Origin of the sequence: Sphingobacterium populi, assembly GCF_001586775.1 — a bacterium.
Classification (GTDB): Bacteria; Bacteroidota; Bacteroidia; order Sphingobacteriales; family Sphingobacteriaceae; genus Sphingobacterium; species Sphingobacterium populi.
In genome coordinates this window covers 692056-784564 of sequence record NZ_LQXS01000002.1, presented here as the reverse complement: position 1 = coordinate 784564, position 92509 = coordinate 692056, and the positions used below count along the sequence as shown (strand labels likewise).

At 39.5% G+C, this 92509-nt stretch carries 89 protein-coding genes and 3 pseudogenes (1 of these 92 cut by a window edge); 21 read left to right on the top strand and 71 right to left on the bottom strand.

Annotated elements, in window-relative coordinates; all coding sequences use genetic code 11:
• Nucleotides 1-633 precede the first annotated feature (633 nt).
• The 4 genes from A0125_RS07675 to A0125_RS15845 all read right to left on the bottom strand — a co-directional run bounded on the left by A0125_RS07675 (nucleotide 634) and on the right by A0125_RS15845 (nucleotide 3249).
• Complete coding sequence (locus A0125_RS07675) at nucleotides 634-1455, bottom strand: HipA domain-containing protein (RefSeq protein ID WP_197464820.1); 822 nt, start codon at nucleotides 1453-1455, stop codon at nucleotides 634-636.
• Nucleotides 1456-1579: 124 nt separating this feature from the next.
• Nucleotides 1580-1912, bottom strand: coding sequence for a HipA N-terminal domain-containing protein (locus A0125_RS07670; RefSeq protein WP_066754195.1), 333 nt, complete (start codon nucleotides 1910-1912; stop codon nucleotides 1580-1582).
• Entirely contained in the window at nucleotides 1909-2133 is a 225-nt protein-coding gene (locus A0125_RS07665; RefSeq protein WP_066754193.1) for a helix-turn-helix domain-containing protein, read from the bottom strand. The genes A0125_RS07670 and A0125_RS07665 overlap by 4 nt, the downstream gene beginning before the upstream one ends.
• A 939-nt stretch (nucleotides 2134-3072) precedes the next feature.
• Nucleotides 3073-3249 carry a hypothetical protein gene (locus A0125_RS15845; RefSeq protein ID WP_197464819.1) on the bottom strand — a complete coding sequence of 59 codons (177 nt, stop codon included), beginning with the start codon at nucleotides 3247-3249 and terminating at the stop codon, nucleotides 3073-3075.
• Nucleotides 3250-4234: 985 nt separating this feature from the next.
• Between A0125_RS15845 and A0125_RS07660 the strand changes: the two genes are divergently transcribed.
• Together A0125_RS07660 and A0125_RS07655 are read left to right on the top strand one after the other, a co-directional pair.
• Nucleotides 4235-5377, top strand: a complete 1143-nt coding sequence (locus A0125_RS07660; protein ID WP_066754191.1) for an alpha-mannosyltransferase — start codon at nucleotides 4235-4237, stop codon at nucleotides 5375-5377.
• Nucleotides 5378-5462: 85 nt separating this feature from the next.
• Entirely contained in the window at nucleotides 5463-6233 is a 771-nt protein-coding gene (locus A0125_RS07655; protein WP_066754189.1) for an erythromycin esterase family protein, read from the top strand.
• 339 nt (nucleotides 6234-6572) lie between these two features.
• Here the strand turns inward: A0125_RS07655 and A0125_RS07650 are convergent, their stop codons facing one another.
• Nucleotides 6573-7175, bottom strand: coding sequence for a hypothetical protein (locus A0125_RS07650; protein ID WP_066754184.1), 603 nt, complete (start codon nucleotides 7173-7175; stop codon nucleotides 6573-6575).
• A 4-nt stretch (nucleotides 7176-7179) separates the two neighbouring features.
• Nucleotides 7180-9375, bottom strand: a complete 2196-nt coding sequence (locus A0125_RS07645) for a peptidase domain-containing ABC transporter (RefSeq protein ID WP_066754309.1) — start codon at nucleotides 9373-9375, stop codon at nucleotides 7180-7182.
• Nucleotides 9376-9454: 79 nt separating this feature from the next.
• Between A0125_RS07645 and A0125_RS07640 the strand changes: the two genes are divergently transcribed.
• Both A0125_RS07640 and A0125_RS16630 read left to right on the top strand, forming a co-directional pair.
• Nucleotides 9455-9916 (top strand): capsular polysaccharide synthesis protein, encoded by a 462-nt coding sequence (locus tag A0125_RS07640; RefSeq protein WP_066754182.1) that lies wholly within the window; start codon nucleotides 9455-9457, stop codon nucleotides 9914-9916.
• The gene (locus tag A0125_RS16630; RefSeq protein WP_082784949.1) at nucleotides 9864-10202 is read left to right on the top strand and encodes a hypothetical protein; all 339 of its coding nucleotides are present in this window, start codon (nucleotides 9864-9866) and stop codon (nucleotides 10200-10202) included. The genes A0125_RS07640 and A0125_RS16630 overlap by 53 nt, the downstream gene beginning before the upstream one ends.
• Here the strand turns inward: A0125_RS16630 and A0125_RS07635 are convergent.
• From A0125_RS07635 to A0125_RS15600, 7 genes are all read right to left on the bottom strand, one after another.
• Complete coding sequence (locus A0125_RS07635) at nucleotides 10187-13219, bottom strand: lantibiotic dehydratase (RefSeq protein ID WP_262507284.1); 3033 nt, start codon at nucleotides 13217-13219, stop codon at nucleotides 10187-10189. The two genes, A0125_RS16630 and A0125_RS07635, sit on opposite strands and share 16 nt — an antisense overlap.
• A gap of 62 nt (nucleotides 13220-13281) precedes the next feature.
• Nucleotides 13282-14529 carry a glycosyltransferase family 25 protein gene (locus A0125_RS07630; RefSeq protein ID WP_066754177.1) on the bottom strand — a complete coding sequence of 416 codons (1248 nt, stop codon included), beginning with the start codon at nucleotides 14527-14529 and terminating at the stop codon, nucleotides 13282-13284.
• 2 nt (nucleotides 14530-14531) lie between these two features.
• A complete protein-coding gene (locus A0125_RS07625) occupies nucleotides 14532-15440 on the bottom strand; it encodes an LLM class flavin-dependent oxidoreductase (protein ID WP_066754175.1) in 909 nt (302 codons plus the stop codon).
• A 21-nt stretch (nucleotides 15441-15461) separates the two neighbouring features.
• Entirely contained in the window at nucleotides 15462-16208 is a 747-nt protein-coding gene (locus A0125_RS07620; RefSeq protein WP_066754173.1) for a GLPGLI family protein, read from the bottom strand.
• 10 nt (nucleotides 16209-16218) lie between these two features.
• On the bottom strand, nucleotides 16219-18957 hold the full coding sequence (locus A0125_RS07615; RefSeq protein WP_082784948.1) for a TonB-dependent receptor: 2739 nt from the start codon (nucleotides 18955-18957) through the stop codon (nucleotides 16219-16221).
• A 63-nt stretch (nucleotides 18958-19020) separates the two neighbouring features.
• Nucleotides 19021-20262 (bottom strand): lanthionine synthetase LanC family protein, encoded by a 1242-nt coding sequence (locus A0125_RS07610; protein WP_197464818.1) that lies wholly within the window; start codon nucleotides 20260-20262, stop codon nucleotides 19021-19023.
• A gap of 79 nt (nucleotides 20263-20341) precedes the next feature.
• On the bottom strand, nucleotides 20342-20512 hold the full coding sequence (locus tag A0125_RS15600) for a class I lanthipeptide (protein WP_156472466.1): 171 nt from the start codon (nucleotides 20510-20512) through the stop codon (nucleotides 20342-20344).
• A 1896-nt stretch (nucleotides 20513-22408) separates the two neighbouring features.
• On the opposite strand from A0125_RS15600, the pseudogene A0125_RS16625 reads away from it, so the two are divergent.
• Together A0125_RS16625 and A0125_RS16620 are read left to right on the top strand one after the other, a co-directional pair.
• Nucleotides 22409-22700, top strand: a pseudogene (locus A0125_RS16625) (transposase); the annotation flags it as partial.
• 46 nt (nucleotides 22701-22746) lie between these two features.
• Nucleotides 22747-23040, top strand: a complete 294-nt coding sequence (locus A0125_RS16620; RefSeq protein ID WP_066754165.1) for an IS3 family transposase — start codon at nucleotides 22747-22749, stop codon at nucleotides 23038-23040.
• 532 nt (nucleotides 23041-23572) lie between these two features.
• Here A0125_RS16620 and A0125_RS07590 read toward each other — a convergent pair.
• The 38 genes and pseudogenes from A0125_RS07590 to A0125_RS07430 form a co-directional block, all read right to left on the bottom strand.
• Nucleotides 23573-24196, bottom strand: coding sequence for a hypothetical protein (locus A0125_RS07590; RefSeq protein WP_066754163.1), 624 nt, complete (start codon nucleotides 24194-24196; stop codon nucleotides 23573-23575).
• Nucleotides 24196-25011 carry a DUF4099 domain-containing protein gene (locus A0125_RS07585; RefSeq protein ID WP_066754161.1) on the bottom strand — a complete coding sequence of 272 codons (816 nt, stop codon included), beginning with the start codon at nucleotides 25009-25011 and terminating at the stop codon, nucleotides 24196-24198. Before A0125_RS07585 ends, A0125_RS07590 begins: the two co-directional genes overlap by 1 nt.
• 30 nt (nucleotides 25012-25041) lie before the next feature.
• Nucleotides 25042-26256: an ArdC family protein gene (locus A0125_RS07580; RefSeq protein WP_066754306.1), complete on the bottom strand. Its 1215-nt coding sequence runs from the start codon at nucleotides 26254-26256 to the stop codon at nucleotides 25042-25044.
• Nucleotides 26249-26404, bottom strand: a complete 156-nt coding sequence (locus tag A0125_RS15595; protein WP_156472464.1) for a hypothetical protein — start codon at nucleotides 26402-26404, stop codon at nucleotides 26249-26251. Before A0125_RS15595 ends, A0125_RS07580 begins: the two co-directional genes overlap by 8 nt.
• A gap of 1 nt (nucleotide 26405) precedes the next feature.
• Nucleotides 26406-26930 (bottom strand): M23 family metallopeptidase, encoded by a 525-nt coding sequence (locus A0125_RS07575; RefSeq protein ID WP_066754304.1) that lies wholly within the window; start codon nucleotides 26928-26930, stop codon nucleotides 26406-26408.
• 53 nt (nucleotides 26931-26983) lie between these two features.
• Nucleotides 26984-29020 (bottom strand): type IV secretion system DNA-binding domain-containing protein, encoded by a 2037-nt coding sequence (locus A0125_RS07570; protein WP_066754159.1) that lies wholly within the window; start codon nucleotides 29018-29020, stop codon nucleotides 26984-26986.
• Nucleotides 29021-29103: 83 nt separating this feature from the next.
• Nucleotides 29104-29952, bottom strand: coding sequence for a conjugative transposon protein TraN (traN, locus tag A0125_RS07565; protein ID WP_066754157.1), 849 nt, complete (start codon nucleotides 29950-29952; stop codon nucleotides 29104-29106).
• A gap of 44 nt (nucleotides 29953-29996) precedes the next feature.
• On the bottom strand, nucleotides 29997-31136 hold the full coding sequence (traM, locus tag A0125_RS07560; RefSeq protein WP_066754156.1) for a conjugative transposon protein TraM: 1140 nt from the start codon (nucleotides 31134-31136) through the stop codon (nucleotides 29997-29999).
• 14 nt (nucleotides 31137-31150) lie between these two features.
• A complete protein-coding gene (locus tag A0125_RS07555) occupies nucleotides 31151-31591 on the bottom strand; it encodes a hypothetical protein (RefSeq protein WP_156472463.1) in 441 nt (146 codons plus the stop codon).
• On the bottom strand, nucleotides 31569-32189 hold the full coding sequence (gene traK, locus A0125_RS07550) for a conjugative transposon protein TraK (RefSeq protein ID WP_066754152.1): 621 nt from the start codon (nucleotides 32187-32189) through the stop codon (nucleotides 31569-31571). Before traK ends, A0125_RS07555 begins: the two co-directional genes overlap by 23 nt.
• Before the next feature lie 22 nt (nucleotides 32190-32211).
• The gene (locus A0125_RS07545; RefSeq protein WP_231863168.1) at nucleotides 32212-33354 is read right to left on the bottom strand and encodes a plasmid transfer protein; all 1143 of its coding nucleotides are present in this window, start codon (nucleotides 33352-33354) and stop codon (nucleotides 32212-32214) included.
• Between the two features lie 18 nt (nucleotides 33355-33372).
• Nucleotides 33373-34161 carry a hypothetical protein gene (locus tag A0125_RS07540; protein WP_156472462.1) on the bottom strand — a complete coding sequence of 263 codons (789 nt, stop codon included), beginning with the start codon at nucleotides 34159-34161 and terminating at the stop codon, nucleotides 33373-33375.
• Nucleotides 34162-34163: 2 nt separating this feature from the next.
• Nucleotides 34164-34838, bottom strand: a complete 675-nt coding sequence (locus A0125_RS07535; protein ID WP_066754148.1) for a hypothetical protein — start codon at nucleotides 34836-34838, stop codon at nucleotides 34164-34166.
• Entirely contained in the window at nucleotides 34835-35497 is a 663-nt protein-coding gene (locus A0125_RS07530; RefSeq protein ID WP_066754146.1) for a hypothetical protein, read from the bottom strand. The genes A0125_RS07535 and A0125_RS07530 overlap by 4 nt, the downstream gene beginning before the upstream one ends.
• On the bottom strand, nucleotides 35494-36042 hold the full coding sequence (locus A0125_RS07525) for a hypothetical protein (RefSeq protein ID WP_231863167.1): 549 nt from the start codon (nucleotides 36040-36042) through the stop codon (nucleotides 35494-35496). Before A0125_RS07525 ends, A0125_RS07530 begins: the two co-directional genes overlap by 4 nt.
• A gap of 107 nt (nucleotides 36043-36149) precedes the next feature.
• Nucleotides 36150-37799, bottom strand: a complete 1650-nt coding sequence (locus A0125_RS07520) for a TraG family conjugative transposon ATPase (protein ID WP_231863166.1) — start codon at nucleotides 37797-37799, stop codon at nucleotides 36150-36152.
• Between the two features lie 5 nt (nucleotides 37800-37804).
• Nucleotides 37805-38641 carry a hypothetical protein gene (locus A0125_RS16110; RefSeq protein WP_231863165.1) on the bottom strand — a complete coding sequence of 279 codons (837 nt, stop codon included), beginning with the start codon at nucleotides 38639-38641 and terminating at the stop codon, nucleotides 37805-37807.
• Nucleotides 38613-38924 carry a plasmid transfer protein gene (locus A0125_RS07515; RefSeq protein ID WP_066754141.1) on the bottom strand — a complete coding sequence of 104 codons (312 nt, stop codon included), beginning with the start codon at nucleotides 38922-38924 and terminating at the stop codon, nucleotides 38613-38615. Before A0125_RS07515 ends, A0125_RS16110 begins: the two co-directional genes overlap by 29 nt.
• Nucleotides 38921-39229, bottom strand: a complete 309-nt coding sequence (locus A0125_RS07510; protein ID WP_066754300.1) for a DUF4134 domain-containing protein — start codon at nucleotides 39227-39229, stop codon at nucleotides 38921-38923. Before A0125_RS07510 ends, A0125_RS07515 begins: the two co-directional genes overlap by 4 nt.
• Before the next feature lie 41 nt (nucleotides 39230-39270).
• The gene (locus tag A0125_RS15365) at nucleotides 39271-39549 is read right to left on the bottom strand and encodes a DUF4134 family protein (RefSeq protein WP_231863175.1); all 279 of its coding nucleotides are present in this window, start codon (nucleotides 39547-39549) and stop codon (nucleotides 39271-39273) included.
• A gap of 33 nt (nucleotides 39550-39582) precedes the next feature.
• A complete protein-coding gene (locus A0125_RS07505) occupies nucleotides 39583-39903 on the bottom strand; it encodes a hypothetical protein (RefSeq protein WP_066754139.1) in 321 nt (106 codons plus the stop codon).
• On the bottom strand, nucleotides 39900-40247 hold the full coding sequence (locus tag A0125_RS07500; protein ID WP_066754137.1) for a hypothetical protein: 348 nt from the start codon (nucleotides 40245-40247) through the stop codon (nucleotides 39900-39902). The genes A0125_RS07505 and A0125_RS07500 overlap by 4 nt, the downstream gene beginning before the upstream one ends.
• On the bottom strand, nucleotides 40244-40879 hold the full coding sequence (locus A0125_RS07495) for a ParA family protein (RefSeq protein ID WP_066754135.1): 636 nt from the start codon (nucleotides 40877-40879) through the stop codon (nucleotides 40244-40246). Before A0125_RS07495 ends, A0125_RS07500 begins: the two co-directional genes overlap by 4 nt.
• A gap of 38 nt (nucleotides 40880-40917) precedes the next feature.
• Nucleotides 40918-41739, bottom strand: coding sequence for a hypothetical protein (locus tag A0125_RS07490; protein ID WP_231863164.1), 822 nt, complete (start codon nucleotides 41737-41739; stop codon nucleotides 40918-40920).
• A pseudogene (locus A0125_RS16615) lies at nucleotides 41740-42162 on the bottom strand (relaxase/mobilization nuclease domain-containing protein); the annotation flags it as partial.
• Nucleotides 42159-42569, bottom strand: coding sequence for a plasmid mobilization relaxosome protein MobC (gene mobC / locus A0125_RS07485; RefSeq protein ID WP_156472461.1), 411 nt, complete (start codon nucleotides 42567-42569; stop codon nucleotides 42159-42161). The gene mobC and the pseudogene A0125_RS16615, both read right to left, overlap by 4 nt.
• A gap of 85 nt (nucleotides 42570-42654) precedes the next feature.
• Complete coding sequence (locus tag A0125_RS07480) at nucleotides 42655-43431, bottom strand: hypothetical protein (protein WP_380883822.1); 777 nt, start codon at nucleotides 43429-43431, stop codon at nucleotides 42655-42657.
• Nucleotides 43400-43630 (bottom strand): annotated as a pseudogene (locus tag A0125_RS16610) (DNA cytosine methyltransferase); the annotation flags it as partial. The pseudogene A0125_RS16610 and the gene A0125_RS07480, both read right to left, overlap by 32 nt.
• A 468-nt stretch (nucleotides 43631-44098) precedes the next feature.
• On the bottom strand, nucleotides 44099-45052 hold the full coding sequence (locus A0125_RS07475; protein WP_066754128.1) for a toprim domain-containing protein: 954 nt from the start codon (nucleotides 45050-45052) through the stop codon (nucleotides 44099-44101).
• 15 nt (nucleotides 45053-45067) lie between these two features.
• On the bottom strand, nucleotides 45068-45913 hold the full coding sequence (locus A0125_RS07470; protein WP_066754125.1) for a hypothetical protein: 846 nt from the start codon (nucleotides 45911-45913) through the stop codon (nucleotides 45068-45070).
• Nucleotides 45914-45944: 31 nt separating this feature from the next.
• Entirely contained in the window at nucleotides 45945-46220 is a 276-nt protein-coding gene (locus A0125_RS07465) for a hypothetical protein (protein WP_066754123.1), read from the bottom strand.
• Nucleotides 46221-46320: 100 nt separating this feature from the next.
• Entirely contained in the window at nucleotides 46321-46614 is a 294-nt protein-coding gene (locus tag A0125_RS15840) for a hypothetical protein (protein ID WP_066754121.1), read from the bottom strand.
• A 612-nt stretch (nucleotides 46615-47226) separates the two neighbouring features.
• Nucleotides 47227-48069: an RteC domain-containing protein gene (locus A0125_RS07455; RefSeq protein WP_197464817.1), complete on the bottom strand. Its 843-nt coding sequence runs from the start codon at nucleotides 48067-48069 to the stop codon at nucleotides 47227-47229.
• Between the two features lie 184 nt (nucleotides 48070-48253).
• Nucleotides 48254-48997 (bottom strand): LytR/AlgR family response regulator transcription factor, encoded by a 744-nt coding sequence (locus A0125_RS07450; protein ID WP_066754117.1) that lies wholly within the window; start codon nucleotides 48995-48997, stop codon nucleotides 48254-48256.
• Between the two features lie 11 nt (nucleotides 48998-49008).
• Entirely contained in the window at nucleotides 49009-49797 is a 789-nt protein-coding gene (locus A0125_RS07445) for a LytS family sensor histidine kinase (protein WP_066754116.1), read from the bottom strand.
• Nucleotides 49798-50234: 437 nt separating this feature from the next.
• Complete coding sequence (locus tag A0125_RS07440; RefSeq protein ID WP_066754115.1) at nucleotides 50235-51101, bottom strand: hypothetical protein; 867 nt, start codon at nucleotides 51099-51101, stop codon at nucleotides 50235-50237.
• A gap of 71 nt (nucleotides 51102-51172) precedes the next feature.
• Nucleotides 51173-51301 carry a hypothetical protein gene (locus A0125_RS16375; protein WP_262507279.1) on the bottom strand — a complete coding sequence of 43 codons (129 nt, stop codon included), beginning with the start codon at nucleotides 51299-51301 and terminating at the stop codon, nucleotides 51173-51175.
• A 674-nt stretch (nucleotides 51302-51975) separates the two neighbouring features.
• The gene (locus A0125_RS07430; protein WP_066754111.1) at nucleotides 51976-52404 is read right to left on the bottom strand and encodes a DUF1810 domain-containing protein; all 429 of its coding nucleotides are present in this window, start codon (nucleotides 52402-52404) and stop codon (nucleotides 51976-51978) included.
• Nucleotides 52405-52682: 278 nt separating this feature from the next.
• Here A0125_RS07430 and A0125_RS07425 point away from each other — a divergent pair, with 278 nt between their 5' ends.
• On the top strand, nucleotides 52683-53057 hold the full coding sequence (locus tag A0125_RS07425) for a hypothetical protein (RefSeq protein WP_066754109.1): 375 nt from the start codon (nucleotides 52683-52685) through the stop codon (nucleotides 53055-53057).
• A 12-nt stretch (nucleotides 53058-53069) separates the two neighbouring features.
• Here the strand turns inward: A0125_RS07425 and A0125_RS07420 are convergent, their stop codons facing one another.
• The 3 genes from A0125_RS07420 to A0125_RS07405 form a co-directional block, all read right to left on the bottom strand.
• The gene (locus A0125_RS07420; RefSeq protein WP_066754108.1) at nucleotides 53070-53438 is read right to left on the bottom strand and encodes a response regulator; all 369 of its coding nucleotides are present in this window, start codon (nucleotides 53436-53438) and stop codon (nucleotides 53070-53072) included.
• Between the two features lie 577 nt (nucleotides 53439-54015).
• The gene (locus tag A0125_RS07410; protein ID WP_066754104.1) at nucleotides 54016-54276 is read right to left on the bottom strand and encodes a hypothetical protein; all 261 of its coding nucleotides are present in this window, start codon (nucleotides 54274-54276) and stop codon (nucleotides 54016-54018) included.
• A gap of 716 nt (nucleotides 54277-54992) precedes the next feature.
• Complete coding sequence (locus A0125_RS07405; RefSeq protein WP_066754102.1) at nucleotides 54993-55889, bottom strand: SDR family oxidoreductase; 897 nt, start codon at nucleotides 55887-55889, stop codon at nucleotides 54993-54995.
• Between the two features lie 513 nt (nucleotides 55890-56402).
• Here A0125_RS07405 and A0125_RS07400 point away from each other — a divergent pair.
• Complete coding sequence (locus A0125_RS07400) at nucleotides 56403-58289, top strand: PAS domain-containing sensor histidine kinase (protein ID WP_066754100.1); 1887 nt, start codon at nucleotides 56403-56405, stop codon at nucleotides 58287-58289.
• A 23-nt stretch (nucleotides 58290-58312) separates the two neighbouring features.
• On the opposite strand, the gene A0125_RS07395 is transcribed toward A0125_RS07400, so the two are convergent.
• Both A0125_RS07395 and A0125_RS07390 read right to left on the bottom strand, forming a co-directional pair.
• Nucleotides 58313-58612 (bottom strand): hypothetical protein, encoded by a 300-nt coding sequence (locus tag A0125_RS07395; protein ID WP_066754098.1) that lies wholly within the window; start codon nucleotides 58610-58612, stop codon nucleotides 58313-58315.
• 53 nt (nucleotides 58613-58665) lie between these two features.
• On the bottom strand, nucleotides 58666-58896 hold the full coding sequence (locus A0125_RS07390) for a hypothetical protein (protein WP_066754095.1): 231 nt from the start codon (nucleotides 58894-58896) through the stop codon (nucleotides 58666-58668).
• 252 nt (nucleotides 58897-59148) lie between these two features.
• Between A0125_RS07390 and A0125_RS07385 the strand changes: the two genes are divergently transcribed.
• The 3 genes from A0125_RS07385 (at nucleotide 59149) to A0125_RS07375 (ending at nucleotide 62193) form a co-directional block, all read left to right on the top strand.
• Nucleotides 59149-60456 carry a ferredoxin reductase family protein gene (locus tag A0125_RS07385; RefSeq protein ID WP_082784943.1) on the top strand — a complete coding sequence of 436 codons (1308 nt, stop codon included), beginning with the start codon at nucleotides 59149-59151 and terminating at the stop codon, nucleotides 60454-60456.
• A 519-nt stretch (nucleotides 60457-60975) separates the two neighbouring features.
• Nucleotides 60976-61584: a Crp/Fnr family transcriptional regulator gene (locus tag A0125_RS07380; protein ID WP_066754093.1), complete on the top strand. Its 609-nt coding sequence runs from the start codon at nucleotides 60976-60978 to the stop codon at nucleotides 61582-61584.
• A gap of 270 nt (nucleotides 61585-61854) precedes the next feature.
• Entirely contained in the window at nucleotides 61855-62193 is a 339-nt protein-coding gene (locus tag A0125_RS07375) for a hypothetical protein (protein ID WP_066754092.1), read from the top strand.
• Between the two features lie 492 nt (nucleotides 62194-62685).
• Here A0125_RS07375 and A0125_RS07365 read toward each other — a convergent pair whose 3' ends face one another.
• The 3 genes from A0125_RS07365 to A0125_RS07355 are packed head-to-tail and all read right to left on the bottom strand — an operon-like array spanning nucleotide 62686 to nucleotide 68011.
• Nucleotides 62686-64152: a RagB/SusD family nutrient uptake outer membrane protein gene (locus tag A0125_RS07365; RefSeq protein WP_082784942.1), complete on the bottom strand. Its 1467-nt coding sequence runs from the start codon at nucleotides 64150-64152 to the stop codon at nucleotides 62686-62688.
• Complete coding sequence (locus A0125_RS07360) at nucleotides 64139-67366, bottom strand: SusC/RagA family TonB-linked outer membrane protein (protein WP_082784941.1); 3228 nt, start codon at nucleotides 67364-67366, stop codon at nucleotides 64139-64141. The genes A0125_RS07365 and A0125_RS07360 overlap by 14 nt, the downstream gene beginning before the upstream one ends.
• Before the next feature lie 9 nt (nucleotides 67367-67375).
• Nucleotides 67376-68011 (bottom strand): TlpA family protein disulfide reductase, encoded by a 636-nt coding sequence (locus tag A0125_RS07355; protein ID WP_066754087.1) that lies wholly within the window; start codon nucleotides 68009-68011, stop codon nucleotides 67376-67378.
• 498 nt (nucleotides 68012-68509) lie between these two features.
• On the opposite strand from A0125_RS07355, the gene A0125_RS07350 reads away from it, so the two are divergent.
• Nucleotides 68510-68740, top strand: a complete 231-nt coding sequence (locus A0125_RS07350; protein WP_066754085.1) for a helix-turn-helix domain-containing protein — start codon at nucleotides 68510-68512, stop codon at nucleotides 68738-68740.
• A 606-nt stretch (nucleotides 68741-69346) separates the two neighbouring features.
• Here the strand turns inward: A0125_RS07350 and A0125_RS15590 are convergent.
• From A0125_RS15590 to A0125_RS07325, 6 genes are all read right to left on the bottom strand, one after another.
• Nucleotides 69347-69505, bottom strand: a complete 159-nt coding sequence (locus A0125_RS15590) for a hypothetical protein (protein WP_156472459.1) — start codon at nucleotides 69503-69505, stop codon at nucleotides 69347-69349.
• Between the two features lie 123 nt (nucleotides 69506-69628).
• Entirely contained in the window at nucleotides 69629-69901 is a 273-nt protein-coding gene (locus tag A0125_RS16605) for a helix-turn-helix domain-containing protein (RefSeq protein ID WP_066754083.1), read from the bottom strand.
• 135 nt (nucleotides 69902-70036) lie between these two features.
• On the bottom strand, nucleotides 70037-70714 hold the full coding sequence (locus A0125_RS07340; protein ID WP_231863162.1) for a hypothetical protein: 678 nt from the start codon (nucleotides 70712-70714) through the stop codon (nucleotides 70037-70039).
• Nucleotides 70715-71433: 719 nt separating this feature from the next.
• Nucleotides 71434-71958, bottom strand: a complete 525-nt coding sequence (locus tag A0125_RS07335) for a hypothetical protein (RefSeq protein ID WP_156472458.1) — start codon at nucleotides 71956-71958, stop codon at nucleotides 71434-71436.
• A gap of 187 nt (nucleotides 71959-72145) precedes the next feature.
• Complete coding sequence (locus A0125_RS07330; RefSeq protein ID WP_197464816.1) at nucleotides 72146-74359, bottom strand: TlpA family protein disulfide reductase; 2214 nt, start codon at nucleotides 74357-74359, stop codon at nucleotides 72146-72148.
• A gap of 146 nt (nucleotides 74360-74505) precedes the next feature.
• Complete coding sequence (locus tag A0125_RS07325) at nucleotides 74506-74874, bottom strand: thioredoxin-like domain-containing protein (protein WP_066754075.1); 369 nt, start codon at nucleotides 74872-74874, stop codon at nucleotides 74506-74508.
• 194 nt (nucleotides 74875-75068) lie between these two features.
• Here A0125_RS07325 and A0125_RS07320 point away from each other — a divergent pair, with 194 nt between their 5' ends.
• The 3 genes from A0125_RS07320 to A0125_RS07310 are packed head-to-tail and all read left to right on the top strand — an operon-like array spanning nucleotide 75069 to nucleotide 80604.
• Nucleotides 75069-75641 carry a discoidin domain-containing protein gene (locus A0125_RS07320; RefSeq protein WP_066754073.1) on the top strand — a complete coding sequence of 191 codons (573 nt, stop codon included), beginning with the start codon at nucleotides 75069-75071 and terminating at the stop codon, nucleotides 75639-75641.
• Between the two features lie 30 nt (nucleotides 75642-75671).
• On the top strand, nucleotides 75672-78770 hold the full coding sequence (locus A0125_RS07315; RefSeq protein ID WP_231863161.1) for a SusC/RagA family TonB-linked outer membrane protein: 3099 nt from the start codon (nucleotides 75672-75674) through the stop codon (nucleotides 78768-78770).
• Between the two features lie 25 nt (nucleotides 78771-78795).
• Nucleotides 78796-80604 (top strand): RagB/SusD family nutrient uptake outer membrane protein, encoded by a 1809-nt coding sequence (locus A0125_RS07310; protein ID WP_066754069.1) that lies wholly within the window; start codon nucleotides 78796-78798, stop codon nucleotides 80602-80604.
• A 353-nt stretch (nucleotides 80605-80957) separates the two neighbouring features.
• On the opposite strand, the gene A0125_RS07305 is transcribed toward A0125_RS07310, so the two are convergent.
• The 3 genes from A0125_RS07305 to A0125_RS07295 form a co-directional block, all read right to left on the bottom strand.
• The gene (locus A0125_RS07305; RefSeq protein WP_066754067.1) at nucleotides 80958-81320 is read right to left on the bottom strand and encodes a response regulator transcription factor; all 363 of its coding nucleotides are present in this window, start codon (nucleotides 81318-81320) and stop codon (nucleotides 80958-80960) included.
• A 93-nt stretch (nucleotides 81321-81413) separates the two neighbouring features.
• A complete protein-coding gene (locus A0125_RS07300; RefSeq protein ID WP_066754065.1) occupies nucleotides 81414-82904 on the bottom strand; it encodes an ATP-binding protein in 1491 nt (496 codons plus the stop codon).
• A 77-nt stretch (nucleotides 82905-82981) separates the two neighbouring features.
• A complete protein-coding gene (locus A0125_RS07295; protein WP_066754061.1) occupies nucleotides 82982-83566 on the bottom strand; it encodes a PAS domain-containing protein in 585 nt (194 codons plus the stop codon).
• A 310-nt stretch (nucleotides 83567-83876) separates the two neighbouring features.
• On the opposite strand from A0125_RS07295, the gene A0125_RS07290 reads away from it, so the two are divergent.
• The 3 genes from A0125_RS07290 (at nucleotide 83877) to A0125_RS15835 (ending at nucleotide 85567) form a co-directional block, all read left to right on the top strand.
• A complete protein-coding gene (locus A0125_RS07290; RefSeq protein WP_066754059.1) occupies nucleotides 83877-84218 on the top strand; it encodes a nuclear transport factor 2 family protein in 342 nt (113 codons plus the stop codon).
• A gap of 548 nt (nucleotides 84219-84766) precedes the next feature.
• The gene (locus A0125_RS07285; protein ID WP_066754058.1) at nucleotides 84767-85345 is read left to right on the top strand and encodes a hypothetical protein; all 579 of its coding nucleotides are present in this window, start codon (nucleotides 84767-84769) and stop codon (nucleotides 85343-85345) included.
• Between the two features lie 63 nt (nucleotides 85346-85408).
• Nucleotides 85409-85567 (top strand): hypothetical protein, encoded by a 159-nt coding sequence (locus A0125_RS15835; protein ID WP_197464815.1) that lies wholly within the window; start codon nucleotides 85409-85411, stop codon nucleotides 85565-85567.
• Nucleotides 85568-85884: 317 nt separating this feature from the next.
• Here A0125_RS15835 and A0125_RS07280 read toward each other — a convergent pair whose 3' ends face one another.
• Nucleotides 85885-86652 (bottom strand): dihydrofolate reductase family protein, encoded by a 768-nt coding sequence (locus A0125_RS07280; RefSeq protein WP_066754056.1) that lies wholly within the window; start codon nucleotides 86650-86652, stop codon nucleotides 85885-85887.
• A 59-nt stretch (nucleotides 86653-86711) separates the two neighbouring features.
• Between A0125_RS07280 and A0125_RS07275 the strand changes: the two genes are divergently transcribed.
• From A0125_RS07275 to A0125_RS07265, 3 genes are all read left to right on the top strand, one after another.
• The gene (locus A0125_RS07275) at nucleotides 86712-87098 is read left to right on the top strand and encodes a hypothetical protein (RefSeq protein WP_066754054.1); all 387 of its coding nucleotides are present in this window, start codon (nucleotides 86712-86714) and stop codon (nucleotides 87096-87098) included.
• Between the two features lie 14 nt (nucleotides 87099-87112).
• A complete protein-coding gene (locus A0125_RS07270; RefSeq protein ID WP_066754052.1) occupies nucleotides 87113-87607 on the top strand; it encodes a helix-turn-helix domain-containing protein in 495 nt (164 codons plus the stop codon).
• 211 nt (nucleotides 87608-87818) lie between these two features.
• A complete protein-coding gene (locus tag A0125_RS07265; protein WP_066754048.1) occupies nucleotides 87819-88832 on the top strand; it encodes an erythromycin esterase family protein in 1014 nt (337 codons plus the stop codon).
• 479 nt (nucleotides 88833-89311) lie between these two features.
• Here A0125_RS07265 and A0125_RS07260 read toward each other — a convergent pair whose 3' ends face one another.
• Together A0125_RS07260 and A0125_RS07255 are read right to left on the bottom strand one after the other, a co-directional pair.
• Complete coding sequence (locus A0125_RS07260; protein ID WP_066754046.1) at nucleotides 89312-91831, bottom strand: S8 family peptidase; 2520 nt, start codon at nucleotides 91829-91831, stop codon at nucleotides 89312-89314.
• 3 nt (nucleotides 91832-91834) lie between these two features.
• A protein-coding gene (locus A0125_RS07255; protein ID WP_066754045.1) for an AAA family ATPase crosses the window boundary here: on the bottom strand, nucleotides 91835-92509 show its 3' portion. Its footprint extends 324 nt past the window's final position; only the last 675 of its 999 coding nucleotides appear in the window; its start codon lies off the right edge, out of view; it ends in the stop codon at nucleotides 91835-91837.

Sequence of the window (92509 nt, the reverse complement as noted above, 5' to 3'; positions counted from 1 at the left end):
AATGTCGCATGTTATTGAATTATTATAAATCTTGGTAAAAATTTTATAAAAAAAATAAAAAAGACGAGAACTTGCATCAGTTAGCAATTACATTATCAACTATCGATCGCCTCTAAGTTTTTAAATCGAGTTCTATCACTTCGTGAAAAACTTAACATCGCTGTTTACCTATTAATCATCACTTTACGAAAGAGGAAAACCTATGATGCCGCGGTGAATTTATATAAATATTGATTTACCGCTTTTGTATTATTAGATCTCAAGCTAAGAATTTTTTGAGTAAAAAAACATGTGTAACTGAAAAAATAAATCCAACTTCAAAGATGTTTAGTCTTTTGAGCGCCAAAAATTGAAACCAAACTAACCGCTAGTAATTAAGCATCTACAAGTAGTAATGAGACATAATTGAGCATTCACTGTAACCTATTTCTAACGCCGCTCCTATTATATCGAAGTTCGATCTATAAGATTGAAGTTATAGATTTAGATGATGAGACTATCTATTCGCCACTGTAGTTGAAACGAAGAACCTTCACTTCTAACTTGCGGAATCAATATTCTAACATTTTTTAAAGAAGTTAAATTTCACTATGCATTTGAAGGTTTTGCAAGATGTCTTAGTTTTAAACACAGTCACATTCCAATTCTGTGATATCGTTCTTCCAACAGAGTTTTGTACTTCTCTTTGTATTCGTCAGAAAGAAATGAATGATCAATCCATTGCAAAGCAATTGGTTTCCTTTCCTTATAACGCTTGGCAATACCGTTAATCTGCTTGGCGTTTAACCCTAACAACAGTCCCAATCTTTGAAAATGCTCCCATTGAAGGTTTCTTTTTTTTCCCTCCAATGTTAATGCGAGTTCTTCCGTGTCTTCGGGATTTACGATTGCTACATTCAAAAGATCGTAGGCTGGTACCAACGTCCATTTTCCGTTCGTGTTGATCATGGAAAAATTTTTCAGGTGCATATCGTTGTTTCCAGTCAAAAAACAAAAGACTGCCAATTCTAAGAAGGAAAACTTATCCAGTAACGTATTGTCTGAATATGCATCCAGTGCCTTACCCACTTTCTCCATTGATCCTTTGTATTTGTCAAATGCTTCTGTTATTTGGAACATATCGAGCATATGTATTTTTTCTCCCTCATCCGTTCGGTCTATTCTTTTCGTAATATAAGATGGTTCACCAGATCTTAACCGTATCAGACTGGACTTTACAACGTTGATACCGAAAGCTTCAGCGATACGCATGGTTAAATGTTCATTTTGTGGCATTTCAGGAAAATAATCGGAAGGCGGTTTGAAGATATAATTTCCACCCAAAGCTCCCACAACGGTCAGACGCCCCTTTTCTCCGTCTTGAATAGTTCCCTTTACTACCGACAAAGAAAGTTTGGGCTGAACCCCAGGAACAGCTATACTTCGCTCTACGACGTTCTTTGCTAATTCAGTCATTTGTGATAATGAGTTTTCAATCGCTGGCGGCTGCTTTGTGCCAAAAAAATCTAAACTACATTTTTCGTGAAAACCATCGGACTTATCGTTCGGCAATTTTTTATAACAATATAAACACTTTTCGTTAATCATTTTCCTGAGGTATAGGTTGAACACTTACTGCACCGATACAGTTCTGGCAGCATGCTAACAGTAAAGCCATACGGTCGTTTGTATTGATTTTCCAACTCTTGGAAGCAATGTCTAACAACCAACCTTCAGGTATTAGTCCCTCAAAAAATGGAAACAAACGTTTATCATTATAGGGTTTGGATCTTACAGGCATGGTGAATGTTATGAATGCTGCAGGATAGGCTTTAATGTAGGCTTCATCATAGTGAAAAACATATTCACCATCGTCGGTCTCCGTGAGAGTTCCCGCCAAATGATCCTTATAGTAAATAGATGCTCTTCTCATCTCTGATCCTTTGCTTTAAATATCTCTCTGGCATTTACAGGAACCAAGACATGTCCAAACATTTTAAGTACTTGGTTGACTTTTTCGAGATTTAGGTTTTCCTTACCCTGTTCTATTTTCCGGATAACCGTAAGTGCAACACCAGCTCGTTCAGCAAACTCCTCTTGTGTAAGATTTACTTCCTTTCTTTTCAACTTCACAAAATCTTTAAGTATCATCATAATTATATGTTTTCACAACTAATCTAAGCAAATATAAAGTTTTATATGTTAACGCATATAAAAATAATTAATCGCTATGGATTATATGTATTTAGATATAACAACAATTACATTTTTACTATGTAGTTTCAATAGGAAAATTAAAAAAACATTGTCACATTAATTCAAGAAGCAACTCGCAACCACTAAAAATGCAAAACAAGATATAAAATAAAGCCATCTACAATACTTAAACTTGATAGAATTTTGGGCACTTTTCGGCCGCGCTTGCTGATATAACGTGAAATCGAAGTTTTTGACTGATGAAAGTAAGTACTGGAATATTATTGAATTTTGAAAATGGCGAGCTGTAACCTATTTAATCTCTCATTACCCCCCAGTAAAATCATGCATATTGTTGGATTGCCGGAGATGACTTTTTTTGATCAAGAAGAACATCATTTTTTACCTAAACGTACCACCTAGGCTCGAACTCGGAGCCAAAAAGATCTTTAGTCTTTTAAGCGCATCAAAGTACAAAGGTTATAAATTCTGATTATAAGACACTTGAGCTTGCAAAATTGTAGAACTCCGAAACTAATGTAACCTATTTGTAACCTAACTCCTATTCTTTGAATTTTGTTTACAAGATAAAATTGGAGGTTGAGATTATTAGGCTTTTTAGGGACTCTCATCGATATAGTGGAAAATCTATGTTTCTGACTTAAAAAGCCAATTTATTGATAATTAATGAGTTTTGGAACCATAAGGCTGTAATCTATTTGTAACACGCTGTAGATATTTCTACGAAATTCATTTATTGGTGCTATATGACAATTGCATCTATAGCACACTCTTCTCCTCCTGAATTTCGCGAATCTGCCACTGGAAGTCTATGACGTGTAGCGTCAATTCCTCAATATTTTTTAATCGACAAATATGAAAAGACCGCACTTCTAACTATTTCTGCAACATTTTATTTGCCGATGGGATCTCTGGAAGATGCTTGTTTGTTTTGATGAAGAGTGCTAAAGAATCTAACGGTGTTAACTCATAATCTGGCTCGAAAACATAGTCGGCAGCCTTTTGCATATTTACCAAGATTTCATGTGCATGTAGCTTACCAACAATATCCAAAGGATGTTCTGGCGTCTGTGTGCCGAAACCTATCCTGTCTTGTGAAAAAGATCGAAAAGAGCGTGCCGGGACATTACCACTCTGCGCTGATATAGTACTTAATGATAAACTATTTTGATCGATTCCGCGACGTTACTGTGAAAAACTAAAGCTTTGACTTTAACAACAAGGTCATTATCTGAAGACACCAAATGATGTATTAGAATCTCATATGTACTGTTGCTAAATCCTCCTATTCTCAATTGAGTTACTAAGGGACCTCTTGCGGCAACAATCTCACTCGCCTGATTAAGGTAGCTATCAGTTCCATTAGAAACTATGTCAAAGCGCTTCGTTAAAACATCTCTTTAGTTGATAATTAAAACCACCGTTTATTTCCACTTCAATAGTTCCCCATATTGGATAAGTAAGGCTATCATACGCCTTCGCTGGTGTATTCGACACCACCTATATAGTCTCGGATATCCCCTTGTGTGGAGTATTGCGTAGCTTAGTGCCTAGGGCATCGTAAAAATAACCGATCCTCACCTTAATCCACTATTGTAAACCGTATCTGGAAGACTTAAGTTTTTGTAGCCGATGCTCACACAGATTCTGTCTTTGGTCGCATTGCCGTTCACATCGTAGGTGTATGTTTCTGTAATCGCATAGATCAGGCTGGATTAGATCTTAGATAAGATGGTGGACCACCTATTGGGAGTAAAATACACTATTATAGCTTCCAATTAAAAATTGTCTTTATCTAAGATCCTAAATATTACTATCTCATGTCGCATTTTTAATATTCAAATAAAAATTCCCATATTTAACAATATTTAAATTAGGACTTATTACCTTATGCTTTTTGATATTCATTCGGCAGAATACCACTTATATAAACAATATTGGAATTAATCTTAACTAAAGATTGAGAAGTCTCACTGCTATATTGTAAGCTTTTCAAAATATTTAAGATCCAAAAACCAGTATCTTAAAACAAATTTATATGAAATCAAAAATTATTAATAATACTGTTACTTCGTTAAAATACAAATTTGACGATGATAATATAATTGCCCTTCGAGAACATCAACAGCAATTTGTGACCGAAATAGAGGACTATCCTTCCGATAAATATCATGGAGAAGGAATTGTCTATACAGCCGGGGGTGTAAACTATGTAACGTGTGCATATGTATCTATTAGCGCCTTGAGGCACAAGGGATGTAAGTTACCTATTGAAATTTGGTATGTCGGAAATGAAATTACAAGTTATGTTATTACACAATTCGATGGATTAGATGTACAATTTAGAGATCTATTAGATTATGAGAATATAAAAAGTACAGGCTACTATTTGAAACCATTGGCTATATTACATAGTCGATTCGAAAGAGTATTGTTTTTAGATTGTGACAATGTAGCTTATCAAGATCCCTCATTCTTATTTGCCTCAGATGAATTTAATGCTAGTGGGGCTATATTTTGGCCAGATTATTGGAGGACAAACCCAGAAAATCCTATTTGGAAAATCATAGGATCCCCAATTGATTGTAGTGATATTGAACAGGAAAGCGGACAGTTGCTAATCAATAAAAAGGCTTGCTGGAAAGCTCTTAACTTATGCGTTTACTTCAACAAATATTCTGATTATTACTACAAACTACTTGAAGGGGACAAAGACACATTCAGATTTGCATGGATCGCACTAGAAACTGATTTTATAATGGTTCCGTACCTACCTGCGAGTCTGGGAATAGTTGAAGGAACTTCTTTTTTTGGGAACACGATGGTGCAGCACGACTTTTCTGGTAAAATATTATTTCTTCATCGAAACCTTATGAAATGGGGTATAACACTAAAAGGTGAAAAGTTTTGGACAACACTAAAAAGTTTCAGAACTGATGCAAAAAAAACGTTTGTAAATCATAAACAACGTGGTATGCGGACAATGATTGATCTTAGCGGTGACGTTGACACTGTAGAGATTTCTAAAGATATTTCAAAATTAGAAGACATCTGTCTTGGCTACCTAGAAAGTTGGCGTAGTTCAGAATTATACCTACGTTATATAGAGCACATGTATTTTGTAAATGCACGATTTGGTCTGAGATTTGATTCTGAATCTGACTTAGCAGATGGTAAATAAACACTATGTTCTTGAGTAGCAATATCTATGTGTCAATAAATTCGCAATAAATCGAAAAAATTTTAAAGCTTAATCTTTTTTAGAAATGAGATCATTTCTTATAATACATTCACTTATTGCAATCATACTAACCAACTATTGTCACTCCCAAATATTTGCACCTGATCAAAAGAAGATAATTAGTGAGCTGGCAAGAAATAGGAAAGTGATCGCAGTTGGAGAGGAAACGCATTTCAAGAAATCTCTCGTAGATGCTAGGATCAAAATAATTAAAGAACTTGTGACTGAACATCAAATAGACATCATAGCTATAGAGGGTTCAATAAATGTTTCTCATATAATTAATGAGTACGTTAGTGGCCAAACGCAATCCATAATCTTTCACGAAGTTTTACCTGGACTTAATGAGCCATATTTATTGCAAGGAGCAGGCTTGTACGATTGTGAGCAGATGATTGAATTTATCGAATGGTTAAGAGAGTTCAATTCGAAAAGAAAAAATAAAATTACATTTGCAGGGTTTGATTTTCAGAATTTTTCTGTGCCCATTGACAGTCTCCAAAAATATAGTAACGGCGATATAGAGATTAATTACAAATTGTCAAGTATTCAAACAACCTTAAGAAAATCTATATTATCAATTTTAGACAGTGGAATCAACGTCATAGCCACAAGAAATTGGCTGGAGACGTTTAGGTCCGCAAGAAAAGATCTCAAATATGTGGAAAGACAAATTTTTTCAGATGAAAATGCAATTTTCTTTGATGAGTTGAAACAATTTACGAATTTGTGGGATGCCCCTTCTTTTCCTCGGGATTCGCTTATGTTTGAAAATCTAAAAAAAAATCAGCCGTAATGAAAATGTAATTGTATTAGCCGCAAATTATCACTTAGAAAATGATCCATTATTTAAAGGTCCAAAAAAAATGGGAACATTTTTAAGAGAATACTTTAATGAGAATTATCTAGCAATCGGCTTAAAGGAGGATCAAAATTCTGCAATTAGATTAAAAAATCCGAAAATAGTCGATGATAAAAAGCTAGATATCGTAATTTTTGTATCGCAGGGGGAAAAATGTAATCGTATTTATAGGAAGTAATAATAATGTGATCCTACCGGATCCTTAACATTTAGCCTTACCTATCTTTGAAACCTTACCCTTTTCGTAAGGCTATCCGCGTTGTACTGCCTGAATTACCTCATCCCTAATACTTCAGAAATGATTGACTTCTCACCAAGACTTATTTTCATAGACCCAATATCATTTTTATTAATATAAGAACTAATAGAGCTGTTTTTAAATCCAATTACCGCATAAAATAATCTGTTTGACTGGTAGGAATTGGTTACATAGTGTAGATGACCTTTGAAAATTTGATTTTTTAGCTTTGAATTACCGTATATTGTTAATATAATTTCCGGTTTTAGGCTATCTAAAACCACTTTTTCGTCTTCCAAAATAAAGCTTACGGTTATATGATCTTGAAGATTATTTTGTGAACTATCAGCAAGTGTAGGAATAGAGAAAGTATTTAGGCATAGTCTATCTTGATCTACGTTGCTACTGCTACTCTTAGAAGTGGAGTGATATATATTAGCAGTAGAGTTTTCTTCAACCTTCACTTTCACCTCTAACATCTTAGGGAATTTAACAAATCCAAACAGAATTACTAGCAACACAGTTGCTATGGTGTTTATTAGACTACCTCTATAAAATAACCATTTTGGAACATTTCGTAATACTTTGACAGTTTGTTTTGAATAACACTTATAATAATTATGTTTCTTATTTACCATACGACTATCCTCCTATATCTAACTGGTTTTTTATCAACTCCAAATATAGCCCTCCTAGTTTTACTAATTCTAAGTGAGTACCTTGTTCTATAATTTGTCCCCTTTTTAAAACTATAATATTATCAGCATTCTTAACTGTACTTAATCGATGAGCGATTATCAAGGCAGTTCTATTTTTAAGAAACTTCGAAAGGTTATCGCTAAGTAGCTTTTCAGTATTAGCATCTAATGCACTTGTCGCTTCATCTAAAAACAAGTAGTCAGGCATTTTATATAGAGCTCTTGCAATTAAAATCCTTTGTCTTTGACCTTGACTTAGTCCGGATCCAGCTTTTCCTACTATTGTTTTTAATCCCAAAGGTAGTGAGTTGATAAATTCCGTAAGCCTGACAAGATCTATTATTTCTAACATCTTTACGTCGTCAATTTGTTCTTCGGACAAAGCTATATTACCTTCTATAGTATCATCAAAAATAAAACTATCTTGCATAACAACTCCACAGGCTTTTCGCCATACTTTGAAGTCAATGTCTTTAATGCTAATTCCTCCAATTGTGATATTACCTTTAAAACAATCATTATACTTCATTAGCAGCTTCAATATAGATGACTTACCGCTGCCGCTTTCTCCAACGATTGCTGTAGTTTTTCCAGCAGGAATCTTTAGATTTAAATTTTCGAAAACATGAGAACCATTGGCTCCCTCGTAACCGAATGAAACTCCCTGAAAGTGTATAGATTTATCATTAGGAATTTCACTCAAATACTCCTTATCAAGTTTAATCTCATCATCTTGTTCAAAAACTTCATTTAACCTACTAAGACTCATTTTGGCATCCTGATAAGACTGAATAAATCCTAACAAAGATTCAACGGGACTACTAACTGCCCCAACAATATATTGTATAGCAATCATAGCACCCAAGGTAATTTCGCCGCCTATCACATACTTTGCACTGAGATAAGTAATCAATATTCCGCGAATTTGGGAAATAGCCATAGATCCAACATGCTGTGTTTGAGACAGCTTCAAAGACTTAACCTTGTATTGAAACAGATTTACTTGAAGGTCTTCCCAAGTCCAACGTTTTTTCATTTCAGCGTTATTGTTCTTGATTTCCCGGATTCCCTGAATTAGCTCAACAAGTTTATTTTGATTTTCGGAAGAGATCTTGAATCTCTCATTGTCTAGTTTTCTCCTTGCTGGCAAGAACATAAAAATCCAAATGAGGTAGATTACTGTTCCTGCAAAAAAAACAGAAAAGATAAGAAGGTCATAAATCAACAATAGAGTACCAAACAAAATCATTGTTAAAAGAGAAAAAAAAGCATTTATAGTATTTCCTGTGAGAAAACTTTCAATCCTCTCCTGATCATTAATTCTCTGTATGATATCGCCGTGAGTTTTCGTGTCAAAAAAACGCAAAGGCATTGCAATTATCTTTATAAGCAAATCTGTCAATAGCGATATATTTACTCTGGAGCTAATATGTAATAATATCCATGAATTTAAGGTAGATACGGATATTTGTGCCAACCATAAGGAAATTTGCGCAAACAAAATTAAGTTGACAAGTGAAATATCATTGCCTTTGATACCTACATCGACTACATACTGAGTCAATAACGGTATAGATGTCTGCAACAATAAGCCAATTATCAAACCCCATAACAGTTGATAAATAATTTTCTTATATGGGTAAAAATACTCTACAATACTCTTCCAATTGAGTGAAATATCACTATCTGAACTTTGCAATTTGTAAAATTTTGGAGATGGAGTCATAACCAAAGCAAAGCCATTTTCTTTAATACTATTACTTTCCCAATGCTCTTGCAAGGAAGACTGGGAGTATCTCGTAAGTCCTATTGCAGGATCAGAGATGTAATAATTATTGCTGACTACTTTGTATAGTACTACAAAATGATTTTGATCCCAATGTAGTATCGCAGGTAACGAAATTTGCTTTAGCTCGCTTATTGGCAATGCTACACCAAAGGAATCAAAACCTAATATTTTGGAGGCATTTTCAAGATCGGAAAAACTAACACCTTCCTTTGAGCTATTACACAACTCCTTTAATTTTTTAGTACTTATCAATTTCCCATAATATTTCGAGATTATTTTAAGACACGTTACTCCACAATCCATTTCATCACTTTGTAAAAAATTAGGAAACCGTTTAAATCTAAAATTCATTTTAACAAGAAATAATCTGATAAGATTGAATAAGCTAACATTTATTTGATTAAATTGCATTTTATAGAAATAACCTAATATGTCAAAAATAAAAGTTAAAACCCTGTGGATAAGTAGCATATTTGAAGATATGCAAAAACTATGTATGCAGTCGTTTTTAAACGTTGGTTGTGAAGTGGAAATCTATACATATAGCCCAATAAAAAATATTCCCAACGGAGTTAAGCTAATGAACGCGAATGAAATAATTCCGAAGCAATATATTTTCAGAGATTTTCATAACTCCTACGCGACGTTTTCCGATTGGTTCAGAATAAAACTTCTTTTTCTTAAAGGTGGATGGTGGGTAGATAGTGATATGTTATGTATCAAACCTTTTGAAATAGAATCTGAATATGTTTTTGCTACAGAAAAAGTTATGGGTAATTTTGAGGAGATTGTGACCATAAGTAATTGTGTTATAAAGATGGAAAAGCGCAGTGTTTTAGGTGAAAGATTGCTATTGGATATCGAGAAAAAAAGTTTCAGCTATTCAAGATAAAACTCAAATCACTTGGACCGAAATTGGAGCCAAATGTTTATCGGAAAAAATATTTCAAAATAACTATACTGATTATGTAGTCTCCCCAGAAGTCTTTTGTCCCGTGGATTATCTAAATTATAAGGACATGTTTTCAAATAGAAATTTTGACTTGTCGGATTTAACATATGGTATTCATTTATGGAACAAAATGTGGGAATGGAGTAAAAATAATCCTCTGAAGGAAGTTGACGTAAATTCTCCTATATATAAAGTATTAGAAAATGCGGGCTATAAATCATTATAAACTTTTTTTGCCCCATTTCTTCGAACATAGCTATAATACTGTCTTTCCAAAAAGTGATAAATAACTAATTCATACTGTCTTTGATTTTCCATGAAAAGTCTATTTAATGACATATGAATATAGCTAGAGAGGATTCCAAAATTCCAGTCTTCAACAACGCGCTTTTTCTTTATTTTTCGTATGATCGAAATGTCCTCATTCTTCTTAACGCTTATAAGATTATTCAGCGACGCAATAAAATCTTGATCATTACGTTCTATATGTTGTATAGTTTTTTGAAATGAGTTATACTTTTTATTTAATTGTATTAACAGCAATTTATCACCTCCAAATTCTTGATGGAAACTCTTCGACATTTGATTAAATAATTCTAGCTTTTGATCGACAGTTAGATCAAAACAGCCTACAAAAATATCAACGTATTTTAGTGCTGCTAGGATCTTATAGTTTTCTACATCTTCTTTTTCATTTAAAATATTTAATAGATCAAGGATGAAAAAGCTATCTGTCTCAAATAGCTCCTCAGCTTCGGTAATTAGATCTTTACCATATCTTTCTAATTCCCTAGTATAGGTATCTATACTAATTTTTGACAATAATCCTGATTGGATATACCCCGCACAAAGCGTGTAAATACTTTGCAAAATCATCTCAAACTTATTATCTTCTTTATAGAATCGTAACCTTATGTGATGTCCGTCCGAGTCTTCAAAACGGATAAAGAAAAATTTATCAAATAATCCTGCACTTTTATATTTGCAAAGCTTAGGTGACAATTCTTTGAGGAATTTGTCAGCAGTTTTTTTTCCTAAATATAATTTAAAGTATAACCACTTGTTAAATGGATAAAAGTTTCTCTGCTCGATTTGACTAAGCTCATCATCAGTAGCTTTTGCTGGCGTAGATTTTTCATTTGATTTGAATTCATGAAAGATTGGTATCACAATTTCGGTATGGTAACTATTTCCTGCTTCATCTTTAACCGGTGCTGAAAACTCAGTACTAAGATTTTCTTCTATAGTTAAAAATGATTTCTTTTTAAGTTCGTCTTCAAAAAGTTTAGCACCAAGTTCTGAAGCCAAGTCTATCGGAAGGTAATTATCATTCTTAACTACACATATATTTCGAGGAATTTTTCTTTTAATTGACCACTGTATAATATCTTGGCCATTCAAACTTAATACACCTTCCTTTCTGAATTCGTCTATGTTAACTCTCCAAGTTGCTTTTTTTACGATTATGTCTTTATAAACAACCCTTGGTAAATGATCCATTTTTTTTAGCCAACCCCAATCCCATAAAATAGGAGCATCGTGACCTTGACCTTGAAGATCACACAGAAATTTATACAAAGGCAGATTATTATTGGCAAAATTGTGAGCAGTCGTTAACCGAGGAATTATGCGTTTATTTAAACGTCTACTGCGGAGGATAACTTGCTCACCTCTGATAGAGATCAACAAATCATCAACATCAATTTGATTTTGACGAGGCAAACCAGATCTTCCGACATAGGGAATCTCATAACTACGTACAGGTGGCCTTAAAAGTATATTACCTATTCTTGCTTGCGGAAGATGAACAATCTCTGCTAAAATTGCATCATCCTGCCAAACTTCTTCTTTTCGAGTTATATCTTTTACTAAAGATAAAATTTCATCATCCCCGTGAGAGAATCTGCTCAACAAATTAGCACCAGACATTCCACCAACAAAGTTCAAAGAAAAAAGAAAGCCGTTTTCTGATAGTTCCTTTGTTTTAGTGAATAAGGTACCTATGATAGAAGTACTCATCGGAAAGTTCTTCTGTAAAGAATCATTCGATATTTTTTTAATATCAGATTCAATAATCAAGATTTCGGGTAAATCATTATTGACATAATCATTATATTTCTGTGTAACGAATTCCGTCAATTCGTCATAGATAATATTTTCTGTGAAACTTTGATGAAATGAAAGATCATCAAGCATCTCGCTTTTAGTACTCGCTGCAGTAAAATTTGAAAATCCAACACCTAAATCTGGATCTAAAGCTACACTTAGTGGTATCTCTTGATATTCATATTTCTTAAAAAAACGAGTCTTAAAAGATGCTAAGTCTTTCGATATATTTCTTTTAGAAATCTGCATGAGATCAGATGTCTGCTTAACGATTTTATCCACTAACCTACTATTGATATTCTTTTTATCAAACCGAAAATAAGTATCAACTTGTAATGTATCGCTTGTGGTAGGAATATTTGGAAATACGGATTTTAATGTTGTTACAATATTTTGCAACTGATTAAAACTCAAATTATCACAATCCATCGCATTAACTACCATTTGTAGTCCTTCCCTTATTAGGGGTGATATTTCTGAATTTTCGGCTATCAGATTGATGTGATTTGCAAGTGACTTCGAAGTTATTGGCATCTCCGTATCAGGAAATAAAATTTGAGAATCCAATAGTTCCTCAATAAAATTGTAGAAATCTTCATAAGTGTAGTCGGGAAAAACCTCTATCATACTGTTAATTAGCATTTCTATAGTTATACCATCACGACATTTAAGTAAAATCGCGTCTAGGTAATCTGATGATTCGGCTGACGTGATACTATACTCACGTACTTTCGAATTCAAACTATATTCAACATATCGATAGTGATCACCAATCCTGTATAAAGAGTTGTTAGTAAATAAAAGAGATTTTTTTTTAAGAAAAGGTCTCAAATACGACTCAATACCTTTTAAATAATTCATGTCCAATCTCGCCCTTTTGAAGACACCTGTCTTCGAATTAAAAGATAAAGAACTATCTTGATCAGAAGCATCAACTATTGTACAGCCTGCGAAGGTTCCATATGGTGTGGCTCTCGAACAACTTCGAATCCAATATTTATAGATACTTAATTCTAACTTGCTCCTGTTAGCCAATACTTGATCGTGAGATTTCCGCCACTCCAACAATAGATCATTAGACGAAAGGTATAGCCCCATATTGAACAGCTCATTATTCTTCGTTGGTCTTTGATCCATATACTCTAAAGGGAATACTGGAATGCGTATTAGTATTTTATTGAAATGCCTATACATATCTATTAGTAATGTTGATTTAAAAGTCTTCGACAAACCTCAAAAGACTTTTCGGCATCATTCTTAATGATGCTACTTGACATAAATGGATTTTGAACAAAAGAACTTATTGCTAAACGAGATAGTTCTTCGAAGAAATTATCATCTGAAAATGTGGTTGACAATACTTTTTTATAAAATGGTTTAAAAACGAGGAGAAATTGGTCGTTTAGTAACGAATTTGCCCAAAATAAATTTCGATTAGCTGGGGTAATATTCGTCGCAAAATAACATACTCCAGAAATCAGTTCTACACCGTAAACTAGACCAATATATAGATCTCGAGCTAAATTTTCTAAAGTGTATGACTTTGTAAATTCATGCTCACCATTAACTATTAAAATCACTTCTTCATCAGTATCTAAAGCATTACTGATAATGCTTTTAAAAATTTCACTCTTTGTTTTGGAATTACTAACCACATCAATCTTAACGATATTTAATTCATCTTTACCACTAAATTGATTATAAACTCGATCTAAGGATTGATTATTATTGTCACAAATTACATATGTTGGAACTACCCAATTTTTTGGCAGTTCAATTTCATCATCAGATGCTATCCTAAAATTTAGATCGTGATAAATATTCCTCATGAGATTTAAATGGATATCGCACTTCACGTATAATTGCTCAACATACCCCATATTACTATTATAAAAAGGGGTGATATCTGAATAACCAAATTCCTTTTGTACCGAAATAAAAGGATGAATTACTATTTTAGAGTTCGCTATACGTGATAAGATTAGGTCAGCACCATCCAAACTTGATTTATCGAAAACGAAATCTAATATTCGATCATACAATCTTTTGAAAATTATGATAAATTGTGTTCCAGTAAAAAAGTCTACATGCAGCAAATCATTATTAATTGGAAAAATATATCCCCTGCAGGAGCTTGGCCCTCCTATCAATATTTCGCACTGATGATTCGATGCAACTTGGAGATAACTAAATAGTGACTCGGATTGATATACATCGGTAAACATGTGATCATCCTCGCAAACTAATACATAATCTAGACCATCTCGTTTTGCATTAATAACAATAGATTTAATTGAATTCCAAAGTCCTTCTGCCCCATTCTGAGAAACTATTGCCGGAAACAATTCAAATTGAAATTCTTCACGACCTTCAAATTGACTTAGTATATGATCCTTTCTTTCTAAACGAGAGGCTAGGTTGATGATATAGGTATTAATAATTTCCATTATCAAAGCTTGAACATTGAGCTAACGTGATTAATTGATTCAATATTTTCATTGATATCTACACCAATATTGTATATCGTTAAATCATATACATCTAAAAAAACGCACAGCTCCATTATTTGATTCAAGTAGCTTTCAGGGGAACCTACAATTTGATTAAATGAATGTATTGGCGGTTTATTATCTGACCAAAACTTAACAGATTTTCTTATTCTTCGAGGATCGTCTAAGCATAGACCTGCAATGGCTATACCTATTCTAGGCTGCGCTTGCCCAATAGACATCAATTTATCCTTAATTATCATTATATCATCTCTCAATTTATTTATGCTCTTATCAGGTTGGTGGAAATATGATAATGTAAAATTAAGTGTCCTAAGTAAATCAATGTTGATATCGGGCAAACTAGACCCCAAAAGCCATAGTTCAGGACTATTACCATCAAAAGGTGGTAGAAATGGCTCTGTATTATGTTTTCCACCTTTACTCAACAACTCTATTAGAGATTGCAGTTTATCCTCAAAAGAGCCAACCGATGATACAGGGGTACTATTTAGGTACTTTTCTATAGTTGGAGATACCTTTCCCTTAGTTATACCTAAAGAAATCCTATCAGGATACAGACTACTAACTAATTTATAATCTAGCGCAACTTTATATGGCGAGTGGTAACGTAAAGATATACCGCTAACTCCTATTTTTATTCTTTCAGTTACTCCAGCCAAAATTGGTATAAGCATATCTGGACTGTACCAGGGAAGCATTGAGTTATAATGCTCACCAACAGTAAAACGATTAAAATTTAACCTATCTGCCTCCTGCGCATAATTAATTAAGTCATTCGCAATGTAGTTAATTCCCGAAACTGAACCGATGTCTAAAACACTTATTGAGAAATCGTTTACTAACATATAATCTCTGTTGGAATAAGTTTAAAGTAGCAACATGGTAATTGCCCAAGGCACTAACATGTCTTTTGATTTTAAGACATCTTCTACAAACTTATCATGCGTAATTTTTTTACCTTTCTTTGGTGGCACTATCGGTATTTCGCCGCTTGCTACATCATTACTAATTTCTGTAGCAAACCATGTGACATTTTGATGAGGTAGGGCAACACCTAAAATCATCCCAGGTAATCCAGAGAAAGACTCAGGGCCTCCCTGAATATCAAATTCAGAAGAATAAAAGGCTACAACATAAATTGAATCTAGCATCAATCCATTCGCCCTTCTGCAAGTGTAGCCAGCTATTTCACGTTCCTCATCCGTTAACTTCCATTTGATATCAGGAATCTTTGTTACGTAATTCACAGTACCTGTTAACCCTTTTTTCTCAGAAAACATCATGTTCTCATTAAAATCTTTATAAACCTTATTATCCATCCCGACCATAGTTAAAACAGATATGTTAATATCATCAGTAGGAGCTCTATCAATAGGATAGTAAAGGGATCTGCTATCATCGTAAACGAGCTTATAATTTGATTTGTAAAACTGATTGTCGTTACCTGGTTTATACAATTCTGACTCTGGCTTTCCTAAATTTTTAAAAAAGCTATAAACATTTATACTTTTTTCATAAACTATAACACCATCTTTCGAACTGGCGACCTGAGACATTGCACTTTTACATAGTGCTATTGCAACTAGTAGTACTATGAGCTTTTTAAAATCCATAACGTTATTTTTAATTATTAAATTTTTCGAATTTCCATTTTAATGAAAGCATTATATACCTCGGAATAGCGGTAAAAGAGCGCTGAATAAGTCTATTATCTTCAACTGATCTACTGAAACCGAGATTTTGATTTAGTATATCATTGCAAGAAATTTCACCTGTTAAATTGCCATTCCTAATTATTTTATATTCGGCGCCAGCATTCCAGAGAAACCTGTTAAATGATCTATCTATAAGTAGAGACTGGCCATAATGCAACCATGATAAATTGCTATATAGTCTTAGTCTAGGAGTGATAAAGTACTTTGATTCCAAATTACCGTTCCAGATAAAATATCGATCATCAGTTGATTCGGAAGTTTCGTATTCATCATTATTTAAGGCCGTATTTAGGTCGATATTTATATCAAACCTATCTTTGGATATTGCTTTGAAATTCCCCCCCAACGACCAGCTAGCTGAACGGGTTATATTTTGTATATCATTAACTAAGCTTAGATACTTGTTCTTTTCATATTTTAAAAGTATAGTTGCTTGAATGTTGGGCTGCAGGTATTGCCGACCTGTCGCCAGTGTTAGACTATAATTGTAATTATCATTCTGAAACTCATTTACAAACGAAGTGTAGGTTATACCATCCCTTATATTTATAACAGGTATAATTGGATCAGTTACTTTATTACCTCGACCTATTACCTGCAAAACTTTGCCTGTAAACATGTCTGCTTTTAGATAATCCAAATCAATGTTATAATTTGTAGCAGGCTTTATGTCTGTGTTTCCACTAAGCACATTGAAAGGATCATTATTCGTAATCAAGGGATTTACTTGTAGTAATAATGGCATTGAAACATCAGACCTCACATCCACTTTAAAATTATGTAGTGTCGAAAAGTCGTATCTGTAGAAAGCTTGAGGCAAAAAGTATGTCAGATTTTCTCTTTTTAAATCTTGCGTCGTATGATCAAATCTACCGTACTTTAAGTTAAGAAATTTAACTCCGCCGTTAAGAATTGATTTTCCTATATTAGAGTTAACTGCAAGTCCTGAGGTGTGATGAATGTAATTAAGAGCATAATCTTTTGTTAATACGGCTGCTCCAAAATAATCTTCATCCTGGGGAATATTAAAAATAGTTTGATAATCCTTTCTCTGATCTACAAACTTTAATTCCTGCAAAAAATTTAGATAAAATTTACCGAGTTTTTCTGTGAAAGAGAAGAATAATTTGTTTTGTCGTTCATAGTGATTATCGTGTCTTCTTTGATTACTAATATTACTCTGCTGGCTGTTATTTTCAAGATCGTAAGTAATTGCGTTGAATAGAAAGTTCTCCGTAGACTTATTTTGAAAATTGTATGTTAGAAATCCCATAGTAATTAAACGTCCTTCATTATTTAGTTTTTTATTGATTAATATGTCTAAATAAATATTTGAATTATTACCGGTCATATAATTAGAAAACTCTCCTTCACTTAACACTGAATTAGCAGGGCGCAATAAATTCGATGAGATATTATTTCTTTCATGTAAATAATCGTTTAAAACAAAATCTAAATCAATATGTCCATACAAACTGGAATCGGGTTGAAATTCGTATTTCGCTTTTATTTGATGATCTGCATTAATGTAATTAAAATCCGTGTTCGTACTATTTAAAAATCCTTGATCAGAATTAATGTTGTTTCTTATTTCACTACTTTCTAAGCCCTTTACATTATATCTCCTAAATTGATAATCAGTATTTATTGCATTTGCATTTTCATTCCACTTGTCGTCAAAATGAATACCGCTATTGAATATCGTTGGTATGCCCTTTTCAATATCGATATCTGTTCGTGAATCATCAATTGTAGGGAGAATCTTAGTTACCAACTTGTTTAAATTATTTAATCCGATATTAGAGTATTTAGCATATGCTGACGACTTTTGTTTACCTTTAAATCTATTGATATTTGCATCAGAATTGAAAAAGTGGTCCGTGCCAATTCCTCCGCCAATCTCACCGAAGTATCCTTTACGTGCAGATTCCTTTAGTTCTACATTTAACGTTTTTTCGCGAAAACCATCCTCCTGACCGGTGAAATCAGACACCTTACTTTTTCTATCATAAAGCTGGATTTTGTTAACCATATTCGATCGGATGTTTCTGGTTACTAAGGTGGGGTCATCACCAAAAAATTCTTCACCATCTACTAATACCTTTTTAACATCTTCATTATATGCCTTTATATTACCCTTATTATCCACTGTCAAACCAGGTAGTTGTTTGATCAAATCCTCCACCTTACTGCCTTCATGCTGTTGATAATTGTCACCAAAATACTCTATAGTGTCACCTTTTACCGAGACTAATTTCTTTGCTGCAATACTAACTGTATCTATCGCATGCGATGGAGTTACAGAATATATAGTGTCAAGAAACGTATCTAACATCGGAATTGTTACATTACTTGTTTTCGAAGCATATCCGACTTTTTCTAGAAGCAAAACATAATTACCAGAAGATATCGATCTAAATCTAAATCTTCCTCCATCTTTAGTTCGACTTGATGTAATCAAAAGTGAATCACTACCTTGTAATAGCGTAACGTATACTCCGTCAATATTTCCATTCGAAAGAGCTGAAAAAACGAAACCGTCGAAATCGTGCTTATCTTCTTGTGAACTAGCAGATGCTAGCATAAAAAACCAGCAAATCACAGAGTACAGAATATTTTGTATTAAGGGATACTTTAAAATAATCATTAGATGTTTTTTAAGTTAATCATCTATCTACACTTCAAGATTTTAATACTAAAAATCAGCCAATTAATTGTTTAAGTTGAGCACTTGAGTCCATGAATTATATTTTTCATCACAACCAGAAATGATTGCTAAACCTATACCAGCATACCCATACAGAAATCCATTATTGATATTTATACCATTCAATGATTTTTCAAGATTAACGTTTTCCCTATAAAAATACCCCGACTTGATATTATTTTCAACTTGCTTCACGGTAATACGGTACCAAGTATCTCTCATATCCTTGACAAAACTAAAATCATTAGCAAAAGAATTGTAAAGAATATATAGTCCCGCACTTCCATGGCAAAGCCCTGCATCAAAGTTTCCTTTTTGATCATTTTCAACACCTACATTTGTAAGCATAGCACTTACACATCTTCTTAAGATTAATTCACTTTGAGCGAGAAAATAGTTATTGGAGCAGACTTTACCAGATTGCAATAATGCATAAGCTACACACAGGTCACCATAACACCAAGCTTGTCGACCAGCACCATTTACAACACCGTCCATAATCTTATGGGGATAAGTTCCGTTCTCTAGTTTGTTTGCTACAAGAAATTTTGTCAGGAATTTTACTGTTAATAATAGCTTTTCAGATTTGATTGACCCTGAGTGCAAGACTCGGCATAGAAAAACAATTGTGCCACAGATCCCATGAGCCATCCCAAAATCGTAAGACTTTCTGTTTTTCCTCATGAACTTTTGATGATCAAACTGACATTCGTCTTGGTAATTCGCCGGTATATTGAAAAGCGTATGAATATTACTCACTATGGACTCAATACAAATTTGCAGCTTATAGTCAAATATCTTATGAGGATTGAATAATGAATTTATAACGCCTAGTTTGCCATGCAGAGAATCCATAAAATCTTCATTGTCTAAATCAGACATCATAGCATCAATAGTGATATCGTCAATTTGCGTCATGTCGACACTAAAATCCAGCGGAAAATAATCTTGAAGATATTTAAATATCCAAGAATACCCAGCCAATCCGTAGCTAAAACTGATACCCCGTATTTCTCCTTTCTCAAGCGATTTAAATAATGCTAATGAGACGGTATTTATAGTGGCTTCAATTGACCTATTTTTTTTTCCATCATAGACCCAATAATTAACTAGAAATAATAATTTACCAATACTACCATTGAGCAATGAATAGTCATCATTCAGGGAATTTTCAAGATCATTTTTGACAGACAAACTAATATTATGCAAACAATTAGTAGTTTCAATACAATTTTGTCCTATCAAGGTGTTTATATTTAAGTAATTGTTAGTTCATTAAATAAAATGCACGGCGTCCTATCGACGCCACGCATTTAAAATAATCTTAGCAAGCAAAAATAGAGTAAGAAGTTACAATACAGGATGTTATATCCGAACCAAACGCTTCCTTTTTGTTAGCTCCACCTACTAATTTCTGCATTGAACTCTCTGAAAGTTTAGTAATACTTTCCTTGTTTAATGCAAGTTTTTGGATTTTTACTTTTTGTGTACTCATAATGATTTATATTTAGTGATTAATCTCAAACCTAGGAAAATATATAACTAATCACAAAACAAAATCGTAACAATTAAATTACATTTTGTTTTTAATATTATTGAATTCCAATTTACTTCAGCTACTACGAAGATCATGTAACATCATCTTCGTAGTAATAATACTCCCAGATAATACACAATTATTGTATAGGTATCACGAACAAAAAGCAGCTTAAACCTGAAATACAATGTTTAAATTAAAGTTGCAAAGGAAGAAAATACGTTATAGAGAAACTGAGATTGTCCGTGTTCTTAAAGAGATTGAAAAAAAACGTAGAGCAGAAGATATTTTTTGAAAAGACGTATTAGCAAAGACACCTTTTCAACGAGAAAAGCCGCTATGGAGGCATTTAAGTCTTGGACCTGCAGCTTTTAAAAGAACTGAAGAAATAGAATTCCCGCCTTAAAGAGATGTTTGCTGTTTTGAGCTTTAATCATAAGGTTTAAAGAAGGTCAATGCAAAAAGTGTTGGGTGCTCGAGAACCTAAACAGTCAACTCAAGAACTTTTTGCGGATTAAAGTTTAAATGTTTCCTGAACCTGTGTCATTCGCGACATTATTACGTCAGCAGTGAAGACGATGGCGATGTTATTACGACTTTTTAAATTCTGCCTTGCAGACATCCAAACTACAGCTTTATTAAGCGGCATACACCATCTTAGTCGAGATGTAAAGCCTTTTAATCAAAGGAAAGTTATTAGTGTTTCCAAGCTATTTAAGATGACGAATAATGACGTAGCAAACATAAATCCATACACGAGAACGAATCCCTTAAAACTGCAAATACAGCATCAATAAAAAATGGAGTATGGGTTTTATAAGTGACGGTTTAGAACTTTAAATATTTCAGACGACTGGTGGGAGTAAGACCTTTGCTATTGAAATAGGTAATTCTAGATTTTTCCAAAGAGCAACCCCACTCAGTAACGGATAGTTGATTAAAGAATCAACCTTTTCGAATGATATTTGATTATAGCTGTCAATTCACAAGTTATCACTTCGGCTTTTGGTGCAAAAATAAAGGAATTGCTATTCAAGATACTCAATCAGGGAAGTCATCTCAAAATATATAACCTTAGGGGCTTCAACGGTAGCCGAAGTAAAGATACTGGATGCACACGCAGATGATATTGAGCTTACACGATGTACGAGGACTTAGCAATGAATGGATTCAAGAATATAACAATTATAGGACATACAAGGACTCAGATAATCTTAAGCCGATTACGATAACAATAAAAATAACCAAAAATGAATCTGAAGGCGTTGTTGAGTAAATTTTAAAACAACAGGATTATTTATCGTAAAATGAACTACTTACATAAGAACAAAAAGTGACGCAACCGCATGCAAGAACAATGTAATAAAAAAATCCTATAATAATATGTATTATAGGATTGAAGAACAATTTGAGATAACAAAACCTTATCTCTGTGATGTATAGAGTTATAAAGATACAAAGAAATATATATTTTACCACATTAGAGAATTATTTTTAATTTTTAAAAATACGAAATGTGTAATCATAGTGACATAGGTATTTTACTTAAAACTATTTGTTATTAGTTAATTATGCAAATTGAAGCTTTGCAAGGCTAATGATATAATCGTAATTAATCAACTTATAAACCTTATAATTCACTTTTTTATTCCTTAATAAGGGAAACTTTATCACATCTATAGTAGCTCTACCTAAGTTTTTATAAACTCGTCATAAGCATTGATTATTAACAACCTAACGCGCCCGCTGTGTAGATAATAAAACTTTTCATTTGACCTCTCCCTAAAAAAAGTGGTGCATTTGAAAGTAGAGAATTCGGGTATGAATTACTAATTTTAAAAGGGAGGAAAAGCGATGAAAAAATCAAAGTTTACCGAAGCACAGATCGCCTTTGCGATCAAACAGTCCGAGACCGGTACCCGTGTGGAAGAGGTGTGCAGAAAGATGGGTATCAGCGAAGCAACGTTCTACAACTGGAAGAAGAAATACGGCGGTCTAGGTGTATCGGAGCTGCGTAAGCTTCGGCAATTGGAAGAAGAAAATGCGCAGCTGAAAAAGCTTGTGGCAGATCTTAGCTTGGACAAACAGATGCTCCAAGATGTATTAAAAAAAGTTTTAAAGCCTTCTCAACGTAGGAAAATGGTTGCCGGACTCATTTCTGATTATCGGATTCACTCCGTAGAGCATCCGAGGTGTCTCTGCTAAGCACCTCAGTTTGGTATTATAAACACCATAGACGTGATGACGGCCCTTTACGCCTTCGCATAAAAAGCATTGCTGAAACTCGTGTCCGTTACGGCATAGAGCGGATCGTTGTTCTGTGGAAACGTGAAGGCTGGCGGGATAATCAAAAACGTATTTATCGAATTTATAAGGAAGAAGGCTTAAATCTAAAAATCGTTAAAAAAGTAAACAAAGCGTTTTCCAAACAGAAAAAGACTTTTCAAATGTGCACACCAGCACATAGACAATTAACGGATTTTTAATAATTAAACACTTACAAAGTAAAATAATACTGCTATTTCTATTATACAATTGAAGTCTTACCCTCAACCCTATTATTTACAATCTACTTGAATTCACAATAGATCACCAAATATTAATACTTCGGAACACTTATTAATACCCAGTAATCGAGATGTTGAGATAGTTGTGTCCCTTAGATTTTTTATACTGTAGCGATCAAACGATGTTTAGTCTTTTAAGCTCATCAAATATTAAAAACTATAAGAATGTAGTAATGAAGCACTTTTCTAAGTTATTTCTACACTACTAATCTATATCCTGTAACCTATTTGTAACCCTCTCTTCTTCTTCTTCTTCTTCAAGAACTTACATGTTGATGCATTTTAAGAGATCATTTCTATTAATGAATTCACGATAATAAGAGATGCCCGACGTCAGACATATCTGAATATTTTTTCAGATTTCTATAACTAAGTCTTTTTCATGAAAATACCGATTGTAAAGACTACGCACCCCGACCGAATTTAAGGTCAAGGGTGCGGCTGGAAAGGTTCAAGATACCCAGTTTATAAAGGATTCGTAAAACGTTTCAAATGGTGCTGTGGGTTTATGGGTTCTGATGCCTCCACGTATGCCAGAAAATCTTTCAAAACGGTTCAATGAAAAGATACTGACCGGAATACAATATTTCTTCGTGCCATAATGAACTTCCACGTGGTCATTGGTAAGACTAAAGCTTGTACTTTTATCGAATTGCCACGTTGCAACTTTGCAATCGGCAATACGGCCGCTTATTCCCCCGTCAAATACCGTATGTATTCTGGCATTGGTGAAAAGGGATTTTAGCCAAGTAAACTGCTCTTTGGTTGGCAATAAACCCAAGGAAGCAAAAGCACTCATACGGCTTGGAATGATCCAATTGGGGTAATAATGGCAGAAGCACATTATATCACCAGCCGAATGACCGATAAAAAGGTCGGTGACGGATACAGGCAAGCTGTTTGTCGCCAACCAAACACCTTTACTTACCGGAATACGAACGCCATTTTCGCTCCAACTTTCATGATCTATGATTTGATTTTCCAATATATACGGAAAAAGAATTTTATCTTCGATCATATTAATATAGAAAGCAAAGAAATCCCTTACTTCGGCTTTTAATTGGATAAATACCATTACCTTGCCATAGCACGCCCGTAACTTCTGTTCTCCTGCGTATCACGAGGATTTTGCGAAAGGTCCTGAACGGTTTTCTCGTTACTTCCTTCCCTTAGCTTTTTATCCGTCATCATCATGTCGGTCAATGCACGGTTGTACCCCTTGCTGTACCCCTCGCTTTGTGGTTCGCCCCTACCTCTTAAGTTATTGATGCCACGGAACAACAAGTATGAGATACCGCCGTCCAATAGCACGGATACGATAAGCCTTTTACTGTCTGAACGAATACCCTTATTGTCTGTTGCCGAATGTTGGATTTTCGTTCCGTCTCTGAGTTCCACGACTTCGCCGTTACGGAAAGTCTCCTGTTGCTTTTCGGAAAGATCTTCGCCATTTATCTTAATTGGGGTCTGGACTTCTTCGGGTTCATACGCCACAAACTCTTTTGTGAGATCGTCGTATTCAATGATGACTTTCTTCTTGATGTTTCCTCCGATCTCCTGTTCCTTACTCACTACGTTTTTTTCTCCATTAATCAACGCTTTTTCTTCGTGGTCGCTCAATAGCGGGTGCCATTGTGGTTCACGATAGATCGGATGTATATTAAGCTGAACAGTACCGTCCTCACTTCGGTTAAGGGATAACTTCGCATCCAGTCGGCGGATGGCAAACCCATCGATATTCAGATTGGCCATGCTCAACATATCGGTTCTTCTCCCTGCAAGCAGTGCATTGATATTCTCGGGACTTATGCTTAATCCACAGTCTTTGTAAAGCCCTAATTTTTCAAGTTCGTTTAAGGGCATTTCATATTCGTTGATAGGGTATTTCATATGTAGTTATTTTTTGAGGTTTCAATATTTTTATCTTCTGATACCGTAGGCGGCTACAACCTCCCTTTCAGTACGCGCCGGGCGCTTTGGGTCTTCACCTACCTTGATAACTTCGGAGTCTAGTTTGGCTTGGAGCAGGGAATTATGTAGCCGGTCTGTCTTGGACAGGGAAAATACATTTCCAGTCATTACATCTTCCACACGCATACGTCCACCTTTCAGATGGCCTTGCACTTTGTAGACAGTATTGTTATAGACAATTTCATCACCTATAATCAGGTCCCTTTCCTTTGTCCTTTGTGATCTTGCGTCGGCCTGAACATTAGCGGCCGCTTTGATCTCCCTTTTTTGTTCAAATGCCAAAAGGTAATTAAGGATTTTTTCTGCATCGGCAGCGGCGGCATGTATTTCAAAAGGTGTATCACGTAATATCTGTATCCAACTTTCAACGTAGGCAACGTGCTGGCCAGGATCATGGCCTATGTTGAGTTCCTGACCGATAAGCATCGAAGCGATTTCGGCACGGAGTTCCTCGCGGGCATAACCCTCAGTGCCAAAACTGTCAGCCATCCTTCTGTTCAGACGGTCTTTGTGCCCCGTCCAATGGCCAAGTTCATGGAGCAACGTAGAATAATACTTATCCGATGCGTCGAATTGTTCGCGCATGGGCATAGTGATACTGTCAAGTGCCGGACTGTAATAGGCCCGATCTCCTGATTTGTGGGTTATGTCTGCTCCCGAAGCCTGAATAATATTCTCTGCCCTTTGGATAGCGTCCCATTGGAATTGCTTAACGTCGGGTTTAACCAAAGCCTTGATGCCGTCGATCTGCTCTGCATTGAACACCCATGCACTGGTAATAATTGTCTGGTTCAGATCTACTTTGGCTTTTACAGCTTTACCCTTTTCATCAAAAATCGGTTTGCCCTGCTCGTCTCTTTTGGCAACAAGTTCGTGGGTCTTGACAAATTGGATCAAGGATGCTTTTTCTCCCTTTCGTACTTTCCAACCGTTTGTCGAAGCCTGATTGAACGTCATCCAACGCGGGTCTTCGCGATCTGACGATAATAGCGAGAGGCTGTTAATACCTTTGTAACGGTTACCCGTAATTGCGTTATAGGGCAATTCAAAAGCGGGGCTATTGCTATCCCACGGCTTCTGCCACGGTGCCGTACCCTGTTCAAGTTTCATGATAATATTCTCCGCAACTATTTCATGCAGGGATTTTGAATTTTTACTACTCATCTTCGTCCACCTCCGAGGATTCCTCATTAGGCCATTCATCTGCGTATTCAACGCCGTAAATAGCCGCTTCCGATGGTGTTAGTCCAATGTCCTCACCATTGGCCAGAACACTTAGTTTTTGTTGCAGCGATCTTATATGATAGTCCATATTATTTGATATTTAAGAATTGATCTGATTGTTCTTTTAACCTCTGAAGGAATTTCAAAGGGTTAAGGAATTTATCCTTGAATTTCACCGAAAAATGCAGGTGCTCGCCGGTTACCCGACCCGTGCTTCCAGTGATAGCGATAGGTTGTCCCACTATAACCGTGTCTCGCGGTAAAACGATTATGTGTGAAAGGTGTCCATAAATAGCTTCTATTTCGCCATGCGCTATGCGTATGTACTTGCCGAGCAACTTATGTTTTCCGGTTTCTATAACCCGGCCGTTAAGTACATTGAAAACGGGATCGGACCGAGCGGCAATGTCAACACCATTATGGTGTGAAGCCTTACCGATGATCGGGTGGATACGGTATCCAAATGGCGATGTAACCTTTAATTTGTCCAACGGTGGGCAATAGTCGATGGCCTGTCCACAAAGCATAAAGGGAACAAGCATCAACCACCCCAAAAAAAGGATTGTGATGGCAAGTCTGTTCCGCAGATATGCAGAACGTTCGGATTTTTTCATGATGTTTTGGATTTTGGTTTTAAAGCTCATATTCCCTTTAAAAAGCCGAGTAACTATTTTCTTTTGTTGTACTCCGTTATTTCACTTGGTGTAGGGAACTGTATGTTGTCCTGAACGGGAATAAACTGTTCGACAATTTCTTCAACCTCCCTGGTGATACGGAAAAAATTGTCCAATAGAATTTCTTCTTTTCGATCACCGAAGTCGTAATAGGTCGGTAGTTCCCGATAATTTGCTTCTTCTTTTTTGATGGCTTCCATGTCCAGATTGACACGGCAATTAACCGCGGTGGTCTCGTATTTGCCCGTATAGGTTTCCATCGTATCACGGGCTACGATACCAACAAATTCACCCGCTTTTAACGAAGCTATCTTTCCGGCAGGAATCAATGGTTCAAGTTTTTCGTTCAAGGAAAGCGAGGTTCTTGTACGATCAATGCTTAGACTTTCACCCGTCTGGTTCACCTTACCAAACAGGCGTTCCAACCACTCCAAGGTTTCCTTGCTTCTGATCGCACCGGACAACACGTTTCCCATAATGGAAGTAATGGTTTCCGCTGTTTCCTTACCATATTGTTGGCGTAACATAGGCAACTCTTGAAGCCCTAAAACGACCCCAGATAAATTGGATCGAGCCTGTGCCACCAATATGTCCACACGGTGAATATACAAGCTAGGGGCCTCATCCACCACTAAACCTGTAGGTAGGTTACCCCTTGTATTGATAAGTTTGGTAACCCGATTAAGCACCACTGACAAACAGGTGGAATTAATGCTTTGCGTGCTTGGGTCGTTGGCGAGCACCAATATACCCGGGTGCTTAGGGTTACTGATCTGGAGCTCGAAATCATCCGCACCGAAAACCCAAAAGGTTTCCTTAGTCGCCATTCGGCTGACAAAGATTTTAAGCGTTCCAACTTGCCCCTCCAGTTGGTCAAACGCTTTTGCCTTGTAGGCTGACATGAACGGCGATAAAAGGGAACCCAGCTCTTGGTTACTAAAAAGCATCGTAAAAATCTGTTCATACGACAAATTAAGAAAGGCAAGTACATGAGGTAAGGTGGAATATCGTCCATCTTCGTACCTACTGAAAAAGAAGATGCAGGCGGCAAGGAAATTGACGGCAGACTGCGTGAAGAATTGATCGCTACCACCGCTCTTGTCTCCTTTTTTCAAGGCTTCAACAAGTGCCTCGGCCGTTTCCGAAGCATTGGCAAGCGTACCCAGATACTCCCGTTTCAAAGGGTTTACCCGTCGGCTCTTTGCAGGGTCGTTGAGATTGATAACATGGAAACGGTAATCCTTGCACCGACCGTTTTGCTTGGCAAGCAGGTAATGATAATAGGCGATCTTGCCGAGATCGGGATATTTCAGATCGTATATACACATGGTGAACGAATTGGCCAACATTTGGCGGATGATTGGTGCTATGACCCCAAACGATTTTCCACTTCCTGGAACCCCGCAAAGAAGCAGGCCCCTAAAGATGTTTTCAATTAAGATGTATCCTTTACGGACTTTGCGCCTGTAATAAAACAGGGTCGGGATATTGATCGAGTATGGGGTTACCACGGGTTCGGTAGGCTGCATAAAGGATTCTTCTTCAATGTTCCAACGATCCTTTCCCAAATTGGAGCTGATGATCTTGGACACGTTGTCCATTGCAACGTGTACCAAAACTGCTCCCGCAAACGCACTCGTGATATAGGCAAGGTCATACCAATTGACTTGCCCCCATATCGGAGCCGCCCTACGTCCTTGTAACCACAAGCCCGAAAAAAGAATGAGCATCCCCAATACCAAAGGGTAAACAATCTGGGTCTTGGGATTGAGGTCTTTTTTCTTTCGGCTTAACGTTCCGATAGAGACCAGACAGATCAGTACGAGCGTAAAGAGTTTGCTGTTTATCAATTCGGCATAAAACGGCACCCTCGAAAGCCTTTCCGCAAAGAGTAGCAAACTGCTGTTTGTTACTCCTTTTAAGAGGAATCTATCTACATAGAAAAACAAAAATACTTCGAGGACAACGGATAGGTATATGCCAAATTGCAGGGAGCGGTAAAGCCCATGTTGCTCTTTGGTTTCTTCCATAAATGTTTGTCTTTGTAAGGTTGGAAGGATGGCGACGCCGTTCTTCCATAATAATTGATTTTAAAAGGTTGGGTAAAGCCGATTTAAAAGGTATCGGCTTTCAGAATATCTCCGTACTTTATCTTTAGGTTGACCGTACGGCCGGAAATCTGCTTTTCGGTGAGCGTTACCCGAAGTACCTTGCGACCGGGAAAAGTGGCCTTTTTCAGTACGAACACATTGCGGTGTCTTTTCTTAAATTCCGTCAATGGTTGGTATTGCCACAGGGGTTTGATTTCCACGGTCTGCACGTTCGTTGCTTTGGTGATCTTCTTGTCCTCAATGAAAAACCGGAGTTCATCTACCTTGTAGGAAAGGTTTGATGTGTTGGTAAACGACATGTCAAGGAAAATATAATCACCTATCGTACTGATGCCATTCAATGCGATACCGACGCCGTAATCCCTCGTACTTCGTACCGCACGGTGAACATGTTTCGTAAGCAGACCGAGTGCAAGGTTTTTCATCTGGCTTCGGCTCAATCCGATTTCCGATATTTCCAACGGCCGCGTGTGTTCCGGTTTGATTTCCAACATGACAGGAATACTCGTATCGTTCATCCATAATGGGGCCGTAAGGCGGTATTGGGCCACGAAGTTATCGCTGACAATGGTAACTGTACCAAGTTCATGATCGAGGTGTTCTGTCTGCGTGGTATCTTTATTTAATTTGATACGCAATACGTTTTCAAAGGGCAGGTCTCCCGATACATGGTGCGAAGCGATGTCAACGTATTGGATGGGTTCGGGTGAAAGGAGATGTACGGTATGGCTACGGTGCAGACTTAATTCGGGAAGTGTTCCCAACCGAGTCGCCGTAGCTTGTTGGCTGTGGGCGGAATAACCTACAAAACATAAAAGGAAAAGGATTAAAAAATGATGTTTCTTTTTCATGGTGAAATCTTAAAATGATTTTACTGTTTGTAATTCTGTTGGCTTTAGCGGAGTGCCTGGGGATTGATGAGGTACACCATCGTGTTATATTTCAGTTTGGCCCTGTTCTTCCGTATATGCTTTGATACGGCGGTCGTGGTTGATTTGAACATCCGCTGAATGGCGCTCATGACCAACTGGCTATTGTTTTCCGCTTGTTGTTGCAGGGTAATCCCCTGCGTGGTGTTACCGCCGAGCTCTCGGCTAAACTCCCTGAATGCCGAAGCGGGCACGTACAGTCCGGGGGAACCGTCATTGTCGTACACTTCCAATCGGACGGGCAGTATGTTGTTTCCGTGCATGATGGAAGTGATGGTAAGCAGTACACGCTGTCCTGAAAAGCCTGAAATCCTTGCAAAGACGTGGCTGCTTTTCTTGACCAGGTGCGGGCCGACCAATAGGTCATCCATGAGCCGAATACGTAAACGTGAATCGGCATATCCTGTCATGTTTTCGTCGATAATAGCCTGTATGAAAGTGTTGTCACTTTCGGCACGAATGGTGTTGAACGCTCCTTGATTTGTAGCGTATTTGGAGACGGATAAGAGGGGTTGGTTTTCGAGTTCCCGTTTCGCTTCTTCCATGCGTTCACGTTCCCTGCGGGCTGCCTGCTGCTCAGGATCGTTTGACCTTGCCATGCTGTCCGCATAGGCCATCTGCATACGGAAAAGTTCCATCGGATCGGTATTGTCAGGTTCTTCCCTTATCGGTTCGGGTCTTCGCTGTAATGACGAAAGAGCCTGTTGTAAGGCTCTGTCCTCGTCGTCATTCTCCAAATCTCCATTGCTGGAAAACGGCCGCCTATCTTTGAGCGCCCGCTCGATGGAATCAAGTCTGCGTTTTTGCTCTTCGTTGTACATTTCATCGAAACGGAATTGTTCAGCCCGTTCCTCCTGTAACTGGCCTATTGCCGTATAGCCGTCTCCACGGCGGTACTGCTCACGGTAGGCGGCAAGTTTGTCGGAAAGCGCACGGTTCTTCACGTCCTCCGATACATCGGCAATCTGCCCCTGCAAGGGATCGCCCTCTTGCCCGGGTGCTTCTTCTTTAGCAAACCCAGTCTGGTACACATAAAAGAATAGGCATAGAAAGGGCAACACTATTAGGGGCAGCACATAGCGTGGTTGTCTGAAATTGATTTTCATATTGTTGGATTATATTAGGGTGAATTGTGGGGTTTGTTGGCTTCGGACAACCGCTTTTCGAGTACCTGCATCCTGTCGATGGCATTTTCCATCAGCAGGCTATCGGAGCTGTCCAAACTGTCTTTTTCAATCAGTCCATCAAGTACGGTGCGGATTTCCAACAACTCCTTTAAGGTCGAAACGGTGGTGACGATACCGCCCATTCCATCCATTAAGGGTTGTTGTACGAAAAGATTTGGGCTGTCTTTCTTGGATTTTTCCTTTGGGAGAAAAAGAAAGCATCCAACGGAACCAAGGATGCTTAGTATCATTGCGACAAATACCGTACGTGGCCGGGTTTCAAGGAACCGTTTAGTACGGTGGGCGCTTCCATCGGCGTACTTGCCAAATTCCCTGTAAAAAGCTGTCCACACCGTCGTATCAGGCGGACGGTTAGAAGTTATTTTTCTGAACATAGCTGATGTCTTTGTTTTCGAGTGTTTTCCATCGGGTTATCAGTACGCCGTGGCCATTGTTCTCCGTGCGCATTTCAAGGTCTCGCAAATAGCCCTCCGTGACCAACGTGCGTACAACTGTCGAGCTGCGCCGGTCTATGGTCTGTTTGCCGTAGTAGCGGAAATATTTGTTCACCAGATCGAGATGGATGGAATCCGTCTGGATGGTGAGTACGGAGCTGGACGATAGTACGGAGTTGAAAAAACCTTTTTCCCGTAGGTTATTGTACTGCAATGCACCGGATTCATCGATCAGGTACATGGCTTTTTTCATTTGGTATTCGATGAATTTATCGTCGGGTGCAAGGGTGAAAAACAGCGAATGGAACAGGTTGATATGTGTACGGTACTCGACGGGTCTGTTCACCTCCACGTCTGTCTGTCGTGCGGACATGGGTACGTTATTGGCATCGAGTATATACACTGATTTACGTGCATTACCGACCTGTTTGTAGGCAAAAAAAGATACCGCCACTACCATGAGCAGGGCGGCGGTCAGACTTGCTCCCGCAATAAAGGTGGCAAGCCTGATCTTGGCTTCGATATTTTTTATTATCATGAAAACAGATGCTTAAAAGGGTCTAAAATTTGGCTATTATCCTCCTTGCCATGCGGGTCGCATTGGATGCTCCGCGTCCCATTGTGCTTGCGGCCGAGGTGATACCGCTTGTCGATACGATCCATGTGCTGATGCTCGGTACGGTGAGCATGGTCAATCCTCCGATCAGGAACGTCACGATGACGATGCCGAAACTCAAAAGTCCGTTACCAGCAAATACAGCCATCTTCTCCATTGTGTCGCCCGTGCTGTCAACGAGTTGCTGATACCTTGTGATCTCGGCCTCCATTGCATACTGTTGGAACAGGCTGGCTATGTGCATGACCAGATAGGCAATTCCCGAATACAGGTTTACGCTGATAAACCGGGCTATCCATGTACCAAAGGAGTCCCTAAAGGCAGGTAGAATTGATACGGCGACACTAAACGGACCTAATATGATAAGGATGGTCAAATAGATGATCTGGATAATGAATATGATATAAACGCAGATGCGCAATACCCAAATAGCCAATGTTTCGAGTGTATTGGTCGCCAATAGCTGTAACCCGACCTGCATCCGGTTTTTAAGTTCAACTATCGGATTCCATACGGCGGTAAATCCCTCCTTTACCGTTGAGGTGACGGCATCCCATGCCTGACCGTACCATGTATCCGCTTCTTTTTCGGCGATCTCGGTTTCGGCCTGTATAGTGGTGAGCTGATCGGCAACGTCCACCATGAGTTTTGCCCGTTGCAATCGTAGGTTGATTACCTCGATCTGTCCGCTGTCAAAAAGGCTTTCCGTCTTGGCGGCTACGATGTCCGTGGGATATGCAAGTACGCGGGTAAACGTAGCCCACCAGATAATTACCATTACCAGCCCGAAGGGCCGCAATAAAGGCATAATTTCCATCTTCTTGTCGCCCGCCATCATTTCGTATGATTTGATGGCAAAGAATATGAGCATGAAGATGGCAGCGAGGGCCTGCGCATCGGTTATGAAAGTGTCGAAGTGTGTCCATACCGTGTTTTTCATGCCTTTGAGAAAGTGCATGACACCCTCTTCATAGACACCTTTCCCCTGCAAAAAGTTGAACGTTTCCTTAAATGAATCGGGCACGTTTACAGGGTTTCCCTGCAATAAAAAACGGGGCATTATCCCCGTCATGTTGATAAAGTCCATAAAGTAATCTGATTTTGGTTATTGCGTTCTTTTTAGGATGTCCTCCGCAATCTGTACGTCGGAGCGATTGCCCGAAAACTCCGGATGGTCTGGATTGTCACTACGTAGGCGGTCACGGTTCTTGGCCAATAAAAGGAATTTGGCGGCATAGTTCTTTTTGGCTTCCCATGCGGACAGTAGTTTCCTGTGTTCTCCAAGTAAACGGTGATAAGCCATGATACGGCTGCCACGGTCAAGCGTTGTCGTTCGGGCCGCTTCCAACCGTTCTTTGAGTTCTGCACGTTCTTCGCTGTACCATTCCAATAGACCTTTGCTCCTCAAATAATCCCCGACGTCCGGTGAAAGTCCGGCAAGTGGGTCGGTGTCAGTGTCGCCCGTCAGGCTTCCAAATTCCTTGCGGTAATACAGAAGCCACAAGGGGTCGGCATCCGTGACCAGACCGGAATAATTGAGGGCTTCCGTGACCGCTACGTTTCGGATGGTGTCCGTATGCTTTTTATAGGCTTCGTCCGTTTGTTGCATGGCCAGTACCATACCCATGCGCAAGGTTTGCGGGCCTGTACCGCTCAACGGTCGGCGGTCGGTCTTGGGGTAATTGGGGTGCCACGCCCAGGTGAGCCAATATTGATAGTTGAGACCGAGAAAGCCACTTGTCGGTGTAAACTTCTTGCGATCCCATTGCTTGTGAACCATACGTTCCTGTTGGTGTACGATATGTTTGTCGGTCTGTCGCTTCACGTTCTGCGCCATTGTTCCCGTGATGGAAAACAGGCACAACAGTAGCGTTGTGATATATTTTGTTATCATATTCAGTCTTTAAATAGATAATAGTTCCGAATGATCTCATCCGCTTTGCGCTTGTCCATATTGATAAAGTTTCTGTATGGATTCGCTGTTTTCAGTACGCCATTAATCTTCGCCCAATACATAGACCTTTCCATGCTGAATACCAATGCCCGTATCACTTTCAGTTCAAGAATGATCTTGCGCATGAGGTGGTCTCTTTTTTCGTAATCCATGAGTACGTTTTTTCCCTCTTGGAGAACAAACTTGGAGACTTCGGCAGCAAGGTTTATTCCCCTGTCCTTTAGCTGGCGGGCGACGTCCTCGGCAAAGAGCAGCAGCCACGGTTCACCTTTGGCGGTTTCGAGCATTTTTGTGCTGTGGTTGGCTATGTCCTGAACAAGCCTTGTAATATGGAGCGCGGAACGGCCGGACTTCAATGCCCGATCCACTTCGGTCAGTGATCGGTGTATCATATTCTGCACCAGTACCACGGAAGAAAGGTTGACGTTAATATCGTCGATCCGTCCACGGATGTTACCAAGCATATTGTTGTGGGCCTGTTCGGAAACCAACCTGACCGCACCATTCTCGTTTACGATGGCAAGATGCTTGGCATCGTAGATGATCGTCACATAGCTTTGTCCGAAAACCCATGTTGAAAGACACATAAACAGTAGGGTTATGAGTTGTGTTTTCATGGTTTAAATTCTTCCAATTGTCTTAAAATATTATCGACTATGCGCTTGTCCTCGTTGATGTAGGCCGAAAACGGATTGAGGGAATTGAGCAGTTTTTTTCGTGTCGAATAGTACATGGTAATTGCAAGCCCCCTTGATGCTCCGGCGATTGCCCGAAGCTCCTGCAGGACGTGTCCGTACAGTATTCTCCTGTCGCTCGCTTTCATCTGGTTGAGGTCGCTGATACTGATAAAAAGTCCGGTGAGGTAACGGGTTAACTGCACGGCTTTTTCTGCCATATCCCTTTCCGCATCTATGGCGAGCAACATAAATTCGGGATATGTGAAAACAATGCCTATAATCCTTTTCTGTTGGTTTATGATCTCGGTTACGATTGGCGCGGATTCCAACCCCATACTAAGCCCCTGCAAAGCTGTTCCCAAAACCTGAAAACGGCTGTGCAGTTCTCGGTAACGGGTTTTGAGTTTTGCCGTTTCCTCTCGGTTCACTTCCTCGTTGGCCGAAGTAATGGCCTGTTTGTTTCTTGCGGTGATTTGGCGGTCGTATTCATCTTTGCTGTGTTCGACCAATTGGTGGAGTAGTTCCACATTGAGCTGTGCGTTTGCTTTGGTCAAGGCGATGACCAAAATCAATAGGGTTAGGATTACGTATCTCATCATTTGAGCAATCTTGAATTACGAATAATGTCATCGGCAATCTGTTTGTCGATATTGATAAAACCAGCGTATGGGTTGATGGAGTTAAGAATACCGCGTTGCTTCGCCCAGTACATACTTCGGAGCATCCCAAAGGCTACGCCCCGCAAGATGGTCAACTCCGTTCTTATACGGTTGAGCAATTTTGCCCGCTCTCCCGAATCCATTAGGTTGTCCTTTCCACCTTTTAGCACAAAAGCGCTGACCTCGGCAGACAGGTTGGTCGCCCGTGTCTTAAATTCCCTTGCGCCCGCTTCGGCGAACAGTAGGAGTGCTGGATTTCCCTTTGCAATGTTCATTGCCTTTTCCACGTCGTTAACGATGTCAAGGGAAATACTGGCAATATCTTTCACGGTGAGCAGGGAACGGACAACGCCGGAAACTTCGCTCAACCCTTTATAAATCTTGTCCTGCAAATCGTTCACGATCAGGAGCTGGCCAGTTACGGCCAACTGTCCTCGCTGGATTAGCGTGAGGTTGTCGTTTACGTTGCCCAGCTGGCTGTTCATTACTCCGGCATGGACACCCGTTGCGGCCGCCACGGCTGGGTCGATATAGATCTGTCCTCTTGCAAGGAAAACAGCAAAGGACAGGATCGTTATTGCAATAAATCGTTTCATGTAAAATCTGGTTTAAAATATTCTTCTGCTATTTTAATCGGTGCATTTGTCTGGTTTACCCGCCGGACAAAAGTGTCCAAAGCAAGCCCACTTTTCCCCAAATCGGAAACAAATGCTTCCAATCCCGATTGGTAATTCCCAAAGTGTTTTGCATAGGTTTCCACGGCACTCTTTTCGGGTTTTTCGGTGGTAAATGCGAGATATTGGAAAATGCTCACTTCTACGCCGAACACTTCCCCGGTCGAGCCACGCCGGATATAAACCTCCTTGAACCGGGAGCGGTCAGCGGTATTGTCTAACTTGCCGATCGTGAAGATTTTCTTCCGTTCCGTTTCGGTTATAGCAAGAAGTTTGGCGATTTCGGTATAGTTCTCCATAAACTTGCTCTGGTCAAGGAGACACACGGTATCGGAATTATTTAGGATACTGTCCTTGACAACGGCATTGCCGATGATGTCGCCCAGTTCCTGTGTGACCACGATGGCCTCACCCCAAAACTTCCGTACCGTTTTATAGAGATACAGGATATAGGAACCCATTAAAGGAGAAGCTATCGCTTTCCATGCTTCCTCGATAATCAACGCTTTCCTCTGATCTTTCCTGTGGCGCATCTTTTGGATGAAAACATCCATAATCACCAGTGTCACAATGGGGAATAATATTCGATTTTCCTTGACCGCATCGATTTCAAACACAATGAACCGTTCTGAAAAGAGTGACGAATCGGCGGCTTCGTTCAATATGGCATCAAACTCTCCAGCGCGGTAGAATTTTTTCAGCACATAGCGAAACTCGTCAAGGTCGAACGGTATCCTTTCCTCGCTTTTTATCTGCGGTATCTTGTGCAGGGCAAATTCATAGAACGAATTGAAATCCAGTTTATCGATATTGTTTGTTTTCTCGCCAAAACAGTCAGCATAATAGGCTGAAATAACATTGGAGATTACGTCACGTTCTACGGGTGAGACCGTTCCGTCCGCACCTTTCCAGAGCAGGCATACCAACGTGACCAAAAAATCCTTTTTCTCGATATTGTATTCGTCTTCTCCAATGGCAAAAGGGTTCATGGTGATCGGTTTTGTGTCCGACCAAGTAATGTACCTGCCCCCAAAGTAGGCGCATAACCCTGAATAGGAATGCCCCGTATCAACGATGACGACATCCATGTTGTACAGCATGTATTGCTGTACGAGGGCATTCATAAAAAAACTCTTGCCCGAACCGGATGGGCCCAATACAAACTTGTTCCGGTTATTGATACGGTTGGTACGCATCGGCAGGTCGGCAGGATCGATGCCTACGGGTATGCCCTGCCTGTCCGTGAACCGGATTAGAAAATCCGATTTTTCGTCACTTGGCAGTGTTTCCCTAAAAAAGAAACAAAGAGCGGCATCGGCGGTGGTCAGGAACCAATCGTATTTTTTCAGTTCTACGCCAACGCCCGGCAAAGCACATCGGAACAGTTCCAATTGGTTGTAGGCATTGCGTGAGGGAATAATTCCCTGCTGGAAAAGTGCGGCTTCGATAAAATTGGCCGTTTTGTCGATCTTGTCCATATCGGCACATACGATCATGGAATAATGGGCATTTACCAATAGCTGGTTGTCACGGGCCACGTCCACCAATAAACGGTCGATGTCCTCCACGCACATCAGGTTTGCCGGATCGGGTACGCTCGAATGCCTTTTTCGCTTAACTTCAAGTTTCCCAATGTGATCTGTTGGTTTGGAATCTCCAATAGCTGGTTATAGATAATGGTCTTATAACCGGGAACTTGGTGCAGGAAAAATAGGTTGTCCACCGGGAAATCCCGCATCCCACTCGTTTCTGTCCGGGAAGTAAATGCCCCGACCTTTTCTGGCAGGTCAACCGAATCGGTGTTGATGATACTGATACACCGGATTGCCCTTTCACCTATCAGCAACTCACGCTCTCCGCAACGAAGATTGTCCAATGCGATATTAGGGTTCTCAAACTCCATTCCGAGCACCCTGTTTACAAAGCGGTTTATTTCGGCTTCCGTAAGGTATGAGGGCGAAAGTCCTGCGCCCGTGAGCAGGTCGAACACTTTGTCCATATTCTGTCCGAAATTCACAAGTACCCGTCTGTCGTATGTATAGAAAGCACCCTTTTTGATTTGGCGGGTGATGGTCAGGTAGGTTCTGATCTCGGTGTACTCCCGTCCGTCAAAGTGTTCCTGGTATTTCTGTTGCAGAAATTCGGATGCGGGTTCGGCCCTGTACTTTCGCCTGATAAATACATCCTGTTTTTGGATGATATGCCCCTCGCCAAGTATTTTGACGACGCCGAGCAATACCTGTTGGAAAACGGTGTAGGCTTCGGGGTCGGCACCATACTGTAAGACGGGATTGGTCAGCCGCATAACGACTGAAAAATCACCACGGTCACCGTATAGTATGGGCATCCCCTGATAATGGTCTATGCCCACATAGGGCATTTCAAAGGCTGTCTTTCTCTCTGTTTTCATAGCTGATCGATAAAAGGATAGGATGTATGAACACGCCACGGTGGCGGGTTTTGTCATGGAGACCGCTACCTTGTTTCATGAATGTGTAGGCAAGTCCTGCACCCATCAGAGCAAGGGTTGCAAAGCCGCCCAGCAGCAGGTTGGACAATGCACCGATAAGTCCACCGATGGCCAGACCACCGATAAGGGAGCCTATGCCCCAATAGATAAACTTGCCTTTGAAACCACGGTAGATAAGAGGCTTTTGCAGCCCCTTATAAATCGGATAACGCTCTTGGGTCATACGCCGAAAAACGCTTTTATTACTACCGACACGAGTACCAAGAATAGGCATGATCCCCCCCACGACATCAGCTCCTTGTTGATGTCCTGATCTCCGCTGTTCCATTTGATGTACACCCGTATTCCCCCGATCAATCCGACGACCGCGCCGATGGCCAGAATGAGCGTCGAAATGGGGTCTACATAGCTGGTGAGTGAAGATGTGGCGGCATCGATACCCACGGTACCGCCCTGTGCGAATGTTGATTGGGCTGCGGAAAGGCAAAGCGCGACCACGGCAAACAGTTTTTTAGTGTTTACTGTCATAGAGATAATTGTTATAAAGTGAATGAAAAATGATTGGGCTGTTAGTGTACCCCGAAAAGAGCCTTTAGTGCGGCACCGACGAGCGACAGGAACAGGCAGGAAAAAAACCATCCCATAACCTGTGCATCGATGTGGTGCTTGCCGGACTGCCAATTGCTGTACACCCGCAATCCACCGAGCAGTCCACATACGGCACCGATGACAAGTGCAAGGTCGGAGAAGCTGAAATAAAAGTGGTTGACTTCTCCGCTGACCTTATAAAACTCGTCAAGGCCGGGTTGGGCGGTGGCGCAAAGGGCAAAAAAATGACAGCAAAGAATACTGTCACAAAACGGATTGATCTCATGATGGATTTAGTATGGAATGGCTTTGCTGTACTCGACCACGTCGTTTTGCATGAGCGATACGAGTTGCTTTAGGTTTATGCCTCCTGTGGATTGCAGTGGGCCGGACGAGATAACGGCCTTTCCCTCTTTTGCCGTGGGTTCATGTTCTTTTTGCGTTGGCTTGGGAATGACCCTTTCGGGCGGCGAATCTTCATCAAATGTCAATTCGTTTCCTCCATCGGCTGCCTGTGGGGCGCGGCTGTGGATAAACAGGTCATACAGTACGTTTAGGGCATAGTAAATGCCATAGATGCCGGCAACGCCGAGCAGGAATTGTGTCCAATTCATAGATCAAGGGTTTTAATGTGTTCTTTGATGTATCGGGTAAGTTCGGGATGGCTTTTTAGGAACAGGTGCAGACTGTAAGATATGATCTTGTTCATGTCGATACCTTTGGCAACGTTTAGTTGTTTGAGCAGGAAAAGAGTCTTGTCGTCCAAACGGATCAGCAGCTTTTCACGTCCGGTCAGTTCATGGTTTAAGATATTTTCAAACAGGCGTTCCAGTGTTTCCGTTTTTTTCTTTGGTGTGTCCTTTGTTTGCTCTGCAGGGGGGATTTCTTTTGCCTGTGGCGGTTTCCCTTTCCGTATGGAATCCCGAAGCTCGTCGGCAAGGCTTTTTATTCCGCTCATGATGGTTCCTCCTTAGCAATATATTGTTCAAATATCAGATCTAAGAGTGGCAGGATAACGGGATATAATATGATCGGTGTCTGGAACGTATTTACCCGTTGGAAGTCGATGCGATCCGGTAGGCCGGGTGCGACCGTACCGAAACCGCGAAGTACCTTTTCGACTTCCGTCCGTGTTTCGTACTTGACGGTGTTCTTGATACGGTTTGGCACGAAAATCAGGGGCGCCCGCTTGTTGATCTTGCTGATGACCATTGCAAACAGCAATGTGGAATCCACGGAAAATTCGTCAAAGGCAAACGGACAGATTACCGTATTGGCGGCGGCAAATATGGGGATCAGCCCGTCATCGTCCATCTTACCGGGCAGATCTATCAGTACGATTTCATTCCGTGATTTCCCTAATTTCCGTTGCATTGCCGGAAAATGGCTGAGGTCGGCAGGTACGATTTCGTACAACGCTTCATTTTCCAGAATCTTTGCTTTCTCCGCTTTGGCGGAAAGTGATTGCTGATAGTCCATATCGAGCACCGTAACCCGCCGTTCTTGTTGTTGGGTCAGGTAGTTGGCGAGCAGTAGGGTAAGCGTGCTTTTCCCTGCTCCGCCCTTTTGGTTTCCTATTAATATGAGCATAGTGCATTGGGTTTAATGGTATTGTTGATTAAAGGATGTCAACGGGTATTCGTCCGTGCCTTTCGCTTACGTCTCCGGTTGCGCCCGTGGATGGCCTCGTCGTCGATGTCGTCGGCAATGTCGATCTGGATATTTGGCATCCATTGTTCCGACGTTCCTTGTACATGATCGGTATAGGTTGCGGTTTCTTCGTGTAGCGATTTGCGTTCTTTTTCGGTTGATTCCGCTAAGTCATCTTTGGGTGATTGTACATAACCGTTTTCAGTTATTGTTTCTTCGGGTCGAGGTATCCGTTCCTTTACAATAGGTTTCGTTACACCCACTTTGGGCGATATTTCGGGTGTACCTTGCGATGGTGCGATAAATTCCGCTAAAGGCATGAGGTCTTTGCCCTTGTAGACCATCCTCTTTGAATGGTCAATGACGGTATAACCGTATGGTAGCTTTCCATCCTTGCCGTGGAATATGATCTGTACCCCGAATTTGTCCGATAGCATTTGTGCCATTGCTGACGTATAACCCGATGGACTGGACGGTCTACCCGCGGGAAGCGGGTCCGTAACATGGACTACCGCCGGATTGTACTGGCCACGGTACTTGGAAAAGACGGCACGGAGCTGTGCCAACCGATCAATGTCTTTGTCAAAAGTGCCGATTTTGGCGTCCACTTGTTCCAGAGAAACCGCGCCTTGCCTTTTGCCGTAACGGCTGATCTGATAAATCCCATCGGACAGTTTAAGGGAATAGCCCTGCGCTTCCAGCACCATAATGAATTGCGCCCGTGTGGAGAAACCATAGCTCAATGCTTCGATGCCCTTATCGGTTTGTTGCTTTTCGTCTACGCCGACTATACGGTTCAATACCTCGTAGGCACGGATTTTCTCAAAGCTGTCGTTTATCTTTTTGCCGTTCCGGTCTACCCGCGTTGAGACGATATGGATATGGTTGTTTGCCGTGTCCTTATGGAATACCAATAGGTAAGGTTGTTCGCCGTACCCCATACCGTTCAACCATTGTTCGGCGATGGCTGTAAGTTCTTGCTTGCTATGGGAACGTCCTTTGCAGGAAATGACGACGTGTAGCTGTGGGTATTTTGTCCGTTTACTGGCTTCGGATTGGCCTTCCAGATAATTGACGTAATCCTTTGGGCGGAGATTTTGCAGGGCCTGCAAGGCACCGAAATTTGCCACTTTCATGAGTTCGCCCTTGTCCTTGTCCACTTTGTTCGTGTTATAACGAACGCCTTTGAACGTGGCGGACGGTTTCAATATCTTAACGATCATGTCTGCCCCCTCATAAGTCTTATCAGCCGTCGAACGGACTGTTCTAACTTCCGTTGCAACCTGATATATTCGGTAAACAATGGGGCAAAGTCACGCATAATAGCGGAGTGCAACATTCCCTGTTGCCTAAGGGTATTGGCGTGTTTGGCCAGTTGGTTGATATTGTTGCCAGACCGCCCGATCTGTGCGCCGATACCGTCCAACAGTTTCATGATCTCAGTGGTATTGACCAGCATCTTTTTGGAGTGTTGGAGCACACGGATACGCACGATGTCCGCACGGCTTAGGCCAAGTGCTTTTTCAAGTTCAAGAAACTGTTTTCGTTCGACTTCGCTCAACCGGAGTTCAAAGCGTCTGGTTCGTTGTTCGTTGGATATGGATCTTCTGTTTGCATTTCTGTTTTTCATGATGTTTTGTCATTCTGGGAAACAGACTGTATGGCTCTGAATTATTCAAGGGCAACCTGTGGAACAATGGCATTACCGTAAGCTTTTATACTGTCGGTACGCCACGCAGGAAAGGTAATTCCGTCCAGTATTTTGGGAAGCCCATCATTTCTGCCAAAAACCTGGGGTTCAGTTGGCCAGTCATCCCAATTAGGAACTTGATTGTATCCGTATTGATTTGCTGGTGGTTTTTCAGTTTCATTACACCAGATTCCATTAGCGGAGGTAGCAAAGCTATCAATCTTTTCGGTGTTACATTGTGAATACTTCCATCGTGTACCTGTGTAGATATCATTCTTGCAGTTGCAGTGTTGCTGCCTTTTGTAGTAACCGCAGCTATCAGTCCGTTCTCCGCTGCCATTACAATAAGTGCGTCCTTGATCGAACGCTGTCTTGGCGTCCCATCTTTCATCGTCTGCTCCACAGTCTGTATTGTCTGCGGATTGATTGTAATCCGCTCGATCTGAATCGTGTTTGGCGTGGGCAACAAACCAGACCCTGTCCCTTCGGTGTGGTGCATTGACGGCAGCAGCTGGAATACACAGAATGACTGGCGTGCCGTCTTCAAGTGCCGGAAGTACATATCCTGCTGATCCAAATTCAGAAATAATTTGTCCAATAACTCTTCGTTGCAGACGGATAATTGTTGGACTTGCTTTTTGATCGTTGTCTGTACAAAAAAGCTCAATCGCTTGGACTTCCATTTCAGAAAGACTGTCCTGGTCCAAAATGGTGAACAGTCCAGCAACATTTTCAAGAACAATCCAATCCGGTCGTGCTTGCTTAATAATTCGGATAGTCTCTGGGAAGAGGTATCGGTCATCTTTCGTGCCCCTACGCCGTCCGGCTTGACTGAACGGTTGGCAGGGAAATCCTCCGCTGATGATGTCCATATGTGCCCGAAACTGAGTTGCATTGAAATCGTAGATATCTTCATAGTGTGTTGTATTAGGCCAATAATGTTTAAGTATGGTGCGGCAGAATGGGTCTTTCTCGCAGGAGAAAACGTTCTGCCACCCCATCCAGGAAGAGGCTATATCAAAGCCGCCGATGCCACTGAATAGGCTGCCGTGTCTTAGCATGGGAATAGTGTTAGAAGGTTAATAGATAGTTTGCCGCTACATAGGCTGACATGTGACGCTATTCAGAAGAAAATGGGAGTTGTGGCCTTTTTCGTACCTTGCACAATAAAAAACAAATAAGTGGGTTTATACCGTAAAGGGCAAAAAAGTGGGTTGGGCTCCGTTTTTAGTATTTAGGTTGGGGTACGTTCGATTCATAACCTACGTTTCGATCGGTCATATATCCATATATGCAGCTATCAGTATGTATGTCTGTTCGGATATCTGTATGGGTAACTAAGTAGATAGCTATTTATGTGGATATATGCCTATATGGATATGTATGTATATATGATAATCCGATTATCGGTATATAATTATGTACAGTTATCCATATATCGGAATAACTGATTTATTCCTCTCCGAAAGTCAACGTCTGTAGACTGCCCGTTGGTGCAGTAATTCCTCCTCACTTAGCACTGCCCGAAGCATATCATTATAATCTTTGTATGCCCTATATACACCGGAACGGTCTTTGGCCTGGGGTACGGCTTCGATCAGTCTTTGCGTACAGTTTCGGCCTGGATCGTCATTGTCGAAATATACGTCCACTCTAGGTGTGTCTTTGACACGTTCAATAGCATTCTTCACTTGGACAATTGAGTTCATTACGATGACAGTTGGTGCAGGATCTGGGCGGTTCATCTTGAGCCAGCTTAGGTAGTCCATATATCCCTCAAAGAGTACGGCATGGTCTGGATTGCCCGTAACCACCGATATTCCCTTTTTGCCGATACTACTCTTGAAACCTTTGGCGTTGCTAAACTCCCAATTGTTTTGATCGTTCTTCCAGCCAATGGCATAGAAGATGTTTTTATTTTTGAAGTCAAGACGGTTTCTATAATAGATTTCTTGCAGGTGGCCATTTGCAACGTCCCATATCCCACGTTCTTCAAGGTATTTGGTTAGGACAAAGTTTCGGCCGATTGGCTGTGTTCGCACGAGGTCAAAGATGTATCCTTTCTGATCTTGCTCCGTTGGTGGTTTGACAGGTTTGTAGGCAGGAATAATAGAAACCTGCATATCGCAGATTTCCTTTATCTTATTTAATACCTCAACAAAGGAGTGCTGAGGCCAATAGGCAAGGCCGAGCTGGACGATACTACCGCCCTGTATGCCCGTTGAGTTCGGTCCGCCGCGGTCAATCCATTTTCCACCCTTGTCCCATACCGTCAAGGACGGGGTATCTTGCTTGGTTTCCCGAAGCATACTGTGGTAAAAGAGTTCCTTGCCTGACTGGCGTACCGGATGGTGGCCAAGCCGGGCGAGAAACTCTGAAATTGGGATTTTCCGCAGATCATCCACGTTTACATATTTTGGCATAAACAATGATTTGGGTCAACAAAGGGGTATTATTTCTGCGTGCGGCACTTTGTCTTTGAAAATTTCGGCAAGCGATTGGTAATCGCCCCCTGTCTCATCGGTATACATCAGCACTCTTTGAAAATGGTACGCACGTTTTAGCGAGGTGGATATAAAGTTGGAATGGTTCAATATCAGGATCGACGCATAGTGGAGATATTTGTCGCTCCGCTTTTTCAGATAATCCACATATTCGGGGAATATGGCAAGCGCGGTTTCACTTGCCGCAATAAAAGTCATCCCTCTTGGGCCGATACAGCCAGAGTAATTTTGGGCCCGTACTTCCCAACCGCCGTTTTCGTTCTGCCAACCGGCGGCACAGAAGTCTTTGCGGTTACCTTTTTGGTCGGTTACATAATAATGGATTTCTTGGATATTGAGATCGGCGAGTTCCCAAAGTCCGCTAGACATCAGAAAATCGGTGATCTCTTTATTATACCCCAATGAGCCGGTACGTTCGATCTGATAATGAGGTATCTTAGTCGCTTTTCGCTTGCGAAGGGGTCTTTCATCTTTAGCTATTTGGCGTTGTATGGTCCTAAGTTTTTCCTCGATCTGTTTGGCGGATAGATCTGGCCAATAGGTACGGGCAAATTCAATGAGGTTGCCACCTTTACCGATTGGACCAAGTGAGCTGTCAAACCAAGTGTTCAATCGGTTGTTGACCGTTAGGACTATTTTGTTATTGGTTTGGTTTCCCAGTACGCTTGCGTACTGAAATTCATCGCCACCAATTGATACAGGTTCATGCCCCAATGCTTTGAGCAGGGCGGCGATGGTTAACGGCTCATCGTGCGGTGTCTTGCCTATATAAGATGTCATGCGTAAAATGTTTATAATTTGGCGGATAGTTTTACAGATAGTGCATGGCCTGGCGGGATTTGCTTACGGCTTCGAGCTCCATGCGATCAATACGCCATGATGCGGAGTGGTTGCCGTCCTTGCGCGGTGTGATCAGACCGAGACCGATCCAATGCTCTACATTTTTTCGTCCGTATCGTTTGAATGCTTCTGATTTTTTGAGGTACGGCCTGATGTGTCCTGTCTTGGAAAGGGTCAGTTTTGCCCCCATTTCGGCGGTATAGGAAAGTAGCGTCTGCAATTGCAGCGGTGTCAATAGTATGTGCATAGTTTCTTTGGTTTAAGGGTTTATAGATATTGGGAGTTTTGAGTTACTACATTGGAACCGACAACAGGTAACGAACCTGTACTGAGCCGCTCTTGTGGGTCTATCTGTCCGTTACGGGCAGGTAGGTAATTCGGTTGCTTGAAACCGAAACGGTTTCAAGTTCCGATCTGTCAAGGAAAGTCTGAGCGCTTTCATCTGTATGTGTAGAGATTAGGCCCTCCCGTAACCATCTGTCAACATTGCTTCGGCCGTAAAGGCGGTAAGCCGTGGCTTTGGTCAGTTTATCGGGTATAGGTTGTTCTTTTTTTATGGCATTATCAGCCCCCTCTTGGGCTGCATGTTTTAACAGTATCGCCAGTTCCTTGGTCGAAAAGTTGTTTGTCTGTGTTGACATAATTTTATTGTACTGGTTGATGAATGGTCATTTGTAAAATAAGAGGGGGCTGTTTGCCCCCCCATAAATTATATTTCTCGGTCAATGAATTTCTTTCATTTTGCTGTAAAATCAATAACGTATCGCTACGGAGCGGACCGCTCTATATTTTTCAATCGGGAATACACACGTGGGTATCTACATACCCGCCGAAACCGGCTGCCTATGGTTCATCGAAGCAGTACTCTCAGCATACACGTATGCGGCGATAATACTGCCCGACTGCACAATAATTTCCGGTTCATTACCAGAAATGCTTCTTCCCTCAAAGTCAATGAACGTGTCCTAACTGGGATCAAAATTGGGGATTGGCGAGACGGAGCTTTCCCAATATGGAAGCATTGGTATCGATTTTTTCAATGGGATTTTTTACGTTTTGTAAGCTGATTTTTTGTAGGTTTTGGAGTTGGGATTGGTGGATTGCCTGCGAATTGGGAGGTAAGTAGCGATTTTTTTTCCGGTATTTTGATTTAATGGGGTTTGCGGGAATGGTCTGGGCCAAACCATTTAACAAGATGAGTATATTGGTAAGGTTATTTTTTCTCCGGATATAACGGTTATTCGGTTGATCAATCAATTTTTTGGACGTCTTTTTTGGGGTTTGTATTTCAAGGATTCTTCGATATGTTCATGAATGGCACCGCGCATCTCATCGAGATATTTAGTTTGGCTGATCGTTTTGCGGCGGGTAATATCGACAAACATACGGTACGCCTGTGCCAGATCTTCGCTAAAACTGTCTTCTAACCATGTTATTATATCCGAAATATCTGCTTTGCCACCGTTAACACGTCGTGTAAAATAAATACCATACGCAAATTCAACCAACTCCATTTTCGTACCTGACCATGACCGCTTTTTCTTACCAAGAACTTGCTGAACAATAATCTGATCTGAATTAAGCTGTAAAATCTTAACACGCATGACTAGAAAATCAAGTAGCATGTCTTTAGCTTTGAATGCAGCAAATAAGTAATCTAGCTCTGTAGAAAACTCACTATCACTTTCTACAATCTCTCGTCCAGGAGGGAACAATGATCTATTACGAATAAGAAAAAAAACCTCATCCATTGCAGATTCATTAATCAGGTAATATTGATGATAAAAAGCGTATAAACGAAAAAATCTATTTATGATCTCTATTTCGTTTTTGTAGTAATCTATCAGCATGCTATCGGTTACCTTCGGTGTGGAAGATATTACCTGATTAAGTTCAACAACAAATATCTGCCAAGCACAGAAGCGTGGCTTTTGAAACTTAAAAAAATGAATTTCCTTTGTTTCATCCATTATTTCTAAAGATCTAAAACTTGATTTTAGTCTATGTATTGTACTATTGATACATGTTAGGGAAAGCTTAAGGTCATCAACAGATTCTCGTAATCTGGTATTTATTTCACCAAGTTTTTTCATCATGCTTAGATAGAGCTCTTCACAGATTATGTCAATCATATTAATACATGTTATATGAATGTTTAATAAATTGATGCTAGGTACTTACCACAGAAAAATACGCGAACTTTTTTTATATAAGTAAAACCACCCTTTACCGTAAAGTTTATTATGAGTGAAAACTATCTGTGGTTTCGGGTAACTGGGTTTAACATAACTTGTTCTCGTCTTCTAAGAAATGATCGAATCTCTTAAATACCTTCCTATCTCCTACTGGTAGCTGTACTTTATTCACCGTCAGATGAACGGATTTGTTATGGTATTTTTTAAAAAAGTTAATATTGAAAATATAACTCTTATGACATTGCAAAAACCATGTTCTAGGTAGCATATCGATGATATTTCGAAGCGGCATATTACTAACTAGCGGCTTATCAAATCCAATCTGATGAATTAGAACCTTGTTATCAATACTCTCAATGTATAATACATTTTTGTACCAGACTAATTGTCGTTCGAATTTACCTGGCCCTCTTACTTGGAAATAATCACAAAGTTCCTCTAATGAACTATCTGGAAGTAAATTATCTTTCAATTCATTATTCACTCTTCGCAGAGCACCTTTAAACCTGCTTGAGCTTACTGGTTTTAAAAGTACATCTACCAAGGTCAAATCATATCCCCTATCTTCATATTTTGAATGTGCCGTATACAGTATGGTAGGAATACGAGGATTAGGTAGCGTGCTAAGAAATTCAAATCCATCGAAATTCCTTAATTCTATATCTAAAATTATAAAGTCAACTCTATTGCGTCTAAGGAATGATTGCGCTTTAAAAGGATCTTGAAAAGTTCCAATAATTTCTATGTAATCAATATGCTTAGAAAGATCTAATAGATGGTCTATACTTGCTTGCTGATCATCAATGATAACGGTGTGGTACTTTCTCATAAGATATATCTTTAAACTACTATTCTGAGTTCTACTCTAAACCAAGACTGAGAATTATTTACACTTAACTTAAAATCATCATTATAAATATATTCTAAACGCTTTCTCAGTGCAGTAAGGCCAACACCATGGCTAGGTGAGTTTATATTTTTTTTAATCTTATTTTCAATGCGAATATTTATTTCATCAATTTTCACACTAAACACAACATTTACCGGATATTCGGGGTCATCTGTTATCCCATGCTTGAGTGCATTCTCTATCAAAGTCATTAGAGTAGTAGGCGGAATTGCATTGCTATCCAAGTTGCCTATTATATTCCAAACTATCTCTATGGGTACTGATGTCAAAGATCTTTGTATTTCTACATATGCTTGCACAATGCTGAGTTCTACGCTGCAGAGTATAGATTTCGGACTACTAACATCATGAGAATGCATGTAATACAACATCAGTTCATACAGTCTATCGATCTGAGGTAATAGTTCTGGACTAATAATCTGGAAATGGCTTTTCCAATATTGAAATACATTTACCATTGTGTGTGCTGAAACTTGTTGGGCTAAAGAAATATATTCAAACTTTGCCTTTTGTTGTTGGGCAGCTATTCTTTGCTCTACCTGCTTTAGTTTTTCTTTTACTTCACTAATTCTTCGTTCATATTCATTATAGAGTATTGCTAACATGGTAAAGTGACCATGCATAATTAGTATTGTCTGCAAGAACTCTCTTAAACTAAATGGATAATCAGATACAACGTAAGCTCCGTACAGTAATCCAGTAAATTGATTGCCATACATCACAAAATAAATTAGGCATGATGATAATGAATAGAATGTGATCATCAGAATAATGCTAACAACAAAATTCCTTCTACGAAAAAAGTGCCTCAAAATCCATGATACGGAGTAAAATATTACTGCAAAGTAGGGAACACTTAAAAGTGCTATCAAAAAAGACATTTCATTGTTTCCCAGTAAATTCACACTGTAAAAATAAACTAGGTAGATTAGCCAAAAGACACCATGATGATATATTACGCCTACATTATGTATTGTAATTCTGCTCATAAGATGATTAAGTTAGTGGCAGGAATAAAAGGGGTTTTTATTCACTGCCTTGGGAAAATCACTAATTTATGATTTCTCAACCTTTCTACTAAATAATTTATCGAATTTTTCTTTCGAGACACGGATTGATTGATAGTTTTTCTTGTCTAAAATATAATAATCGCTCTTCAAAATAAAAGGAGCAAACGATCTTCAATTTTCCAGTTCGACGATTTAGATTTTGGGAGGTTAGATTGGTGTAAATAAAACCAACACTCCCACATTTCTGGATTTTTAATCAGAAATGATTCGAAATCAGAATATAATTGGTGAATTATACGCCTAGAATATGCATCTGATGATTCATCTTCCAAGACAGGATAGTATTTAACCGAAAGGTTGTCACAATCGATATCAACTAATCTGCCTGAATGGATACAAAGTATTACTGACAAATTGCAGATATAGGCAAATTTTAAAAACGCTAACTTGCTTATGATGTACCCATTTGCTAAAGACACTTGAACTAATGACCCACGAGATCTTATACGTTTTGTCTTAACACCTGAGCCTCCATCTAGATAACACAACGTATGATATCCTAACTTCGAATATTTTGCGATTTTGAAAAAAAGACCTGAATCTTCTGCATCTAAAAGGACAATGTTTCTTGCTCTTATTACTCCTAAAACGTTAGCATAATAACTCATTTGCGAATCAAGTATCTTTCTTGCAACAGGTATGCAAACCTTGTATCCATCATTCACTAATTTGAGGACCAGTGATCTGTAATACCCAAAATGAAAGGTGGCTATAAAAGTTGTCTTTTGAAGTGTATTAAAGAGCTGCGCGGATAGTTTATCTAACGGATTATTAGGATTCCAATTTGCTTGTTTTTTTTGAAAGGTTTTGCTACGCTCATAGATCCCTATTATTTCGCTCGAGCTAGGAACGTTAAGAATGTGTTGAATATTTGCGGAGAACAGTGCAAACTCTAATGAATCCTTATCAGTAATATTACCAATATGCTCATCGCTGCTTTTCGATTTTAACATACCAAGATGTATTTAAGTATTATGGAGTTTAAAAGTAGACAGCGTAATTAGACGCTGCCTACTGTTCTGTCTTAGAACGGGAAAGCTATTAAGCACTTCCTTCCCGGTGACTCTTCTTCTGCCGCATCCAAAATATCTTCGAGAGATACTGGAACTTCTGAGAAGATTTCATACAGGCTTACAATCTGTTGTAAATCCATATTTACCCCTCCTACTTTAGTAAAACCAATTACCGATCTCGCATCGGAAAAACGGCTTCAGGCCTTGAAGACTAATTGATCGATCAGTTCGCAATATGGAGTATTCGGTAATGCGTATCAAAAATTTGATAGCATTATGCCTGTTACATCTCGCGAGATATTAATTGTGGGAAATAAACCTAGCAAATGCCATTTCACGCTAGGCAAATGCTATTATACCCTCAGTTTCGTAAAACTTTGCATTGATTATCTTATCACTGTATTCAAAATGAATTTGATTAGTATTAAAACAACGAGAAAGGCAAGAGGTGAAAGCGGACTTACATTTTTTCCTATCAAAGTTTGATAAAAATTATCAAGAAATAGTTCCAAACTTTTGGAAGCATATAAATAGTGTTTCCCACTTCGGCGGACAGAATCTATCAAATAAAAAATCCACTGAATCTTTTATATTATTCGATAAAATAAGGGAGCCCATTCTCATCAACTTCATTATAGATACCGGCTTTTAAAATTGCCAAAAAAGAAAAGAGTTGAATACTTTAGGAAGAATTATGATATAATTTTAAATTTGATTTCGCGGAAAAAGCTCGCTGACTCTCTGAAAATTCACTCTCTGAAAATTTACTTGTATGAATTCATTGACAGAACCAATCCTTAATAGCTACTGAATATCACTTCTCTATAATATGAAGTATCTTTATGGTACTTTGATCTAATTTGCCATTAAAATATTTTTCAATGACTTTCCTAAAAACATCATTAGCATCTTTAACTTGTGAGAATAAGGTCATAGAGGAGTGCAGTTTCAAATCATCGGGACTACCAAATATATCATATGCTGACAAATGTGATAGACCTAGAAGCGCATTTGAAATTTCTGTAATATTTTCGCCAAGCACGGGATGTTTTAAAAAGGCAGATGCTTCCTTTAAACTTTGAATGGCGTAAAATCTAGATGTATCGCTATGGCCTAAACCAGTAATTTGAGGAAAAACATACCACATCCAATGTGATCGCTTTTGACCGTTTTGAACTTCCCGCAGTGCATTTAAGTAAACGTGATTTTGGGCTTTTAAAAATCTATCAAGATCAATAGTCATTTAGTGGAATGTTTTTGCAAGCAATGTACAAAAATAGCTACCAATATTATGCATATTCAATACAGAATCTGACTTTTAAATAAATATCCACACCCCTACATAAATTGCAGTAAGATCGATTTAGATAAGTATATGCAATTAGCTCATACAAGTGGCGATTTTAGATTTTTAAACCAAACTTAAAACGAAAAAATTAAAAGTGCTAAGTCGAAAAAAAGGATGGATTTTAAAAGGAATTTGCGAATAGATATCGGCATTATTATTGCAAATCGATAATAATGAAAAACCTAACCAGCCTACTATTTGCCGCTACAATAGTATCTTCTTGCGGAAAGGATAATTATACGAACCTGGATCAAATTCAAGGAAAATGGTATTACTTTTCCGAACAGAGAATATCACCTGAGGGCCAAATAACAATTGATACTATTGATTCCGAAGATTATTTCTTTGACTTTAGGTCTGATATGTCATTCCTATCGACAGCTGATGGTGAAGGTTTTTACGAAATATCTCAAGATTCGGTACACATCAATTTGACTCAAAGCGATGGGAAGCCATACGAGCGTTTTGGATTTAAATATAGAATTTCTGGGAACGATCTGGCTTTGGAAGAGGGAAGAGTGACAGCTAATATGAAACGTTTGCGATAGTTAAAAGCAGAATTAAGCGGCGATACCTTTATCCACGGCATTCACTATATCGTCCATATTAAAAGGTTTTGGAAGAAAAGCATTTGCCCCTGCTTCCATAGCAACATGCATTCCATCCATACTTGCAGAAATGCACACGATATATAAATTTTTAAATTCCTCTATGGAACGAAGCTGTTTTATTACCTTATCACCAGACATTTTAGGCATCCAAAGATCAATCAATAAAACCTTGGGATTCATGATTTGTATTCTACTGTAGAGTTTACTACTATCACATTCAACTTCTACTTCCATATCAGACATTTCTAATACAACTTGAATCACATCTGCGATGCTCTCATCATCGTCACAGACCATTATCTTATTTCTTGGAGTCATAGATATATCGTAGCTAAATTAGTACATTAAGTGTATTTGCTTGTATCGCTGTCCAACAATCATACCCATCATATTACATTATAGTGAATTAAAATATTTCGCGTGTAAATACGTCTCGAATAATGTGCATTACTATTTTTCACCACCATTCTCCCCCTGAAGAAATAACTAATTTCCTCAAACATTTTTAGAGCTTTTAACCTAACGAACTTCAAATAGGCGCTGGCGATTCTAGCAATTACACTTGCCCTTACTCGAATTTCTTTAAAGTTATTTATCAGGGATTTTGAATTTTTAATATGGAATTTAGGATACGGTAATATTAAATGTGGTATTACCTAAAAAAATGGGTTCGATCAGGTAATTCGAACCAATCTTTCGGACAATAGATTTAGTTCCAGTAATAAACGAGTCATTTACTAACCGACTTTCTTCCTTTACAATCACTTTTGTTTGAAAGGCAGCAAAATAGAGTGAAGAATTATTTTCATCAAACATGGGCCAGGTGTTTCACAAATGTTCAAGGACATAATGGCTTCCCAACATCTACATCATACTGGCTCATATAGATGGTTGATCATACCCATACCTCTCCAATCAAATCTTCTTCCCGAAGTTCCTCTAAAGCATCGACAATAATGAGAACATGCGTCCCTTCGAATCCAAAATCATGCTTTTTAAACTGTTTGTCTTCCCAAAGCAAATGCTCTTCAACGCTTATTGTATCCGGAAACCAAGAAGGATTCTCGCTACTTAATGGGGAGGCAGATCGAATAATCGTATATCCTTGCTTCAGCAGGCAATGTAAAATGTCGCGGGTTAGTTTAACAAATTGCATAAAATTTTTAAATATCACCAAATCAATAATTACCCTTTTTGATGAATACCATAAAGATATCACAGATGCGAACTATTTTCAATATATAGGCACAAGCAGGATATTTAAACAACATCGCAGCAATGGTACTGAATATTTATATATTAACATTGTAGCATTTTCGCTACAACTACGAAATTATTTCCCGTACATAAGAACCATTCTTCTATATTTGCGCGTTACGGCGTCAGACCTGAAGATCGTGATCAGTTATCGCAATATTCTCAATTCCTACGCTGAAAAGTCCTGCGTCGCCATTTACGAATTGTAAGATTTCATCGTATCAATCCAATAGAATTAACTGCACAAAGACTGCACCAGGTACGCGAGTTCTTCTTGTGGTTGCTTCACAGGCCTCTTATATGTACACATACTCAATGTGACAAATATTTGTGTAGGGGTATATCGCAGAAAATGGATTTTTACGTATTGTTAGAAAACAGATAAAAGAGGTTCTATATTCGTACTACCAAGAGCACCCATATTACTGTAAAAAAGTGAGTGAATATATGAAACCACTGATGCAAAAGTTTGTTAGCGCCGATTGATCAAGAATTAATCATACTGACAACTGAATGATTTCTTAAATAATTTATCTAAGACAGTAGAATGGGTTCTTTCATTCTACTGTCTTAGCACCGAATATTATCGCAGTAAATTTACACTACGATCAAATTTTAAATAGTTATTCTTCCGCCTGCTACGGGTATTGTGGCACCTGCGATATAACTGGCATCTTCTGATGCAAGAAATACATAAGCTGGAGCTACCTCCGCTGGCTGACCAGCTCTTCCCATAGGTGTATTTTTCCCAAACTCCTCGTGAGCTGGAATTGTTGAAGGGATAAGCGGTGTCCAGATGGGGCCTGGTGCCACTGCATTCACGCGGATACCTTTTCCATCCTCCAGCAGAATTTGACTCAAATTAGCTGTGAAGTTCTGTATTGCACCTTTTGTGGCTGCATACGGCAATAACAGTTCGTTGGGAGAATATGCATTGACGGAAGTGGTATTTATAATACTACTCCCTGGTTTCAAATGAGGTTCAGCTGCTTTACATAGGTAAAACATGGCCGTGATGTTTGTACGGAAGGTTTTATCCCATTCTTCAGAAGATACATCCTGAATACTTTCTCTTGCCATCTGGAATGCCGCATTATTCACTAAAATATCTAATCCGCCAAACTCCTTCACCGCAGTTTCAACAATATATTTACAGTGTGACTCTTCCTTGATGTCTCCCTTGATAAGGACTGCCTTCCTCCCCTCTTCTTCTACATATTCAGCAGTCAGGTTTGCATCCTCATCCTCTGAGTCATCCAGATAACTAATCAATACATCTGCACCTTCTCGTGCAAACGCTATGGCGACTGCCCGCCCTATACCTGAATCACCGCCAGTAATAATCGCTTTCTTTCCCGTCAACTTTCCACTGCCTTTATACGAATCCTCGCCATGATCTGCTTTTGGATTTAGTTTACCTTCCACACCTGGAACAGGTTGATCTTGCTTTGGAACGGGAGGTTTAGGATATTTTTGGGATGGGTCTTCTGAAAGGTTTTTAGTGTCTGTCATAACATGTTGTGTTAAATTTTAAACGAATTATTTGAACCGATTTTCGCCCGGTAATCTTTAATTGTAATTTTTAACGCCTATGGAAACACAATACACTCCATAAACCAACAATTGGCATACGAGAAGAATAAACTATGCTTTGCGATCCTAAGGTAATAAACGCAAGGCTGTTTAAAGTGTTTGGTATTTCAGACGATCTCAAAAATCGATGTCCCTCATTTAAGCTTGCATTCATTATGTCAACATAGTAAATGTCGTGGAGCAAAACTTTACCAATCAACAAAAAACAATTACAATTATCAAGATTGGTTTCTAAATAGCTTACCAAAGCTTTTCGGAAAAATTTTAGCTACAAGAGCTACATTCTAGCAAAAAACTCATCAAAATGCATAATTCGGTCCGAATTTTAGCGAGAATAGATAAAAAACCATTTTCACCAAATTTCCTACTTTCTAAATTCCTCAATTTGTCTTTTTTTTTAATTTTATGGTTCGCAAAAACTTTAGGTGAAAGATGGAAGACATAACAGCTCTACAAAAGCAGCTTGCCGACTTGAAAAACTTGAACGAGAACTTGTCGAAAAGATGCGAATATTTAACAGATTTTATGGAGAAGGCATCCACCCCTTTAAGATCCGTAGATAATTATGGCAAGATCATCTGGGCAAACCAAGCAGAGTTAGACTTACTTGGATACCAAAAACAGGAGTATATCGGTAAAAATATTGCGGATATACATTCGGACAAAAATATAGCTAACGATATTTTTGGCAGATGGCTAATAAATGAAACCGTCCAAGATTATCCTGCAAAACTGCTTCATAAAAACGGTAGTATAAAACATGTGCTTATCAGTTCCAATGTATTTAGACAGGATGACAAATTTATTCATACGCAATGCTTCACCCGAGACATCTCGAGCGACATCATTCAAAAGCATCAGACTGAATCCTTTAATTTTAAACTCCGGGAAAGTGAAGCCCGCCTACGCTTAGCAATCGACTCGACAGAACTAGGGACTTGGGACTGGAACAAACGCCACAAGATAATTTATTGGTCGCCAGAATGCAGAAGTATCTTAGGATTATCACAACGAGGCAGATTATCATTTCCCGAGTTTCTAAAACGTATACACGAAGATGATCGTGCCCTGATAGATGCACGGATATATGAGTTGATCAACGCATCCACGGACGGCCACTTTGATATGACATTTCGAATATTTCGTATTAACGACAATCAATGCCGATGGATACGAGCCCAAGGAACTGTTTTTGTAGGATCTGACAATATCCTAAATCGGTTTTTAGGAACGATGTTAGATGTAACTAAAACAAAAGAATCGCATGAGCAACACGCCAGATTAGCTGCTATTGTAGAGTCTTCAGATGATGCTATTGTAGCAAAGACATTAGACGGACGTGTTATCACTTGGAACGATTCGGCAGAGAAACTTTTCGGATATACTGCCAAGGAAATGATTGGAGAATCCCTACTCAAGATAATACCGCAAGATAGGTATAATGAGGAAGAGAGTATTCTTCGAAAATTACGTGCCGGGGAGTCCGTTAAGCATTTCGAAACTCTCAGAGTTAAAAAATCCGGTGAAATGGTGGACGTGTCACTCACTATATCCCCGATTCGCGATGACGAAGGGAGGATCACAGGCATATCTAAAATTGCACGCGATATTACTGACCGCAAAGAAGAGGAAAAAAGGAAAAATGATTTCATTTCTGTTGTTAGTCATGAACTAAAAACGCCATTAACATCAATTTTGCTATACAGTCAACTTTTGATGAAAAAGGTTAATCAAAAGCAATTTGGCGATGTGAAGCAGTTAACTCAGCGTGTGGAAACGCATTCAAGACGGATGAATGTTCTAATAGGAAACTATCTTGATATGACTCGTATAGAACAAGGTAAGGCGGAGATTAATTTAGAGGATTTTGAATTGAAGGGGTTAATACAGGAAGTAGTGAGTGATGCTGAACTATTTGATTCTCCTCACACATTCATCATTAATTCTACCGGAAATGTAAACGTCAATGCAGATCGTGATAAGATTTGCCAAGTGTTAACCAATTTGGTAAGTAATGCAGTTAAGTACTCGCCCTCAGGGGGGCAAATCATTATCAGCTGTGAAAATAAAGATAAACAAGTTATCGTTAGCGTAAAGGATCAAGGCATGGGTATAAGCGCAAAAGATCAGAAAATGCTGTTTCAGCGTTTCTATAGGATTAAAGACCCGAATAGGAAAAATATTTCCGGATTTGGTATAGGTCTGTATCTAGTGTCGGAATTGCTGCGTTTACATGATAGTAGTATATCTATTGAAAGTGAACAAGGTATTGGCTCAACTTTCTTTTTCAGTTTAAAAAGCAGTCACATTGGTATTTGATTTTCTGACTAAAATTCCTCAACTTAATTTTTAACTATTCCAGCTACCAAAGCTTTCCACTGTGGATATGAGCCGCCTAATTTAACACCAAGTCCGATTAGTGCATTTCTAATAGTATCTGCTATACTTTCATTCTCATCATTAATCAATTCATTTCTACCGGCATATTGAGCGGAAACTTCATTATCCTTCTGTTCCAACAAAATAGTAGAAGTGGCTATGTCTTTGAAAAAATGCGCAATATCTTTGTCGGTTTGTGTTGGATCAGTTTTTGGTCTCAATGTAATGGAAACTTTTTGACTTTTTGCTGTGGTTTCTTCCAAAATTTGCTCAATGCGAACCTAATCATATCCATCGCTGCTGGGTAATCCTGGTCCTAGAATGTCAATTTTGACCAAATCACCTTCGCTTCTCGCTCCAAGGGCGCGCCATTGCTGTCTGCCAATTGGAATACGGATGACGGTAATACAGCTACTTCATTCCAATTGTTGATATCTAGAAGATGTCCTTTGGCTACTAAGAAAAATTGTTTGGCTTCTTCTCCAGTAGAAAATTCGTTAGATGATAAACAATCCACTCGTTTACCTTTTTTGTGCTCTAGTATCATAATCTTTCCTTTCGTCCGATAGTAATCTATTCGTGTGCTATCTGTATTTAATAATACAGTTGATATTTACGGATGTTTATTAAAGAGGCAATTCGGGTATAATAACCTAATTAATGATGCGATAAATTGCAGTAATACGTATATATTTTACGCGTAAACATGGAAAAATGAACATTTTAAGCGTCATTTAAGAAAAAAGAAACACTATCTAGTATATCGTGTTGTTAATATAGCACTGATCATCTAAGCCCTATGCACTATACTTACCGAAACGGATTTCTTTGGCTTTTTATTTATGCTGGCTTGTCGCTTCTACCCCTTTTGCTTGCTTTGACAGGATCCATTCCTCAGGTTCGGCAATTTTGGATAGAACTTGGGGTGGCGTTTGGATTTATTGGATTGGGCATGATGGCGGTACAATTTATTTTTACTGGACGCTTTCAAAAGATTGCTGCCGTGTATAGTGGTGATAATGTAATGCAATTTCACAAACAGATAGGAATAATCTCTTTCCTGTTTGTGCTTGCCCATCCCATCACCTTGTTGTTGGCCGACTTTTCGTACCTATCTTATTTCGATCCAAGAGTCAACTTCATGCGTGCAATTTCGCTTAGCATAGTTACGATCTCGCTATTTGCGATCGTAGGTAGCAGCTTGTGGCGGCAAGCGATGAATCTCAGTTATGAGAAGTGGCGATTAATTCATGGTTTTCTAGCATTAGCCATCGTATTTATTGGGTTGGTTCATGCTATCCAGGTGTCTCATTATATGGATCCATTGTGGAAAAAAATCATTCTGGCAATGATTATCTGTATTTGTATGTATCTCGTAGTGCATACGCGAATTATTCGGCCTTACCAAAATCGTAAACATGCCTACAAGATTGTACAAGTCATCGAGGAACGAAACGACTGTTACACCATAGCACTTGAGGCCACCGGCAAAAAGATGAACTACGTACCAGGTCAGTACTGTTGGGTAACCATCAATGACACGCCATTTGATCTGCAGCAACATCCGTTTTCACTGTGTTCGAGCGCATTAGATCCGCAAATTCAATTAACGGCAAAAGTTTTAGGTGATTTTACAGCGACTTGGCAGGATTTGAAGCCGGGTGATACAGCTTATCTGGAAGGACCCTTCGGCGCATTCACGCCGTCTGCCTCTGCGAATCTGTTCTTTATTATGGGCGGTATAGGCATTACGCCCGCGATGAGCATGCTGCGTACGCTCCGCGATCAGAAAGACGAGAGACAGATTGTGCTGATTTATGCTAATAGTGATTGGGAGAATATTACTTTTCGGGAGGAATTGGATGAGTTGAGCGAAACATTGAATCTCCGACTTATTCATGTGCTTGAAGAGCCCGAAGATGATTGGGATGGAGAGGAAGGATTTGTTTCTCAGGAATTACTAGCTCGCTATATCCCAAAGGAGCACGACAATTATATGTTTTTCATCTGTGGACCAACACCATTGATGGACATTACCGAAATATCCCTACATAACTTGGGAATTAGTTGGAAACAGATTTATTCAGAACGTTTTGAAATGGTATAATATGAAAGATCACGTAAAAATACTTTATAAAGTAATACATCGATTGGCTGATGTCTTGGGGATTATCCTACTACTGATAGCTGCGCTATTTGCTTTAAGGTAATGGAAAGGTTTCTAATTGCTCTGCCGATCCTCTATTGCGCTTACCTATTACTCGCTTTGGAAGCATGATCAAAACACCTTCTTTGTACGAAGTGTTCATTCCAAAAGAGACACATTTTCCAAGTTCAGTCAATGTTTAAACCAAAACTGACCCTCCCTCCCATTTAAAAATCCACCTATTAAATTCTTGATTTCAGGAGTGAATTTCAACTTTTCAATTGAAATTTTACCTTCAATTTTGCTCAAGTTCGTAGGATCAAATAGCATTTTGCGCTAGGCAAATAGCATTACGCTCCTACTAAATGGCATTATGTCCATACCAAACCTATTTTTTACAAAGGTTATTTAGCTTTGAATATCAACAATATGTGAATATTTAGCCTGCTAATAGTGGATTATTAGACAACACATTTAGCCATGAAAAAAGACACCAAAGCCTTAAATATCTTTTTTCAATTCTGGTCAGAGTATGCTCAGACTGAAGAATACCACAAGCAATGGGCTCGAGACAATCTGCACCCAATACATGCCAGTCGCGGCGAACTTTTATACAACTATTCTTCCCCACAAAAAAACTTATATTTCGTTTGCCAAGGAATGATCGCATTTGTATCCATTGATCCTTCCATAAAAAAAAGAAAAATTGAAAGTGTTGCTCTAGCACATAACTCCTTAAAAACAACCAATCACCTTTATACCAATACGCCAAGAACAGGTAGTATCGTAGCACTTCGGTCCAGTTTAGTTCTACGCATAGCATACGAACGTGTAAAAACACTTAAAAACCATGATCCAGTAATTGACATACTATTTGATGTGCTCGCCAGTAGAGAAACAAGACAGCATAGAAGTCATATCTCCATTTTGCTATCAAAATTACCACTTGATAGGTATAGACTTTTCCGCGAGCAGCTTTCCAGTATTCAGTCGGTAATGACTCAGCAAGAACAAGCAGATTATTTGGGTATATCTAAACGAACCCTCCAAGAATGCCAATATCTTTTCCTAAAAAGCTTAAACAGCTAAAAATTGCACATCTAATGTGCAACTCACGCATTTTAAGTTATATAATTTTGACTATCAGTATTTAACAGCGGTGTTAATGTAACTGAATTTATAAAATTAATTAAGATATGTGATATGAAAATGTTTAAGATGAAATTTGCGCTCTTCCGGCTAAAGGTCTACTCGCTGAATACTATAGATGAGTAGGCCACCACAGCATTAAAAAGATCAAATGCCTTGGCGGGCAAAGATCTGCTAAGGTAATTAATTAACACTAAAAATTTTACAACCATGAAAAACACATTTGCGGTGAAGACATCACTCTTCACATTAATATTGGCGCTAATTGCAATCGGAACGTTTGCATTTACCGCAGTGATGAATAAGCAGTCCGTGGGCACTAATAAATTACAAAACACCTTTCACTTCGTAGGCGATAGCGAAGACCCTGGCCAATTCTCAGAAATTGAGAATTGGAGAGAAGGTACATCCAATGCTTGCGGTACAGTTGGACAGAAACCTTGTGAGATAACCGTAGAAGCCAATAATCTGGACGAACTGGCGACTTACCTTAGTGGAATGGATAACGAAGCGGTACTTGATATAAACCCATCATCTAAACGTCCGTAAAGACTGATTCATGTTTTTAATTTTACAGGCCGAAGCGTATATGCTTCGGCCTGTTGCTTTGTTACCAATTAATTTGCCTGCTCTTTAGGGTGATATTTATAACGTCTACGACCCAAGACCTATTCACTAATAACGGTACAGATAAGCTGCGTCAACATGTCGACTTTATAAAAACACTTGTAGCAACCCTTGCAGTTGGTATTAACTGCTATACGTTCATTTTAGGTGCTATCACCTGCGCTCCTACTGTAGCTAGCAACGTCGAAAAGTCCCCATGCCTCTTAAGTTCAACATTACATTGAGCAATAAGCCTGCTTACATGGAGTAGGAAATCCTGATCAGGCACGTCCAAAGCTAAGTACAGCACCTGCCTTAACAATTCTCTCTTGGAGCTTTCTAACTTTTCTGAGATCTGTCCCGAGCCTAAGTAGAAGTCGATCACGTTTTGCTTATCGAGAAATAACATAGTGCATCTGCATTTTGGGTTTACTATTATCTTGGATTTTGCTGAATACCCGAAAGGGCAATAACTTCCTCTGGGATTGCAATCGCGTACCGCGGATCCCTAGGTTGAAGCCTGAATAACTCCCCTTCTGCATTGCGCTCCAAGACGAGTCCTGCACCATCGCGATTGTAACGCTTAATATCCGCCCAGCGAAGTCCGCGCATTACGAGCTCTTTTCTACGCTCCCTGCGAATGATTTCTAAGGCATCTGCGCTGCTAGAAAAACTATATGGTTGAAACTTTCCAGATTCGTAGCGAGTAACTAGTAAGTGATTCAATTCCTGCTGCGCCGCAGGTAGATTGTTTAGATGGGCATAGCATTCAGCTTTCATCAGTAGCACTTCACTACTACTCATTCCGGGAGTAAGTGTCATCTGTCCAACATGACTTCCTCGAAAGAAATAGGTGCCGTCCGCATGCTGGCGAAAGTAGATTTGCTTGCGCAGATCACCGGGCTCATACTGTGCGATAAGCTCAGGGGCTATACGGGCAATATTCCCATTCAGCGGCGCTGCCAGCATCGCATTACTCCAAAACAGCAGCTCTATACTACTATCAGTCACCGTAGGAATTGGGTATAGCGTAGCTGGATTTAGCGCATTAAAATCTAGCAAAGGAAGCTCAGAGTTTTTTATCGTTTGCAGGTAACGATCCGCCTGCGCGTAATCTCCCATATAAAGATAGACTCTTGCTAACATAGCGGCAGCAACTAGACGCGTAGGTGCGGTTTTTCCGGGTTGCCGCTCAGGCAGCAAGGCATAAGCAGACTCCAAGTCCGTGATGATCTGCGCATAGCTCGCGGCCAAGCTAGCTCGGACGGAGCGCTCATCAGGGTCTGGGTTTACTTTCAGCACAATACCCAAATCCCTGTCCGCGGTTGCTGGCGTATAAGCTACGCACCAAGTCTGCACAGCATCCAAGAACCTCACTGCTCGCATGAATAAAGCATGTGCTCGTACCATATCGACCTCTACTCCAGACAAGTTATTATCGTCTAACCCTTTTAAAACGAGATTGCAAATATTGACAGCGGTATAGCAATTATACCACTCATCCCCTGCCGTGCTTTGTGGTCTAGCCACAAAGTCTGCTTGCCAGGTATACAGCCTGCGATCACTTTCATACGATAAGCCCCGAAGATCTGCATCCCGCAAATAAAAGTCATCGGCACTTACCTCGCCAGCCGAAACAAAATTATTGTTCACCGTACCGAAGTTATCCAGCATCGCCTGAAAGTCTACCACCTTGGTAGGCACCGCTAAACGGCCGTCAGCTTTCTGGGAAAGAAAATCACTACATCCCGTAATAGTAGTGGCTATTATCAGTATGCTTAGCAGTATAAGTATACTTGATATAGGAGAAGTAGCATTCCTGCTATTTAGCTCCAATTGTGGGGAGCTGATGGTCTTGTTGGTCTTAGCCACGATATTATGTATATCCCTATACTTTTTCATAAAAGATCATTTTAAAAGTTTGTCCGAGGCCTATCGTATATCCTGCAGGTCGCACCAGTCTGGTGCCTGTGTTATTATTAAAATCTGGATCAATGCCCTGTTTATTTGCGCGCCAAAGTAGTCCCAGATTATTCGCATTGACATAAATTTGAATGCGCTGAGTCTGCCCATGTATCCTGAGGGGTAAGGCATAGCCAAGATTGATATACTGTAAGCGGATGTGATCCGCTTTTTCCACCAGCACGCTAGATCCGGCGTAGAAATTATCGCGCTGCGAGTTCGCCACATACGTATTGGAAGGCACATCAGTGATCAGCTCATCGCCCGGCTGCTGCCATCGATCACCATAGTCACTGTGTCCACGCCAGCTGCTGAGTAAGTTGGTGTAATGGATCGATCCTCTGCGCATAAAATAGCCCAGCTTGTAGGAAATCCCTACCTGCAAGCTAAATCCTTTATAACCAAACGAGTTAATAAAAGATCCAAAATGGGTCGGGATCGATGATCCAAAAAACTCCAATTCTTCCAGCGTAGTGCCTGCACCGATTAGGTTTCGGTAATCCGTACTGAGCTCCCCATCCAGAATACCCTGCGGATCACCACTGCCAGGATCAAGACCACCCCATGGGTAAGCAAACACGGAATAGACCGGACGTCCCGGGATACCTGAAATTGGCACTGATGTGGGATTAACAAACTGGCTGGCCAGCGTACGATTTACTAGATACTCTCCTATCTGGTCTTTAAAGAAGCTGTAGTTTAAAATGCTCGACCACCCAAAAGTGCCCGATTGTATATTATCTGTTTTTAACTCTATATCTAGTCCGTCCCCTGACATGCTTGCCACATTACGAAGCGTGGAGGGCGGAATACCGGTGGTATAGTCTGTGGGCGCAGAGCCAAAAAGGTCTACGCCATGCTTTCTGAAATATTCTACGCTGGCACTGATTCGATTGTTCCTGCTGCGAACGTCTAAAGCAATGTTCAGCATGCGCGAGGTTTCCCAGCGCAGCGATGGGTTGAAGTAGTTACTTATGCGGGCAGCAGGTCTACCGGTGAATACGGAATTTGTCGGCAAGTAACTGATTGTATTCACCGCTACCATGGCCGGATCTATATTGCCGCTGAAGCCATAGGTTGCTCGCAAGTTCACGTAGCTCAATAGGTCGGTCGAAAAGAATTTCTCCTGAGATACTTTCCATGCCATCCCCACCGACCAGAAAGGATTCCACTGATCATTGGTAGCCAGTCCAAACAGGTTACTGGCATCCCGGCGCGCGCTGGCTGAAAGTGTGTATCTATTCCTGTAGGTATAGGCTACATTACCAAACTGCGATACAAAACGCGTATCGGTGGATGAGATAAACTGGTTGTTTAGAATAAAACTATTGCCTGAGATAAACTGTGGATGGCTCCGCGAGTAATCCACTACCCCTAAACTCATGTTATCCTGATCATAGCCGTACAGGCGATGCTGGTCGGATTCACGCACGTTCAGGCGGATCTCACTACCGCCAATAGCAGTAATATGGTGATCCTGGGCAAAAGTCCGATCAAAAGAAAGTTGTCCGCGAATACTGTTGGAGCGCAGCATGCCCGAGCCAAGATCCATGATACCTCCGCGCGGAACAGCATAACTGGCCGCGCCACCGGAAATCTGGGTAAAACGGTTCACATAGTCCCGCGCTGAGTAGCTATCCCGGTCAGCTAGGCGGTTTGTCCCATCATGCTGCCGCTCGTATTGATAATTTACCGAAGCGCGTAGACCCTCCACTATTTTGTATTCGAGCCCCGCAGTAGCTAGCATGCTCGAGGAGCGCGAGCGTGAAACATCATGCTTCCAGTCCTCTAGGGGATAATAGTTCCAGTCTTGGAGTAGTCCCTGTCCTATAGAGTTGATATAGGTATTATTCAGATTGGTAAATACAGGCTTTGCCCTACCCTGCTCATCAGCCAGTTCCATATAAGGTACGCTGCTGGATGCATTCATGGCAATATCACCATAGCCTAATCTGCCCGATCGATCGCCAGACTCGGTATAATATATACTGGTACGCAGCGAGAGTGCATCCGTAGGTTGATAGGTATTTTCAAAGCGTAGGTTGATACGGTGAAACCTTGCCCCCAGTTGATCAAAGTTCCGATCATACCCTGCCGCCGATGACCACGAGAATTTCTGCGAGCCGCCCTGCGCTCCTAGATAGTACTGCTGGTTAACACCTTTGTCATACATGTAGCGGTCAAAGTGATCGCGCGAATCCACTCCCCTTAGCCGCTGGATCTCTGCTTGAGCTTGCCCGGCATCCATTGATCCATTGCGTACTCTTTCCAGCATATCTACCACAGGGGAAAGCACTAAGCGCGATGGTGAGCTGATTCTGCTATTGTAAAACCCTCTATCAAATAGCTCGACTTCCATATCAATATAATCTGCACTAGACATCTGCCGAATGTAGCTCAGATCTGGCTTATCTGTGATCGTTACATGGCTATTAAATTCAAGGGTGATTGGCCGGTCGAATGATCCTTTTTTAGTGGTGATGACAATCACCCCATTGGCAGCTCTAGCACCCCAAATGCTGGATGCCGCAGCATCTTTAAGTATCGTAATGTTTTCTACGATATTGGGATTGATATTATTAATATCTCCTTCATAAGGGAAGTTGTCAATTACAATGAGTGGGCTTCGTGGACCTTGGATGGTACTGAGACCTCGCACCATGAGCTGCGGGATAGCTAAGCTATTATCGGTGGTAACACTATTTGCGATGGCCGGCAGACGGGATATGATATCAGGTCCTATCTGCTGATTGAATAATTGCCGATCAATAGTTGAAAACGATCCCGTAGCCCGTTCGCGTGGCAGCTGCTGGTAGCCAGTGGAGACTATTGTTACCGAATCCACTGCGCGCTGGCGCTCATCAAGCACAATAGTAAGCGTATCGGTCTGATCAGAAATAATGGTTGTCGTAAAACTTGTGTAAGATTGGTGCTGGATGGTAAAGCGCCGCTGAGCTGAAGGATGCACGCCGAGTACAAAGCGGCCTCGTAGATCCGATACTGCCGAGTTACTGACACCCTGCTGGGTTATGATTGCCCCGCTAATAGGCTGGCGATCGGAGGAAGAGATGATCCGGCCGCGCAGCTGCTGAGCTTGCGCGCCATAGCACAAACCGCCAAGTAAAATTGTTAGATATACTATATATTTCATCATCGGTTTTGCTTAAAGACCTTCTTGGCTAATTTGGAACTCTATGGCTTCGCGCAGAGTCCAGCCCGAACCAGTGAAAGCTTTTATAAATCCATTTTTGGAGATCCACACATAATGAGGAATCAGGTAGTGGGGAAACTGAGCGACAAGCTGCTCATCTAAGATGATCGATGCAAGTGTGGTGCCGCCAGTCTGGGAGAGCATATTATTATAACAATCGTTAACCTTAGCGTAGCTATCCTTGTATTTGGCAGGATTTACCAGGACAAAAGCAAGATCATCCGGGTAATCCTTTTGCAGGGATTCGAGATTGGAAAAATTCTTCCGACAAGCGCCACACCAAGTAGCCCAGAAGTCCAGCACCAGTAGCTTACCCTTGAACCTTTCTAGCGTGCCTCGCACAGTATCACCTTCATTGTAGAACAGATGCTCACGTGTCCAAAAATCTTGAGGTACTCTCTCTCCTATAATAAGCCCCATGGACTGCTGCACCTTTACGCCAGCCTCACCATTCTGGCGAGACTGGGCAAAAGCACTATTAACAAACACGTATGAACTTAGAATTACTGGTATAGCTAGCCATGCAAAAGCTCTATAAATGTATTTTGATTTAGACCAAAGCGCGGCCAAGGCGTTGAAAAACGTCATAATTTTTTAAGGTATTGAGATGATAAATTAAATCTTCGACTGATTGCTATAATCAGATATATATTAGTTCAATATTTTATTAATATTGATTAGCAAACCTTATGATTTAACTAGGTGACCGAATAATGTTCTTATATAGGGATTTCTTCATACTCGCGATAACAAATGCGAGTCTTGTAAGGTGGGGGCTTATTATATAAGCAGAAGGATGATCCGCTCCACACTTTGTGATCTTGATTGACACCCAAGGACAAAGGTTTCACAGCAAGACCATCCCCTGCTACTTTTACAAATATAGCAAACGCAGGGTAATGGTTAAACCTTGCCGTCTCGAACCTTGGGTGTCAACTTCGATCTACGAGACTCTTACATATTATTTACCAGATGCCACTTATGTACATCTAGATGATTATCAGTTATATTCAAACATACAAGAAAAAAATAAAAAGGACAAATGTGTCCTAACATTTTTTTCATTATTTATAGAGATTAGCTGAAATGGCCGCGAAGCAGTATAGGGATCAGCAATATTTAGAACAATTAGGAGAACGTATTAAGGACATCCGTGAAAGTAATGGCTGGACTCAGGAGCGCTTAGCGGAGATATGTAATATCGACATTAGGCAATTAGGAAGAATTGAGAGAGCTGAAACAAATTCTACCATATCAATTTTGAAAATGATCGCCGACAAACTGCGACTACCCCTTCATGAATTATTAAAATTCTAAGCAGCTCACTTCGACAAATATATTCTTCAAAAACACTTTTAAAACAGCTTCAGGCATAACCCTATATTTTTGATAATGTACTTGCAAGTTGTGTCTTTGTACGTACAGATTTCCTGCGTCAAACCTGCCATACAAAAACGAACTTGCCTTAATTATTTGCAAGATCTGATCTCGCAAATAATTAAGGGGAAATAAAAAGTTCGCAACTCACTTTTTTGTATGTTTGGCAAATACACTTATTATAAGTTGAATAGAAGTATGCTGAAGAACTATCCAGCATATCTATATAGCCAGATATATTCACATCCTGATTTCTAGATATCTAGATATATATATTAAATTTTCTATTGCCCTTTGCTACTTCATGCGACCTTCGGTAGCAAAAAGAAAGTGTCCCTGTGCTGATGGCTCAAGGGAGTTTTTGTGTAACACAAACTTGCTTCCTGTAAATCGGATAAGTTTAGCTTGCTAAGCGCTTGGCTAATACCTGTGCGGTTTGCATTACCAGATCGTTTTTAAAAGAAGCTTTAGGTGTGATGTTCTGGTTGGGATTTTCTACACTAATTTACTGGTGTATTTGCTCCGCTTATTCTGGCGGCCAATACACTAGACTGCCCAGCTTAGGATGGTAAGTTGGCTTGTATTGGATGTACCCAAATTCATCCAGTTCACGGATGCATTTGTGATAGGTTGCGATGGATGCAATTCGGCTGTGTGCCATGAGCTTTCTACGAGTGACAGCAAAGGGGCTTTTAAAACCTCCATGCTGCCAGCAGACAAAAAGTGCAGCAAATAAACTTACATGAGTGGACATTATCCGACTATCTGAGCCTATCCTTCCGAGCCATTTGCCGTACTCTGCCATTTTGATTTGAAGACTGACTTTGGTCATAATTTGCCTCCTTCCATCATTTTCTGAATATCTTCTATGGCATAGAACATAATTCCGCCAACTTTGCGGTATGGTAAAACGCCATTAATTCGGAGGTTTTGGAGTGTCCCTGGTGAGATACTCATAAGCTTTCTAACTTCAGCACTGCGTAGCCAGTGTGATTTGTTTGAAACGGAGTTGTCACTACTCGAAAGTAGTTGTTTAATCTCTTGAATTAGTTCTGTTTTGAATTGGTTTAGATCTTCTTTAGTCAAGATGTTTACTTGCATAATGAATTGAATAGTTAAGCGTTCAATTGCAATAGGATTCTCCTATGCATTGATAGCAAAACTCGCATATACGATCCATTAGCGGATGACCATCCAAAACCCTTGGTCACCAAACGAATATAGATTAAATCAATCCTAAACCATTCTTGGAATAATGGAAAACAACTTTTTATCTTCTGGTATTTTAGAGCCTTTAGTAGCATCTTCTACCGCCTTTTGGACAAAATAGTTTCGCGCTGTATTAATAGGAATATCTTTACCTTGGTGCGAGAAGTATTTTGAAATAAGTTTATAGTAGGGGCTATCATAATCTGATTTCAAAAGTTTTCTGCCAGACCTAGGTAATGTTAATTCTTTGATTTGGTGAATCAGGTCTATAAGTGTTGGCAAGTGATCATCCTGAATCATAATCTTAAGCGATACCTCGTACTCTTCTAGTTTTTTCAAGCGTCTATCTTTCTGCTCAAGCTTCTTATGAAGCTCAGCTATGATCGCATCTTTTTTCTTGATCAATTCTGCCTGTGGAAGCATATTATCATGATCGTAATTAGAAAGGAAGTCTCTAAACTCTTTTAGTTGATGGATATTGGAGACATAACGGGGATGCTTGGCCGAAAAGGGATCTTTGGTTTCAAAGTAGCCAATTCGAGCATTGACAATAGACCAGACATGCGAAAAGAAAATCTTCTCCCCTTTGGAAGGATTTTGCTTTAAAAAGTATTCCAGATGAAAACTATAATAACTCTTGAAATCAGAGTGCTCGATGCTATACAGTTTCAATAAAAAGTGATTATCATCATACCCTTTTTTCATTCCCAATATGTTGCCAAGCTCATAGGGATGAACGTTTATTTCGAAAGGTGTTCTGCATTTAAAATATCTAATTGGCATATACCAAAATTAAGAAGTTCATTTCGCAAAAAAATCATTTGATAGGATAACATGACATAAAAGGCTGTTTGCCTGGCGTAAACAGCCATTTGATAGGATGAAACCTATTTAAATGACACCAAAATATGGTAACGCACAGGCAATCCTAGTGATATTTGTATCACTGGACATACATATATCGAAATGCTCATGTATGTAGATGTATAGATTTCCAGATCTATATATATTTGGATATGCGAATAGACAAGCCTATAGGCTCACGGATAACAAGCTAGTGCTTATTCGTCCTGCCAACTTTGAATGTAGCACTAATGTAGAAACTATCCACTCAAAACCTTCCTACTAACATTACGGAAATATAATACAAAATCGAATCGCTCAGGATTATAACGAAAACACGTTTTTAATGGCCATTTACCATATAAGGATAGCTCAATATGCCGTAATATTAAACCTTCGTTTTGTGAGACACAATATTGTGAAGTAGATCAAAAATCTATATAACAGTTTAAGAATCGTTGGGCTAGGATCTTTAAATGATTTATACCTTGGACTAATGACTATGATGCATGCCATAGTTCATATCGTTGTAAAATCATAATAAAAAAAACTTTAAAAATATTGTATCTCTAAACATGTTATCACAAATCAGTAGAAAGGCGATAGGTCATTATTTCTGTACCATTTGATCTTTCAACAATTTCTTTTGTATTTCTAATAATCAATGTATGGCTTCCATCTTTACTATAGGAGGTAAATTCACCGTCTGCAGTTTGCTTGCAAACAACAAATATGGACCATCCCATATTTCCTTGTAGAGATATAATTACTTTCCTCCCAAACTTCAATTCCTCTTCTATAGTTTGAAAAAGACTGTCAATGGGAAAGTTTGCATCCCGAGGTTCAGTAAACTTTTGTATAAATGTGATTCCGTACAACTTTTTCTGGTCGAAGTCGCGGAATGAACCATCTTTTTTGTTTTGCCAGTCATTTTGCAGCTCATAAAAGTCTTGATCTACAGCATTCCGATCCTTCAATACCATTTCGATAGCCGACGGAATGCCAGAATATGGAAAGATTTGATTATGATTGTTAACAGCTGTATCGAAAAAATCATTACTATCGATATTCGAGGTTTGTGCTTTTGATATTGATGTATTTGTCAAAGTTATTAATACCAATAGACTAAATAGAATTCTGTTCATAATTTGAATTACTTTTGATTATTGCATGATAGATAATTTGTCCGTTTTGACAAGCACCCAGATTAGAAGATCGGCTTATGAATCTTTTCCGTTATAGACCGTCAGGAATATTTCATCAAGAGTTTTGCCGTAAGGCAAATCCCCTTACCTATAAATCGACCAACTTGTCGAGCAAACTTTCCCAATCAAACTGAAAAGCAGTAGAAATCAATTTGCCCTCGGGTGATATTAAAAATTTACTAGGGTAGCTATTTACATTGAAATCCTTTTGGACAATAGAATTAGACATCAGTACCGGAATCTGATAGTTGTTGGTTGCCAAAAACTTTTCGACTTTATCTTTCGTATCGTAACAGGCGATGGTTAATAACACGGCTTTGTTTTGCTTATCCTTCAGGTGAAAGTCATTGAGCTTAGGCATCTCTGCAACACAAGGACCACACCATGTTCCCCAAAAGTCGAGCACAGTCCAGCGGCCTTTTAGTTGATCTGAAGAATAATCCTGATCGTCTAGCGCTTTTAATAGGAAAGTGGGGGCATCTGGCAATTTCGGCAGGAGCTCTGCATGGAAATATTTGCTAAACGATTCCTGTGGATACGTTTTAATATAATGAGCTTGAAGACCTTCGAATGTGCTGGCAGGATTATGTAAGAACTCATCGACATATTGTTGGAGAGCCACATCATCCCGTCCGGCCTGCTGTAAAGCTGTCACGTATTCTGCAGTATAATTGTCTTTTGATTGCAGAAAATGACGATCGTAGAAACTGTCATATGCATTTTCGTCTTTTGTTTTTGGCGAATTAGTCGCTGCACGGTGGAGATATTCAATCGCCTCGTCGTCCTTTCTCTCTTTGGCCATTTCATAGGCCAAATAATTGGCGTACGCCAAATGAGCCTTTTGAATATACCGCTTCGGGTTATTTTTATCTTCCGTCAATTCTTGCAATCTATCGATAATTTGAGCTATGCCATGGCTATCAGTTTCATCAATAGCTTTCTGTATCAGCAATGCATATCGACCAGCGTTTCCTTGATTCCAATAATTATTATCTAATTGCATAAATGTATCTCTCAGTGCAATCAGTTGATCCGCACGCTGCATATCCATGCTCTTTCTCCATACGATCAATGGGTATAGTGCCGTGTTTTCTCTCTCCGTAAATAGACCTTCGGATCGATCCAGCCAACTGAGGCTCAAGCTATCTTTTCTCATGATGCTTTGAGAAAAAGTATGCTGAATGTATCCATACAAGGATTCATCTTGCATCAAAGGCAAAACTGTTTGAAACATTTCCCACGAGAAATTTTCTACGTTAGTGATATTGGTCAAATGGCTTGTGCCTACTAAGTGTGTGACATCAGAAACGAGGTTTAGTGCCGCGTGATAAGATTCATAATCACGCATTTGCCAGATATTATTAAGCTTAGCTAACACATAATTCTTATCCTGTCCATACGATTCGTCAAATTTTTCGATAAAAGCATATACTTTTGCGCTGTCTGGCTTGTCATCCACCAACAGCGCAGTGCTCCAATAACTTCCGTGGACCAGCATGTCTGCGTATGATGGCTGCAAATTAGATTTTTCTTTAAGTACTTTATTTTCTTCTAGCCGCTCAGAAAAAACACCTTCGTACAGTTCTCCATCAGGCATGTGCTGCGTAATGTGCGAGCGTACAATAAAAGATGCTGCACGGTTTTGCTTCTTTTTGAAACGAACTAGGCCGTGAGTATCGGTGACATCATCTTTCTTCACAAAACTCACCAATTGATGTTGCCGTTTTTGATCAATAATAGTGTATTCGGTACCTGAAGTGGAGAGCTTCCCGTGCTGAAATTTTGTGTCATCTAATACCGCAAATTCGGAAAAGTGAAGTCTCTTGAGTATATGATTCAAAAATTCATAAGCGTTAACGGCAATATTATTTCGAAAATTGTCCTTGACCTGCCAATTATCTAATTGTTGCTCAACATAGTGCATATAGCCAGCAGAGTCAACTTGTAGCAAACCATCTTTTATATCGTAGCGAATTGGTTGCTTAACGTTAATTAGGCGCGCCACATCAGAGGTGCGATTCAGGAAATTTTGAGCCTTTTCCAAGTGATCCGAGCTCACCATCCGCTTTTCTTCACCGAATCCTGTATTTTCTGAAAAAGCCATCAGATAAAGCTCAAAAGGATATTCACCCGCAGCACTGCCTACATATTCTCTAACCTTAAGGTAATTGATTGATTCTCCTGGTTTACTGTTAGATGTCGTATCTCTAAGGGTATAGATATAAGGAATTTCCACATATTTTTGCTGTGAGTAGGTCCAAAAACACGGAAGGAGCAGGAACATGAGAATCAATTTTTTCATACGTAGCATTTGGTTGGCAATAATTTTAATGAATATAATAAAATTATAGAGCATTATCTGTTTTAAAAATAGAATAATTACTTATAAAGCATTTCTTTTCCAATTACTAGAGATCGGATTCTATAGCTTGCGAAGTAATTACCTCATCAATTTTTATCATCCACTTCCCTGTTTAACTCTGTGTCCAAACGTACTTTTAGTTCTCTGGCAGTTATGTTCATTGTCTGTATACGACCAGTTGGGTCTAACAGAAAATTCGAATGGATAAAGTTTATAGCGAGTTTGTCGACATCTCCTTTTACACAAGTGTTTATCCAAGTAAGTTGATCTTCTAAAACAGCTTGATGCCAAACTTGATCATTCGCATCTAAGGAAACACCTAGAATTTCAAAATTTTCATTGTACTGCTCACGAGTATCAATTAATATAGGATGTTCCGCTCCACAAAAGGCCACAGCTGAAATAATACGTTTTTGTCTCTCAGTTGGGATAATGATTGCTGATTTCTCTTCCAATCTGGTCTATTTTATCTCAACATACTTCCGTAACCCATTTTTTACCTTTTAAATTAGCACTAATCTTCCACATACCGTAATTTTTTATGTGTATTTGTGTCATTAACAATGCATTAACATGCCTGTAACTTTTAGCTTATTATATTTGGTTATAACTAAATCGTTATAGCTAATCTATACTAATAACACCTTTTATGAAGAACAGAACCATGGTAATCTATGCGCTCTTAGCTGGGTGCGTGTTAACAGGAGTCAGTAGTTGCGAAAAGGAGGAAGTTCGCCATTATGAACTACTTCCAGAACAAGAAGAGCCAGAGATGGACATTACCTCGTCCGGCACTATTTCAGTAAATTTTGAAAATAGCGGCGGCGCAGGAGGAAACGAAGGGTCTCTTAAACTCGTAGACAACGACTACAATTCCAAATTCTTGATTAATCCTTATCGGGATAATCTTTACTTACAATTAAGTTTTCCTGGAACAATTGCTGTTTCCGCTTACATCGTTGCTTCGGCGAATGATGCACAGGATCGAGACCCCAAGAACTGGGAGCTGGTAGGATCTAACGATCTAGAAAATTGGACAGTACTAGACAAGAAGGAAGATTTTATGTTTACTTCGCGATTTGAAAAAGTCCGTTTTGATGTCGAAAATACGACACAGTACCGTTACTACCGATTAAACATTACCGCTATTCGTGGGGGAACTGGCTTATTCCAGATGGCAGAATGGCGTTTAATCTACGATCCAAACAGAAATACAGACTAACAACCATTTTTTAATCAATAAAAAACAATTATGAATAATAGAAATTTACTATTCATGATTGCATGTTTCTTTGCTATTCTATTGGCTAGCAACGCCTTTGGGCAAGAAAACTTGCAATCAACTGTATCCGGTATTGTTCGAGATGAACTTGAGGTCGCTCTTAGTGGTGTAACTATTCAGAACCGTACTACTGGTGAAACACAAGTGACAGCTAATTTAGGTGATTTTACAATCAGAGCATTACGTGGTGATTCTTTAGTTTTTACCTTCGTTGGATATAAGACTTTTATGACTCGTATAGGTAATATCACCAACCTAAATATTACATTGGAAGCCGACGATCAAAGTATAAATGAAGTCGTTGTTGTCGGATTTGGAGCTCAGAAAAAAATTAGTGTTGTAGGGGCACAATCAAGTGTAAATGTAGACAACTTAAAGCAACCTGTAGCTAATTTAAGTGCAACATTGGCAGGGCGAATAGCTGGTTTAGTAGGTGTTCAGCGTACTGGTTTGCCAGGAGCAGATGGTGCCGACTTGTGGATTCGTGGTATATCTACATTTAACAGATCAGGTAACAATGCGGGGCCTTTAGTAGTGGTTGATGGTGTTCAGGGGAGGGATATTAATAGCTTTGATCCAGAGGATATAGCTTCTTTTTCCATTCTAAAAGATGCTGCTGCGACTTCCGTATATGGTGTAGCTGGGGCAAATGGTGTGATATTAATTACTACGAAAAAAGGTACAAGCGGTAAACCGACTTTGATGTTCAATTATAATCAAGGAATTACGAGCTTTACTCAAAGACCTGAACTTACAGATGGTGTAACTTACATGTTACTGCGTAATGAAGCGCAGCGCGCTTCCGGAATGACACCAGAGTATTCCAATAATTATATCAATAATACTATATTAGGAACCGATCCGTATCTGTATCCAAACGTAAACTGGATGGATGCATTATTTAACAATGTATCAGACAATAGAAGAGCCAATTTCAGTGCTCGCGGTGGTTCGGATTTTGCGAATTATTATGTTTCTGGTGCATACTACGATGAAACATCGCTGTTAAACACCGACGCGTTACAGAGTTACAATGCTTCTACACGCTTTAAACGGTACAACTTCACGTCCAATGTGGGGATGAACTTTACCAAAACCACCAAGTTTGAGCTGGGTATACAAGGCTATATCTCTAACTTAAACTATCCTGGTGTCAATCCGCAAGATGCTTTTGCTAATGTAATGCAAACAAACCCTGTCTTGTATCCAGTAATGTATCCAGGCGGCTTTGTGCCAGGAGTAAGTTCAGCTGGCGCACAGCCAAATCCTTATGGTCAGGTTACTCAGACTGGAACACAAAATACGTTCCGCAATCAGATCATGTCTAACGCACGACTTATTCAGGATCTAGGTGCTTTGGTACCAGGCTTAACCTTTAACGCATTATTCTCATTTGATATTTGGAATACACATCGAATTGATAGAACACGTACCAGGAGTACCTATTTAATCAATAGATTATTTCCATACGATGCAGAAGGTAATCCAATTTTAAATATTATCTCTCAAGGTTCTGACGACTTAGGGTATGGACGAGCAAATGATTCGAATAGACAATTCTATACGGAAGCATCATTTAATTATAATACGACCATTGCTGATGATCACAGCATCACAGCATTGCTTCTTTACAATCAACGTGAAGAAGTTCGTGCTTTCGCCAATTCAGTGACTTCATCCTTGCCTTATCGTAATCAAGGTATTGTCGGTCGTTTGACTTATGGTTTTCAAGATAAATACTTTTTCGAAGGAAACTTTGGCTATAACGGTTCTGAAAATTTTGCACCTGGATTTAAATACGGATTCTTTCCGTCGTTTGGTTTAGGCTGGGTAGTATCTAATGAAAAATTCTTCGCGCCATTAGCAGAAACAATTAACTTCTTAAAACTACGCTACTCAAATGGTATCGTGGGTGATGGCGGAAACGGTGGAAGACGATTTGGATACCTTACATTAGTGAATACCAACGTAGATGGTGGTGGATACACATTTGGTAACGGAACAAATAATGTTGGATACGCCGGCGGCGCTATTACTGATTATGGTACAAATGTACGTTGGGCTGAAGCACATAAACAAAACTTAGGTATTGAGATCAATACGTTAAATAATAAACTGTCGCTAATAGTAGACCTATTTAAAGAGCGTAGAAGTGGCGTGTTTTTGCAACGAGAATCGTTGCCTAACTTCGTTGGATTAAACAGCGCACCTTGGGGTAATCTGGGTATTATAGAAAATAAAGGTATTGATGGTACTTTAGAACTTTCTCCGTTCCCGATAGGTAATGTATTCCTAGATATGCGGGCTACTTATACATTTAATCGTGATAAGGTAATTGAAAATGACATGCCTATCCAGCCATTTCCATATATGGAGCGCCGCGGCGTAAATTATTTATCAAATTTTGGTTATGTAGCTGATGGTCTTTTCCAATCACAGGCAGAGATCGATCAGCATGCTAACCAGTCTGCGCTTGGTGCGCAACGTGTGGGAGATATTCGTTATAAAGACCTTAATGGCGATGGTATTATTGACGCGAATGATATTACAAGAATAGGAAATGGCGATGTGCCTAACCATATCTATGGATTTGGATTCAATGTTACCTATAAACAATTCTATATCGGAGCATTCTTCCAAGGTATTTCGGGAGCCGAAAGACTGATTTCGGGAGATGGTATCATCCCTTTTAATAATAGTACTGGTGCAGAGCGTAGCAATCTTTTCGCTATCGCGGAGGATCGTTGGACGGAAGAAAATCCACTCGAAAATCCTTTTTATCCACGATTAGCATATGGAAATACAGCCAACAGAAATAATGCGGTAGCATCAAGCTGGTGGATTAAAGATATCGATTTCCTTCGTCTTAAAACAGTGGATTTAGGATATAACCTTCCTAAATCTACCGCAGAGCGGTTATTGTTACGGAATGCTAGAATTTATTTGCAGGGATATAATTTGCTTACTTGGAGTAAATTCAAACTATGGGATCCGGAATTAAATACTTCGAATGGATCACGATATCCAAATATCCGGACATTCACACTAGGTCTTCAAGCATCATTTTAATACTAGTTTTTAAAATTTAAAAGACATGAAAAAAATAATTAATCTTTGCATTCTTATAACCATCCTCCTCTGTGCAAGCAGTTGTAATGATTATTTAGATCAGGTGCCCGATGATGTAATTACGATAGATAAAATTTTTCAATCAAAGCTGAATACAGATCGTTTTTTGGCCAATATTTATAATACCTTGCCTAACGAACACCAACAACGATTCGTCGGGACAAACAATTCCGGCCCGTGGAATGCTGCATCGGACGATTCTGAATATACCTGGGATTTTAACTATGCGAATAATATGAATCGCAGCGTGTGGGCAAACACGGACAGTCAGGTGAACGGATTCTGGACAAACTATTATCGCGGAATTCGCAATGCATCCTATTTTATGAGCAATATCGATGGGGCGAATGCAGCGGAGGTAACGGATCTCATGAAAACTACCTACAAAGCAGAGGCTCGCGCCTTGCGTGCTTTGTACTATTTCTTTCTGGTACGTATCTATGGTGCTGTTCCTATCATAGGAGAAGATGTACTAGATCTTAATGCGCCTATTGAGGATCTGAAGTTGAGCCGTACGCCATTTGATGACTGTATTGCTTACATCGTCACCGAATTAGATCTAGCCTATAACGATCTACCTTATTTACCAGCCAACGATGAGTTTGGCCGTATTACGAAAGGAGTCGTGAAAGCCTATAAAGCGCAAGCATTAATGCTACAAGCAAGTCCTTTATTTAACGGGAATCCAGATTATGCAGGTGTAAGTAACAGAGATGGTACAGCACTGTTTAGTCAATCTGTCGATCAAGGGAAGTGGGCTTTGGCAGCAACGGCTGCAAAAGAGTTCTTAGATGAATTTGTACCTAGCTATTATGATTTGTATACTGTCAGTAATGCTGACCCTTTCCAAGCAGCTTATTTGGCTTGTAGAAATGTGATGACAGTGGATTGGAATAAAGAATGGATTTTTGCCCGTGCTAATAGTGACAATAATATGCAATATGACCGTACTCCAAAGCACGTTGGTTTTCCCTCTGCTGCACAAGGTGGAGGTGCACACGGCGCCACACAATCTATTGTAGATGCTTATTTTATGCAGAACGGTTTGTCTATTGACAATCCTGCATCAGAATATGTATCTTCTGGGTTTGTAAGCTTTCGTGCACCGTTTGACGTGGCTAATCGCACGACGTTCGCTATGTATGCAAACCGAGAACCGCGTTTTTATGTAGGCATTACCTACAGTGGTAGTTACTGGTTAAATCAAGCAAATAGTTCCACGCCGATAATTTCTAATTTCAATTTTAATGGTAACTCGGGTCGAGTCCAAAGTACATCTGACGTAACACCGACAGGCTATACAGTACGTAAAAATGTGGCGGCTAATGGTAACTCACGAGGAGCTCTTATGTTACGGTTGGCTAATGTGTATTTAGATTACGCGGAAGCATTAAATGAGTCTGATCCTGGTAACGCAGATATATTACGTTATATCAACCTGATACGAACTAGAGCAGGGGTGCCGATTTATGGCTCTGCAAATATTCCTATGCCAAGTTCTCAAGGAGCGATGCGCGAAGCTATAAGAAAAGAGCGTCGAGTAGAGTTGGCATTTGAAAGTGTTCGGTACTTTGATACGCGTAGATGGAAAATTGCTGCAACTACTGATAATGGACCTATTTACGGTTTAAATCTTCAAGCAGATGGAGACGCATTCTTTCAGAAAACAGTAATAGAGACGAGAATATTTAGAGAAGAAAGAGATTATCTATTTCCAATTCCAAATAATGAGGTCCTTAAAAACGAAAATCTAGTCCAGAACCCTGGCTGGTAATTAAATAGTAATATTGTGATTGTTTGGGAGCTTCTTTCGGGAAGTTCCCTTTTTTAAATCATTTCTAATATTATTGATTTTTTTAGATTATTTACATTTGACGAATGTACGTAAATACTGTCGTTTTATGCAACACAAAGAATAGATTCGTCAGTCTTTCTGTGAACTTTAATAATAAGTTGCACGATTCTTCATAGTATTTTGCTGTTTTATTACCGAAGAACTTTCGTTTTGTGAGACAACATTAAGCAGGATTGTGTTGGAAGGTGTCGTCTGCGGAATTCCGAATTAAAAATTGTATAAGGGTGGTCTGGTAGATAAATTAATCTATCTTCATAGCTTGGGGTTCTATGTTATTGTTGCGCAATAACAGACTTTACTCGCTCAAGTAGGTGAATAATATCAAATGGTTTACTAATAAAATCCGCTGGTTCACAGATTCCTTTTAAATCTCCAAGGCTTGCATGAGCACTCATGATCATAAAAGGAACATTCCTGTTATTTTCCTCCTCTTTAATTTCCTTGCATAGGTCGATTCCAGAGCCATCTGGTAACATTACATCAAAGAGGTATAGATCTGCAAGAACCGATCTGTCCCTTTTTCTGAAATCTTTAATACTTGAAAACGAATGCACAATATAATCTTCTGATGACAAAAGAATTTCCAGCACTTCCCTAATCCCCTGATCATCTTCCAATAGAAATATCTTTCTCATAACTCTTTCCCTTCGACTTAACGAAAATTGATAAGGTTTAGTTTTGTCATTTTCTTGTGGGAATATCAACATTTTTTCTCGCTCAGGTAGTTATCAAGAGGGTAGCGTGAACCAAAACGTGCTCCCCTTATCCACTTCGCTCTCGACACCAATTTCACCATCGTGATTTTTTACTATTTCTGCACTGATATACAATCCCAGCCCCAAGCCGGTATATTTTTGTCCTTCGTAATTAGTACGATAGTAGCGGTCAAACAGGTGATTTAATTTTTCCGGGGGTATACCTGGGCCGGAATCTTTAACGCAGATTTTGATTTGGTCACCTTTTATTTGGCTCACGTTCACAATGATTTCTGCGGAATCCGGTGCATATTTTATGGCGTTGGAAATTAAATTGCTTAACACTTGGCCTATTTGCTGGCCATCAGCATTCACAATTAGGTGTTTTTCTCCCTCGAAAATTAACCTTTGTCTGGAACTACGCGCGATGTGAGAACAGCAGTCATCGAAAATCTCATCAATAGAAACTGCAGACTTCTGCATTCTCAGCTGACCTTGTTCCATCCGGCTTGCGTCCAGCAGATCATGTATAAGGCGCGAGAGATTTTCAAGGCTTCGAAGAGACTGCGAAATGAGTTTTGTCCGCGATTCCTCCGGAAGTCGGCTATGTGCCCTTTCGAGTAATTGAAGCGATGCCTTTAGGGAAGTCACCGGGTTTTTAATTTCATGGCTGGCAATGCTGATAAAGTCATCTTTTCCCTGGGAAATCAGACGTCTTGAAGTGACGTTCATGAATGTTCCAATGCCGCCCGTCAAATTACCGTTTTCATCGAAGATAGGTGCTGCATTGATGGATATGTACTGACGATCTCCTTCTGGAGGTTGAACGCCAATTTCCCTGTCAAATACATTTTTCCCGGTAGTCATCATAATGGTCATGGGATGCTCTTCATGCGGAAGTGGCGTGCCGTCCAAACGAAGGTTCTGCCAACGTGGATCGTTGTATGTACGATCCTCAATGTCGCTCAATGTAAGACCAAGTATCTGCTGGGCCATAGGATTGGCATAAACCATCTGCCCCATACTATCCACGATTCCCACACCTTCAGCCATTGTCTCCAGTATACCCTGTAATCTCTTTTCACTATTTCTGAGAGTTTCCTCTAGCACGACTTTCTCAGCGATCGTATTTTCATGATCTCGAATAGCCAATACCTGATCGGTAACCTCGACAGCCACATCGATAACTCCTATTACCTTGCCGTTTTCAAGATACGGCGTAAAGTTATAGTTGAAGAAGCATTCCTGAGCTTCGCCATCACGTACCAATGTCACAGGATGAGAGGTCTCCACATGCGATACTCCATACTCGTATGTTTCGATAAGCATCTTTGCCACTGGCTGGCCTTTAAGTTCGGGGATTAGCTCAAACAAGGGCTTCCCAATGATAGTTTCATCTTTCTGCAGGATAGCCAGCATAGTGGAATTGATCTTACTTACAATGTAATCTTCGCCTTTGGTCAACAATATGGCTACCGGAGCTTGGGAAATAAGGTTCTCGAACCCCCGTTCACTATCGATCAACCTATTATTGATCCCAAGTATGGAGTCATTAATGGATTTCAGGTTATCGATATCTCGATTTAGACTTTGGTTGGTGGTCAGAAACCCTTTGTTGGAAGTACTGAGACTCGTATTGTGCTCAGATAGTTTGTATTAATATCCCGTATTACCTGATTATACTCTTCCAGCTGTTCATTCGTCGAGAGGTATTCTTCATTTAAAGCAGTGAGCTGTTCATTGATTGTTTGGAGTTCTTCCTTTAGGGCCTCCTGGCTGCGCTGAAGCTGGGCAGCCTGCTCCTGTGCGAGTCTTCGATCAGTGACGTCTGTAGCCGTGTGCAATAGCGCATAGATATTGTCACTGGAATCTTTTAGAGCTTTATACTCAAAGTCGAAATACCGGGGGATAGGGATACCATCTATATTAATGTATGCGAGGATCTCTTCACCGGTGTATGTTTCACCTGTTCTCCACACTTCACGTAGCAATCCCTCAAAACCCTGCTCAACATATTCCAGAAAAATATCACCAAGACGCCTTCCAGCCAAATTATCTGTCCGACTCCAGATCTTCAGCATTCGTTCATTCGCTATTGCGATATTCAGGTCTTCACTATCATAAATTGCCACAGCAAGTGGCATGTCAGAAATGACGTGCAATAGGCCATCAAAATTCACACTCATACACACAACGATATAGTCTGCAAAGATACATATTCGCGCATAGCAAAAATATGCGAAACGAATAATGTGACCATTTTAATCCACTTCTATAATTATTCAATCATTCGTTTTTTGAGACAGTTTAAAATAATTTATAGGTAGTAATATCAACCTCTATCGTTAAAACACAGAGAAATTATCGACCCCCCGAGGCAAGCTGTCCATATTAGAAGAATACTTAAATGTCAAGTAATTTTTCTGTGCAAGATGCGTTTATAAATAGAAAGTTATAGTTCTCCGAGTTCTTGAAAATAATAAAATATATATTAGTATGATTTCAAAAAATGAAGCAGTTTTAAGGGATGCTAATAAGGCATTAGCAATTGGTAATTATGAACAATTTCTATCTCACTGCACTGATGATACTTCGTGGAATTTTGTTGGAGATCAGACTTTACACGGTAAGGAGTCTGTTAGAACATATATGAACGAAAACTATATTGAACCTCCTATTTTCGATGTGGAGAATATGATTTCACAGGATGAGTTTGTAATAGCAATTGGGAAGATACAGCTGAAGAATTCCCAAGGACAGTCTCAGGAATATGCGTACTGTGACGTTTGGGAATTCTCTAACGGAAAAATGTGTAAGCTTAAAGCATTTGTTATCTAATCAAAAGACCGAATGATTTTTAGACTGAAAGCGCTATTTAACATGCATTTTCTTCATCAAAATGATAGTCTGTATAATCTGTTTCGTAGTTTTATAAAAAGTGTCTCTCTGGGCACTTTGCAATGGAGCATCTATTTTAAATCGGCAGACTCAGTCTCTCACGGTTCTTGCTCACCTGATCATTGCGTAGTTTGGGAATAATCAATTGTTCGTTTTTTGAGACATTTGTACTACTTCAAATAAACCTTTTTGTACCATCAATAATTTGGTTTTAAAATTGCTCGTGTCTTCGAAATTGTCTGTATGAAACACCATATCCCCTATCTATTATTTTGCATCGGACTTTTATTTTGTTTGTCCTGCAAGAAGGATTCAGATAATAGCCATGATTCGAATATTGATAGCAGATTGCATATCATAGGAAGGGAGGATTATGTGGCAACATATTGGCATGCCGGTAATGTATATCGTCTTGGCAATCCCAAGTTACCTCGGACGCAAATAGCCTCTTTATATCAGGCAATGATCTTTACATCGTAGGGTATGAAATGAGTACAAGTGGGAAGTACACCGCTATGCTTTGGAAAAATAACTTACCAAATTCGCTAAGCGATGGAAGTGAAGATTCTATGGCCAACGGTGTAGCGGTTGTTGGTGCTGATGTATATGTCGTAGGACAACGTAAGCTGCCTAATAATGATAATTGGATAGCAACGTTATGGAAAAATGGTGAACCGATATCATTAAGTGATCCAAATACTACAAATGCACGTGCATATGATGTTACCGTTGCGGGAACAGACCTATATGTGATTGGAGATAGTCGAATCTTATCTGATCTATCTAGTAGACATGTATATTGGAAAAACGGGGAATTATCTTATCTATCCAATAACGAGGTTGGATCAGGAAACCAGTCAATAACTAGTTCGGGCAATCGGGTATATATGATGTGGTGTGGTGCATACAACTCGTTTGGTGATTCAAGAGTGTATTATAAAGGTTTAGTCGGATCTGCAAAGCTATTAACGGATTCACCGGATGATACAAGAGGTGAAGACATTAAGGTGAACGGTACAGATATTTATATTGCTGGTTGGATTAGTAATTCTCGAAACAATCTATAGGCAGCCTATTGGAAGAATGGTAATCAGACACTAGTTGGTCCGGAAAACGCAAGCAGCTTCGGAATGGCAATGGCTCTCTCTGGAAACGACATCTTTATTGCTGGATATGTCTCAGTAGGTGATGAGCGAAGCAGGGCGGTTTATTGGAAAAATGGGGATATGACCTATCTAAGTGACGGTCAGTACGATGCCCTTGTTCGACGAATATGGCTAAAGCAATGATCCTGTATCCTTCTGTGTCAAACAATTTCTGTTGTACCATTTTATCTGTTCGTCTTGTAAGACAACACTCTGATAAAAGTTGTAACCATTTCTAATTAGCTCTGTGGGATTCTGGGTAAACTTACAACTCGCTTAATTTACTCTTTTTCACTACATCTAAATTATAAATCTACATTAATATGTGTAGCTGTTTTTAGGGGATATTACATAAGTTAAAATGCCCGAATATATGTATTGGGGCATTTATATTAAGCAGTGGCCTTATTGCTAATTTTGTTTCAAATTATCCAAAAAGCCCTTAAAAGATAGGTTGGTTTTTATTTGTGAAATCTATATCTTAGATAAACTACCCCATGATCTTTCTTGTCGATATCCAAGAGCTCCAGTTTTTGACCACTTGCAGGTTCTTCCCCCTCGTTATCACCTCTGTATTCGAATATAGATGATACTCCTGACATACCGTCCACTCCCGGATAAACCTGTAGGTACAGTTCATCAATCAGTCCGGTTTTTAGGAAAGATCCATTGATAGTTCCACCACAGACAAGAGCAAATGTGTGTAAATTGAATTTTTGGGCTAGGTGCTCCAAAGCAAGCTCGATATCGTAACCATCATCTCCCGCAAATATGTACGATATACCTTTTTTTCTAAGATATTCTACGTGGCTTGCCATAACCTTTTTTCCCAGCACAACAATTATGTGGTCACCCATTATTGTATTTTCGATAAATTTTAATGAGCCTTTGGAATCAAATACCACAACTGCTTTATTGTCTTTTCTTTCGGCTGCAAAATCTTCGAAAGCGTCAAGTTCTTCAGGTCTATCATTCGTTGAGACATCCATTTCCACAAGTCCTGCAACAGATGCTCTACCTACTATCCAAGCGTCCATCGCTAGCCTTTTGTTTTCTTCCAGGTACAGCTGTGTAGAGTAATCTTTCTCAGCGTTACTATACAATTCGGTATAACGATCTGGATGGAGGCGCCCATCGACACTCGATACCATGTGGCATACAATTTTTCTTTCCATTTCTTTTTTTTGAATCTTAAACAAAATTATGACGTTCAGATAAGGATCTACCATGACCAATTACGGTTTATTTTGCCATTTTTACGGTAAAATCACTGGATTAATTATTCGCTATGAGTGATATCAAAATCATAAGTAATCTTCAGACTTTAAAGAAGAACCTTGGGAGCGAGGATGGGGAAAGCTCCATCGCTGTCTTGGAATGGGAACATCTTTGCTCATTGTCCGATAAAAAAATCAATTTAGGGTTTTATGGAATTTATCTTATTATAGATCGATGCGGAAAACTACTTTATGGTACAAATGTGTACCAGTATGACAAAGATTCTATAGCATTTACAGCTCCCGGCCAAATCATGAAATTGACTGACATCCCACAAGGGGAGATCAAAGGGACAGCATTATTTTTCCATCCATCCATTTTAGACGGGTCTCATTTAGCAAAAAAATACGCCAATATAAATATTTTGCCTACTCCGTTTATAACAGTGTCAGCATAACAAAAAATGAACAATTGTTAATACTTTCTCTTTTTAGACAGATTAAAGAGCTTTCCGGTGTATACAAAGGCCACAAATTAAACTTGATTAGAGGATATATAGCTCTAATACTAGACTATTGTAATTTTTATTATGAAAGACAAGTTGGAAATAGATCTGCGGAGAGAGAAAATGATATTTTGGCAAACTTCGAAAAGATACTAAATAATTATTATGAAACTGGCTCAGGCATGCAGTTAGGCCTGCCTACGGTCAGTTATTTTGCTTCACAAATAAACTTATCACCTAAATACTTCGGTGAACTGATTAAGAGTCATACAGGTTGCACTGCTCAACAATACATTCAATCAAAAGTGATTGAAATATCTAAGGATAATCTTTTGAGCGGTAGGAACAGTATAGCCAGTTTGGCTTGGGAATTGGGTTATAAAAGTCAAGAACACTTTTCTAGAGTGTTTAAAAAATATACGGGAATCAGTCCATCTAATTTTCGGAACAAGGCACTTTAATTTTTCAGCTCAGTAATTGCTGGATCATATTTATTATTAATATTTCACTTCAGTAATCACATTCCTTCGTTTTGTGAGACACTTTTCTGGTGTCCATCCCTTCTATAAACATGATGATGTAAGTACCTAAATCTTCCATCAATTTCGTCAAAAACCTTTATGGAAAATACATCTTTTTCTCATCATACAATGAAACTATTTAAGCATATCCATGAAATTTATTACAACTATTACTTTTTCAACGTTCATACTGCCTTTTCTATTTGGAGTCTGTACCGCTCAGACATTATCTCAAAAGGATTATGATAAGATACTTAATAAAACAAACAGTCACACAATAATTGGGCTGGGTGAAGCTGAGCATTTTTACAAGGGATATTATAATACAAAAGTTGAAGTTGTTAAATATCTGATTAATAATAAATCAATTGATATTATAGCTCTTGAAGCGTCTTTAAACGCGACAGCTCTTTTAAATGATTATATCTATGGAAAGCTTACAATTGATCTACCACAAGCATTGACTGCGCTTAATGAGCCATATGCTTTACAAGAAGCAGGGCTATATAATTGTTCGGAAATAGTAGAATTTATGGAATGGCTTAAAGATTATAATCATTCGCATAACAAAACAATCAAATTGGTGGGCATAGATTTTCAAAATTATTCCTTACCGCTTGAGAAGCTAAAGGTATATTCTTCAAAACACCAAATCGAAAAAATTGATCAAACTAAAGCTTTACTTGATAGTTCAATGCGCTCTGTTATCGATAGTAATATTATGATTATAACTTCCCAACCATGGATTAAGCGTTTACAAATTGCACAGAGTAATATAGAAAATTTGAAGGACGAAATTTGTAATGATGCAAACCAAAGACTATTCAATGAACTTGAACAGTTTACTACATTGTGGGATAATCCGATGTTTCCTAGGGATTCTATCATGTATAAAAACTTGACTCCTTACATCGATGGAAAATCAAGAGTTTTAATTTGGGCAGCTAATTTTCATCTTGAAAAAGATCCATTTTTTAAAGGACCAAAGAAACTGGGAGTTTTCTTGAATGAAAAATACGGGGAAAAGTATTGTGTGATTGGTGTTTCTGATCAAATCCACGAATATAGTAAAAACTTGATTTACCGTCCAATGGATCAATTATCTGACAAATATGAGATGATCATCAATGTACCAAAAGGGGATAAATGTGTTATAATAAATTAGTAATTTTAAGGGAGAACCAATTAAGGCATCAAACAACACTTAACTTTTCTAAGAACTTTAAAAGCTCGGGGCGTTCTTTTGATTTTCCTAAAATCTTCTCATCTAAAATGATTTCGCAACCAACATTTTTCAATACATCGATCTGCATGTTTAAATTCTGATCCTTAGGTACTGACCCTGGTAAATCCTATTTTCATAAAAACGTATGGTATGCTTATTTATGAAACATAGATTTGTGAAACAACATTTTGAGACAATATATGGTGTTGGAAATAGATCATCGGCGAATCTATTATTTTTGTCACATAAAACGACGGTATACTTGTAAGTATACCTAAAATCATCCTCAATTCATCTTAATACAACAGAAGTATCCCCGGAGGATACTTCAAAGCGCGATTGCAACGCATCAAGCTGTAAAAGTGAGGCTCTGCCCTACTTCCGCTTGCTCTGCTGACTAGTCCTAAAATAGGTTTACATCAAATACGAGCCTCTATCTGTTCTTCGATTTGAATCTCGTTGCTCGCACGAATTTTTTCATAAATTTCTAGTTCTCCTCCAAGTGCTTCAAAGCTGACTGCAAAGGAAAATGGAATTTCTTCAGATAGATCATTCTCCCAACCTTTATGTCCAATTACCGCAAATGAAAGCTGCTCTGGTAAAGCATTGGATTTAACAATTACCCAATCCTTTTGTGTAGCGCTGTCTTGCCTTTTTAAATTCTTTACAGTTCCCCAAGTCGGACTAGACCAAATAAACCATTTGACTGATTCATTATCTTCTTGATCATCTGCAAAGGGGTTTTCAATATTTTTCAATACCCTTGCTTTAAAAGCGTCAAATAGCTCACCAAATTTAGAAGACTCCCAAGACAACCATGATGAGAGATAGGATTGGGTTTTCTTCCGAGTCCTACGCGGTTTAGCTGTGTAACAAAGTGTGACCTCGATCAAAATATCAAAATCCTCCCCTGGCCGTCTCAGTTCCTGAGGAATATTTATCGTATATAGGTTTGCTTGTTTAGCTTTTACTGTAGAACCTTCAATCAAGGTCACCCTTCTTTCAGAATTCGATGTTGCCCTTTCTACATTAGGAATTCCGTAACCGAGTGTCCTAATTATGTTTAATGTGGGCCTTCTATACATATTCTCAGGTAATCTTGCAGACTGAATTATTAGGGTTTTATATAAAAGGGCATTTTCTTCTGGAAACTGTGCTTGTAGTTTTGAAGCTATGTGTGTCACTTTAGGGGTAGAGAAAGAGGTTCCAACAGCTGCCCTGTCTACTCCAGTACCGCCAGCCCTAATAAGCAAAGGGGTAATCGAACTTTCAATTGTTAAATTTGGGATGCCATTCTTTTGCCTAACCCAATCGCCGCCATATTCCACCACTTCAGGTTTTATACCTCCCCACATCCCCAAACCTGTTCTGGAGAAAGCGGAAATCGCATCCCGCTGTCCAAATGATTTTCTATCCAAATCTTCGAAGTCTCCTAAGCAGACTGCTCCCACGGTAATAGCAAATTTACTTTGCGCTGGATTTGCCACACGACAGGCTGGATCTAAAAGATATTGCGGATAATTTCTTCCATTCGCGATATGCTCTACAATGCCTGGATTATTCCGCTTCCCTGTTGACGGCGATATATTGCCTGCGGAAACAATAAAAAGCACATTTTGTTCATGTGACAATTGGTCAATGCTTGCAGCCCAAGGCGACATATGTGTCACGCGACAAGGTGCAGTGGTATTGATTGACAAATTGAAAACTTTGCACGAGTCGAAATCTTCAACAATACTCTCCATCAAAGCTGGTTCATAAAGTTTAGAAGACATTCTATTATCGCTATTTAAAACCCTTGCGTTCTGAATGAAGCAGTGCAATTGGTGCTGTCCATTTATTGGAATGTTATCACCATAAAGAATTGCACCTGCAATTCTTGTCCCATGGCCTCCAGGGGCAAATAGATCTGCCGTTGTATTATCAAACGGATCATAATTCACAGACTCCGCCGTAATAATAGCAGGTGCCAGCAAACGATGATTCTCCTGTATTCCACTATCTATAACACAAATCTTAGGCGCATCCGCGCTTGGCGCTAAAATCTCTAGGTCATGATCAACCTCTTCTCCATCGATAATTATAGGAGGAGCAATCTCTGTAAACTCGACGATCTCGAACACATACGGATAGTTGACCACAAAATCTCTTAGAGCTTGACCTGATAAAGTTACCCTAAAACAAAAGCTGTCATCAAACTCAACATATTCAGGATCTATATCTGCGTCATATACCTGAAAAAATTGTTTAATAGACTGTTCACGTTCATCAGCTAGATTGGATTTTAAAATATCTACTTCCTGTACTTTAGTCCGCCAATTATCCAATCTCTTATTATACCGCTGATCATCTTCATTTTTTTCTTTCTCAGGCTGATCGGGCTTGCTTAAGTAGCACGCAACAGATACATCAACTGTAAAGCGGTCTTCATCCACGATTGTCGGCCATTTTTCAAACAATTCTTCAGAAAGTATCTGTTTTGGACGCCATTGGTCTCCATCAACAATTTGCCATAATTGAGCGGCTTGATTCTTAAACTTCCCGTCCTCAGCTATAAATTTATCAATCTTTGAGAAGAGTGACGAAAACCCGTCAGCGCTTGCACCAATAATAAATCCATCCTCTTCTTCCGAAATTATCTCAATACCTAGTCCCTTAAGCGATTCAATATTAAATAAGCTAGTATCAACCTGTAAAAATATGGGAATCGCATCTTCTCCGGGAATATCCGGCAGACCATCATTTCTACGCGCTTGAATAGCTCTTTCCCTTTCATCTTTGATATTTTCGGCAACAGTTCTCAAGCGCGTACCGTGTTGATTGCGGTCTCTAAGATTATCACTTGTTATTGGATTTAGAGCGTTATTCCCTCCTCCTTTGGGAGGTTTATGTGTACCTGTAATTTGCTGAATCAAGGGTAGATGAGGGAAATCTGGCATTCCTTAAGACTTTATGTATAATTGATTTTCGTTTAGTGATTCCTCAAAATATCGGAGTTCAATAAGATCTTTACCTTTAATTACAGCAAGTTTTGCTGCATCATTAGCAATCTTAACGATCAACGCGGCGGAGAATCCTTGCATCTTTTCCGCTAGATTTTCCCATTTCACTTCTTTAGAAACATTAATGGATCCTAGTGTAGATTTCAATATATCGGCAATTTCCAATTTACCCGGCTTCGGCATTTCAATGATGTCATCAAATCTTCTAAACAGCGCTCTATCTATTGATCCTTCTAAGTTAGTTGTCGCAATTATTATTCCTGGTGCGTCGTAATCTTCCAATACATTCAACAGAATATTTACCACACGGTGCATCTCCCCAACATCCTGTTTATTATCCCGAGCTTTAGCAATAAAGTCAAACTCATCTAATAGCAACACGCATGGATAGTTTTTGATTGCTTCGAATAGTGACTTCAAATTTGCGGCCGATTCTCCGAGATAAGATGAGATAATCGCTTCAAACTTTACTTTAAGAAAAGGAAGACCGATATTCCACGCAATACGCTCAGCACTCATACTTTTCCCACAGCCCGGAGATCCGTGCAACAAGATTCGTTTACGAGGCTTTAAGCCAAAATGAGCCAAACGTTCACGCGCTACATATTCATTTTC

Excerpts from the sequence above, each read along its gene's own strand:
- A0125_RS07675 (WP_197464820.1), bottom strand. The coding sequence starts at position 1,455 with ATGACTGAATTAGCAAAGAACGTCGTAGAGCGAAGTATAGCTGTTCCT.
- A0125_RS07670 (WP_066754195.1), bottom strand. The coding sequence starts at position 1,912 with ATGAGAAGAGCATCTATTTACTATAAGGATCATTTGGCGGGAACTCTC.
- A0125_RS07665 (WP_066754193.1), bottom strand. The coding sequence starts at position 2,133 with ATGATGATACTTAAAGATTTTGTGAAGTTGAAAAGAAAGGAAGTAAAT.
- A0125_RS07660 (WP_066754191.1), top strand. The coding sequence starts at position 4,235 with ATGAAATCAAAAATTATTAATAATACTGTTACTTCGTTAAAATACAAA.
- A0125_RS07655 (WP_066754189.1), top strand. The coding sequence starts at position 5,463 with ATGAGATCATTTCTTATAATACATTCACTTATTGCAATCATACTAACC.
- A0125_RS07650 (WP_066754184.1), bottom strand. The coding sequence starts at position 7,175 with ATGGTAAATAAGAAACATAATTATTATAAGTGTTATTCAAAACAAACT.
- A0125_RS07645 (WP_066754309.1), bottom strand. The coding sequence starts at position 9,375 with ATGAATTTTAGATTTAAACGGTTTCCTAATTTTTTACAAAGTGATGAA.
- A0125_RS07640 (WP_066754182.1), top strand. The coding sequence starts at position 9,455 with ATGTCAAAAATAAAAGTTAAAACCCTGTGGATAAGTAGCATATTTGAA.
- A0125_RS07635 (WP_262507284.1), bottom strand. The coding sequence starts at position 13,219 with ATGGATCAAAGACCAACGAAGAATAATGAGCTGTTCAATATGGGGCTA.
- A0125_RS07630 (WP_066754177.1), bottom strand. The coding sequence starts at position 14,529 with ATGGAAATTATTAATACCTATATCATCAACCTAGCCTCTCGTTTAGAA.
- A0125_RS07625 (WP_066754175.1), bottom strand. The coding sequence starts at position 15,440 with ATGTTAGTAAACGATTTCTCAATAAGTGTTTTAGACATCGGTTCAGTT.
- A0125_RS07620 (WP_066754173.1), bottom strand. The coding sequence starts at position 16,208 with ATGGATTTTAAAAAGCTCATAGTACTACTAGTTGCAATAGCACTATGT.
- A0125_RS07615 (WP_082784948.1), bottom strand. The coding sequence starts at position 18,957 with ATGATTATTTTAAAGTATCCCTTAATACAAAATATTCTGTACTCTGTG.
- A0125_RS15600 (WP_156472466.1), bottom strand. The coding sequence starts at position 20,512 with ATGAGTACACAAAAAGTAAAAATCCAAAAACTTGCATTAAACAAGGAA.
- A0125_RS07590 (WP_066754163.1), bottom strand. The coding sequence starts at position 24,196 with ATGGTATTTATCCAATTAAAAGCCGAAGTAAGGGATTTCTTTGCTTTC.
- A0125_RS07585 (WP_066754161.1), bottom strand. The coding sequence starts at position 25,011 with ATGAAATACCCTATCAACGAATATGAAATGCCCTTAAACGAACTTGAA.
- A0125_RS07580 (WP_066754306.1), bottom strand. The coding sequence starts at position 26,256 with ATGAGTAGTAAAAATTCAAAATCCCTGCATGAAATAGTTGCGGAGAAT.
- A0125_RS15595 (WP_156472464.1), bottom strand. The coding sequence starts at position 26,404 with ATGGACTATCATATAAGATCGCTGCAACAAAAACTAAGTGTTCTGGCC.
- A0125_RS07575 (WP_066754304.1), bottom strand. The coding sequence starts at position 26,930 with ATGAAAAAATCCGAACGTTCTGCATATCTGCGGAACAGACTTGCCATC.
- A0125_RS07570 (WP_066754159.1), bottom strand. The coding sequence starts at position 29,020 with ATGGAAGAAACCAAAGAGCAACATGGGCTTTACCGCTCCCTGCAATTT.
- traN (WP_066754157.1), bottom strand. The coding sequence starts at position 29,952 with ATGAAAAAGAAACATCATTTTTTAATCCTTTTCCTTTTATGTTTTGTA.
- traM (WP_066754156.1), bottom strand. The coding sequence starts at position 31,136 with ATGAAAATCAATTTCAGACAACCACGCTATGTGCTGCCCCTAATAGTG.
- A0125_RS07555 (WP_156472463.1), bottom strand. The coding sequence starts at position 31,591 with ATGTTCAGAAAAATAACTTCTAACCGTCCGCCTGATACGACGGTGTGG.
- traK (WP_066754152.1), bottom strand. The coding sequence starts at position 32,189 with ATGATAATAAAAAATATCGAAGCCAAGATCAGGCTTGCCACCTTTATT.
- A0125_RS07545 (WP_231863168.1), bottom strand. The coding sequence starts at position 33,354 with ATGGACTTTATCAACATGACGGGGATAATGCCCCGTTTTTTATTGCAG.
- A0125_RS07540 (WP_156472462.1), bottom strand. The coding sequence starts at position 34,161 with ATGATAACAAAATATATCACAACGCTACTGTTGTGCCTGTTTTCCATC.
- A0125_RS07535 (WP_066754148.1), bottom strand. The coding sequence starts at position 34,838 with ATGAAAACACAACTCATAACCCTACTGTTTATGTGTCTTTCAACATGG.
- A0125_RS07530 (WP_066754146.1), bottom strand. The coding sequence starts at position 35,497 with ATGATGAGATACGTAATCCTAACCCTATTGATTTTGGTCATCGCCTTG.
- A0125_RS07525 (WP_231863167.1), bottom strand. The coding sequence starts at position 36,042 with ATGAACAGCCAGCTGGGCAACGTAAACGACAACCTCACGCTAATCCAG.
- A0125_RS16110 (WP_231863165.1), bottom strand. The coding sequence starts at position 38,641 with ATGAAAACAGAGAGAAAGACAGCCTTTGAAATGCCCTATGTGGGCATA.
- A0125_RS07515 (WP_066754141.1), bottom strand. The coding sequence starts at position 38,924 with ATGACCCAAGAGCGTTATCCGATTTATAAGGGGCTGCAAAAGCCTCTT.
- A0125_RS07510 (WP_066754300.1), bottom strand. The coding sequence starts at position 39,229 with ATGACAGTAAACACTAAAAAACTGTTTGCCGTGGTCGCGCTTTGCCTT.
- A0125_RS07505 (WP_066754139.1), bottom strand. The coding sequence starts at position 39,903 with ATGAATTGGACACAATTCCTGCTCGGCGTTGCCGGCATCTATGGCATT.
- A0125_RS07500 (WP_066754137.1), bottom strand. The coding sequence starts at position 40,247 with ATGAGCGGAATAAAAAGCCTTGCCGACGAGCTTCGGGATTCCATACGG.
- A0125_RS07495 (WP_066754135.1), bottom strand. The coding sequence starts at position 40,879 with ATGCTCATATTAATAGGAAACCAAAAGGGCGGAGCAGGGAAAAGCACG.
- mobC (WP_156472461.1), bottom strand. The coding sequence starts at position 42,569 with ATGAAAAACAGAAATGCAAACAGAAGATCCATATCCAACGAACAACGA.
- A0125_RS07480 (WP_380883822.1), bottom strand. The coding sequence starts at position 43,431 with ATGACCGATACCTCTTCCCAGAGACTATCCGAATTATTAAGCAAGCAC.
- A0125_RS07475 (WP_066754128.1), bottom strand. The coding sequence starts at position 45,052 with ATGCCAAAATATGTAAACGTGGATGATCTGCGGAAAATCCCAATTTCA.
- A0125_RS07470 (WP_066754125.1), bottom strand. The coding sequence starts at position 45,913 with ATGACATCTTATATAGGCAAGACACCGCACGATGAGCCGTTAACCATC.
- A0125_RS07465 (WP_066754123.1), bottom strand. The coding sequence starts at position 46,220 with ATGCACATACTATTGACACCGCTGCAATTGCAGACGCTACTTTCCTAT.
- A0125_RS15840 (WP_066754121.1), bottom strand. The coding sequence starts at position 46,614 with ATGTCAACACAGACAAACAACTTTTCGACCAAGGAACTGGCGATACTG.
- A0125_RS07455 (WP_197464817.1), bottom strand. The coding sequence starts at position 48,069 with ATGATGAAAAAACTTGGTGAAATAAATACCAGATTACGAGAATCTGTT.
- A0125_RS07450 (WP_066754117.1), bottom strand. The coding sequence starts at position 48,997 with ATGAGAAAGTACCACACCGTTATCATTGATGATCAGCAAGCAAGTATA.
- A0125_RS07445 (WP_066754116.1), bottom strand. The coding sequence starts at position 49,797 with ATGTATGGCAATCAATTTACTGGATTACTGTACGGAGCTTACGTTGTA.
- A0125_RS07440 (WP_066754115.1), bottom strand. The coding sequence starts at position 51,101 with ATGTTAAAATCGAAAAGCAGCGATGAGCATATTGGTAATATTACTGAT.
- A0125_RS16375 (WP_262507279.1), bottom strand. The coding sequence starts at position 51,301 with ATGGATTTACAACAGATTGTAAGCCTGTATGAAATCTTCTCAGAAGTT.
- A0125_RS07430 (WP_066754111.1), bottom strand. The coding sequence starts at position 52,404 with ATGACTATTGATCTTGATAGATTTTTAAAAGCCCAAAATCACGTTTAC.
- A0125_RS07425 (WP_066754109.1), top strand. The coding sequence starts at position 52,683 with ATGAAAAACCTAACCAGCCTACTATTTGCCGCTACAATAGTATCTTCT.
- A0125_RS07420 (WP_066754108.1), bottom strand. The coding sequence starts at position 53,438 with ATGACTCCAAGAAATAAGATAATGGTCTGTGACGATGATGAGAGCATC.
- A0125_RS07410 (WP_066754104.1), bottom strand. The coding sequence starts at position 54,276 with ATGCAATTTGTTAAACTAACCCGCGACATTTTACATTGCCTGCTGAAG.
- A0125_RS07405 (WP_066754102.1), bottom strand. The coding sequence starts at position 55,889 with ATGACAGACACTAAAAACCTTTCAGAAGACCCATCCCAAAAATATCCT.
- A0125_RS07400 (WP_066754100.1), top strand. The coding sequence starts at position 56,403 with ATGGAAGACATAACAGCTCTACAAAAGCAGCTTGCCGACTTGAAAAAC.
- A0125_RS07390 (WP_066754095.1), bottom strand. The coding sequence starts at position 58,896 with ATGATACTAGAGCACAAAAAAGGTAAACGAGTGGATTGTTTATCATCT.
- A0125_RS07385 (WP_082784943.1), top strand. The coding sequence starts at position 59,149 with ATGCACTATACTTACCGAAACGGATTTCTTTGGCTTTTTATTTATGCT.
- A0125_RS07380 (WP_066754093.1), top strand. The coding sequence starts at position 60,976 with ATGAAAAAAGACACCAAAGCCTTAAATATCTTTTTTCAATTCTGGTCA.
- A0125_RS07375 (WP_066754092.1), top strand. The coding sequence starts at position 61,855 with ATGAAAAACACATTTGCGGTGAAGACATCACTCTTCACATTAATATTG.
- A0125_RS07365 (WP_082784942.1), bottom strand. The coding sequence starts at position 64,152 with ATGAAAAAGTATAGGGATATACATAATATCGTGGCTAAGACCAACAAG.
- A0125_RS07360 (WP_082784941.1), bottom strand. The coding sequence starts at position 67,366 with ATGATGAAATATATAGTATATCTAACAATTTTACTTGGCGGTTTGTGC.
- A0125_RS07355 (WP_066754087.1), bottom strand. The coding sequence starts at position 68,011 with ATGACGTTTTTCAACGCCTTGGCCGCGCTTTGGTCTAAATCAAAATAC.
- A0125_RS07350 (WP_066754085.1), top strand. The coding sequence starts at position 68,510 with ATGGCCGCGAAGCAGTATAGGGATCAGCAATATTTAGAACAATTAGGA.
- A0125_RS15590 (WP_156472459.1), bottom strand. The coding sequence starts at position 69,505 with ATGGAGGTTTTAAAAGCCCCTTTGCTGTCACTCGTAGAAAGCTCATGG.
- A0125_RS16605 (WP_066754083.1), bottom strand. The coding sequence starts at position 69,901 with ATGCAAGTAAACATCTTGACTAAAGAAGATCTAAACCAATTCAAAACA.
- A0125_RS07340 (WP_231863162.1), bottom strand. The coding sequence starts at position 70,714 with ATGAAAAAAGGGTATGATGATAATCACTTTTTATTGAAACTGTATAGC.
- A0125_RS07330 (WP_197464816.1), bottom strand. The coding sequence starts at position 74,359 with ATGAAAAAATTGATTCTCATGTTCCTGCTCCTTCCGTGTTTTTGGACC.
- A0125_RS07320 (WP_066754073.1), top strand. The coding sequence starts at position 75,069 with ATGAAGAACAGAACCATGGTAATCTATGCGCTCTTAGCTGGGTGCGTG.
- A0125_RS07315 (WP_231863161.1), top strand. The coding sequence starts at position 75,672 with ATGAATAATAGAAATTTACTATTCATGATTGCATGTTTCTTTGCTATT.
- A0125_RS07310 (WP_066754069.1), top strand. The coding sequence starts at position 78,796 with ATGAAAAAAATAATTAATCTTTGCATTCTTATAACCATCCTCCTCTGT.
- A0125_RS07305 (WP_066754067.1), bottom strand. The coding sequence starts at position 81,320 with ATGAGAAAGATATTTCTATTGGAAGATGATCAGGGGATTAGGGAAGTG.
- A0125_RS07295 (WP_066754061.1), bottom strand. The coding sequence starts at position 83,566 with ATGAGTGTGAATTTTGATGGCCTATTGCACGTCATTTCTGACATGCCA.
- A0125_RS07290 (WP_066754059.1), top strand. The coding sequence starts at position 83,877 with ATGATTTCAAAAAATGAAGCAGTTTTAAGGGATGCTAATAAGGCATTA.
- A0125_RS07285 (WP_066754058.1), top strand. The coding sequence starts at position 84,767 with ATGAGTACAAGTGGGAAGTACACCGCTATGCTTTGGAAAAATAACTTA.
- A0125_RS15835 (WP_197464815.1), top strand. The coding sequence starts at position 85,409 with ATGGCAATGGCTCTCTCTGGAAACGACATCTTTATTGCTGGATATGTC.
- A0125_RS07280 (WP_066754056.1), bottom strand. The coding sequence starts at position 86,652 with ATGGTAGATCCTTATCTGAACGTCATAATTTTGTTTAAGATTCAAAAA.
- A0125_RS07275 (WP_066754054.1), top strand. The coding sequence starts at position 86,712 with ATGAGTGATATCAAAATCATAAGTAATCTTCAGACTTTAAAGAAGAAC.
- A0125_RS07265 (WP_066754048.1), top strand. The coding sequence starts at position 87,819 with ATGAAATTTATTACAACTATTACTTTTTCAACGTTCATACTGCCTTTT.
- A0125_RS07260 (WP_066754046.1), bottom strand. The coding sequence starts at position 91,831 with ATGCCAGATTTCCCTCATCTACCCTTGATTCAGCAAATTACAGGTACA.